This is a genomic window from Rhizobium sp. ZW T2_16, assembly GCF_044987325.1.
Lineage (GTDB): Bacteria > Pseudomonadota > Alphaproteobacteria > Rhizobiales > Rhizobiaceae > Neorhizobium > Neorhizobium cellulosilyticum.
In genome coordinates, this window is the sequence record NZ_JBJDRG010000003.1 from 507,470 (window position 1) to 613,136 (window position 105,667).

The following is a 105,667-nucleotide window of genomic DNA, read 5'->3' on the forward strand; positions in this document are numbered from 1 at the left end:
GAAACTCAGTTCCGGCCCAAGATAGAAAAGCGTCGAGGCATCGCCGTCGCGCTCGATTTCATTGCGTCTTTCACGCCCGCTCATCGTACCGGTCACATGGCTGATGCCGAAGGTGAATGAGGGAATGATGCGGAGTGTATTGGCAATCTCGATCGCATCGTAACGACCGACAACACCGCCCCAGATCTCCGCATTGGTATTGCCGTTGAACCGCCCGGCAAGGCCTGCCTCAAGGCCCAGCTTTACTGAACCGATGCTATAGGGAAGGAACTGGTAGCCGATGCCGAAGATCGGTCGGTTCTCGTAGCCAACGCCGAAAGGGTTGGCCGCTTCGGCCATGTCGCCATCAACCATCGCTCCGCCGAATGCGAAAATCGAATGCTCTACATCGGTTTCCTCGGCCGCAGCCAGACCTGACGCCGCAAGATACGCGACCAGCGCGCCGGACATGAACCCGAAAGGGATGCGTCTCAAAAAACTCATACAAAGCTCCGCATAGCCATCAATCAAGCGGTATAGGGCCTTAAACCCAAGCAACCATATCACCATAGATCACGGTTTCGTGATATATTATACGGTCGGCTGAAACCGTTCTCTCCAGCGGCTCGCGATCGGCGCGGACAGAAAACGGAGCGTCTCGGCCTCAGACAGCTTTTGCCCCATCGACGCCAGAAGCTCGGCAACAGGTACACGCTCGCCGCGATAGAATTCGTAACTCACATCGTGTCCTGCCTGGATCATCCCCGGGTTGATAACCCTGCAATAAATGCCGGGGCGACCTGATTTGAGAACGGTCCTGCCAAATACCGGATCGCCGATTCGAGCAGTAAGCGTATTGCAGGGCGAACGCGGAGAGGTGGCTTCAAGCACGACATCGCCCACATGAAACCTGTCTCCCACCGCCACGTCCCGATTGTCGAGGCCCTTGATGACAAGGTTCTCGCCGAATGTTCCGGGCGGCAGGTCGCGCCCGAGTTCTGCCGCCCACCAGTCAAGTGTCAGCGATCCTTCGAGCAAGATCGCCTGATCCGGCCCGCCGTGATGTTTCCTGTTGCAGACGGCATCTCCAACCAGACCGACTTTGTCGATCAGCACCTGACCGTTGACCGGTGCCTTGTAGATGCCCGTCTTGTAACTCTTTCCCGGCAAACGCTGCGCGTGGCCGATGCAGATCGCGACAAGTTTCATGCGGGTCCTGGTCCTTCGGTCTTTCCGTTCAACCGACATATGGGCTAAAGGAAGCACATGGCAAAGCGAGTCACCGGCCCCGAAATCGAAAAACTCATCCAGCTTCTGGCAAAAGTCCCGGGCCTTGGTCCGCGGTCTGCCCGCCGGGCGGCGCTGCATCTGATCAAGAAGAAAGATCAGTTGCTCGGCCCGCTCTCGCTCGCGATGGGCGAGGCCTATGACAAGGTGAAGATCTGCTCGCGTTGCGGCAACGTCGATACGTCAGATCCCTGCACCGTCTGCACCGACATTCGCCGTGACCACTCGATGCTGATCATCTGCGAAGACGTTTCCGATCTCTGGGCGCTGGAACGCGCCGGCGCGATGAACGCCGCCTATCACGTTCTTGGCGGCACGCTGTCGCCGCTCGATGGCGTCGGTCCCGATGACCTGAACATCCGCGCACTTGTCGATCGCGTCAGTGAAGGGACGGTGAAGGAGATCATCATCGCGGTCAATGCGACTGTCGAAGGGCAGACGACGGCCCATTACATCACCGACCAGCTTTCCGATTTCAACGTCAAGATAACGCGGCTTGCCCATGGCGTGCCGGTCGGCGGCGAACTCGATTATCTCGACGAGGGCACGCTGACGGCAGCGCTGCGAGCACGGACGGCGATCTGACATTTTTCGAGGAGGACGACGATGGTGAAGCAAGCCCCCCTCTGCCCTGCCGGGCATCTCCCCCACAAGGGGGGAGATCACAAGCATCACGACCACCATTCCCAAATTTCGAAACGCTGTGCGGCAGCACTGCCGTTGAACGAGGCAGGCCAGCGCGCCCATCTGATCTCCCTCCGTGTGGGGGAGATGCCCGGCAGGGCAGAGGGGGGTATCCGCCGTCGCGCCGCAGCACTGCTTCTGGCCCTCACCGCCATCGTCTCGCCTCTCCCCGCTTTCGCCCAGAACCGGCCGGATGTTGAGCGCCAGTTCCAGCAGTGGATCGCGACCGATCTTGGACCGGAGGCGCGAAAGGCGGGGATTTCGGACAAGACGCTGCGCGCGGCATTTGACGGGATCAAGCTCAATTGGAGCCTGCCCGATCTCGTTCCGCCAGGCTCCAAACCGCCGAAGCAGCAGGACCAGAGCCAGGCGGAATTTTCTTCTCCCGGCGCTTACTTCAACGAGAACCGGCTGCAGACGCTGGGCTTGGCCGGGCGCGGACTGGCCGGCACCTATGCCGCCGGTCTGAAGAAGATCGAAGCGGCCTATGGTGTGCCGGGCGAGATCATCATCGCTGTCTGGGGCCGTGAATCCGGTTTCGGAAAGGCGAAACTGCCCTATTCAGCGGTCGAGGTGCTGGCCACCAAGGCCTTCATGTCGACCCGCAAGCCGATGTTCCGTGAAGAACTGATCGCGGCGCTGACCATGATCGAGCGCGGCGATGTCAGTGCTGCGACGATGAAGGGATCATGGGCCGGAGCGCTCGGCCAGCCGCAGTTCATGCCCACGAGCTATCTGAAATATGCCGTCGACTTCGACAAGGACGGCCATCCGGATATCTGGAACTCGGTGCCGGACACGCTCGCCTCCATAGCCAACTATCTGAGGCATGAAGGCTGGCAGCGCGGTCGCGACTGGGGCTTCGAAGTGTCGATTCCCGCCAATGTCTCCTGCGCGCAGGAAGGGCCGGACCTTGCCAAGCCGATCTCCGCCTGGAATTCGACCGGGATCACGCGGATTTCCGGCAAGGCTTTTCCGGCTTCGGAAATGAAAGCGCCGGGGATGATGCTGCTTCCCGCAGGGAGAAACGGGCCGGAATTCATCGTCACGCCGAATTTCTATGTGCTGAAGGAATATAACAATTCCGACCTCTATGCGCTGTTCATCGGCAATCTGGCTGATCGCATCGCTTACGGTGGCGGCCCGTTCCAGGCCAAGTGGGGCGATGTCGGCAAGATGCTGCGCTCCGATGTACTTGCGATGCAGAAGGCGCTGGTCGCCAAGGGTTATGATGTCGGCAATGTCGACGGATTGCCGGGCTTCAAGACCCGCCGCTCGCTCGGCGACTGGCAGGCAAAGGCCGGCATTTCTCCAACATGCTATCCGGATGCCTCGCTCAAGGCCAAGTTAAGATAAGTCGAGTTTCAGCCCCTCGTGGCTCGCGACGAAACCTTGTCTTTCATAAAAACGGATAGCATCTGGCCGCCGTTTGTCCGACGTCAGTTGCACAAGGCCGCAGCCCTTTTCTTTCGCCTGCTCGACCGCCCACTCGATCATGGCGGCGCCCAATCCGCCGCCACGATGGCTTGCAGCAATCCTCACGCTTTCGATCTGGCCTCGCCACATGCCCTTGCGTGACAAGCCGGGAATGAAGGAGAGCTGCAGGCAGCCGATCACCTTTCCATCGTCATCGACGGCAACGGCCAGCAATTGGTTGGGATCGGCTTCGATTGCGGCGAAAGCCTCCAAGTAGGCTTGATCCATCTCCTTGGACGCAACCTCTCTAGTTGCGCCGATCGGATCATCCGCCAGAAGCGTGATGATTGCCGGCAGATCGGTGGAGCTTGCATTGCGGAACATCCCTTTGCCTCAATGCAGATCGACATGATGCTTGTGAAAGATATCGTCCTTGGGCGGGATGGTCTGCCGTTCGATCATACGGTGGACCCGTGGTCCATCCACGCCCTTGTGAAGCTTTCGGATCGCATCCCAGATCTCCTCATCTATCTGCAGGCGGCGGCGGTTATGGCGGACATAATCTGCCCAGGTGGCGGTGTGATAGGTCTCCGTCCAGATTTCCGGATGTTCTAGATCGCGCATCAAGGCCCATTGGCGTGCGCCATCACGAATGCGTACCCGACGGCGGCGCGCCATCAGGGTGAGGAATTCGGAGATATCGTGCTCGGCGATCTCATAGTCGATCTGCAACACGATCGGGCCGCTTCGTGGCTGCAGGTCGAGCCGCAGCATCGGTTCGTTGAACTTGTTCAGCGGGCTCAGGTCGATATCGGTAAACTGCGGCAGCGGGTTCCTCAAACCTGCTAGTCCACCTACAAGCATTGCAAGGCTTGCCAGGCTCAGGGAAATGGAAACTCCGAGATTTTCGGCACCGACACCCCACACCCAGCTGCCAACCGCCATGCCGCCGAATGTGGTCGTCTGGTAGAAAGATAGTGCGCGGCCGACGACCCAGCGCGGCGCCGACAGCTGCACGGTTGTGTTGAAAAGCGACAGGGCCAGAACCCAGCACGCCCCCGGCACGATCAGCACGAGCGCCGTCAGCGCGGTATTGGTGCTGAGCGCTATGACGGAGGAACTTGCCGCAAAACCGAGGAAAGCGAACTGGACAATCCTCTCGCTCGTCAGCTTTTCGCGCAGCCGCGCATTCGACATGGCGCCGCCGATCGCGCCGACACCGAAACAGCCGAGCATGATGCCGTATGTCAACGGCCCGCCCGAAACGAGATCCCGCGCGACGATCGGCAAAAGCGCCAGAATGGCGCTGGCAGAGAAGCCGAATAGCATGCCGCGCAAAAGAACATTGAGGATGTTCGGCGACATGGAAACATAACCGAGACCTGCCGAAAGCGCTCTCAAAAGCGTTTCGCGTGGCAGCGCATCGTCGCGACGCTCCGGCTTCCAGCGCAACAGCGCATACATGAGCGCAACGTAACTTGCGGCATTCAGGGCGAAGGCTGCTGCAGCACCTGCCGCTGCGACGACAGCGCCGCCGATCGCCGGTCCGACACTGCGGGTAATGTTGAAGCCGACGCTGTTGAGCGTCACGGCCTGGGGCAGCATTTCACGCGAGACGATATCGCCGACGGACGCCTGCCATGCGGGATTGTTGAGCGCCACGCCGCACCCGAGCAGGAAGGTGAAACAGAGAAGCAGCCAGGGCGTCAGCAGGTCCAGATAGGCAAAGATAGTCAGCGCTATAGAGACGGCCAGCATGAAGAGCTGCGCCGTCAGCATGATACTGCGTCGGTTGAAATTATCGGCGAGAGCCCCCGCAATCAGCGAGAACAACATGATCGGCAGGGTGGTAGAAGACTGGACGAGCGCCACCATGTCCTGGGAATTGGAGATCGAGGTCATCATCCAGGCGGCGCCGACGGCCTGAATCAAGCCACCGAAATTCGATGCAAGGCTCGCTATCCATATTGTGCGGAAGGTCTGGTTCTTGAACGGCGCGAGTGTGGCTATCCTGTCCGGCACGATGTGGCTCTTGCTCCTCTTCCCGACTCTCTGAACCGGTTATAGACGTCGAACAGGCTAATTCCAGCTTTGAATGGCGGAAATGCGGAAGTCTTGCAATTGCCGGTCCAAGCGCGTATATGCAGCCCATATTCTTGATCGTCCGATGAAGAGTGGGCCCACACCGGACCCGCTCTTTTTTGTTAGGCGATCGCTTCAACCCGCACTGTGAGCGGGGATTGAACCGGAGAGCTTATGCAGCAGACAGACCACGAGCCGCGTCTCATCGTCGAGACTGGTCTCGACCTCAGGATCGCCGAAATCATCGAGCCGGTACTGACCGCCATGGATTACCGTCTGGTCCGGGTGCGCATGCTGAACCTGAACGGCATGACCCTGCAGGTCATGGCCGAGCGCAATGATGGCACGATGGATGTCGAAGGCTGCGAAGCCGTATCGGTCGCCATCTCACCCGTTCTTGATGTAGAAGATCCGATCGATCGCGAGTATCATCTCGAAGTGTCTTCGCCGGGCATCGACCGGCCGATGGTGCGCAAGTCGGATTTTGCACGCTGGACCGGCCATCTGGTGAAATGCGAGACGTCGATCATGATCGACAACCGCAAGCGGTTCCGCGGCAAGATCGCCGAAGTCAACGAAGAAGGTTTCACCGTCGAGCGCGACCAGGTCGCCTATGGTGAGGAACCACGCGTAACGATCCCGTTCTCGGCGCTGGCCGAAGGCAAGCTGATCCTGACGGACGATCTGATCCGCGATGCGCTGCGCGCCGACAAGCTCGCCAAGCAGCAGGCCGCGAACCAGAACGACGAAGCTGAAGACGAAGAATAATCGACCAACACACTGGCCTTTCCGAGGAGGGAGGGCCGCCAGAATTGGACCTACGGAGACCAACGACAATGGCAGTGAGCGCAAACCGGCTTGAACTTCTGCAGATCGCAGACGCTGTGGCCCGCGAAAAGGTCATCGACCGCGAGATCGTGCTGGCTGCGATGGCTGACGCCATCCAAAAGGCCGCCCGCTCGCGTTACGGTTCGGAAACCAATATCCGCGCCGACATCAATTCCAAGACCGGCGAAATCCGTCTGCAACGCCTTCTTGAGGTCGTTGAAGTCGCCGAAGACTACGGAACGCAGATCCCTTTGGTTTTGGCCCGCGACCGCAATGTTGATGCCAAGATCGGCGACTTCATTGCCGACCCGCTGCCGCCGATGGATTTCGGCCGTATCGCCGCACAGTCCGCCAAGCAGGTCATCGTGCAGAAGGTGCGCGAAGCCGAGCGTGACCGTCAGTTCGACGAGTTCAAGGATCGCGTCGGCGAAATCGTCAACGGCACCGTCAAGCGCGTCGAGTACGGCAATGTCATCGTGGATCTCGGCCGTGGCGAAGGCATCATCCGTCGTGACGAGATGATCCCGCGCGAAAACATGCGTTACGGCGACCGCGTCCGCGCCTATGTCTACGACGTCCGTCGCGAACAGCGCGGCCCGCAGATCTTCCTGTCGCGTACCCATCCGCAGTTCATGGTGAAGCTGTTCACCATGGAAGTTCCAGAAATCTACGACGGCATCATCCAGATCAAGTCGGTTGCCCGTGACCCGGGTTCCCGCGCCAAGATCGCTGTTATCTCGAACGACTCGTCGATCGATCCGGTCGGCGCCTGCGTCGGTATGCGTGGTTCGCGCGTTCAGGCCGTTGTCGGCGAACTGCAGGGCGAAAAGATCGACATCATTCCGTGGAGCCAGGATCCGGCTTCCTTCATCGTCAACGCCCTGCAGCCGGCTGAAGTCGCCAAGGTCGTTCTCGACGAGGATGCAGAGCGTATCGAAGTCGTGGTTCCGGATGAGCAGCTGTCGCTGGCCATCGGCCGCCGCGGCCAGAACGTTCGCCTCGCTTCGCAGCTGACCGGCTGGGATATCGACATCATGACGGAAGCCGAAGAGTCGGAACGCCGTCAGAAGGAATTCAACGAGCGCACCAACCTGTTCATGGAAGCTCTCGATGTCGACGAAATGGTCGGCCAGGTGCTTGCTTCGGAAGGCTTTGCCCAGGTCGAGGAACTGGCCTACACCAACCTCGACGAAATCTCGTCGATCGACGGCTTCGACGAAGACACCGCCAACGAGATCCAGACCCGCGCCCGCGAGTACCTGGAGCGTATCGAAGCTGAAAACGATGCCAAGCGCGTTGCTCTCGGCGTCCAGGACGAGCTGAAGCAGATCGAAGGCCTTACCGCCCAGATGCTGGTTGCGCTCGGCGAAGAAGGCATCAAGACGGTCGAGGACTTCGCCGGCTGCGCTGCTGACGATCTCGTCGGCTGGTCGGAACGCAAGGATGGCGAGACCAAGAAGTTCGAAGGCACGTTCTCCAAGTTCGACGTTTCCCGCGTCGAGGCTGAAAACATGATCGTTCAGGCCCGTCTGCTCGCAGGCTGGATCACCGAAGAAGATCTCGCCAACGAACGGGCTGATGATGAGGCCGAGGAGGAGGCCGTCGCCGCCGATCAGGAATGATTGCGGACGACAATGGTGCGGATGATGCAGATATTTGGCCGGACGATTTCGTCGTGAACGACCGTACCTGCATCGTCACCCGCGAGGCGACAGACCCGAAGGACCTTATCAGGTTCGTCCGCGCTCCCGACGGGAGCGTGGTTCCGGATTTGAAACGGCAGCTTCCCGGACGGGGCTGCTGGATCAAGGCGGAACGAGAGCTTGTCGACCGGGCGGTGAAGCGGAAGCTGTTTTCTCGCGCTTTCAAGAGCGAGACGAAAGCGGCGGACGATCTCGGCGCACTGGTCGATCGGCTTCTGGTCGCCGACCTTGCCGGAATGATGAACATGGCGCGCAAGGCCGGTCAGTTCGTTTCCGGCGCGATGAAGGTCGATGCCGCAGTCCGCTCGGGAGCCGCCGCCGGCGTTTTCCATGCTTCCGATGCTGCGGCAGACGGCGTTCGAAAGATAGACCAGGCCCGAAAGGCCTTTAAGCTCGGCACCGATGCCGAACATGACATTCCGGCCTTTTTGCTCCTCACCGGGGCGGAATTGGACGAAGTGATGGGCGAGAATGCTTTTATCCATGCTTGCGCGCTTGCAGGGCAGGCGGGTGAGGGTGTAGTGAAGCGCGCAAACCTACTTGAGCAGTACCGTAAAGGCGGTCTGCCCCAGACAAAGGATGTCTTTGACATGCCTAAACCATGACGCTGTCACCGGCTCTAGCCGGACGCAGATCGATTTATACGACTTGAACGACAGGTTCTGATGGCTTCCATCCGTTCCTGTACGAAGGAACAGGAACGGAATGACCGACAACAAAGACGACAAGACACTCGGCGTGAAGAAGACCCTCTCGCTCAAGCCATCCGGCATGAACCAGGGTACTGTGCGCCAGGACATGGGTCGCGGCCGCACGAAAGCGGTCGTCGTCGAAACGGTGAAACGCCGCCCGACCCGCCCGCAGGACGAAAAGCCTATTACCCCGATCGCGGCCCCTGCAGCCCCGGCTCCGCGCCCGGTTGAAGCCGCAGCACAACCTGCTCCGCAGCAGCCGCGCCCGCAACCGGCAGCGCCGGTGCACCAGCCTGCGCCACAGGCACAGCGCCCTGCACAGCCGCAGGGTCAGCGCCCCGGTTCGCACCAGGGTCAGCGTCCGGGCTCCAACTACGGCCAGCAACAGGGCCAGCGTCCGCAGCAGGGTCAACGCCCGCAGCAGTCCGGCCAGCGTCCGCAACAGAACCGCCCGAACGTGCTTCACGATCTCTCCGCCGGCGAAATGGAAGCCCGTCGCCGCGCTCTGGTGGAAGCACAGGCACGCGAAGTCATCGAAGCCAAGCAGCGCGCTGAAGACGAAGCCCGCCGTGCAGCCGAAGCAGAGGCCCGCAAGGCCGAAGAGGCTGCGGAAGCAGCTCGTCGTGCAGCCGAACCGGCTCCAGAGCCGGAACCTGAACCCGTCGCGCCTCAGCCGGCCCCGGTCGCTGCCCGTGCGCCCGAGCGCAACACCGATCGCGCACCTGCCGATCGTGGAGCCGCTGGCCGCCCGCAGGACGGTCGTCCGCAGTCGCCGCGCCCAGGCACCGATGCTCCCGCAGCGCAGCCGGGTGCCGTACGTGGCCGCCGTGCCAATGACGAAGATGATGACCGTGGCCCGTCCCGCAGCGCCGGTGCGCCCGGTCGTGGCCGCGTGGTCGCTCCAGCTCCTGCCAAGCCGCCGGCACGCCCGAAGGGTGACGAAGGCCGTCGCCAGGGCAAGCTGACCATCACCACTGCCGGTTCGGACGAGGACGGTAACGCCCGTGGCCGTTCGATGGCCGCGATGCGCCGTCGTCAGGAAAAATTCCGCCGCAGCCAGATGCAGGAAACCCGTGAGAAGGTTGTCCGCGAAGTCATCCTGCCGGAAACGATCACCATTCAGGAACTGTCGCAGCGCATGTCCGAACGCGCGGTCGACGTCATCAAGTACCTGATGAAGGAAGGCCAGATGATGAAGCCGGGCGACGTCATCGACGCCGATCTGGCAGAACTCATCGCCGCCGAATTCGGCCATACCGTCAAGCGCGTCTCGGAATCCGACGTCGAAGAAGGCATCTTTGACAAGGCCGACGATGCGGGCGAAATGGTATCGCGCCCGCCGGTCGTTACGATCATGGGTCACGTCGACCACGGCAAGACCTCGCTGCTCGACGCTATCCGCCAGGCGAATGTCGTGTCCGGTGAAGCCGGCGGCATCACCCAGCATATCGGTGCCTACCAGGTCGAGAAGAACGGTCAGAAGATCACCTTCATCGACACCCCCGGCCACGCCGCCTTTACGGCCATGCGTGCCCGTGGTGCGCAGGCGACGGATATCGCGATCCTGGTGGTTGCAGCCGACGACAGCGTGATGCCGCAGACGATCGAATCCATCAACCATGCCAAGGCGGCGGGTGTACCGATCATCGTGGCAATCAACAAGATCGACAAGCATGAAGCCAAGCCCGACAAGGTTCGTCAGCAGCTCCTGCAGCACGAAGTCTTCGTCGAATCGCTCGGCGGTGAAGTGCTCGACGTCGAGGTTTCGGCCAAGAACAAGACAAACCTCGACAAGCTGCTCGAAGCCGTGTTGCTACAGGCCGAAATTCTCGACCTGAAGGCCGACCCGACGCGTACTGCCGAAGGTACGGTCATTGAAGCACAACTCGACCGCGGTCGTGGTGCGGTTGCGACCGTGCTCGTCCAGAAGGGTACGCTGAAGCCGGGCCAGATCATCGTTGCCGGCGATCAGTGGGGCCGTGTTCGTGCTCTCGTCACCGACAAGGGCGACCACGTCAAGGAAGCCGGTCCGGCAACCCCGGTCGAAGTGCTCGGTCTTTCCGGCACGCCTGCTGCCGGTGACCGCTTCGCCGTCGTCGAAAACGAAGCTCGTGCCCGCGAAATCTCCGAGTATCGCCAGCGTCTTGCTCGCGACAAGGCGGTTGCTCGCCAGTCCGGCCAGCGCGGTTCGCTCGAGCAGATGATGAGCAAGCTGCAGAATACCGGCTTCAAGGAATTCCCGCTGGTCATCAAGGGTGACGTGCAGGGTTCGGTCGAAGCGATCATCGCGTCGCTCGACAAGCTTGGTACCGACGAAGTTCGTGCCCGTATCGTCCATTCGGGCGCCGGCGCGATCACCGAGTCGGATATCTCGCTCGCCGAGGCATCGGATGCCGCAATCATCGGCTTCAACGTCCGCGCCAATGCACAGGCTCGTACGATCGCCGAGCGTAACGGCCTCGACATCCGCTACTACAACATCATCTACGATCTGGTGGATGACGTTAAGGCAGCCATGTCGGGTCTTCTGTCGCCGGAACGCCGCGAAACCTTCCTCGGCAATGCCGAGATCCTGGAAGTCTTCAACATCACCAAGGTCGGCAAGGTTGCCGGTTGCCGTGTGGTCGAAGGCAAGGTCGAGCGTGGTGCAGGCGTACGCCTCATCCGCGACAACGTGGTCATCCACGAAGGCAAGCTCAAGACGCTCAAGCGCTTCAAGGACGAAGTTGCCGAAGTGCCGATGGGTCAGGAATGCGGTATGGCCTTCGAAAACTACGAAGACATCCGCGCCGGCGACACGATCGAGTGCTTCCGCGTGGAACATATCACGCGCACGCTTTAAGCTTGACAATTGTCATGTTAGGAACCGCCGGGGAGAAATTCCCGGCGGTTTTTTATGTGGAGGTTTTTATGGCTATTTCGTTCGATCTGACCGGCAAGACAGCGATTGTCACCGGCGCCAATACCGGTTTAGGCCAGGCCATTTCAGTTGCCCTTGCCCAGGCCGGGGCCAAGGTGGCGCTGGTCGGTCGCTCATCGATGGCGGAAACCGAGGCCGCAATCAGCGCTAGCCGCGGCGAGAGCCTCGCCATATCGGCCGACCTTTCCACCCTCGAACCGATCGAACGTATTCTCGACGAAACCACTTCCTGGTCTGGAGGTGCTGATATTCTCGTCAACAATGCCGGGATTATTCGCCGCGCCGATGCCCTCGAATTCAGCGAGGCTGATTGGGATGCGGTGATGGATGTGAACCTGAAGAACGTGTTTTTCCTGTCGCAAGCCTTCGCCCGGCGGCTTGTCGCAGCCGATAAGGGCGGAAAGATCGTCAACATTGCTTCACTTCTCTCCTTCCAGGGCGGCATCCGCATTCCTTCCTATACGGCGTCCAAGAGCGGCCTTGCAGGCCTGACCCGGCTCCTGGCCTGCGAATGGGCCGGCAAGGGTATCAACGTCAACGCCATTGCTCCCGGTTATTTCTCGACCAACAATACGGAAGCTCTTCGCGATGACCCGGACCGCAACGCCGCCATTCTGGCGCGCATTCCAGCCGGGCACTGGGGCAAACCGGAAGAGCTTGGTGGTGCAGCCGTCTTCCTCGCATCATCGGCCTCGGACTACATTCACGGCACCGTGCTGCCCGTGGATGGCGGCTGGCTGGCACGCTAAGTCTTTACGCGAACTCACTTTTAGAATGCCTGATCTGCGCCATCTCCGGTGGCGCAGATACATTTTCGCCTTGAGCTCTGCCATCCCCGACGTCGTGAAGGTAAAATTGGCAGCTTCACTCAAGATTTATTAGTTGCCATTTGAACTCATGTTTATTATCGCATAGCAGCATAGTCTGTTGCTGGCCTCGATGCCGGCCGCGACCTGATGATATCGTGCCGAGCCGGCAAAAATGCCTTTCGGCAATAGTCGGAGTATCGCCTAAAATGTCTGCTGCCCTTGTCCCTGCCGTTGCCGGAAACCGCCACCTTGGCAAGGTCGCGAAACAGCTCGGGATGACGGCTGCGACGCTTGCGCTTCTGAGCGCGATGGCGATGGCTCAGATTCCTGCCCCGGCTCCTCAGGCACAAACCACTTCGCAGGCGGATAGTGCACAGCAGCAGGCTCCGGCTTCGTCTGCAGCACCAACCACCGGCCGGACGGCTCCCGCCACAACGCCGGCGACGACACCGACCGCGCCTTCCGCTCCGGCGGAAAATGCAGCACCGGCCAGCCCTGCAGCGCCGGCTGCCTCGACCGCCACAGAGGGGGCTCCCGCCGCTCAGGCTCCGGCACAATCCGCCCAGCCTGCTCCCTCTACCGAGACAACGGCTCCCGGCGTATCCCAGCCCGCACAGGCCCAGGCTGCGCCGCAGGAAACGGTAACCGACCTTGTGCCGGCGGAAGAAGAAACGCCGGTACTGACAATCCCGCACGACCTTTCGCCCTGGGGCATGTTCATGGCGGCGGACTGGGTTGTTAAAAGCGTCATGATCGGGCTTGCCATCGCTTCGCTGGCAACCTGGACCGTTTGGCTGGTTAAGACGCTCGAGCTTGCCGGCGCCCGCACCCGCGCCGGTCGCATCATCAAGATCATCCGCAATTCCCGTACGCTCGCCGAAGCTGTCGATGCCTCCGCTGGACGCGGCGGTCCTGCCGCCTACATGCTCCAGGCCGCAGCCGAGGAAATAAAGATGTCCGCGGATGCGCTCGACCATGTCGAAGGTGACGGCGTCAAGGAACGCGTCGGCTCCTCCCTGTCGCGCATCGAGGCCTTTGCCGGTCGCCGTATCGCCCGCGGCACCGGCATTCTGGCGACGATCGGCTCGGTCGCTCCCTTTGTCGGCCTATTCGGCACGGTCTGGGGCATCATGAATTCGTTCATCGGCATTTCCGAAACGCAGACGACCAATCTTGCCGTCGTCGCGCCCGGCATTGCCGAGGCGCTACTTGCAACGGCCATCGGCCTCGTCGCCGCCATTCCCGCCGTCGTGATCTACAACCTGTTTGCCCGTTCGGTTACCGGCTATCGCGCGCTTCTTGCCGATGCAGCCAGCGGCGTCGAGCGACTGGTGAGCCGCGACCTCGACTTCCGCAAGGTTCCGCCGGGCGGCCGCAAGGCAACCCCGATGTCCCTGATGGCCGGAGAATAAGTCCATGGCCGGCGGCATTCGCGAACATCACGGCGAGGAATTGCAGGAAAACCACGAGATCAACGTGACGCCCTTTATTGACGTCATGCTGGTGCTCCTGATCATCTTCATGGTCGCCGCGCCGCTTTCCACGGTCGATGTCAATGTCGACCTGCCCGCATCGAGTGCAAAGCCCGCACAGCGGCCTGAAGAACCTCTCTATCTGACAGTTCAGGAAGATCTCACGCTCAATCTCGGCAATGACCAGGTTGCGCGCGAGCAGCTGACGACCAGGCTGAACACGATTACCGGCGGCAACAGGGATACCCGCATCTTCCTGCGTGCCGACAAGGCTGTCGGCTACGGCCAGTTCATGGAAGTGATGAACCTTCTGCGTGATGCCGGTTATTTGAAGATCGCGCTGGTCGGACTGGAAACCCTTCCGGGTGCCGCAGCACCCGCTGCCCAGCCTGCCGCACCGGCTTCGCCAGCACCAGGGGTTTCGCGATGAACCCAGCCGCCCCCTATCGTAGCCGGGTACAGAAGATCGGCGAAATATCACTCTGGGCAGGCGCCGGCGCATTCGTGCTGACTGCGCATATCGCTGCTGCTGCCCTGATGATGCAGGAAGAGCCGACTATGCCGGCAGATAATTTACCGCCTTCCGCGATCATGATCGAACTGGCTCCAGAGCCTGAGGCCACACAGACGGAAGAGGAGCAGATCGCTCCCGACGCCGTGGATTCCGAAAAGGTGGACAGCGAGCAGATGCAGCCGGTGGAAGAGGCCCAGCCCGATCCGACACCTGATCCGATCGAACCACCGCCACCGGAAATTGCCGAGCCTCTCCCCGAGCCTCCGCCGCCGGAACCCGTCGAAGAGCCGACACCTCAGGAGCCGGAAGTGGCCGAGACTTTGCCGGAAACACTGCCGGAGCCGATCGAACAGCCCGATCCGATCGAGCAGCAGGTCATGGCTGCGCTCGATAACGTCGAAGTGCCGCTGCCGGTCGTGCGCCCGCCGCCACCAGAAAAACCCGAAGTCGCGGAGAAGAAGCCAGAGCCGAAAAAGGAGCCGGTCAAGCGCGTGGAACGCCCCAAGCAGCAGCAGGCCCAGAAGGAAATGGCGCAAGCCAAGGCCGAAGCCACGCAGTCGGATCGAAATGCCGCCACCCAGACATCGTCAGGCTCGCGCTTTTCGTCGCTTTCCCCGGCAACGTGGAAGTCACGCGTGCAGTCGCGGCTGGCGCGCAATGCCCGCCGCTGCCCCGGCGGCAACACCGGCACGGCCGCCGTGCGCTTCAACTTCGACAATGGGGGCAACGTGACCAGCGTGTCGCTCCAGCGCTCTTCGGGCGATTCGAAGATCGATGACTATATAGTTTCGATCGTTCGCCGTGCCTCGCCTATCCCGGCGCCGCCTGCAGGCGTACCGAATTTCCTCACGCAGGCACTGACCTGCTCCTGACAAAACGCTATAAGCGGGCTCCCTCAACCTAACAAATCCCGGAAGCCCGCATGCATATGAGCCTCACCGATGCCGAGACGCTGGTCCGCGGCATCTTCGAAGACAATGGCGTCCTGCCCTCAACTGCTCTTTCCGTCGCCCGTGCCCTTGTGCAGTCGGAAGCTGCCGGCCAATCCGGCCACGGCCTGCGCCGCGTTCCGGCCTATGTGAAGCAGGTTCGTACCGGCAAAGTGGATGGCAAGGCGGAGCCGATCCTCTCGCGACCGCGCCCTGCGGTGCTGTCGATCGACGCCGCGCATGGCTTTGCCTATCCAGCCCTTGATCTTGCGGCTTCCGAACTTCCTGCCATAGCCTGTGAACAGGGTATCGCCTTTGCCGCCATCGGCCGCTCGCATCATGCCGGGGTGATGGCGCTGACGGTCGAGCGTTTTGCCGAGCAGGGCCTGATCGCCATGATGTTCGCAAACGCACCGGCCGCCATGGCGCCCTGGGGCGGCAGAAGCCCGCTCTTCGGCACCAATCCGATTGCCTTCGCAGTCCCTGTCGCAAATGCCGATCCCTTGGTCATTGATCTGGCGCTCTCAAAGGTCGCACGTGGCAAGGTCATGGAAGCCCACCAGAAGGGAACGAGCATACCCGACGACTGGGCCTTCGATATTGATGGAAACCCCACCACAGACGCTGCAGAGGCGCTTAAAGGCACGATGGCGCCTTCTGGTGGTGCAAAGGGTGCTGCACTGGCGCTGATGGTGGAAGTGCTCTCGGCGGGCCTTGCAGGCGCCAATTTCTCCCATGAGGCAAGCTCGCTCTTCGATGAAAATGGGCCGCCGCCGGAACTCGGCCACTCGATCATCGCAATCGACCCGGACGCGGCCAATGGCGGCGGTACAGCCATGCGCATGGCAGCCCTTGCCGAAGAGATGGCCAGGCAGGATGGCGTGCGACTTCCAGGCCGCCGCGGAAAAGGCCTGAGGGCTGATGCCATGGCAAATGGAATAGAAGTCGAGGACGACGTATTGAAGGCGATCGACGCGCTTCGCTGATCGCAAGACGATAACGCGGCACCCTGGGATAACCTCGCATGGAGGGGCCAGGGCCGCCAAGCGACATAGATGCATAAGGCGCCGGCTCCAGGCGCTTCAAACGCTGTCGTTCAACTGTCTTTCGGGAAAATTACCTCCAGAAAAGCGAAAAGCCTGGCGCGGGAGGAGGATGCGCCAGGCTTTAAACTTGATCGACAACTGGGAGGAGGAGGATGTTGTCGATCCGTATCGAACGACACTGGGAGGAGGAGTGCGTCGTTCGATGACTGACATATAGGCTAATACTGGTATGCTCGCCAAGCCGGTTAGGCGCAATGCAGCAATGCAATAGGTGCATTGCTGAGCATTTGCCCATAGCGTCGATATCATAGCAGGGATCATCGCTATATCGATATGCGCAAAGCTGGATTATAGGCAATATCGATTCAAATGCTTGGAAAGGCGGGATTATGGCTGAAATTCGCTATCACGAGGGAGATCTTCCGGCGGCGGCAGCGGCCCACTATACGGGTGCGGTGGCAATCGATACCGAAACGCTTGGCCTTATCCCACGTCGTGATCGCCTATGTGTTGTGCAATTATCTCCCGGGGACGGCACGGCCGACGTCATTCGCATTGCAGCAGGACAGAATCAGGCGCCCAACCTCGTCGCGCTTCTGGCTGATTCGTCGCGGCAGAAAATCTTTCACTATGGCCGATTCGATATCGCCGTGCTTTTCCATACGTTCGGGGTATTGGCCACGCCGGTCTTCTGCACCAAGATCGCTTCACGCCTGACCCGAACCTATACCGATCGTCACGGGCTAAAAGACAATCTACGGGAACTGGTCGAGGTCGACATTTCCAAGGCCCAGCAGCAGACTGATTGGGCGGCCGAAACGCTATCACAGGCGCAACTCGAATATGCGGCCTCGGACGTGCTTTATCTGCATGCCTTGCGCGACAAGCTGACCATGCGGCTGATCCGCGACAACCGCACGGATCTTGCCGCCGCCTGCTTCGAGTTCCTGCCGACACGCGCAAGGCTTGATCTCCTTGGTTGGGAAGAGACCGATATTTTCGCGCATAGCTGAGCCATGCCGCCTGTTCCCGCAGGCGGCGCTCTCAGTTTGCCGGGCTCCCGACGCGAATTCGATGATAATTAGCCGACCGTTAACCATTTTCGTTTAACGTCTGTCAATCGGCATCATCCCGCCATGAGGCGTAGCGACAGCCGTCGCACCATTACCCAAACACGGCCGAACTGTTCCACCGTCGCAGATAACAGATGGAGCATGCGATGCTGCCACCCGTTCGTGCCGCGTTGAGTTCGACTGCAGATTACCATAACCAGACGCAGGCTGCAGTCACTCCTGCGCGTGTGACCTCATCACTGACGACCGCACAGTCGCAGTCAGGAAGCAACGCTACTCTTTCAGGCGCACGGCTCGATGCCGCCTCCCTGTCGGCTCAACTCAAGCTGGCGCAGGGGTCCTCCATCCTTGCCGAGACGATCGGCAAGCTGTTGAAGACACCGCGGCGAGAAAACGAGACGCTGATCGACTATACGGCACGCCTTTTCGAAGCCGTTCAGGCGCTGAAGCCGCAAGAGGTCGCCAATGTCGAGCGGCTGCTCAACCAGATCGTCAAGGGCATTTCCCTGCGGTTGATGGCTGAGATCCTAAAAGAACCTTCAGGCCCGGCAGCCGCCCGGCTTGCGGCCCATATCGAGACCGCGAACATTGCCCAGCGCGATCTCGCGGCCAAGACGGTCGTCAGTTTCTATCGGCAGAATGCAAGTGCTGACTCACCGCCGGCGGGCAATGGTCCGCGTCTGCAGCAAGGTGCGAGCCCTGCGACTGCACAGATCGGCCAGATAGGTCCATCACAAACAACTTCGAACGACGACCATATTGCCTCGCTTCGCCAGCCGACCGGGAACGCAGCCTCGCCGAAGCTTGGCGAAGGTCAGAATCAGCGTTCACCAGCCCCGGCCACCGCATCACCTGAACTCAAGCCGCAACAGGCGGAGCAGGCGTCAAAGCCTGCAGGCTCACTGACCGGCCCCGCCAATACAGCGGCGTCGCAAGCCCCAACAAGTCGTCCAGTTACCCCGACAAGTGAAGCAGTTGCTGCAGCAAAGCCGACAATGTCTATGACTGCCTTGAAGGATGGATTCCAGGCGAATGCGGTGCGACCCGAGATCAATCCCGGCAGTGTCAGCACACCAGCGGCGGTAATCAGCAATCAGTTGCAAATCTCGGCAGCCCAGGTCGCCCAGCAGGCAGTGGCAGCCGAGCCCGAAGAAATGCAGGTTCTGGCGCGCACCGCGGTGGAAATGTTCAAGCTGGACATACCGGTGCCCGCGCGTCTCTGGTCGGCGCTTTCCGATCAAACGTTGCTGAAACTGGCAAACTGGCTGGCAACGGTCCTGTCCGAACTCGATCTGCCGGAAAGCAAGCATCTGCCGATGTCCTCGCCTGCGGTCCAGGCTACAGCGGATGACGGGCTTGGCGACCAACAGCGTGCGACCAGCAACGTACCTTCCGCAAGCGCATCTCATGGCGGACAGGCGGCGGCGTCACCGCAAACCACCAATGGCGCCATGCCGGATGCCGCCCGTGCCGCGGCGGCGGCGAGAGCAGATGCGCCGGAACAGAATATGGCCGCGCTGGCGGTTGCTGCGAACACCGTGCCGACCCAGGCACGTGAAGCTCTTCCCTGGCCCTATGTCGCAGCCTATCCACCTGCCGATGAAGAACCGAGACATAAAGAGCGGCAGGCAGAACCGATCGAGGCGCTGGAAGACGAAGAGCAGGACGAATCATCAAAGCAGCACACTTTTGGCGACGAGCATGAGCCGGAAGGTGAGGAGCCGCAGGACAACGATGCGGAAGGCGAGGAAATCGTCAGCGATACGATGACCAGAGCGGAGAGGGCGGCCGGATATAGGGCCGGCGAGGTCAGGCTGGAAGCGGACGCGCCCGAGGTGCAACCGAGCGATCTATACTGGCGGATGGCCGGCTGGACGTAATCCGGAAATCTGCCGAGCACGTGTTCGGCTTCTGCAAGTGACCATGAAAAAGCCGCCGGACCTTTCGATCCGGCGGCTTCTTATTCTTCAGGAAACAACGATTATTCGTTGCCGCCACGGTTCTTCAGGGCTGCGCCCAGAATGTCGCCGAGCGAAGCGCCCGAGTCGGACGAACCGAACTGTGCAACTGCTTCCTTCTCTTCGGCGATTTCGAGCGCCTTGATGGAAAGCATGACCTTGCGGTCCTTCTTGGAGAAGTTGACGACGCGGGCGTCGACAACCTGGCCAACCGAGAAACGCTCCGGACGCTGGTCGTCGCGGTCGCGAGCGAGGTCAGCGCGGCGGATGAAGGCTACGAGGTCTTCGTGGGCAACGAGCTTCACTTCGATGCCACCGTCGTTAACGGCGATGATTTCAGCCGAAACGACAGCGTTCTTGCGCAGGTCGCCGGAAGCGGCTGCGTCACCAACGGCATCCTTGCCGAGCTGCTTGATGCCGAGCGAGATACGCTCCTTCTCGACGTCAACATCGAGAACGACAGCCTTGACGACGTCGCCCTTGTTGAACTCTTCGATGACCTGTTCGCCCGGACGGTTCCAGTCGAGATCCGACAGGTGAACCATGCCGTCAACGTCGCCTTCGAGGCCGATGAACAGGCCGAATTCGGTCTTGTTCTTGACTTCGCCTTCGACTTCAGTGCCGGCCGGATGCGAGTAGGCGAATGCCTGCCACGGGTTTTCCAGCGTCTGCTTGAGGCCGAGCGAAATACGGCGCTTGGACGGGTCGACTTCGAGAACGACAACGTCGACTTCCTGGCTCGTGGACAGGATCTTGCCGGGATGTACGTTCTTCTTGGTCCAGGACATTTCGGAGATGTGGATCAGGCCTTCGATGCCCGGCTCCAGCTCTACGAATGCACCGTAATCGGTGATGTTCGTGACGGTACCGGAGATCTTCTTGCCGATCGGGTACTTGGCCGCGATGCCATCCCACGGATCCGACTCGAGCTGCTTCATGCCGAGCGAGATGCGGTGGGTTTCCTGGTTGATGCGGATGATCTGAACCTTGACCGACTGGCCAATGGACAGGATTTCCGACGGATGGTTCACACGACGCCATGCCATGTCGGTGACGTGCAGCAGACCGTCGATACCGCCGAGGTCAACGAACGCACCGTAATCGGTGATGTTCTTGACGACGCCGTCAACAACCTGGCCTTCTTCGAGGTTCTGAACGATTTCAGAACGCTGCTCGGCACGCGACTCTTCAAGAACCGTACGGCGCGAAACAACGATGTTGCCGCGACGCTTGTCCATCTTGAGGATTTCGAAGGGCTGCGGGTTGTGCATGAGCGGGGTAACGTCGCGGATCGGACGGATGTCGACCTGCGAACGCGGCAGGAAGGCAACGGCGCCGTCGAGATCGACGGTGAAGCCACCCTTGACCTGGTTGAAGATAACGCCTTCAACGCGCTCGCCAGCTTCGAACTTGGCTTCGAGCTTGACCCAGCTTTCTTCGCGGCGAGCCTTTTCGCGCGACAGAACGGCTTCGCCGAGAGCGTTTTCGATGCGCTCGACATAGACTTCGACTTCGTCGCCGACCTTCAGCGAACCGTCTTTGCCCTTGGCGCCGAATTCCTTAAGCGCGATGCGACCTTCGACCTTGAGGCCGACGTCGACAACTGCCATGTCCTTCTCGATTGCCGTTACCAGACCTTTGGTAACGTAGCCTTCGGCCAGATCGTTGGATGCGAAGGATTCCTCGAGAAGAGCTGCAAAGTCTTCGCGCGTGGGGTTAGTTACTGCCATGAAATCTCCTGATCGTGTCCTAATTCAAGGACACGCATGCGCCGGTGGTTCGTGTTAAACACGCCCGAAATCCAGGCCCGCCTCTCTCAATCGGTCATACCGTGGGAGGCTATCCGGCGCTGGGACTGAACTGCGGGATCTCTGCGAACGAAAAGCCAGCTTCCCGGCAACTCGTCAATTCTTGATCAGAGCTTCGTCGATCAACGACTTTGCGGCCTGAAACGCGGCCTCTATACTCATTTTGGACGTATCAAGCAAGTGCGCGTCTTGCGCCGGCTTCAACGGGCTGTCGGCGCGGCCCATGTCGCGCTCGTCGCGCTTCGTCACGTCCGCGAAGATGTCATCATACTCCGCCTCGCCGCCCTTGGCGATGATCTCGTCATAACGGCGTCTTGCACGCACATCGGCTGATGCCGTGACATAGAGTTTTACCGGCGCATCGGGGCAGACGACGGTGCCGATATCGCGGCCATCAAGCACCGTTCCCGGGGCTCTTGTCGAAAAAGCCTTCTGGGCTTCGACCAACGCGCGGCGCACTTTCGGCATCACGGCAATTTTCGATGCCGCTTCGCCGATGGCGTGGGCCGACAGGGTGTCGCGATCGAGGCCAGCGAGTTCCACTTCGCGCGCCATTTTTTCTGCGACAGTCTCGTCATCGAGCGGCAAGCCGGCATCGAGAAGCGCTTTTGCCGTGGCGCGATAGGTCAGGCCGGTGTCGAGATGGTGGAAACCATAGGTCTCGGCAATCTGACGCGACAGCGTACCCTTGCCTGCTGCCGCCGGCCCATCAATGGCGATGACGACGCCCATCAGGCTGCCTCACCATCCACGGCGTCGATCTTCGCGCCGAGACCAGTCATCAGATCCATGAATTCCGGGAAGCTGGTGGCGATAATCGAAGCATCGTCGACAGTGACCGGATGTTCCGAGGCCAGGCCGAGTACAAGGAAGCTCATGGCGATACGGTGGTCGAGATGGGTGACGACGGCCTTGCCCGACGCATTGCCATAGCCCTTGCCGCCCGGACGGCCGCGAACGACGAGTGTTTCCTGGCCTTCATCGCAATCGACGCCGTTGAGCTTCAGACCTTCCGCGACAGCCGAAAGGCGATCAGATTCCTTCACCCGCAATTCTTCGAGGCCAAGCATGGTGGTCGTGCCGGATGCGTAAGCGGCAGCAACAGCCAGAACCGGATATTCGTCGATCATCGACGGCGCGCGATCGGCCGGGACTGTAACGCCCTTCAGCTCGGAATATCTTACCCGCAGATCGGCGACATCTTCACCTCCGGCGAGCCGTGCGTTCTGCACTTCGATATCGGCGCCCATTTCCTGCAGCGTCAGAATAAGACCTGTACGCGTCGGGTTCATCAGGACGTTGAGAATGGTGACGTCGGAGCCCGGCGTCAGGAGTGCTGCGACAAGGGGGAAGGCTGTCGAGGACGGATCACCCGGTACGTCTATGACTTGGCCCTTGAGCTGGCCTTGGCCGACGAGACGAATGGTGCGTACGCCCTCCGCATCGGTCTCGACCGAAAGGTCGGCGCCAAAACCCTGCAGCATCTTTTCGGTATGGTCGCGGGTCATGACCGGTTCGATGACAGTAGTAATGCCCGGTGTGTTGAGGCCGGCGAGAAGCACTGCCGACTTCACCTGCGCAGACGCCATGGGCACGCGATAGGTGATCGGGTTCGGCACTTTCGGGCCATGCAGCGTTACCGGCAGGCGGTCGCCTTCGACGGAGGTCACCTGCACGCCCATCTCGCGCAGCGGGTTCAGTACGCGGCCCATCGGGCGCTTGGAAAGCGATGCGTCGCCGATGAAGGTGGAGGCAAAATCGTAGACGCCAACCAGACCCATGGTGAGACGGCAACCGGTGCCGGCATTGCCGAAATCGAGAGGCGCTTCAGGAGCCAGAAGCGCACCATTGCCGGTACCCTGGATGATCCACTCAGCACCGACCTTTTCGATCTGGGCGCCCATGGCGCGCATCGCCTTGCCGGTATTGATGACGTCTTCACCTTCCAGAAGGCCAGTGATGCGAGTTTCGCCCGAAGCGAGGCCGCCGAACATGAAGGAGCGGTGCGAGATCGATTTGTCGCCGGGAATCCGGATCGTACCTTTGAGAGCTTCCGAGCGAGCCGATTTTGCCGGCTTCAACGCGATACCATGCGACATTGAGTGTCCCTATTCCTCAAGCGTTTGCGAATTTTGCGCCGTCGTTATCATAAAGTGTTTTGGCGGTCATCCGCTTGTTGGCTCAAGGCGGCCAAGAAAGCCCGGAAAGTTTGGCTTTGACATGAAGTCCCGTTAGCCTTAAGGGGACCGGCTTAGATTTTTCACCCATTCATCCATCGCCGCACCCGCGGCGCGCCGATCTGATCGGCCGGCTCATGAGGCTTAACAGTGGCAAAAGCGGAACTCGGAACCAAACGTACCGACCCGGATACCGGAAAGAAGTTCTACGACCTGAACCGTGACCCGGTCGTCTCCCCCTATACGGGCAAGTCCTGGCCGCTGTCTTTCTTTGCTGAAAACAGCGCCGCCATCAAGATGGAAGAGGCAGCCGAAGACGAGGACGACATCAAGGAAGTCGACAGCGAGAGCCAGGAAGCCGAAGTCGTTTCGCTGGAAGACGCCGACGGCGACAACAGCGGCGACGATATCCCGGATATCGGCGATGACGATGACGTTGATATCGGCGACGACGAAGACGACACCTTCCTCGAGCAGGAAGATGAAGACGACGACGACATGACCGGCATCATCGGTGTGGGCGGCGACGACGACGAACAGTAATTGACGCTAACGCCCGACAATTTCAGAAAAATTGTCGGGCGTTTGATTTTTCGGCTTGCACTTCCAAAAATCACGAAGTAATAAGCCGCCACTTCCGGAGCAAACAACGCTTCGAAGTTTCCCAGGACCGGAAAAAATACCGGACCACCCTGATGGGGCTATAGCTCAGCTGGGAGAGCGCTTGCATGGCATGCAAGAGGTCAGCGGTTCGATCCCGCTTAGCTCCACCAATTTTCCCGAACGATAAATCTAGAATTCAGGCATGCTTTAACTTGCGCGCATGGGCCACGCTGGCAAGGTCGGCTTTTCTCCTTGCAAGGGCAGGATTTCGAAGACGAGTCGATTCGGCCTTAAGATGTTGCCGAGTGTTCGCAGGTCCTTTAAGCGCGCGTTCGCCCAAGGCAAGTTCATCGCGATAATCGTCCCGATATGCGATTGCTTTTTGGCGGATTACCAATGCGACCAGAGTGCCGAACAATCCGAAAGTGATGAGCAGTACAGATGCTGTTATCATGACCTTTCCTCTGCCTTATTAACGCAGAGGATGGCATAAGGTTCTCGATCGAGATCAAAGTCCGGGTCTCACAGATCGGTGATGTCCGTAACGAGAGCAGGTTTTACGCGATTGCCCGATCGTTTGCGTCAAACCGGTGCATTAAAGCTTTGTCCGGCGTGGCGAAGACAATATCGTCGGCACCATAGCGATGCTCACCGAACAGGCGCACTGTCACGAGGCCCGCCTGCTCCGTTTCGAGATAGAGGATGGTATCGGCGCCGAGATGTTCGGCGTGAACGACCTTACCTTTCCAGTCGCCTGCATCGCGCGACAGGGCGATATGTTCCGGCCGGATGCCGATCGTCTTGCAGCCACTTTCCTCGAGCTTTTCCGCAGGGATAAAATTCATCTGCGGCGAACCGATAAAACCGGCGACGAAGATGTTGGCCGGCCGGTTGTATAGTTCCATAGGCGAACCGACCTGCTCGATCGCACCGGCGTTCAGGACCACGATCTTATCGGCCAGCGTCATCGCCTCGACCTGGTCATGGGTGACATAAATCATCGTTGCCTTGAGGCGTCGGTGAAGGCGGGCAATCTCAAGCCGCGTCTGGACGCGCAATGCCGCATCGAGGTTCGACAAAGGCTCGTCGAAGAGAAACAGGCTCGGTTCGCGCACGATGGCGCGGCCGATCGCCACGCGCTGGCGCTGGCCGCCGGAAAGCTCTGCCGGGCGACGGGCGAGATAGGGATCGAGCGACAGCATCGACGAGGCTTTCGTCACGCGATCCTCGATCTCGGCTTTCGGTGTGCCGGCCTGCTTCAGGCCAAGCCCCATATTGTCCTTGACCGTCAGGTGCGGATAAAGCGCATAGGACTGGAAAACCATGGCGATACCGCGCTTGGCCGGCGGCACGGTCGCCACTTCCTGACCGTCGATACGGATAGAACCGGAGGACGCGTCTTCAAGGCCTGCGATGACCCTCAAAAGCGTGGACTTGCCGCAGCCCGATGGGCCCACGAAGATGACGAATTCGCCATCCTTGACGTCGAGATCGATGCCCTTCAGCACCTCGTGGTCACCGAAGGCCTTGCGGATGGATGTCAGTTGCAGCGAACCCAAGAGCGTCTTCCTTTAAAATTCCGTACCGGCGTCAAAGATGGACAGGCTTGCCCGTGCGCGCGCTTTCGTCCGCCGCAAGGCAGATCTTCAGCGATTGCACCGCATCGTCCATGTGCCGGGTGAGGTCTATATCTTCGCGGATGGCCCGCAGCATGTAGGCCTGTTCCAGATTGCAGAGTTCCTGATGGCCCGGCTCACCGGCCATTTTCATATCCTTGTCGGGCGACAAGAACTTTCCGTCTGGACCCGTTTCGGCGCTGTGAAGGCGGATGACCGAAGTTTTGGTATGCGTGTCGATATCGTCCGACTTTGCATTCGGGTCCATGACGATAGACACCGAGCCCTTTGGCGACATGACATCCTTCACGAAGAAGGCGGTTTCCGAGATCATCGGTCCCCAGCCGGCCTCGTACCAGCCGACGGATTTATCGTCGAAGATCACCTGCAGATGGCCATAGTTATACATGTCCGGCGCGATCTCGTCGGAGAGGCGCAGGCCCATGCCACGCACTTCGACGGGTTTCGCATCGGTGATCTGGCACATGACATCGACATAATGCACGCCGCAATCGACGATCGGCGGCGTTGTATTCATCAGCGCCTTGTGCACGTCCCAGGTCGGTCCGGAGGACTGCTGGTTGAGATTCATGCGGAAGACATAGGGCGGGCCGAGCTTTCGCGCTTCTTCGATCAGCCGGATCCAGGACGGGTGGTGGCGAAGAATGTAGCCGATGACCAGCTTTTTGCCAGAAGCCTTCGCGGCTGCCACGACGCGTTCGGCATCTGCAACCGTGGTCGCCAGAGGCTTTTCGACAAAGACGTGGCAGCCGGTCTCAAAAGCGGCAACTGCATAATCCGCATGGCTGTCGGAATAGGTGCAGATCGCGCAGAGATCGGGTTTCAGCTCCTCAAGCGCGGTCAGGAAATCCGGATGGATCTTGTAGCCTTCGAGCGCCGGATCGAGCTTCGGCGTCGAGCGATTGACCAGCCCGACAATCTCGAAGCCGGGATCGTTGTGATAGGCGAGCGCATGGCTGCGGCCCATATTGCCAAGACCGGCGACGAGGACTCGGATCGGCTTTTCTCCACTCATTTGACGGCTCCTGATGTGATGCCGCGGATCAGCTGGCGGGAGAAGATGACGTAGAGAACCAGAACCGGCAGGATGGCGAGCGACAGGGCAGAAAGCACTGCATTCCAGTTGGTGACGAACTGGCCGATGAACATCTGTGCGCCCAAGGTGACTGTCTTGGTTTCCTCGCCCGGTGCCAGGATCAGCGGGAACCAGAGGTCGTTCCAGATCGGGATCATGGTGAAGACGGCAACCGTCGCCATGGCAGGCCGCACCAGCGGCAGGACGAGACGGAAGAAGATCGCGTATTCGGACAGCCCGTCGATGCGCCCGGCATTCTTCAGGTCGTCGGACACGGTGCGCATGAATTCCGACAGGATGAAGATGGCGAGCGGCAGGCCTTGCGCCGTATAGACCAGAACCAGCGCCGTCAGCGTATTGACCAGACCGGCCGCGACCATCCCCTGCAGAATGGCGACGGTGCCAAGCCGGATCGGGATCATGATTCCGAGCGCCAGATAGAGGCCCATCAGCAGGTTGCCGCGAAAGCGATATTCCGACAGCGCGAAGGCGGCCATGGCGCCAAACAGCAAAACGAACGCGATCGAGACGACGGTGACGATCAGGCTGTTCTGAAAATAACCGATGAAATCGCCCTGTTTCAGGACAGTCTCGTACCCGACGAGGCTGAAGGTCGAGGGCGTCGGGATCGCCATTGGCTCGCGGAAGATGGCGTTGCGGCTCTTGAACGAATTGATCAACGTGAGGAATACCGGGAAAAGCGCGATCAGAGTGTAGCTTATCAGCGCGACATGGATCAGTCCGATGCGCAAATATGAGGTGCGGGCTGTTGCCATCGTCTTTGACCTCCTCAGAACTGATAGCGACGCATGCGCCGCTGGATGACGAAGAGATAAAGCGAAACGCCGGCGAGGATGATCAGGAACATCACGGTAGCGATCGTCGCACCCATTGAGCGGTCGCCCATCTGGTTCTGGAAGCCGAAGAAGGTGCGATAGAGCAACGTGCCCAAGATATCGGTCGAGCCATCCGGCCCGGCAAGCGCGCCCTGCACCGTGTAGATCAGGTCGAAAGCATTGAAATTGCCGACGAAGGTTAGGATCGAGATGATGCCGATCGAGGGCAGGATCAGCGGCAGCTTGATTTTCCAGAACTGGCTCCAGCCGGTAATGCCGTCACATTCGGCAGCTTCCAGCACCTCGTCGGGAATGTTCAGCAGTGCCGCATAGATCAGCATCATCGGGATGCCGACATATTGCCAGACGGAAATCAGCGACACGGTGATCAGAGCGCTTTCCGGTTTGCCGAGCCAAGGGGCGAACATCCATTTCAGCCCGACCCAATCCATCATACCCGGCGCAATGCCCCAGATAGGCGAGAGGATCAGCTTCCAGATGAAGCCGACGATAACGAAGGAGAGAAGCGTGGGTACGAAAATGGCGGTGCGATAGAAGGTGGCGAAGCGCAGTTTCGACACCGAGAGCATGGCGGCAAGCGCGACGCCGATCGGGTTCTGCACCAGCATATGGATGACGAAGAAGATCAGGTTGTTGCCGAGGGCATTCCAGAAGTTGGCTGCAAGCCGTGGATCGGAAAACAGCGTGACGAAATTGGCGAGGCCGACAAACACGGTCTCGCCATCGACCAGATTATAGAGCGACAGCCGCAGCGTCTCGATCAGCGGCAATATCATGATCGCGGTATAGACAAGAAATGCCGGCGCCAGGAACACGAGAATGTGCCAGCGGGCGGGCCGCTTGATCGGAGCGATCTCAGGATCGGCAGTGTCGATGTCGCTCATAGGTCGGTTCCGATTATTCGCTGTCAAGGTCGAGGATGTGACTGCCCCTCGTCGGGCTGCCGCCACCTTCTCCCCGCTCGCGGGGAGAAGGAGATATGCCGCGCCGTCTTTCCCAATCGCAACGCAGCGTGAGCCACGTCCCCTCGCCCCGTTTACGGGGAGAGGGTTAGGGTGAGGGGCCGCCTGTGCGACAGAAAATAAGCTTCGTGGAAGCTTATTTCGCCGGCTTGTACCAGCTGTCCAGACCCTTCTGGGTCTCTGCCGCTGCCTGTTCCGGCGTCTGCGTGCCGTTGATGACGTTTGCAGACACGCGCCACATTTCCAGATCGAGGTTCGGCTGGCCGCGGCCGACGATTGCCGCACTCGGGCGGATGGTCGGCTTGCAGTTCTGCCGCCAGGAGACGAATTCCTGGGCCAGCGGATCTTCCATCTTTACCGCCGTCGAATTCAGGCTGAAGAAGCCGGGCAGCGAGTTGGCGTAAAGCGTGGCGAATTCCGGCGATGCGACCCAGGCCAGGAATTTCTTCGCGGCTTCCAGGTTCTTGCCCTTGGCATTCAGGCCGATGCCGATGTCGTTATGGTCGGAAATGTAGCAGGTATCGCCGGCCTTCTTCACCGGCGGCGGGAAGGCGCCCATTTCGAAATCGGCCTGCGCCTTGAATGGCGCGATTTCCCAGGAACCTGCCGGATAGATGGCGGCGCGGCCCAGCGTGAAGAGATTCTGGCTGTCCGGATAGGTCTGGGCTTCGAAACCGTCGCCGAGATAGGGCTTCCACTTGGCGAGCGTCTTGTAGGGCTCGACCCAGTCAGCATCGGTCAGCTTCTGGGTGCCGGCGATCAGCGCCTTGCGGCCTTCCTCGCCCTTCCAGTCGTTCGGACCGATATTGTAATAGCCCATGGTGGCGGCTTCCCACTGGTCCTTGGTGCCCATGGCCAGAGGGATGTAGTTGCCGTCCGCCTTGATCTTGTCCAGGAGTGCGAAGAACTCGTCCTCGGTCTTCGGCACTTCGGCCTTCAGCTCCTCGAACGCCTTCTTGTTGTAGATGAAGCCGTGGATGACCGATGCCATCGGCACGCAGAAGGTCGTCTTGCCGTCGTCGGTGGTCCATGCGGACTTGGCCGTGTCGGAAAAATTCTTGATGCCGTCGAGATCGTTGAGCGGCGCGAGCTGGCCCTTCTGGAACATGGCCAGCGACAGGTCGAACGGGCGGCAGGTGATGAGATCACCGGCAGTGCCTGCTTCCAGCTTGGCGTTGACGGCGGAATTGTATTCGGTCGGCGCCATCGGTGCGAAGGTCACCTTGATGCCGGGGTTCTTCGCTTCGAAGGCCGGGATCAGCTTTTCCTGCCAGATCGACAGGTCGTCGTTACGCCAGCTTTCGATGGTCAGCGATGCATCCTGCGCCAGAACCGCGCCTGCCGGAGCAAACATGGTCGTGGCGAAAAGCATGCCTTTCAGTAGACGGGTCATAATGTTCTCCCTGTTTGTTAGCGCCTTGCGGCGCATTTCACGGTATTTTCCGTCACGTTCAGTTCCGCCAGTGCTTTCCTCAACACCTGTCCGGAACAATTCAACAATTCCCTTGCAGCAACTGCATCGGCAGCCCCTGCTGCCAGCAGCACCGCGACCTTGACCGAGCCATCGGCACGAGCAAAAAAATCACGGGCTTCATCGAAGCCGATGCCGGCAATCTCGGCCACCATTCCGGCAGCCCGGATGCGCAGTTTCTCGTTATCGGCACGCAGATTGACCATATGGCCGTCATGCACATGGCCAAGCTTGATGGCTGCCAGCGTGGACAACATGTTGAAGGCCAGTTTCTGGGCGGTGCCGGCGCCCATGCGGGTCGAGCCAGCCACCACTTCCGGCGGCGTCTGAAGCAGGACGGCAACATCCGCGCCTTCAAACAGGCAAGCATCTGGATTGTTGGCGATCGCCACGACTTTTGCGCCACGGCTGCCGGCGATTTCAGCGATCTTCAGCACATAAGGGGTGGAGCCGCTTGCGGATACGGCAAGCACGCAGTCGCCTTCGGTGATGACCGATGCGTCCTTTTCAGCGAGCACCACATCGTCCTCCGGTGCGCCCGGCATGTCGCCGAGGCTCGATAGCCCGCCGGCCAAAAGCAGCACGATCTGATCACGAGGAATGCCATAGGTCCCCGGAAGCTCCAGCGCATCAGCCATGGCCATCAGTCCCGAACTGCCGGCGGCGGCATAAACGAGTTTTCCACCCGAACGAAGGGCATCAGCCAAGAGATCAGCCGCCTCAGCCAAAGCCGGGATGGCCGCATCAACCGCCCCGGCCGCGTCCTGCTGGCCGGATGCCAGAAGCGCAAGAATATCCTCAGGCGCCCGCGTATCGAGGCCTTCCGCTTTCTTGTGTCTGGCTTCGGTGGCTTTTTGGCTCATCCGTTTCTCCCTCTGATCAAAATGATGCCAAAAAAATACCAATTGTCCAGCGGGAAATTAATAATCGTTACCATCGAAGGCCGTAGCGACCTGCAGAACCGCCAAAACATTAAGGAAATCTAGCAATTATCGTCGATTTTCTCGTTCCAGCCATTTCGCTCTTGGTAAATGGTATTTTTTTGGTATCATCGACATTGGAGGTACCAATGACGGGTTACATTCTCGGGATAGATGGCGGCGGGACGAGCTGCCGGGCAGCACTGGCCGATCAGGCCGGCACCATGCTCGGCCGCGGCAAGAGCGGTGCATCCAATATCCTGACCGATCCCGATACCGCGCTCAGACATATTACCGAGGCGGCACGGTTCGCCTTCGAGGATGCGGGGCTGGCACCGGATCTCGGTTCGGCATCGGCCATTCTCGGGCTGGCCGGCAACAATGTCGGCAATGCTGTCGGTTATGTGATGACACGGCTTCCATTCAAAGCCTCTCAGATCGTTTCCGATGGCGTGATCGCGCTGCAGGGTGCCATCGGCGACGAAGATGGTGCGATCGGCATCGTGGGAACCGGAACCGTCTATATCATTCGAGATCAGGGCCAGTTCAAATCCATAGCCGGCTGGGGTTTTCAGGTCAGCGATCTCGGTAGCGGCGCAAGGCTCGGCCAGCTGGCGCTGCAGGAAACGCTGCTCGCCTTCGACAAGATCCGGCCGGTGAGCCCTCTGACTCAAGCCATCCTTGAGGAATTCGACGGCAATCCCGAACTGATCGTTGATTTCGCGCGGCTGGCCAAACCGGGTGATTTCGGCCGCTATACGCCTAAGGTGTTCGAATTTGCGGGCCAGAACGATCAGACCGCGCTGCGAATTCTGAAAACCGGCGCAAGCGGCGTCGACGAAGCGCTCGATGCAGTCAGCGCCGTTACCGGAGCGAAGGGCAAGCTCTGCCTGCTCGGCGGCCTGGCACCGCTTTATCCGCCCTATCTTTCCGAACGGCACCGGACGCACCTTTCCGAACCGCGTGCCGATGCACTGACGGGTGCCGTCGAGCTGGCAGTGAAGGCTTATGCGGACAAGGCGGAGGTGCGCGCATGAGCGATACGCTGACCGCGATCCTGCCGCTCGACGGCCTGCAATCGGCAGGGTCGGGGCCGCTTTACCTGAAACTGCGCCAGAGCTTGGAAGAGGCCATTCTTTCCGGCAAGCTCGGCCATGGCGACGCCTTGCCGGCCGAGCGCGACCTTGCCGACTATGCCAATGTCAGCCGCGTCACTGTGCGCAAGGCGGTCGACGATCTCGTCAAGGACGGCTTGCTTACGCGCAAGCACGGGTCCGGCACGTTCGTGGTCAAGCCGCTGTCGCGGGTCGAGCAGCCGCTCACCAAGCTCACCTCGTTTACCGAGGACATGGCGCGGCGCGGCCTTGTTTCCCGCTCGGAATGGCTGGAGCGCGGGCTTTTTCATCCCTCGCCGGAAGAGATGATGATGCTGGGCCTCGCCCCCGGCACGATGGTCGCCCGGATCGGCCGCCTGCGTTTCGGCAACGACATGCCGCTCGCAATCGAGCGGGCCAGCATTTCCGCCGAATTCCTGCCCGATCCGGTTTCGCTCACGGGTTCGCTTTATGCCGAACTCGAGAAAAAGAATGCGCGACCGGTGCGCGCCATCCAGCGTATTTCCGCCACCAACATGAAAAAGACCGATGCCGGGCTTCTGGAAGTGCCGATCGACGCCGCCGGCCTTTCTATCGAGCGGGTTTCCTATCTGGCATCCGGCCGGGTGGTGGAACTGACGCGCTCGCTTTATCGCGGCGACGCCTATGATTTCGTGGCCGAGCTTTCGCTCGGAGAAAACTGACAAGTCGAGGATTGCAAGATGCTGACCCATATGCGCCAGGAGATCAACGAGATACCGGAAGCGGCGACCCGACTGCTCGACCGATCGGCTGCAGACCTTGCCAAGGCGGGTCGAGCGCTCCGCGACAAGGATCCGGCATTCCTCGTGACGATCGCCCGCGGCTCTTCCGATCACGCCGCAACCTTCATCAAATACGCGATCGAACTGACGGCCGGCCGGCCAGTCGCTTCGCTCGGACCATCGCTCGCCTCGATCTACGGCGCCGACCTCAAGCTTGGCGGCGGAGCGGCAATCGCCATCTCGCAGTCCGGCAAAAGCCCGGACATCGTCGCCATGGCTGAAGCGGCGACCAAGAGCGGTGCGGTGACCGTCGCGCTCACCAACACGCTTCCTTCGCCGATCACGCAAGCATCGCTTCATGCAGTCGATATCAACGCCGGCCCCGAACTTGCGGTCGCGGCAACAAAATCCTTTGTCAATTCCATCGTTGCCGGTCTTGCCCTTCTTTCGGAATGGACGGGCGACGATGCGCTCAAGGCCGCGGTTCGCGCTTTGCCGGACCATCTGGCAAAAGCCGTTACGCTCGACTGGAGCGAATTTTCCGGTCAACTTGGTGACGCGGAATCGCTCTACATGCTCGGCCGCGGCCCGGCGCTGGCGATTGCCAGCGAAGCAGCGCTGAAATTCAAGGAAACCTCCAACATGCATGCCGAGGCCTATTCGGCAGCCGAGGTGCTGCACGGCCCGGTGGCTTTGGTGGAAGACAGGTATCCGGTGCTGGCCTTTGCCGCGCGCGATGCGGCCGAGGCTTCCATCGTCGAGATCGTCGACAGCCTTGCCGGCAAACGGGCTATGGCCTTCGCCACATCCGGCGAGGTGAAAGCCGCCAACAAGCTGCCTTTCATCGCGACCGGCCATCCGCTGACCGATGCACTGGCGCTGATCGTACCGTTCTATGGTTTCGTCGAAGCATGGTCCCGGTCCAAGGGCTTTAATCCCGATCAGCCTGCAGCTCTGAAGAAGGTCACGGAAACGCTATGACCCAGCAAAAGGCTCTCATCGGCAAGCGTGTATTCGACGGCTCGGGCTGGCATGAGGATGCTGCCGTTATTTTCGAAGGCGGAAAGATTGCGGGCATTCTTCCGGTCGATCTGCTCTCTGCGGATATGGAGACGATCGAAGGCGGCGAGATCATCGCACCCGGTTTCATCGATCTGCAGGTGAATGGCGGCGGCGGGGTGCTTCTCAATGAAGAGCCGACCGTCGAAGGCATCGCCACGATCTGCGCCGCGCATGCAAAATTCGGCACGACGGCACTTTTGCCGACGCTGATTACCGACACGTTCGAGATCACCAGCCGCACGGTCGCGGCCGGGATCGAGGCAAAGAAACAGGGTGTTGCCGGTTTTCTCGGCCTGCATCTGGAAGGCCCGCATCTTTCGCTTGCCCGCAAGGGCGCGCATGATCCGGCGCTGATCCGGCCGATGGAGGAGCAGGACCTCGAATTGATCCTCTCCTGCGGTGAGGCGCTCGACGCGCTGATGGTGACGATCGCGCCGGAAAGCGTTTCTCCCGAACAGGTCAACACGCTCGCGCGCGCCGGCATCACCGTAAGCCTCGGCCATACGGAAGCCAGCTACGACACGGCTCGCCTCTATGCCACCGCCGGAGCGCGGACCGTTACCCATCTGTTCAACGCCATGAGCCCGCTCGGCCATCGCGAGCCGGGCATGGTCGGCGCGGCACTCGATACGAGAAACCTGCATGCCGGCCTGATTGCAGACGGCATCCATGTGCATCCGGCAGCGATGGCGGCAGCCCTGCGCGCCAAGAACGGACCGGGAAAGATTTTTCTCGTGACCGACGCCATGTCGCCGATCGGCACAGACATGACATCGTTTACCCTCAACGGCCGGGAAATCCTGCGCCATGACGGCCGTCTCACGCTTGCCGACGGCACGCTTGCCGGCGCCGATATCGACATGGCTGCCTGCGTGCGGCTGGTTCACGAAACGCTCGATCTGCCGCTGGAGGAAGCGCTGCGAATGGCGTCGGCCTATCCGGCGGATGCTGTCCAGATTGCGGATAAAAAGGGATCGCTCAAGCCCGGGTTCGATGCCGATTTTGTGGTGCTGGACGCAAGCCTTCACCCGCAGCGCACATGGATCGGCGGCGTCATCGTTTATCAAGCATAGATTTGGGATTTACCCCTTACCCTAGCCCTCTCCCCCGTAAACGGGGAGAAGGTGGTGGCAGACGGATGAGGGGCTGGCGGCTTGCCTAGGCCGTCACCGAAAAAACAACGCGCACCTTCAGACCCTTGCCTCCAGCGCCATCTTCGAGGCTGAGGCTTGCACCATGCAGCCGCGCGATTTCCTCCACGATCGGAAGGCCCAACCCGGTTCCCGGTCGCCCCTGCCCGCTTACATCGCCGCGCTCGAAGCGCCTCAGCACAGTTTCGCGGCGATCAGGCGGGATGCCCGGCCCGTTATCCTCAACCTCAACACATGCTCCGCCTTGCTGGCCAGCAACACGCACCGTCACCTCAGCACCTGCACCGGCATAAAGCAGCGCGTTGGAAACCAGGTTTTTCACCAGTTCGCCAATCAGGATGGGTTCGACGATGGCCGTGACCTCTCCCTCTCCTTCGAAACCGAGATCGATACCCGCTTCGGCTGCACGCGGCACATGCTCGGCGGTGACGGTGCGGGCCAGATCCACGAGATCGACTTGGCGCATTGCGGTCGAACGGCTGGCGGCATCAATCCGCGCCATGAGGAGAAGCTGGGCCAATATACGCTCCGCATCGCCCACGGCTTCATCCGCCTTTTCCGCTGCCTGCTGAACCTCGCTCAGATCACCTGACCGCCTGGCAAGCGTCAGCTGGGTGCGGACGATCGCAAGCGGGGTGCGCAACTGATGCCCGGCATTGCCGGTGAAATGGCGAAGCGCATCGAGCGCACCCTCAAGCCGGACCATGAAGGAATTGACGGTATCGACCAGTCCCTGCACCTCGTTCGGAACCCGCTCAGTAATCGGATGCAGGTCATCGGGGCTGCGCTCCGACAGTGCTTCACTGAAGCGATAGAGCGGACGAAGCGACAGCGTGACGGCAACCCAGACGATCGCCGCCGCCCCCAGGATCATGAAGAGGATACGCAGCGCGGACCGTAACAGGATCGCATGGGTCAGCTGCTGGCGGGCAATCGTCGTCTCGGCTACCGTCACGGTAAAGGGTACCGAATTGATGCCGGTAGAGGCTGAACGCGCCAGTGCCGCAACCCGGATCGGCTCGCCGCGAAAGACTGCATCACCGAAGGCCGCCGCCTGTCCCTCGCGTCGCTGGATCGACGGCAGGTTCTGGTAACCGGTGACGAAAGTGCCAGGCGGTCCGTCGACCCGATAGAAAACACGGTCCTGCGCAGCGGATGTCAGCATTTCCAATGCGACATAGGGAATATCGACCTCCAGCGAGCCGTCTTCCGAAACGATCACCCGTTCGGCGATGGCAAGCGCCGATCCTGCCAGAACACGGTCCGAAACCTCGTTCGCGGTATCGATCGCCTCGTCCCAAGTGTCGATCATAGCGATCGCGCCGATTGCGGCCGTGGAGACCAGAAGCCAGGCAAGCAGGCGACGGCGCAGGGAATAGGCGCTTAGGGCAGCGCCCGTCATGGCGCGGCCCTCGCGGCTTCGAGATAATAGCCGATGCCGCGGGCAGTTTTCACGGTCAGCCCATGCGGCAACAGTCTTTTTCTTAGCCGGCTCACATATTGTTCGATGGCATTGGCCGACAGGTCGTCGTCGAAGCCGGTGAGCGAGGCGACGATCGCCTCCTTCGAGACGACTTTTCCCATTCTGAGGAACAGCAGTTCGAGCAGCGCGATCTCGCGGGCCGGAATGTCGAGCGGCGTGCCGCTGCATGAAAAGGTGCGAGATGTCAGATCGAAAGTGACGCCGCCATGGCTGATAACCGAGCTTCGCAGCCCTGCCTGTCGACGGAGTAGGACGCGGATGCGCGCCTCGAATTCCGGCACATCAAAAGGCTTGATCATGTAATCGTCGGCACCGAGATCGAGCCCGCGTACCCGCTCTTCCGGCAGGCCTCGCGCAGTCAGTATCATCACCGCCGCGCGGTTCTGCCGGGCGCGCATGGCGCGCAGCACATCGAGACCATCCATTTCCGGAAGGTTGAGGTCGAGAATAACGAGATCATAGGCTTGAGCTGCGGCGGCGGCCTCTGCGGAGGCGCCGTCTGCGACGAAATCAACGACATAACCGCTACTGCGAAGAATGGCCTGAAGGCCCTCGGCCAGGGCCAGATTATCCTCGACCAGCAATATACGCACGAAATCCCTCCGCTTCAGCGCCGACTATAATCGGTGAAGCGGAGAGATGTCACGATGGCGAGGCGCTGATAGTCAGGGACGACCAAGATAATCCATCTTGCCGACCGGCACGCCCTTGTGGCGCAGGATCGCGTAAGCGGTCGTGACGTGGAAATAGAAGTTCGGTAGCGCAAACCCGAGCACATAGCTCTTGCCGTTAAAAATGGTCTCGCCCGACCGGGTCTTCAGCACCACTTCGATATCCTCGCGATCCGCCATCGAGGCCGGCACGACGTCTTTCAGGAAAGCCACGGTCTTTTCGATACGCGCGTGAAGATCGGCAAACGTCACTTCGTCATCGGAAAAGGGCACGTTTTCGACGCCACCGACACGAACAGGCACGAATTTGGCGCTGTCGCTTGCACGCTGGATCTGGCCGGTCAGCGGCAACATGTCCTCGATCAGCCGGGCTTCGAGAAGCTCCTTGTGGGCGATCCCCTTCTCGTCGGCAAAGGCCTCGCCCTTCTTGAGGATTTCGGTGAGATTGGCAAAGCCGCGCAGGAAGGCCGGCACGGAGACGTCGTAGAGCGAGAGAGACATGGGGAACCTCGTTGGGGGCAGAGAAAGAATTACCGGCATCAGGTAGGCAGTCGTAGCGGCCGAACAAGGATGCTCGAACAATGCGTTGCGCCTGTGGCCGGGCGGACACGCCCGTGGCAGCTTGCCGCAGGCTTCGGCCTCAGGCATTGTCCGTACATGACGCGCCTTACATTCCTTTGTCTCTGTCTCATCGGGCTCTGTCCTGCCTTTCTGGCTGGAACGAGCGCCGCGAATGTGCTGATGTTTCCGGCTCTCTCCGGCAAACAGAATGCGGCAGTGCTGACCGTCTATTCATCGCTGGACGAGGGGCTTGCAAAGCCGATGATCGCCGGTTTCCAGGCTGCCAATCCAGATGTCGCGGTCGCCTATGAGGACATGCTGACCGGCGAAATTTACGACCGGATCGTGCGCGAGACCGATGCGGGGAAAAAGACAGCCGACTTCGCCTTTTCCTCGGCCATGGACCTGCAGGTGAAACTCGCCAATGACGGATATGCCCAGGCGAGCGACCTGCCGATGAGCGGGCGCTGGCCGCAATGGGCGAACTGGCGCAATACCGTCTATGCGCTCACCTTCGAACCGGCCGTCTTCGTTTATCACAAGCCGAGCTTTAAGAACGAGGCCCCACCCGCCAGCCGAGCCGAATTCATCGAATTCCTGCACAAACACGGCGATTCGGTCCATGGGCGGATCGGCACCTATGACATCGAACGTTCCGGCGTCGGTTTTCTGTTCATGTCGCGCGACCAGGAACAGTTCGGCGATATCTGGTCCGTGGTGCGCGCCATGGGCGCGGCGGGAGTAAAACTCTATTCGACAAGCGGCGCGATCCTCGAACGCGTGGCCGATGGCCGGTTTCTGCTCGGCTACAATATCGTCGGCTCCTATGCCGCCGACTGGGCCTCGCGTTACCCGAATGTCGGCATCGTCCTACCCAAGGATTATACTGTCGTGATGTCGCGCATCGGGCTCGTTCCGCAGGCTGCGGCCAATGCCGATCTCGGCAAGCGGTACCTGGAATTCTTCATGTCGAAAGAAGGCCAGACGATCATGGCTCGGGAGTTGCAGATCCCCGCCGTCAGCCCGGAAGTCGCCGGCAACAATACGGCGACGACGATGCGCGAAATGCTCGGCGGACAGTTGAAGCCGGTGCCTGTCAGCCTAGGTCTGATGGTCTATCTTGATCAGGTGAAGCGAGCGCGATTGATCTCGAAATGGAACGAGGAACTGCGACATCAATAGGACTTGAAAAAGCTGGCATCGTTACTTGGTTTTCTGCAAGAATGACTGTCGTCAAGCGATGTCAGGTAAATGTCAGGTTCTTGTGATCGCTTGAGCGCATGCGGCCTCCATGGAGGTGGGGCCGTCGATAACGGGAGGAGAATGGCGGGCGACATGTCGCTGCGCCCAAAACATCCTTCCGTTGCGTAAAAACACTTCGTCTCGCGGGACGACAACGGAGGACATACCTTGAAACATTTCTTGCTCGCTTCCTTCCTCGCAAGTGCAATCGCCCTTCCGGCGGTTGCCGCCGATTATTCGATCATGGCGCCGGCAGCACCGGGCGGCGGCTGGGACCAGACCGCGCGCACGATGCAGACCGTGCTGCAGCAGGAGAAGATCTCCAACCGCGTCCAGGTGATGAACGTTCCGGGCGCCGGCGGCACGATCGGCATCGCCCAGTTCGCCAGCCAGCAGAAGGGCAACCCGAATGCGCTTCTCGTCGGCGGTTACGTCATGGTCGGCGCGATCCTCACCAACAAGTCGCCCGTCACCCTGAAGGACGTCACCCCGATCGCGCGGCTGACCGGCGAATACGAAGTCATCGTCGTGCCGGCCTCGTCCGACATCAAGTCGATCGGCGATCTCGTCACCAAGCTGAAGGCTGATCCGGGTTCGGTTTCCTGGGGCGGCGGTTCGGCCGGCGGTACCGACCATATCGGCGCGGGCCTGATCGCCAAGGCTGCCGGCGTCGATCCGACCAAGATCAACTATATCGCGTTCTCCGGCGGCGGCGAAGCACTGGCCGCAATCCTGGGCAGCCAGGTGACGGCGGGCATCTCGTCCTATGGCGAGTTCGAAAGCCAGATCAAGGCCGGTTCGCTGCGCCTTCTGGCGATCTCTTCGGCTGAAAAGATCGACGGCATCGATGCGCCGACGCTGAAGGAAAGCGGTCTCGACGTCGTGCTGCAGAACTGGCGCATGGTTGCCGCTGCTCCGGGCATTACCGAAGAGCAGAAGAAGGCAATCGCCACCGATATCGAAAAGCTCGCCAAGTCGGGCAAGTGGCAGGAAAACCTGAAGACCAAGGGCTGGATGGACACCTATCTGTCGGGCGCGGCCTTCGACGAACAGCTTGCCAAGGACATCGCCTCCACCGAGACGATCCTGAAAGAAATCGGACTGGTTAAATGAGTTCTGACACACCAAAGAGCTCGAGCGAGCGCCGCCCTGATTGGGCGGCGCTTGTCATCGCAGCCGTTCTCGCCATCGTTGCCGGCGTCATCTTCGTCGACGTATCGCGCCTGACAGCCACGACCGGCTATTCGCCGATCGGCCCGGCTTCGGTTCCTTACTGGATCGGCTTCGGCTTGATCGGCCTTGCCATCTGGACCGTATTTGCAGCCTTCCGTCACGATTTTCCCGAGCGCGAGCGTCAGGAAATCAGCCCGGTCCTTTGGGTTGTCGGTGGCCTTCTCGCCCAGATGATCCTGATCCGCCTTGCCGGCTTCTCCATCGCAACCGGCCTGCTGTTCGGCCTTGCCGCCCGCGGTTTCGGTGCGCGCAAGCTGCATATCAGCATTCCGGTCGGTATCGCCATCTGTCTTGCCATCTGGTGGCTGTTTGCGGGCGTATTACAGCTCTCGCTTCCCGCCGGCCCGCTTGAAAACCTGCTCCTCCAGTAACCGGAGCCGGAGAGACATCCCATGAGCACATTCGAATTCCTCCTCCAGGGCCTGGCATCCGCCGCAGAGCCGATGAACCTGCTTTATGCGCTGATCGGCGTCACACTCGGCACCATGGTCGGCGTCCTGCCGGGCATCGGGCCTGCGACCACCGTGGCGCTGCTTCTGCCGGTCACCTACCAGCTCGACGCCACCGGCTCGCTGATCATGTTTGCCGGCATCTATTACGGCGGCATGTATGGCGGCTCGACGACGTCGATCTTGTTGAACACGCCCGGCGAAAGCGCCTCGATCGTCACCGCGCTCGAGGGTAACAAGATGGCCCGCGCGGGCCGCGGCGGACCGGCGCTGGCGACAGCCGCGATCGGCTCCTTCGTTGCCGGCCTGATCGCGACGCTGGCGCTCGCCTTCATCGCGCCTTACATCGTCAAGCTGGCGCTGGTCTTCGGCCCTCGCGAATATTTCGCGCTGATGGTGCTCGCCTTCGTTACCGTGTCTTCCGCTTTCGGCAATTCGACGCTACGCGGCCTTACCTCGCTGTTCATCGGCCTGGCGCTCTCGCTCGTCGGCATCGATCAGCTGACCGGCCAGAACCGCCTTTCCTTCGGCGTGCCGGACCTGCTCGACGGGATCGAAGTCACGACCATGGCGGTTGCGATGTTCGCGATCGGCGAAACCTTGTTCATCGCAGCCCAGGGCGCGCAGGCGCCCGACAAGGTGGAAGCGATCAAGGGTTCCGTGTGGATGACGGCATCGGACTGGGCGCGTTCGTGGAAAGCCTGGCTGCGCGGCACCGTGATCGGCTTCCCGATCGGCGCAATGCCGGCCGGCGGCGCTGAGATCGGCACGTTTCTTTCCTACGCGACGGAAAAGAAGCTCTCCAAGCATCCGGAAGAATTCGGCAATGGCGCGATCGAAGGCGTTGCCGGACCGGAAGCTGCAAACAACGCGTCTGCCGCCGGTACGCTCGTGCCGCTTCTGACACTCGGCCTGCCGACGTCTGCGACCGCTGCAATCATGCTCGCCGGCTTCCAGCAATACGGCCTGCAGCCCGGTCCGCTTCTTTTCGCGACCAATCCGCAGCTCGTCTGGGGCCTGATCGCTTCGCTTTTGATCGCCAACCTGATGCTTCTGGTTCTGAACCTGCCGCTGGTTGGGATGTGGGTGAAGCTGCTGACCATCCCGAAGCCCTGGCTTTATGCGGGCATTCTGGTGTTTGCGACGCTCGGCACTATTGGCGCCAACCCATCGGTGTTCGAACTCGGCATGCTGCTTCTCTTCGGCCTGATCGCTTACGTCATGCGCGTCTTCGATTATCCGATCGCACCCGTCATCGTCGGCCTGATCCTCGGGCCGCTGGCGGAACAGCAGCTGCGCCGTGCGCTGTCGATCAGCCAGGGTGATTTCACCGTGCTGTTCACCTCGCCGATCGCCGCCGTGCTGCTGCTTCTCGCGGCGACAGCGCTGATCCTGCCGCTGGTCCTGCGCATGCGTGGTCGTGGCGACGTGCTGACCCAGATGGCAGCCAGCGAAGACTGAACAAGTCCTCCCAGGACGAAAAAGCCCGGCACGTCGAGAAGAGGTGCCGGGCTTTTTTATGTATGCCGTTCAGGATGCCGTCATCCTCGGGCTTGTCCCGAGGATCTGCAGACCTATCAGTTTTGGAAGCGTGGTTAGATCCTCGGCACAAGGCCGAGGATGACGGCGTCCGGTGTATCAGTGCCCGAACACCGACCAGCCGGTCCGATCCGCCAGCATTTCCAGCGCCAGAGACCCGACCAGCGAATTACCGTTGTGATTGAGCCCCGGCGACCAGACGGCGATCGAGGCGCGGCCCGGCGCGACCGCCATGATGCCGCCGCCGACGCCGCTTTTTCCCGGCAGGCCGACGCGATAGGCGAATTCGCCCGACCCGTCATAATGGCCGCAGGTCAGCATCAGCGCATTGATGCGCCGCGCCCGCTGGCTCGAAACGACCGTGTGGCCGGTCGTCGGATTGCAGCCGTTAGCAGCCAGAAACAGGCCGGCGCGCGCAAGCTGGGTGCAGGTCATGGCGATGGCGCAATGGTGGAAATAGACGCCGAGCACGTGTTCGACCGGATGGGTGAGCTTGCCGAAGGAGCGCATGAAATTGGCGAGCGCGAAATTGCGGTAACCGGTCGCCTCTTCGGATTTCGCCACCGCGGGATCGATCGCGATCTCCTCGTCATCCGCCAGATAACGGACGAAACGCAGGATCTCGCCGATCGCCTCGCGCGGCGTATGGCCGGCGAGCACGAGATCGCTCACCGCAATCGCGCCAGCATTGATGAAAGGATTGCGCGGCTTTCCCTCCTCATGCTCCAGCTGGACGATGGAGTTGAAGGCCGATCCCGATGGTTCGCGGCCGACGCGGTTCCACGTCGTTTCGCCATGCTTGCCGAGCGCCAGCGTCAGCGTGAAGACCTTTGAGACGCTTTGGATCGAGAAGGCCTCGTCGCAATCCCCTGCGCTGTGAACCTTGCCGTCGACGGTGACGACCGCGATGCCGAATTTCTTCGGGTCGACATGGGCAAGTTGGGGAATGTAGTCGGCCACCTTGCCTTCGCCGAGCCGCTTCTGCAGCTTTGAATGAATGTCTTCAACGATCGCCTGCAGGTCGTCTTTCATTGCGGCTCCGGGAACAATGCTTTTGAAACACCTAGAGTGTTTTCGGGGCCGATGAAAAGCCCCTATTCGTCGGCGCTGCCGGAAAGGTGATTGCTGGCGGATGCCTTGACCGCACCGATCTCGCTCCAGAGCGAAGCGACCATGTCCGGCTCGACATCTGCCATGATGTCTTTCAGCCAGCGTTCATGCGCTGCGGCCATGCCGGTGAAAAACTCGATACCCGATGGCGTCAGCCGTGCCACCGTCACACGGCGGTCGGCATGGGGCGTGACGCGCTCCACATACCCATCCGCCTCCAGCCGCTCCACCAGTCCGGTGACATTGCCGTTGGTCACCATGGTGCGCTTCGACAGCTCGCCGAGACGCAGGCCTTCACGCTCGCGATAGAGCTGCGCCAGAAGGTCGAACTGCGGCAGCGTCGCGCCAAATTCGGCGCGCAGGCGGCGACGGATCTCGTTGGTGATCAGCTTGGTGGTCGAGAGCATGCGCAGCCACAGCCGCGTCTCCGGCTTGTTGTTGCCGTGGGCGTCGTGAACGATAAGCTCGAGATCCGCGCTTGCCGCTTCCATTGTCATACTCCGAGATAGCGATCCTGGATATCGGCCGACACTTCGCCGCTTGATCCCTGCCAGACGCTTCGCCCGTTTTCGAGGATGACGCAACGGTCCGCAACCGGCAAAAGCTCCGAAAGCGTCTTGTCCACCACGAGAATGGACAGGCCTTCCGCCTTCAACTGCCGGATCGCCCGCCAGATATCCTGCCGGATGACCGGAGCCAGCCCCTCCGTCGCCTCGTCGAGAATGAGCAGGCGCGGATTGGTCATCAGCGCACGGCCGATCGCCAGCATCTGCTGTTCGCCGCCGGAAAGCGATTTCGACATCTGCGCATGTCGCTCTTCCAGCCGCGGGAAAAGCGCATTGACCTTTGCGAGTGTCCACTCGCCCGGCCTTGCCGCGGCCACGAGATTTTCATGGACAGAAAGATTGGGAAAGCAGCGCCGTCCTTCCGGCACCAGACCGACGCCAAGCCGCGCCACCTTATAGGGCGCCATCCGCTCGGTGCTCTTGCCACCGAAGAATATCCGGCCGGTCTTCGGCGGCATCAGATTGCAGATCGACTTGATCGTCGTCGACTTGCCCATGCCGTTGCGGCCCATCAGCGCCACGACCTCGCCTTCGTCGATACGGAATTCGACGCCGAAAAGTGCCTGGCTTGCGCCGTAATAGGTGGTGATATCCTGTACATCCAGAAGCATCAGGCGTGATCCCCCAGATAGGCGGTGCGCACCGTCGGGTTACTGCGGATTTCATCCACCGTGCCGGTCGCGATGACCTTGCCGTAAACGAGCACCGAAATCCGGTCGGCCAAAGCAAAGACCGCATCCATATCGTGTTCGACCAGCAATATCGGCGCTTCCTTGCGCAATTCGTCGAGGAAGCCCGTCAGCCTTTTCGAACCTTCCGGCCCCATGCCGGCCATCGGCTCGTCGAGCAGAAAGGCCTTGGATTGCAGTGCAAGCGCCATGGCAATTTCCAGCTGGCGGCGCTCGCCGTGGGAAAGTTCGGCTGCCGGCAGGCGCGCGCGGTCGGCCAGCCCTACCCGTTCGAGGATCGCCATTGCCGGGTCGACCAATGAACTATCCCGCATCACCGGCCTGAAGAAACCGAAGCTGGAACCCTGCTTGGCCTGCACGGCCAGCATGACATTCCTGAGCGCGGAAAATTCCGGTGCCAGCGACGAGACCTGAAAGGTCCGGCCGAGGCCTTTTTGCGCCCGTTCGGCTGTGTTCAGCGCGCCGATATCCTCACCGGCAAACCGGATCGTGCCACTATCCGGCCTCACCGTACCGCAGATCTGGTGGATCAGCGTCGACTTGCCGGCCCCGTTCGGGCCGATCAGCGCGTGGATTTCGCCCGGTCGAAGATCGATCGAAACACCGTCTGTGGCGCGCAAGGCACCGAATGCCTTGACGAGATTGTCTATCTGCAGAACCGGCTCAACCATGTTTCGCCTTTCCGGCCAGAAGACCAAGCAGGCCGCCTCGCGCAAACAGCACGACACCGAGGAGGATGAGGCCAAGGAAGAACTGCCAGCGTTCCGTCAGTCCACCAAGCGCAAATTCGAAGGCGACATAAAGCGCTGCCCCCGCCAACGGCCCGAACAGCCGCCCGGTGCCGCCGAGAATAATCAGTACGATCAGTTCGCCCGACATGTGCCAAGAGAGCATGGACGGGCTGACGAAGCGGTTGAGATCGGCATAAAGCGCGCCGGCAAGCGCGGTCACCATCGCCGAGATGACGAAACCCGTCAGCCGGATACGATAGGGGTGGATGCCCACGGTCGCGACGCGCGTTTCGTTCTGCCGTGCCGCCTGCAGCGCTGCGCCGAAACGCGAGGCACGGATCAGGGCGAACAGTGCGATGCCGGCGAGCAGCACGACATAACAGACGAGGAAGAAGCTCAGCGGCTTCATCGTATTGACGCCGGGAAACTGGTTGCGCACCAGGATCGACAACCCGTCCTCGCCACCATAGGCCGGCCAGGAAATGGCGAAATAATAGACCATCTGGGCAAAGGCGAGCGTGATCATGATGAAGTAGACGCCCGAAGTCCGCAGGCTGATCGCCCCGATCGCCAGTGCCACAAGGCCCGCAGCGATCGCTGCAACGATCCAGATGATCGGCATCTGCACCGTGCCCGACAGACCAAACATCATCGGCTCGTAGGAGAGCGCGTGGCTGGACAGGATACCCGCCGCATAACCGCCGATGCCGAAGAAGGCGGCGTGTCCGAAGGAGACGAGGCCACCGAGACCGAGCGCAAGGTTGAGACCGAGCGCTGCCAGCGCCAGAATGGCGATGCGGGTGGCGAGCGTCACGTAAAAAGGCTGGCCGAATGCATTGGCCGCGAGCGGAGCGACCAGCAGCAGAAGGGCAAGCACAAGATTGACGGTATTTTCGCGTGTCAGCATGTCTTGGCCTCACGCATGGGCCGGCGGGAAAAGCCCGCGCGGTTTGACGGCCAGAATGACGGCCATGACGACATAGATCAGCATCGAGGCCATCGCCCCGCCGATCATGCCGGCTTGAGAAGGGTCGACGAACAGCGCCAGAAACTGCGGCAGAAGAAAACGCCCGAGCGTATCCGTCACGCCGACCAGCAGCGCGCCATAAAGCGCGCCCTTGATCGAGCCGATGCCACCGATGACGATGACGACGAAGGCGAGGATCAGCACCGGCTCACCCATGCCGACCTGCACCGATTGCAGCGCGCCGACGAGTGCTCCGGCGAGGCCTGCGAGTGCCGACCCGAGCGAGAAAACCAGCGTGTAGAGCGTGCGGATGTCGACGCCGAGCGCGCCGATCATCTCGCGGTCGCTTTCGCCGGCGCGAATGCGCATGCCGAGACGGGTTTTTCCGATCAGCAAGTAAAGGCCGAGCGCGATCAGCGCACCGACGGCAATGATCGCCAGACGGTAAACCGGATAACTCGCGTCTCCCGGCAGGCTGACGATACCCTGCAGCAGTGGGGGGATGTCGAGATAGAGCGGGAAATCGCCGAACAGCCAGCGGGTGCCTTCGGAAAAGATCAGGATCAGCGCGAAGGTCGCCAGAACCTGATCGAGATGATCGCGGTCATAAAGCCTGCGGATGACGGCGAGTTCTACGACAGCACCGGCCGCGGCGGCACAGGCGAGGCTGGCGATCAGGCCGAGCCAGAACGATCCCGTCCAGGCAGCGACAGCGGCGCAGGCGAAAGCGCCGACCATGTAGAGAGAACCGTGAGCAAGGTTGATGAGGCCCATGACGCCGAAGATCAGCGTCAGCCCGGCGGCCATGAGAAACAACATGACGCCGAGCTGGATGCCGTTCAGCAACTGCTCGAGAGCAAGTGCGATGGTCACATCTAGGCCTTAGATCTTGCAGTCTTTGGCATAGGCATCACCGTGATCGGTGAAGATCTTTTCGACCGTCTTGTTGGTCAGAACGCCGTCCTTCTTCACCACTTCCGTCAGGTAGATGTCCTGGATCGGATGCTGGTTGGTGTTGAACTTGAAGTTTCCGCGTGGCGACTGGATGTCGGCCTTCAGGAGTTCGTTACGGAATGCATCGGCATCCTTGACGCTGGCCTTTCCGGCGGCCGACAGGATCAGCTGTGCCGCATCATAGGCCTGCACGGCGTAGATGGACGGAAGGCGGTTATATTCCTTCTGGAAATCGGCAACGAACTTCTTGCTGACGTCGGTGTCGAAGTCAGGCGCCCACTGGCCGGATGCCTTGGCGCCGAGCGCCGCGTCACCGATCGCCGGAAGAACGTCCTGGCTGAAGGAGAAGCCCGGGCCCATGACCGGGATCTTTACACCCGACTGGGCGAACTGCTTCATGAAGGAAATGCCCATGCCGCCGGGCAGGAAGACGAAGATGCCATCGGCACCGGATGCGCGCATCTGGGCGATTTCGGCTGCATAATCCGTCTGGCCGACCTTGGTATAGACTTCGCCGGCCAGCTCGCCCTTGTAATAACGCTTGAAGCCGGTGAGACTATCCTTGCCGGCCGGATAGTTCGGGGCGAGGATGAACATCTTCTTGTAGGTCTTGGCGGCGTATTCGCCCATTGCCTCATGAAGATTGTCGTTCTGGTAGGCGGCGTTGAAATAGAGCTTGTTGCAGCCCTGGCCGGCGAGTGCCGCAGGTGCTGCATTGGTGGACACGTAGAATTTCCCCTGCGCGACCGCGCCCGGCACGACCGCCATCAGAAGGTTCGACCAGACGATGCCGGTCAGCACGTCGACCTGATCGCTCTGGATCATCTTGTCGGCGATCTGTACCGCAAGTTCCGGCTTCTGCGCGTCGTCCTCGGTAACGACGGTGATGTCCTTGTTGCCGGATTGTTTGATCGCCAGCATGAAGCCGTCACGGGTATCGACACCGAGGCCTGCACCGCCGCCCGAAAGCGTGGTGATCATGCCGATCTTGAGCGGCTCGGCCATTGCCAGACCCGATGCACCGAGGCTGAGCGCCATCGTGGCGGCTGCCAGCATTTTCTTCATTGCGGTACTCCCCTTTTTTGTCGTTCCCCTGTCGCCCGGCGAGTTCACCGTGGCGGAACCGTTACCTTCCACATTCACACAGAAACTTCCACCGTCGAAAAGGACGATTTCGCCGGTGGGAGCGTAATTTACGCCGAAAGAGCCTGCTTCAGACGGAAGCGCTGGATCTTGCCGGATTCGGTCTTCGGAAGCGTGTCGGTGAAGATGACCGAGCGCGGATATTTGTAAGGCGCGATCACCGCCTTCACATGTTCCTGCAGAAGCTTCGCCATGGCGTCGCACGGGTCGGAACCTGCTACGAGCACCACATGCGCCTCGACGATCATGCCGCGATCCTCGTCCGGTACACCGATCACCGCGCATTCCTGCACCGCCTCGTGCTTCAGAAGCGCCGCCTCCACTTCCGGGCCGGCAATGTTGTAGCCGCCTGAGACGATCATGTCGTCGGAGCGGGCGGCGAAGTGGAAATAGCCGTCCGCATCCTCTACGAACGTGTCGCCGGTGACATTCCAGCCGCCGCGGACGAAGTTCTTCTGCCGTTCGTCGGCAAGATAACGGCAGCCGATCGGGCCGCGAACGACGAGATGGCCGGGCGTGCCGCGCGGCACCTCGTTCAGATCCTCATCCACCACCATTGCCTGATAACCCATCAGCGGCTTGCCGGTGCTGGATGCCCTGAAATCGTTCAGCCGGTTGGAGATGAAGATATGCAGCATCTCGGTGCCGCCGATGCCATCGAGGATCGGCGTGCCGGTCTTTCGCATCCATTCGTCGAAAACCGGTCCCGGCAGCGTCTCTCCAGCCGATACCGCAATCCTGAGCGAAGACAAATCCGCACCGCCATCCATGGCGGAAAGCATGGCGCGATAGGCGGTCGGCGCGGTGAAACAGATGGTCGCCTTATGCGTCTCGATGATCTCGATCAGTTTTGGCGGCGATGCGTTTTCGAGAAGCGCAGCACTCGCGCCGAAACGCAGCGGGAAGACGGCCAGGCCGCCAAGCCCGAAGGTGAAGGCAAGCGGCGGCGAACCGACGAAGACGTCGTCCGGTCGAACGTTCAAGACTTCACGCGCATAGGCATCGGCGATGATCAGGATATCGCGATGGAAATGCATCGTCGCCTTGGGCACACCGGTCGAACCGGAGGTGAAGCCGAGCAGCGCCACATCGTCGCGACCGGTTTTCACCGCCTCGAACTTCACCTGCTTGTTGAGGGCAGCGCGGTCCAGTTCGGCATCGTGATTGGCGGTGCCGTCGAAACCGATGACCTGGTTCAAGAAATCGCTTTCCTTGGCGGCGGCGACCAGCTCGTCCATCAACCGCGTGTCGCACAGCGCCAGCGTCACCTGCGCCTTGTCGATGATCTTGGCGAGTTCACCGGCACGCAGCATCGGCATCGTGTTGACGACGACGGCACCGGCCTTGGTGGCAGCCAGCCAGCAGGCGACCATGGCCGGATTGTTGGCCGAGCGGATCAAAATGCGGTTACCCGGCTTTACCCCGTAATCCTCGGTCAGCGCTCGCGCAATGCGGTTCGTCCAGTCGGTCAGTTCCTTGTAGGTGCGCTGCCGGCCGTTGCCGATCAGCGCCGTGTGGTCGCCGAAACCGCGCTCGACCATACGGTCGGTCAGCTCGACGCCGGCATTCATCCATTCGGGGTATTGGAAGCCATCGAGCCTTATTTCCGGCCATTCTTCGATGGGCGGAAGGTTATCGCGGGCATAGGTATCCTGATGGCCTGACGGTCCCAGCATAATCACGTTCCCATTATTCTTATCGATGTGGCTTTTTGCCTTTTGTCCAGAATTGCACCGAGTTCCGGGACTGGCAAGAGAGAAATTTTAAGTTTGTAATATTTTTCGGAAGCACCTGTTTTCGCGTCATTCTTTCCGATGAAAGGGCTGGTCAGAGGCCACCGATGCGGTATGTCTTGAGAGAAAGAAGCAGGTCAGGAGAGCCGCATGCGCCACAAGATCATCGACTGGGACGACGCCTATGCCAACGGCATCAACATTCCGCAGGGCGATCGCTGGCCGGATGCATGGGCGGAACCGGCGAAGACTTATCGCGAGCGCATGAGGGAAACCGGACAGTCGAAGCTCAACCTGAGCTACGGCGACAAGCCGCGAAACCGCTTCGACCTGTTCCTGCCGGCCGGTGATCCGATCGGCCTCGTCGTTTTTGTCCATGGCGGCTTCTGGATCAGGCTCGACAACAGCTATTTCTCGCATCTGGCCCATGGCGCGGTGGAAACCGGCTATGCCGTAACGATGCCGAGCTACACGCTGGCGCCGGAAAACCGGATTTCAGGCATCACGCAGGAAATCGGCAAAGCCATCGAAGCTGCAGCGGAAATCGTCTCCGGCCCGATCCGGCTCACCGGGCATTCCGCGGGCGGGCATCTCGTCACCCGCATGGTCAGCGCCACGTCTCCCCTGCCGGAAGAGATTCGCAAGCGGATCGTCAATGTCGTATCGATCTCGGGCGTCCATGACCTGCGGCCGCTCATCATGACGCAGATGAACAAAATGCAGCAGATCGATATTGAAGAAGCCTATCTCGAAAGTCCTGCGCTGCTCGAACCGCTCAATCGCACCCGCGTCACCTGTTGGGTGGGCGCCGCGGAGCGTTCGGAATTCCTGCGCCAGAACGCACTTCTCGCCAATATCTGGAAAGGGCTCGGAGCCGAGACGGATTGCGTCGAGGAATCGGATCGCCACCACTTCAACATTCTCGACGGACTTGCCGATCCGCATCACCCGCTGACGGAAGCGCTGCTGACGTGAGGACCTCTACACGCCGGTCCGGTATGATGCGTTTGCGGCATGGGAGTGCGCAAGCGGCGCTTGTGACGATTGGAAGCCGGGATTAACGTCCCGGTTTTCTTTCATTCCTGCCGGGGCCACAATCATGTCCAGCGAAGACCGCCAGTATCGCCTCGGCGTGATCTATGTCGGCCTGTCGGCGCTGGCCTGGTCTTTGTCGGGCCTGTTCATGCGTGCGATCGAGACGGATCTTCCGACGATCATATTTCTGCGCGGGCTGGTCTCGGGCACGGCGACGCTGCTGTTCTTCTTCTATCTGGAACGGGACCGCGCCTGGCCGATCCTGAAGGCAATTCGCTGGCCGACGATCCTCGCCACCCTGTTTTCCGCCGGCAGCATGATTTCCGGTCTCGGCTCCATCTACTACACCTCGGTTGCCGATGCGATGGTCATCTATGCGACCGTGCCCTTCGTCACCGCCGGCGTCGCCTTCCTGGTGATCGGCGAAAAGGCCGGCCGCTCGACGCTGATCGCCAGTACTCTCGCCTTCGCCGGCGTCGCCGTCATGCTGACGGATGCCGGCGGTGGCGGATCGATGCTCGGCAAGGGACTGGCGGGCATCATGACGCTGACGGTCGCAGCACTTGCCGTCATCATGCGCCAACACCGTGATGTGCCGATGCTGCCGGCCATGGCGTTTTCCGCCTATCTCTGCTCGGCCGTCACCTTCTGGTTCGCCAGCCCCGGCACCGCCACCGGGCAGGATATGACGCTGATCTTCCTGTTCGGCATCATGCAGAACGCGCTTGGCCTCATTCTCTACACGTTTGGTGCTCGCCGCATTCCGGCGGCGGATGCCAGCCTCATCATTGCGCTGGAAGTGCCGCTCACGCCGCTTTGGGTGTGGATGTTCATGGCCGAAATACCACCACAGGCCACTCTGATCGGCGGCCCCATTGTGCTTGTCGCGCTCTTCGGGCACATCTTCGTCGAATTTAGACGCAGCCGCGGGCCACTTCCCGCAGCACCACAGCAAAGCCTCTGACTGACTGAGCCCATGACCAAGACAATCGCAATCATCGGCGGCGGCCCGGCCGGGCTTGCGGCGGCGGAACAGCTTTCCGCGGCTGGTCTTGCCGTGACTGTCTACGACGCGATGCCAACCTTCGCGCGCAAATTCCTGCTGGCCGGCAAGTCGGGGCTGAACATCACCCATTCGGAGGATTTTTCCGGTTTTGCCGAACGTTTCGGCCAAGCCTCGCCTCGCCTGCGCCCGGCGCTCAATGCGTTTACGCCGGATGATGTGCGCCGATGGGCGGCGGAGCTCGGCACGGAAACGTTCGTCGGCACATCCGGCCGGGTTTTCCCGACGGTGATGAAAGCCTCTCCGCTGCTGCGCGCATGGCTGAAACGGCTGGAAGCCCAGGGTGTCACACTCAAGACCCGGCACCGCTGGACCGGCTTTGATGCAGACGGATATTGCTTCGCGACACCGGATGGCGAAGTCACCATCCGGCCCGACGCCACGCTTCTGGCCCTCGGCGGCGCGAGCTGGCCGCGGCTTGGCTCAGACGCCGCCTGGGTGCCGTGGCTAAAGGATCAGGGCATAGCCGTTCGCGACCTGCAGCCGGCCAATTGCGGCTTCGATGTCGGCTGGAGCGAAATCTTCGTCGAGCGCTTCGCCGGGGCACCGCTTAAATCTGTCTCCACCACATCTGATGCCGGCACCTATCCGGGCGAATTCGTCATCTCGAAACACGGGATTGAGGGCAGTCTCGTCTATGCCCATTCGGCCGCACTGCGCGACCGGGTTCTGCGTGACGGGAAGGCCACGCTTACCGTCGATCTGATGCCGGGCCGAACGCAGGATCGCCTCGCCCGCGATCTTGCCAGACAGGATGCCAAGGCGAGCTTTTCCAACCGGCTGCGCAAGGGGGCCGGACTGGATGGCGTGAAGGCCTCGCTCCTGCGCGAACTGTCTCCGAATGCCAATCGTCTGACGCCGGAACAACTTACCGAGTTAATCAAGGCATTGCCGATCCCGGTTTTGCGCCCCCGCCCGATTGCCGAGGCAATCTCGTCGGCTGGCGGTATTGCCTGGAGCGACATCGACGAGCGCTACATGCTGAAATCCTGCCCCGGATTGTTCGCAGCCGGTGAAATGATCGACTGGGAAGCGCCGACCGGCGGATACCTGCTCACCGCCTGCCTTGCTACCGGTCGCGCGGCCGCACGCGGCATTCGGGACTGGCTGTCGGACAGTTAGTTTGGACAGGACTGCGACCCTTTCTGCCGCTATTGTCATGGATCAATGCCGTGAAGCCGTTTTGCGGCAGATTGCCCGGAAATACACCCCAACCACGCTCGTCAGATGACACGCCAGAGACGTCGACACATCATCCGCAAACGGCGGACCACAACCGGTTTGGCGCTTGTGGCTGCGGTTTCCTTCATTGCCGGCATGACAGATGCGATCGGCCTCATCCTCTCCGGCGATTTCGTCTCCTTCATGAGCGGCAACACAACGCGCGCGGCAATATCCGTTGCCGATGGTGACTATAGCCACGCACTGACCCTGTTCGGCGCGATATGGGTCTTCATTCTTGGCAATGCGCTCGGCATCGTGCTTGCCCACCGTGTCTCGGCGCGGCGCGCCTTCGTGGTGCTGTCGACCGTGGCAATCCTGCTTGCAGGCGCCTCGGTACTGCCGGCGGATTACCTGCGCGTGCAATTCTATCTGGTCGTGCTGTCCATGGGTCTGATCAACGCGACCGTTGAGCAGATCGAAGGCCTGCCGATCGGGCTGACCTATATTACCGGCGCACTCTCCCGCTTCGGCCGCGGGATCGGGCGATGGATGATCGGCGATCGCAATCCGCGCGGCTGGCTGATCCAGACCGTGCCATGGACCGGCATGGCGGCCGGAGCGGTGACCGGAGCCTTCATTACCCATTCCATGGGCAAGGATGCACTGTCTGTCGTCGCCATGCTGACGATTGTCGTCGCGCTCGCCACAAGGGCGCTGCCACGCCCGCTTCACCTGCATTTCCAGCAGCCGATCGTTCACCGCCGCCGCGACGCGCTGTAAACTGCGCGCGAATCGAATTCGCGAGCGTCCATGTTTCTTCTCTCCAAATTGTTCTGGGTTTTCGCCCAACCGCTTTCCATCGCCTTCCTGCTAGCGACGCTAGCGGCAGCACTTGCCTTCGTCGGCTGGCGAAGGCTTTCCGGCCTCTCGGCATGTCTTGCGGCGCTTGTGCTTTTCATCACGCTGTTCACGACAACGGGTGTGGTGGCATTGCAGGTTCTCGAAGCACGGTTTGAAAGACAAGCAAAGGATCTTGCCGAGGTCTCGTGCATGATCATCCTCGGCGGCGCCTTCGACAACGAGATCAACACGGCGCGGGGCGGCATGGAGCTCAACCAGTCGGCCGACCGCTTCGTCGAGGCCCTGAGGCTTGCTCGCAACTACCCTGAAGCACGCATCCTGATTTCAGGCGGTGACGGGTCGATCAGCGGCACTTTCGAGGGCGAGGCGCAGACGGCGGAACGCTTCTTCTCGGCCTTCGGCATTTCTCCCGAGCGGCTGATCAAGGAAAACACGTCGCGCACGACCTACGAGAACAGCCTCAACACAGCCGAACTCTTGAAAGCTCAGGGGTTGGAAAACTGCCTGCTGATCACCTCGGCCTTTCACATGCCGCGCTCGGTCGGGCTGTTCGCCAAGGCCGGTATCACGATCACGCCTTGGCCGGTCGATTATCGCACCAGCGGCGTAGTGGGACTTGGCCTGGACTTTACCCAGCCGGCGCTCAACGCCCAGATCACCACGACTGCCGCGCGGGAGTGGATGAGCCTTGCCGCCTATTATCTGACGGGCCGGATCGGCTCGTTCTTGCCGCGATAGCTATTTCTTGGAGATCGTGACGAATTTCGTTCCGCGAACGCGAACACGCATTTCGCAAGGTACCGCATCGGTACGCTCGCAGAAACGCGGATGCATTTTGAACATGAAGACCATGTTGCCAAAATACTGGACGAAATCGTAGCCATAGACCTGGGCGGTGGCGATCATGATGTAACCGCCCTCCTTGGCCTGGACATAGAAATTCTGCGGGCAGCCATCCTGATTGCATCTTGGTCCGCGAACGCCGTCACAGGTCATGTCGCTGTGATCGATAACGACATCGGTAATATTGTCGTTGTTAATATCGAAGCGCTTGACGAAATTCGGCCCGAAATCGACCGTCTTGCAGCTTTTCCTGAAGAACCCCTTTTCGAACATTTCCGGATCTTGCAGCAGCTGTTGCTGGGCCGATGCCATCACGGGCATCATCACCAGAAGGGCAATGGCTTGGATTATCGCGACAAAATGCTTCTTCACGGCGTTCACCACAGGCAAATTGATCTGTTTATGACGCTGCAGCACGAATTACGTATATGCAGGACACGAATTATTGTCCTCAACCATTAGCCCCGAGCACTTGCGCGACGCTGGAGAATGACATGCCGCTGCTGATGATACTCGATTATATGGGCGTTGCGGTATTTGCAGCAACCGGCGCGCTTGCCGCCTCGCGCAAGGAACTCGATCTCATCGGCTTCCTTTTCTTTGCCGCGGTGACCGGATCGGGCGGAGGAACCGTGCGTGATCTGATCCTCGGTCGCCCGGTGTTCTGGGTCATCGATCCGATCTACATTCTCATCTGCGTCGCGACCGGCGCATTCGTTTATTTCACCGCCTATTACGTGGAATCGCGTTACAAGCTGCTTTTGTGGCTGGATGCGATCGGCCTTGCCGCCTACTGCGTGCTCGGCGCCGCCAAGGGCATGGCCGCAACCGGATCGCCAACGATTGCGATCGTCACCGGCGTGATGACCGCGACCCTGGGCGGCGTGTTACGCGACGTTCTGGCAAACGAGCCCTCGGTACTGTTGCGTCCGGAGATCTACATCACATCCGCGCTTGCTGGCGCTGCAACCTTTACAGCCGTACACGCCATGGGCCAGCCGCTTTTCGTCAGCGCCGGCTGCGGTGTGGTGATTTCCTTTGCGCTCCGCGGCGGCGCGCTCCACTACGGCTGGACCCTGCCGCGCTACATGTCGCGTCCAGGCCGGCCTCCCGAAGAGGCTCTGAAGTCAAGCAAAAGGAAAAAACGCCGCTAGAGCTGCCTCAATGCAATTTCAGCAAAACGGGTGCCCGGTTTTGCCGGGATGCCCTCAAGCGTCAGGAGCGCTTTTCGCGCAGGCGGATGACGACGTCCACATGGGCGATCTCCATGCCTTCCGGAGGTTCCGGCAGGTTGCCGATCTCCAGGTTGCCAACAGGAAGGTCCATGACCTCATTGCGGCCTTCGATGAAGAAATGGTGGTGGTCCGACGTGTTGGTGTCGAAATAGGTCTTGGCGCCTTCGACGGCGAGAACGCGGATCAGGCCGGCTTCGGTAAATTGGTGAAGCGTGTTGTAGACGGTTGCCAATGATACCGGCACGCCTGCGATGATCGCTTCCTCGTGCAGTTCCTCGACCGTCAGGTGGCGGTCACCCTTGGCAAAAAGAAGATCGCCCAGCGCGACGCGCTGCCGTGTCGGCCGCAGGCCATGATGGCGCAACTTCACTTCGATTTCGGGTATGGCTTCTGCCATTCTGATCTGGAGCTCCTGCAACTCGCGATACTTCTCAAGTTTCGGATATAACTTTTGGCGGCTTGAGTTTCAACAGTTTCCCGCGTCGGATGCGCACGCAATGCCGCAAATATTCGGATTTTATGCCCGTCCCTCTGGTTTGCACGCTCCGGTTCCTATATGCGGACGTGACAAAATGATGTTCCAAGGCCCAATATCCCGGACCCGGAATGTTCAACGCTTCAATCATGGCTGTGCCTGAAACAGGGCTTGGCCCGCCTGACCTAGCGATCAAAGGGGATGCGGAATTCGATGACGACCAGACAATCCAGCTTCAATTACGAAGAAATTCTCGCCTGCGCACATGGTGAGCTCTTCGGGCCGGGTAACGCGCAATTGCCGCTGCCGCCGATGCTGATGGTCCACCGTATCACCGATATTTCAGAGACCGGCGGCGCTTTCGACAAGGGCTACATTCGCGCGGAATACGACGTGAAGCCTGACGACTGGTACTTCCCCTGCCATTTCGAAGGCAACCCGATCATGCCGGGCTGCCTCGGCCTCGACGGCATGTGGCAGCTGACCGGCTTCTTCCTCGGCTGGCTGGGCGAAGAAGGCCGCGGCATGGCGCTTTCGACCGGCGAAGTGAAGTTCAAGGGCATGATCCGCCCGACCACCAAGCTTCTCGAATTCGGCATCGACTTCAAGCGCGTCATGAAAGGCCGGCTCGTGCTCGGCACCGCTGACGGCTGGCTGAAGGCCGATGGAGAAACTATCTATCAGGCAACCGACCTTCGCGTCGGCCTGTCCAAGGACAAGACGGCCTGAGGCAAACTCAAGGCCAACTGACGGAAACAACAAGGGTTACAGCAAATGAGACGGGTAGTTGTCACGGGCCTCGGTATCGTGTCCTCGATCGGTAACGACGCAGGCGAAGTCACCGAATCCTTGAGGGCTGCGAAATCCGGCATCTCCTTTTCTCCCGATTTCGCGGAGCACGGCTTCAAGTGCCAGGTCTGGGGAAAGCCGAATATCGACACGACGGAACTCGTCGATCGCCGCGCCATGCGCTTTCTTAGCCAGGGCGGCGCCTGGAACCATGTCGCGATGAAGCAGGCGCTGGCAGACAGCGGCCTGGAAGAAAAAGATTATGCCGAAAACGAGCGTGCCGGCATCATCATGGGTTCGGGCGGTCCTTCTACCCGCACGCTGATCGAAGCCGCCGACATCACGCTCAAGAACAACAGCCCGAAGCGTATCGGCCCGTTCGCCGTGCCGAAGGCGATGTCCTCCACGGCATCGGCAACGCTTGCCACATGGTTCAAGATCCACGGCGTCAACTACTCGATCTCGTCGGCCTGCTCGACCTCGGCACATTGCATCGGCAATGCTGCTGAAATGATCCAGTGGGGCAAGCAGGACATCATGTTCGCCGGCGGCCACGAAGATCTCGACTGGACCATGTCGAACCTGTTCGACGCGATGGGCGCCATGTCTTCGAAGTATAACGATAACGCAGCCAATGCCTCGCGCGCCTATGACGCCGATCGCGACGGTTTCGTCATCGCCGGCGGTGCAGGCGTGCTGGTTCTCGAAGAGCTGGAACATGCCAAGGCTCGTGGCGCCAAGATCTATGCCGAAATCACCGGTTACGGCGCAACGTCGGACGGCTACGACATGGTCGCTCCGTCGGGCGAAGGCGCGATCCGCTGCATGCGCCAGGCACTGTCAACGGTGAAGGGCGAAGTCGATTACATCAACACCCACGGCACCTCGACGCCGGTAGGCGACTCGAAGGAAATCGGTGCGATCCGCGAAGTCTTCAAGGACAAGATCCCGCATATCCAGTCGACCAAGTCGCTGACCGGCCATTCGCTCGGTGCTGCCGGCGTGCAGGAATCGATCTACGGCCTTCTGATGATGCAGGCCGGCTTCATCGGCGAAAGCGCGCATATCCAGAACCTCGATCCCGAATTCGACGGCGTGCCGATCGTGCGCAAGCGCATCGACAATGCCAAGATCGACACGGTTCTGTCGAACTCGTTCGGTTTCGGCGGCACCAACGCAACGCTCGTATTCCAGCGCTACAACGGATAAACCCATGACGGGTATCATGCAGGGGAAGCGCGGCCTCATCATGGGGGTCGCGAACAACCATTCGATCGCCTGGGGCATTGCAAAAGCCTTGTCCGCCCAGGGCGCGGAACTGGCCTTCACCTATCAGGGTGAGGCCTTGGGCAAGCGGGTAAGGCCGCTTGCGACAGAAATCGGCTCCGATTTCGTCATCCCCTGCGACGTTGAAGACTTGCACTCGGTCGACGCGACCTTCGCGGCGATCAGAGAGCGCTGGGGCTCCTTCGATTTCCTCGTTCATGCGATCGGCTTTTCCGACAAGAACGAGCTGAAGGGCCTTTATGCCGACACCACGCGCGAAAACTTTTCCCGCACAATGGTGATTTCCTGCTTTTCCTTCACCGAGATTGCCAAGCGGGCGGTCGAGCTGATGCCTAACGGCGGCTCGCTGCTGACGCTGACCTATAACGGCTCGCAACGCGTCATTCCCAATTATAACGTCATGGGCGTCGCCAAGGCTGCTCTAGAGGCCTCGGTGCGCTATCTGGCGGCCGACTACGGCCCGCGTGACATCCGCGTCAACACGATCTCCGCCGGCCCCGTGCGCACGCTTGCCGGAGCGGGTATTTCGGATGCCCGTGCGATCTATTCCTGGAACCGGGAAAACGCCCCCTTACGCCGTACCGCTACGATCGAGGATATCGGCGGCTCTGCGCTTTATCTCCTCTCCGACCTTTCGCGCGGCGTGACCGGCGAAGTGCATTACGTGGATGCCGGCTACAGCATCACCTCGCTGCCGACCCTCGACAAGCTGCGCCGGGCCGACACCGAGTAAGCCAAGCTTCTCGTATTGCGTTCTAAGGCTTGAGATCAATCCGTTTGAGCTCCTCAGCGGCTTGGGCGTTCCCCGCCTCTGCGGCCTCTTTCAGCAACAATTTGGCTCTCTTCGGATCTTCCGCTTCGATTAGCTGCGCCAGCTTCCATTTAGCCCAGTGATCATTTGTCTTCGGCAGGCTGCGCTCAAAATAGCGGCGCGCAAGCGCGACATCCTTCTTGATGCCCTCGCCATCGGCAAGCATGAAGGCCAGCATGTGATAGCCCCAGATATTGTCGTTTTCGGCCGCGACGCGATACCAGATGGCGGCGATTGCGGGATCGGCTGCGACAGCGATGCCCTTCTGGTAACACCAGCCGACCTTGAGCTGGCCATGCTTGTCGTTCCTGGCCGCCGCCTTCATGTACCACTGAAATGCCTGTATCGGGTCGGGAGCGAGGCCTTGGCCGTTTTCGAAGATCTCACCGAGCTTGTAGGCGGCGGCTATATTGCCCTTGTCTGCGGCAAGCCGGAAATAGTGGGCAGCAAGCCTCTGGTCGGCCGGACCCGCCGCCTTGCGTCCCTGATGCATCTCGGCGGCGTTATACCATTCCCAGGTGATACGCGCGGAATCAGAGAAGGCCGCATTCGTGGCGGCAAGCCATATAACAATAACCGCGATCAACCGTTTCATTCACGCGCCCCACACCACCGAATGCAACCTTAATTTGCATTCGGTGAATTAGGCAAGGGATGGAAACGATCGAGCTTTCTCGAAGCGCCTTGGCGGCTACTTCTTGCCCCACATGACCTTGAATTTCGAGTTACGGCAGGTTTCGCCGTATTCGCGGAAGGCTTCGGCGAGCACCGGCTCGTAAGGCAGGCCGCGATTGGCGACCATCATCAGGCGACCGCCCTGCTTGAGCGCGGCAGCGGCGGTGCGGATCATCGTGCGACCCAGTTCCGGATCGGCAGCCTGCGCTTCGTGGAAGGGCGGGTTCATGATGACCATGTCATACTTCTCCTTCGGCGGCTCGGCTCCGAGATCCTGCCAGAAGAAGCGTGCCTGCAGATCGGGGCAATTATGCGCAAGGTTCTTCTTGGCGAATTCGAGCGCCCGATAATCGGCCTCGAACAGGTCGATGCGGTTCACGCGCGGCGACTTTTCCGCCAGCATCACCGAGAGATAACCCCAGCCCGCTCCAAAGTCGGCAACATTGCCGTCGAAATCGGTCGGGAAGCGGCTTGCGAGCAGCTCGGAGCCCGCATCAACGCGATCATGGCTGAACATGCCCGGAGCCGCCTGGAAGCGCCCCTCGACTGTTACAGCGGTCTTCTTCAACGCCTTGATCGCATCGCTTGCGTCTTCCGGCCGTGCGAACCAGATGGCGACACCGTGATATTTCGGTGCGTAGTCGAGAATGATGCCGAGTTTTAGCAGCATGGTGCGGATCGGCTGGATGCCGTCTTCCTTGCCGCCAGCAACCACGATCAGGCCGCCGACCTTTACGCGCGCCAGAGCTTCCGCAATGCGGTTCTCGTTGTCACCGCGATGCTTGCCGCACAGAACCAGCGCACCGTCATAATCCTCGCCCTCTGCTTCAGGAAAGGCGTCGTTGCGCAGGGCGCGGAACAGCGGGCGGAACGGCTGTACGGAGGTGATTTCCGCGTCAAAGCCTTCCGGCCTTGCATTGCCGGCCTCGGCGCCGAGAAAGATCACCCGCTCGCCTTCGCCGGGCATGGGTACGGCATCGGTAACGAAGGGATGGAAGAGAGTTTTCAGGGCGTCGCGGCTCATGGATGCGGACCTTAAGTGAGTAGTGTGTGCGTCTACGAATAAAGAAAAGGCGCGGAAGAAGAAACTTCCGCGCCCCTGATTTCAATCAAGCGAAAGCTTATTCGGCGGCTGCGTCGCCGTCGGCCTTCTTGATTTCCTCGCCGGTGGCCTGGTCGACGACCTTCATCGAGAGACGAACCTTGCCGCGCTCGTCGAAGCCCATCAGCTTGACCCAGACCTTGTCGCCTTCCTTGACGACGTCAGAGGTCTTGGCAACTCGCTCGGAAGCGAGCTGCGAAATGTGGACCAGACCGTCGCGGGCGCCGAAGAAGTTGACGAAGGCGCCGAAATCGGCGGTCTTCACAACGGTGCCTTCGTAGATCACGCCGACTTCCGGCTCGGCAACGATCGAGTGGATCCACTTGCGGGCCGCTTCGATTTCCTTGCCCGACGAAGATGCGATCTTCACGGTGCCGTCGTCTTCGATGTTGATCTTGGCGCCGGTCTTTTCGACGATTTCGCGGATGACCTTGCCGCCCGAACCGATGACTTCACGGATCTTGTCGACCGGGATGTTCATCACTTCGATGCGCGGTGCGAATTCGCCGAGCTGCGAACGGCCTTCGGAGATGGCATTGGCCATTTCGCCGAGAATGTGGGTACGACCGCCCTGTGCCTGGGCAAGTGCGACCTTCATGATCTCTTCGGTGATACCGGCGATCTTGATGTCCATCTGCAGCGAGGTGATGCCGTCGGCGGTACCTGCAACCTTGAAGTCCATGTCGCCGAGGTGGTCTTCGTCGCCGAGGATGTCGGAGAGAACGGCAAAGCGTTCACCTTCGAGGATCAGGCCCATGGCGATACCGGCAACCGGCTTTGCCAAAGGAACGCCGGCGTCCATCAGAGCGAGCGAGGTGCCGCAGACGGTTGCCATCGAGGACGAGCCGTTCGACTCGGTGATCTCGGAGACGACGCGCAGCGTGTAGGGGAACTGTTCAGCCGAAGGAAGCATCGGGCGGATAGCGCGCCATGCGAGCTTGCCGTGACCGATTTCGCGGCGGCCCGGGGAGCCCATGCGGCCGGTTTCACCAACGGAATAGGGCGGGAAGTTGTAATGGAGCAGGAAGCGCTCCTTGTACATGCCCGTGAGGCTATCGACATACTGTTCGTCTTCGCCGGTGCCGAGCGTGGCAACAACGATCGCCTGCGTTTCACCGCGGGTGAACAGAGCCGAACCGTGGGTGCGCGGCAGGAGGCCGACTTCCGAGACGATCGGGCGGACGGTGACGAGGTCACGGCCATCGATACGGCTCTTGGTGTCGAGAATGTTCCAGCGAACGATTTTCGCCTGCAGGTGCTTGAAGACGGAGCCGATGACTTCGGCAGTGTACTTCGGCTCTACGCCTTCCGGGAAGAAGTGAGCCTTGACCTTTGCCTTGACGGCGTCGACTGCAGCGTAACGATCAGCCTTCTGGGTGATCTTGTAGCCTTCGCGCAGCTCGGCTTCGAACAGCTTGAGCATTTCGGCTTCGAGTTCGGAATAGTCTTCCGGCTGGAAGTCGCGGGGTTCCTTGGCAGCCACTTCAGCGAGCTTGATGATCGCGTCGATGACCGGCTGGAAACCCTTGTGGCCGAACATGACGGCGCCGAGCATGACGTCTTCGTTCAGTTCCTTGGCTTCCGATTCAACCATCAGGACGGCGTCCTGGGTGCCGGCGACGACGAGGTCAAGAACCGATTCTTCCATCTCGTCGAGATGCGGGTTCAGGACATATTCGCCGTTGATGTAGCCGACGCGTGCGCCGCCGACCGGGCCCATGAAGGGAACGCCGGACAGGGTAAGCGCTGCAGAGGTTGCAACCATGGACAGGATGTCCGGGTTGTTCTCGAGGTCATGCTGGACGACGGTAACGACGACCTGGGTGTCGTTCTTGTAGCCTTCCGGGAAGAGTGGACGGATCGGGCGGTCGATCAGGCGCGAAACCAGCGTTTCGTTTTCCGACGGACGACCTTCGCGCTTGAAGTAGCCACCCGGGATCTTGCCGGCGGCATAGGTCTTTTCCTGGTAGTTGACGGTCAGCGGGAAGAAGTCCTGGCCCGGCTTCGGCGCCTTGGCCGAAACGACAGTGGCGAGAACGACGGTTTCGCCGTAGGTAGCGAGAACGGCGCCGTCAGCCTGGCGGGCGATCTTGCCCGTTTCCAGCTTCAGCGTACGGCCGGCCCATTCGATTTCGACGGAGTGGGTATTGAACATATATTGTCCTTCAACGCGGGAAACGGCGTCTCGCCCCGGCTTTTCCAGCTAAGGGGCGGCAACACACTTCACCGCAGTCATTGCGACACATCACGGGCAAGACAACGAGAGGCTTTTTGAACTGACCGAAGCCGTTTTCGGCTCCGGTCAAAAGCATCCTGCAATCCTGCCCCATGACAGGTCTGGTTTTGGTGGCGAAACCGGCCCATCCGGGTCCGCCTCAGTCTGGCACCCCAAAAGGGGCCGAAATAGCGATCCGGCGGGTTCTTCCGAGGAGGAACCCGCCGAGAACTTGTTAGCGGCGCACGCCCAGGCTGGTGATCAGCTTGGTGTAACGGGCTTCGTCCTTCTTCTTCAGGTAGTCGAGAAGCGAACGGCGGCTCGAAACCATGGTCAGAAGGCCACGACGGGAGTGGTTGTCCTTCTTGTGACCCTTGAAGTGTTCCGTCAGATTGTTGATCCGCTCGGTAAGGATGGCAACCTGGACTTCCGGAGAACCGGTATCGCCTTCGACGGTTGCGTATTCCTTGATGAGTTCGGCCTTGCGTTCTGCAGTGATCGACATCGTCTGATCCTTTATAGTGGAGAGGAAATAGGGTCGCCAAAGGCCGGGATGTCGTCCAGCCTTGGCCGTGAATGCAAAGTGTTGCCCGAAGGCAGCCCTTTGGCTGGCGCTGCCTATAGACCATTCAAGCTCTAATTGGAAGAGGTGCCACGCCGGATCAGCCGAACACGCGCTTCGGGCGGAACTCGCCCTGGCCGATCTCGCCGATGGCGATCAGCTTGCCGCGGACGGTGGCATAGGCTTCCGGCTCTTCGACGGGCACGTCGCGGCCGCGCAGGATGATCGGATTGCCCATCTTGATGCGGTGCGCCTGTTCTTCCGTCACCGGCAGATGCGGCAATGAGGAGAGCGCCTCGGCGGTATCGATCAGATAGGCGTCGAGAGCGGCAAGCCGCTCGTCGCGGTCCTCGATCTCTTCCAGCGCCACCAGATCGGCAAGCGGCACCATCTTGTCCTCGCCGAAGGGCGCGACGAAGGTGCGGCGGAGATTGGAAATATGACCGTAGCAGCCGAGTTCGCGGCCGAAATCGCGGGCAAGCGAGCGCACATAGGTGCCCTTGCCGCATTCGACCTCGAAATGCGCCTCGTTCTGCGTCACGCCAAGCAGCGTCAGACGGAATATTTCGACTTCGCGGGCCGGGATTTCGACGGTCTCGCCGTCACGGGCGAGATCATAAGCGCGCTCGCCGGCGATCTTGATTGCCGAAAACTGTGGCGGGATTTGTTGAATGACGCCGGTATAGTTCGGCAACAGATCGCGGATCGCCTGTTCGGCCGGGCGCGTGTCGGAGGAAGCCGTCACCTCGCCTTCCAGATCGTCGGTCGAGCGTTCCTCTCCCCAGGTCACGGTGAATTCGTAGATCTTGCGACCGTCCATGACGTAAGGCACGGTTTTCGTCGCATCGCCCAGCGCAATCGGCAGCATGCCGGAGGCAAGCGGATCGAGCGTGCCGGCGTGACCGGCCTTCTGGGCGTTGAGCAGCCACTTGATCTTGGACACGGCTTCGGTCGAACCGAAGTCCACCGGCTTGTCGAGGATAAGCCAGCCGGAAACCGCCCGGCCCTTGGGTTTGCGTGGTTTGGACATGCGTTCTCTTTAGTAGATTATTCTTTGTCTTCGTCTGTCGCACCAAGATCCCGCTGGACCTCGGGCGAACGCAGGAGCTCATCGATCTTCTTGTAGTTGTCGAAGCTGGTATCGTCGCGGAAGCGGACTTCCGGCATGTATTTCATCTGCCGAAGCTGGCCGCCGAGCCGGCCGCGAATGAATTTCGCGTTACGGTTCAACGCTGCAATCACGGCCTCATGGTCTGGAAGACCGAGCGGCGTTACATACGCGGTCGCAATCTTCAGGTCGGGTGACATGCGCACTTCCGAAACGGAGATAACGGTCTTTTCGAGCAGGTCGTCGCGCACTTCGCCGCGCTGCAGGACCTGGGTGATGGCGGCGCGAACCTGTTCGCCAACGCGAAGCATGCGCTGGGACGGCGCCGAAGATGTAGCCTTTGCCATGTCTTGTTCTCTTTGCTAACGCCGCCGGGGTTCGTCCCGCCAGGGTGAGACCCTTGGGCGCCTTTTCAATCAAGGGCGTCAAATGACCCAGAGCCGGCCAAAGGTCAAGGCGCAGGTGCCGATAAATCGCGCCCCGCCACCGCAGGACGCAGGTTGTATCCCTCAGAGACGGATGACGAGGTCAGGCCTTATTAGAACAGGGCGTCGTCGATATCGTCGTCGCTCATGACAGCCGCAACAACGGCCGCTTCGACAGGAGGCGCGGTGCCCAGAACAGCCGCATGCAGTTCACGTTCGGAAACCATGGTGTAAAGCTTGCCGATGCGGGCGCCGAGATCGGCAAGTACCGGTTCCAGGTCGGCGGAGAGTTCGGCCGCCTCGACCATCGATATCTCGTCGGCGCAATTGCGCAGCACTTCGCCGAGTTCCGCCTTGAAATTAAGGCGCGACAAGGAGTGTTCCATCTGATCGATGGCGACGCCGCTCTGCTCGCTCAGCCCATCCATTTCTGCATCCATCCGATCGCCGACGTCGCGGATGCTCTGCATTGCCCTTGCCAGCCGATCGTCCAGCAGTTCCTGGCTATCGCCTTCATGACCGATATTCAGTTTGTCGGAAGCCGTTTCCAGGGTCTTCAGCTCGGCCAGCACCTTCTCTGCCGTTTCGTCCAGCTGTGCCGCAAAATTGCGCAGTTCGGCAGTGACGACATTGAGTGCCTTGCCGTGTTCGCCGATCTTGCCGCAGCGCAAATTGGTGTTCAGCGCCATATAATGAATGTCGGTGCGTACCAGTTGGAGCAGACCGACACCATTGATCAGTTCGCGAACCGTGGTTCCGGTCGAGCGGCTGAGTTCGCCCGCCTCCAGCGCCACTGCCTCGATTTCCTGGACAGCCTCGCGCGCTACGCCGACATTGGCTTCAAGCCGGCGCATCGCGTTATCGCCGCCGCCTTCGGTCATCATCCGGCGCAAACCATCAATCTCCCCGAGATCGGAACGGAAGCTTGCTACGGTCTCGACGATCGTCATCGTATCGCGATCGAAATCGTCGATTGACTGGCTGAGCTGCAGAGCGACAAGATTGGTGATGATTGACGACAGGTTTTCCCGGTCGGCCGGCGCCAGCATTCCGGCCTCAGTTTCAAGGTAACCGTCGAGAAGCGTCAAGGTGCTCTGGCAGTGTTCGATGCGCTGGCGGGTGATATCGCCGATCTGCATGGCAGATAGAACGGAAGCCAGCTTGCCCTGAATGCCGGCCGCGATCTGGCGCACGCGCGCCGCGCGCTCGACCAGTACTTTCTGCTGAGCGCTGATCTCGGCGCCCCCGGTCGAAAGACCGGTCACGATGCCCGGAATGGTCGCTTCATAACGCTCAACCGTTGCGGCGCCGCGCTCCATGACCGAACCCAGGCCCAAACCGAGAGACTTCAACTTGTCGCCGAACTCGTTCACCTGCCTTGTCCCGGTCTGGATGCGTTCGAGAATTTCTTCAGCGAAACCTGCGAAATCAGGAATGCCCGCGCCGGTGATCTTGGCTGTCACCGCAAAGGTGCGCAGGTAGCGCATGGTTTCCTGCATATCCGCCACATGCGGTCGCAGATTGCGTTCCGCCCCGGAAATATCGACAAAACCGGCCTGACGCGCGGTCTCGATTGCGCTGAGTTCGGAAAGCCGGCCGACGGTTTGCTGCAATTCGGCCATGGTGGCATTGGCCGTTTCCTCGTCGAGCGATCCGGTAATCTGGTCGAGCGATCCGATCAGCTTGTTGAGAACGTCGAGAACGGAAAGAAGTGCTGCCCCCCCGTCGAGAAAGCGCTCTTCGATACGGGACCTCGCGGTCTCCATTCGCTCAACAAGACCAGAAACCGAGGCCGAGCCTTCATAAGGCTCAGCTCTGTTCACCAAAACTGCCGCAACTGCCACTTCGGCCACCCTTCACGTTCTGCCGGGGTTTTCCACCCTTATCGGCAACGATTTGCCCTGTTCATTATGGGACAACTCTCCGCCGGCAGTGAAAGCCGGGCACGGGTTGTCCTCACATGCAAGCAATCTGCCCCGGCGACAGTTAACCGGGTCAAAACACCCCTTTGGTTTCAGTGCTCGTGGTTAATTTTCGGGAGATATGAACATTAGCTAAACGCTAATTGTGACTAATGCACATGAAAACTCACTGGCACCAATTAACCTCTGGTTAAGCATAGTGTCTCAAATTTGGCAGACCATTTCAGCACATTCTAAGGCTTTTGGAGTAGGTATGGATATTGCCAGTCAAAATGAAGCATGCCTCCGCTTGCCCGAAAATCTGACGGTCCGGGCTATCGTGCCCATACGCGAGGATATGCTGAAATTCATCGATGCACACGAGGCCGCCAAGATCGAGCTTTCGGATGAGGTGCAGGTCGATATCAGCTTCATTCAGATGGTCGAGGCCGCCCGCGTTTATGCCGGGACGGCTGGCAAGATCATCACGCTTGCGCAGCCGGCAAGCGGTGTACTTCTCGAAACGCTCCGCAGAAGCGGCTTCCTGGAAGGCATGTCGGACGACGACGCGAAATTCTGGCTTCATCAAGGGAAAATTCAATGAGTGCCAACATCCTGACCGTCGATGACTCGGCGAGCATTCGCCTGACCACGAGGGTCGCGCTGACCAATGCCGGCTACCAGGTTACGGAAGCCGTCGACGGGGTCGATGGCATTGCCAAGCTGAATGCAGGGCAGTTCGATCTGGTCATCACCGACCTCAACATGCCCAATATGGACGGCCTGACGATGATCCGGGAATTGCGCAAGCTGCCCGCACATATGGGTGTGCCCGTCATCTTCCTCACCACCGAGTCCGACGGTGAAATCAAGCAGCAGGCCAAGGCTGCCGGTGCAACGGGCTGGCTCACCAAGCCCTTCGACCCGGAAAGCCTGGTCAAGATCGCCAGGAAGGTGCTCGGCAAATGAGCTTCCCTGATCCTATCGCGGTATTCAGAACAGAAGCAGCCGAGCTTCTGGAACAGATCGAGGCAGGGCTTCTCGATCTCAATGTGAATCTCGGCGACAAGGATCAGGTCGACGCGGTCTTCCGCGGCCTCCATACGCTCAAGGGCTCCGGTGCCATGTTCGGCTTCGAGGCGCTTGCGGCCTTTACCCACCATTGCGAAACGGCCTTCGACCGGGTGCGCAAGGGCGAGGTTCCGGCAACCCATGCGCTCGTTACCGCCGTTCTCGAAGCCAAGGATCACATGCGCGCGCTGGTGGAGACACCTGCCGGCGATCATGAAGCAGTGAGCGAGGTACTGCTTGCCAATCTGCGCCACGCCGTCGACGGCAGCGGCGATCCGGCAGCAGCATCTGTTTCTGCGGCTCCAGCCAAGACACTGTTCAAGATCCGTTTCAGCCTGCCGCAGAATGCCATGGCCAACGGCACCAATCCGCTGCCGCTGCTCGACGAGCTGCGCGATCTCGGAACCTGCCGCATTGTCGCCGACCGTTCCGGCATTCCCGCGCTCGATGAACTCGTGCCGACCGACCTGCATGTTTCCTGGGATGTCGAGCTTCTGACCGATCAGCCGCGTTCCGCGATCGATGACGTGTTCATCTTCGTCATGGACGATATGGAACTGGCCGTCGAAGAGATCGCAGTTGCGGCACAAACGCCAACTGTCGCAGCACCGGCACCTGTTGCAGCGGCTGCGCCCGTCGCGGCCGAACCGGTTGCTTCCGCACCACCGACAGCCGCGGCAACAACGGCACCGCCTCCGGGCGACGCCAAGGCCGCCAAGGCGAATGAAAATGTCCGCGTTCCGGCCGAAAAGCTCGACGAACTGATGGACCGGGTCGGTGAATTGGTGATTGCCCAGTCGCGACTCTCTCAGCTGGCAGGCGGCAGCGGCGATCTCACGCTTCGTGCCGTGTCCGAAGACGTCGAACGTCTTTCCGGCGAGCTGCGCGACACGATGATGGTCCTGCGCATGGTGCCGGTTACGCATCTGTTCAGCCGCTTCCGCCGCCTGGTCCACGATCTGGCGAACGAAACCGGCAAGAGGATCGAACTTGTCACCGAGGGCGAAACCACGGAAGTAGACAAGAGCGTCATCGAACGCTTGGCAGATCCACTGGTGCATCTGGTCCGCAATTCCTGTGACCACGGTCTCGAGACACCGGAAGATCGACTTGCAGCGGGCAAGACAGAAGCCGGCCATATCCACTTGTCCGCCCGCCAGCAGGCCGGCGAAGTGATTATCACGATCAAGGATGACGGTCGCGGCATCAACAAGGAGCGGGTTCGCGCCAAGGCGGAATCCTCCGGTCTCATAGCCGCCAATGCCAGCCTCAGCGATCAGGAACTCTACCAGCTGATCTTCCAGCCGGGCTTTTCGACAGCGAGCCAGGTCACCAACCTGTCGGGCCGCGGCGTCGGCATGGACGTGGTAAAGCGCACCATCGACGCGCTCCGCGGCACGATCAATGTCGTCAGCCGTCCGGGAGAAGGTTCGGAGATTTCGCTCGCCATCCCGCTGACGCTTGCCATCATTGACGGCCTGCTCGTGCGTGTCGGAAACGGCCGCTACGTCATCCCGCTTTCGGCGGTCGAGGAATGCCTCGAGCTCTCGATCGAGGAAGACATGCGCTCTCGCGGTCGCAGCTTCATCTCTCTGCGCGACAGCCTCGTTCCCTTCCTTCGCCTGCGCGATCTATTCCGCACAAACACGACGCCCGATCCCTTCCAGAAGGTGGTCGTCATATCCACCGGTTCGGAACGCGTCGGCCTGGTCGTCGACCAGATCATCGGCGACCATCAGACGGTCATCAAGGGCATGTCGAAGCTTCACCATGACGTGGCGACCTTCTCAGGCGCCACCATTCTAGGCGACGGCGATGTCGCTCTTATTCTCGATGTCGGCCACCTCGTCGCCGAGGGCCAGCAGCAGGAGGCGCATCTGCGCGCAGCCGGATGAACCAAGCCTTAGCAAAACTTTCGGAAGATCTGTGGGAAGGACGCGACGAACTCGAGGTGCTTACCTTCGAGATCGCCGGCGAAACCTTCGCGCTCGAAGCCTTCATCGTTCAGGAAATCCTTGATCTCTTGCCGGAAACCAGTGTTCCGGGCGCCAAGGCCTTTGTCGGTGCCGTGATCAACTTCCGCGGCAAGGTCATTCCGCTTGCCGATATCCGCCTCGCTTTCGGCATGGAGGCGACGAAGCCGACCATCGACAGCCGGATCATCGTCATCGAGATCGAAATCGATGGGGAGCCGGTACTTGCAGGTATCCGCACAGACAAGGTGAATGAAGTCACCACGCTTTTGCAATCCGCCAGCGAACCGCCGCCAAGTGTGGGCATGCGCTGGCGCCCGGATTTCATCAACTGCCTCGTGAAGCGGGGAAGCGAATTCATCATCGTTCCCAATCTGCAGGTCATCTTTTCGGCCAGACACGAGCGTTCCGCAACCGCGCCGACCCACGGTTGATCATATTTGACGGAGATTACATATGCGTGCCTCGATCAAGTTAAAGCTCGCTTCGGCCTTCGGCTTCATTATCATGATGCTGATTGTGACTGCCGGTTATGGCATTTTCAGCCTCGGCAACCTCAACGATACTCTGGAACAGGTTATCCAGGGTCCGGCGACGCGTCTCAAGCTGACGCAGACGCTCAATGCCGAACAATTGCAGCAGCTTCGCCAGCAGAAAAACCTTCTGCTCGCTTCCACTCATGCTGACATGCAACGCTACATCGAAAGCAACGACGCGGCACGTAAGGCCTATGACGAAAGCTTTCAGATGATCCAGGCGCGCGCGACCGAGCAGGGCAAGGTCTACTGGGACAAACTTTCTGGCTTCACCGCAGAATTCCGCAAACAGGACGATCGCATCCGCGCCCTTATGCTGGCAGGCGACCAGACCGGTGCCAATCAGGTCTCCAGCAACGAAGCACGCGTAGTGATCAACCAGATCGACGCTCTTCTCGCAGAAGTCATCAAGCTTGAGGACAGCCGCCTTCAGGCCGCTGACGAACAGGCTGATGTCGACTATGCGCAGACCCGGATGATCATGATCTCGGTTGCTGCGGCGGCCTTTCTGATCGCAACGCTTGCCGCGCTTTGGATCGCGCTGAGCATCAACAAGGGTCTGCGCAACGCAGTCAGCGCGGTGCAGAACGTTGCCGAAGGCGATCTTACCCGCTTTGCGACAATTTCCAGCAAGGACGAGATCGGCGACCTGCTCACTTACGTCAACACGATGATCGAGCGCCTGCGCGGCGTGGTCGGTGATGCGCTGTCGGCCTCCGACAACGTCTCTTCGGGCAGCCAGGAACTTTCGGCAAGCTCCGAACAGCTTTCGCAGGGCGCGACCGAACAGGCATCCTCGGCCGAAGAAGCCTCCGCCTCGATGGAAGAGATGGCTGCCAATATCAAGCAGAACGCCGACAACGCTGCCCAGACGGAAAAGATCGCGCGTCAATCCTCAAGGGATGCAGAAGCCTCTGGTCAGGCCGTCAACCGTGCCGTCGGCGCGATGCGGACGATCGCCGAAAAGATTTCCATCGTTCAGGAAATCGCCCGTCAAACAGATCTTCTGGCCCTTAACGCCGCGGTCGAGGCTGCACGCGCCGGCGAACACGGCAAGGGCTTTGCGGTCGTTGCTTCGGAAGTGCGCAAGCTCGCCGAGCGTTCTCAGGCTGCCGCCGCTGAAATCAGCGCGCTTTCGGGTGATACCGTTCAGGTCGCAACCGAAGCCGGCGAAATGCTGAACCGCCTCGTTCCGGACATCCAGAAGACCGCTGAACTGGTCTCGGAAATCTCCGCCGCCTGCCGCGAGCAGGATATTGGTGCTTCGCAGATTAACGAAGCCATCCAGCAGCTCGACAAGGTGACCCAGCAGAATGCCGGCGCATCGGAAGAAATGTCGGCAACGTCGGAAGAGCTCGCCTCCCAGGCTGAAGAGCTTCAGGCATCGATCGCCTTCTTCCGCGTCGATCAGGCGGGCGCAAAACCGGCACCCAAACGGTCTGCCGCCCCTGCCCCGCGCGCTGCTGCAAAGCCCGCCTACCGGGCACCGGCTCAGAGCGGCCATTCCGTCCATGCTCAACAGGCCAAGGCCAAGGGCTTTGCGCTCGACATGTCGATGGGCGGCCCGGACGCGGACGACCAGCACTTCCGCGAAAGCGCTTGAGACAAATTAGCTGGTCCGGGCCGCCCTTGTGGCCCGGACCACCGCCGCCGTGTGTATGCGTCGACGTCAGACCGGTTTGAATTGAGGTTCCGGGGCGAATGTCTTGCCCGAATACCGATCCATTCAGCTTTCACCATCGAGGTTGAAAGCTCCACGTCGCCATCCATGCATATCGGGGTATTTCCTTGCGCTTCACCATCAAACTCAAGCTGGCCTTGTCTTTCGGACTGATGATTGTCCTTCTGGCATTGACCGCCGGTTACGGCATCTTCAGCCTCTCCAACCTCAACACCGCGATCTCTGAACTCATCGCGGGCCCCGCAAAGCGGCTCGAACATGCGCAGAATGTCGGCGCGCTGCAGCTGCGCATCGTCCGCGCCCAGATGAACATGGCCACAGCGACCACCTCCGCTGATGTCGACAGCTATCTCAAGGCCAGCGACACCAACCGTGTGAAATTCAAGGAAGAGATCGCATGGCTGATTGCAGCCGCAACTTCCGATGAAGGCCGCAAGTCCTGGCAGGATGTCGGCGATCTCGGTGACAAGCTGTTTGCGATCGATGACAAAATTCGCGAACTGGCTAAATCCGGCAACGGCGCCGAAGCAGTGCGGCTGGCGACGACCGAAGGTCGCTCAACGGTCGACGCGATCGAAGAGTTGGCAAATGCACGCGCCGATGCAAGCCGCGCGGCCATGCAGAAGGCCGATGCGGACACCAACGATCAGTATACAACAACCCGCAACTTCATCGTCGGCCTGGCCGCAATCGCACTGCTCATCGCAATCGTTGCAGCTCTGTGGATTGCACTCAGCATCAGCAACGGTCTGCGGAAGATCATGGGCGTTGCAGAGGCCGTTTCGATCGGCGATCTCAACCAGGACGTCCAGATCAAGTCCAACGATGAAATCCGCGATCTGGTCAACACCATCAACGTGATGACCGCCAATCTGCGCAATACGGCTGATATCGCCGACCAGATTGCCAATGGCAACCTGACCGTCACGCCGAAGCCGCTTTCCGACAAGGATACGCTCGGCATCGCACTCGAAAGCATGGTCCAGCGCCTGCGCGGCGTCGTGGCCGACGCGCTTGCCGCTGCCGACAACGTTTCGTCCGGTAGCCAGGAACTGTCCTCCAGCTCGGAACAGCTCTCGCAGGGTGCAACCGAGCAGGCATCGTCGGCCGAAGAGGCTTCCGCCTCGATGGAACAGATGGCCGCCAACATCAAGCAGAACGCCGATAACGCTGCCCAGACGGAAAAGATTGCCCGCCAGTCCTCCAAGGATGCAGAAGCATCCGGCGAGGCGGTGGCCCGTGCCGTCGGCGCGATGCGCACGATTGCCGAGAAGATTTCGATCGTACAGGAAATCGCCCGCCAGACCGACCTTCTCGCGCTGAATGCCGCCGTCGAAGCCGCGCGTGCCGGTGAACACGGCAAGGGTTTTGCCGTCGTCGCTTCGGAAGTCCGCAAGCTCGCCGAGCGTAGCCAGGCTGCCGCTGCCGAAATCAGCTCGCTCTCCGGCGAGACGGTGCAGACAGCTGCCGAAGCCGGCGACATGCTGAACAAGCTGGTGCCTGCGATCCACAAGACCGCCGAACTGGTTTCGGAAATCTCCGCCGCCTGCCGCGAGCAGGATATCGGTGCCAGCCAGATCAACGAAGCCATCCAGCAGCTCGACAAGGTGACCCAGCAAAACGCCGGCTCGTCGGAGGAAATGTCCTCGACCTCTGAAGAACTTGCTGCCCAGGCCGAAGAGCTGCAGGCCTCGATCTCCTTCTTCAAGGTCGATCAGGCCGGCTCCCGCACCCGCGCGGCACCGGCTGCCAAGGCACCGGCCTACAAGCCTGCCCCGCAGGCACAGCGGACGAGTGCCTCATCGGCGAACGGCATCAAGTCGCAACAGGCCCGCGCCAAGGGTTTTGCCCTCGACATGTCGATGGGTGGCCCCGATAGCGACGACGCCGATTTCCGGGAAAGCGCTTAAACCATGGCCGCATCATCTGAATCCCAGTTCGTAACTTTCAGTCTCGGCGAGGAGATCTTCGCCGTGCCTGTCGAGGTGGTGCGGGAAATCCTCGACCACGAGGACGCCTTCAAGATCCCGCACGGGCCGGATTATCTTCTCGGCCTGCGCGATGTCCGCGGACAGGGCGTGCCGATCATCGATCTTCGGATCCGGCTCGGCATGAGCCCGACCGCACGGACGCCGCATACGCGCATGCTGGTTCTCGACGTGCCGATCGGCGACAAGGTTCTGGCGCTCGGGCTGGTCGCCGATCGCGTCTATGAAGTCGTGCCGTTCCGGTCCGAGCAGATCGAAGATGCGCCGGATATCGGTATTCGCTGGCGATCAGACTATATCGCCGGCGTGGTGCGCAAGGATGGCGGCTTTGTCGTCATCATCGATCTCGCGCGGCTATTTTCCGATACCGGCCCGGCGCTTGCCGGCGTCGCGCCCAGATCACAGGTTGCATGACGGATCCCAGCGTGAACGCAGCATTAAAGACACAGCCACTGGACGATCAGCTCAGCAAGCGCAATTTCGAGGCGCTGTCGAAATTCATCTACAGCTACAGCGGCATCAAGATGCCGCTGAGCAAGTCCACCATGCTCGAAGGCCGGCTTCGCCGCCGGCTGCGGGTAACGGGCATCGCCACTTTCGACGACTATTGCGACTATCTCTTCAATCAGGGCGGCATCGAGCGCGAGGCCATCTACCTGATTGATGCGGTCACGACCAACAAGACAGACTTCTTCCGTGAGCCAAAGCATTTCGACTACATGCGGGATGTGGCGCTTGGCGATATCATGCGGCAGTTTTCCGAGCGACGACTCCGCATATGGAGTTCCGCCTGCTCGACGGGGGCTGAGCCCTACACGCTGGCCATGGTGATGTCCGATTACCTGCAATCGCAGGCGCCGGACCGGGACTATTTCATCCTGGCGACGGACCTTTCCACCGATGTGCTGCAGAAGGCGCAGAAGGGCATTTATTCGTCCGACATGATGGCGCCTGTACCGCCCGACATGATGCGCCGCTATGTCATGCGGGCGGCCAATGCGCATCGGCAGGAAATGCGGGTCGCGCCGATGCTGCGCCAGAAGGTCGGATTCGCCCGAATGAACCTGATGGACGCAAAGTATCCGATCGGCGATCCGATGCACATCATCTTCTGCCGCAACGTGCTGATCTATTTCGACAAACAGACCCAACAGCAGGTCCTGACCCGGCTATGCAACAGCCTGGTACCTGGCGGTTACCTGTTCATCGGTCATTCGGAAACCGTCAGCGGCTTCGATCTGCCCATCCGGCAGGTCGCCAACACAATCTTCAAGCGGATATAGGCAAAGCATGGGCGGTAAAATTCGTGTCCTGATCGTCGACGACTCGGCGAGCGTGCGGCAGACGCTCTCGACTCTTTTGTCGGAAGACCCGGATATCGAGATCATGGGGGTCGCCAACGACCCGTTCATGGCCGCCAAGAAACTGCGCGACGAAATACCGGACGTCATCACGCTCGATGTCGAGATGCCGCAGATGGACGGCATCACCTTCCTGCGCAAGCTGATGTCGCAACATCCTATCCCGGTTGTCATGTGCTCGTCGCTGACAGAAACCGGCTCGGAGACACTGATGCAGGCGCTTGAGGCCGGTGCGGTCGATATCATCCTCAAACCCAGGATCGGGGCTGCCGACCATCTGGCCGAACATGCCGAACAGATCCGCCAGACGGTGAAGGGTGCGGCGCGCGCCAGCGTTTCCAAGCTGCGGGCGAGCCGCCTGAAGGAACGTCCCGTCCAGGGCAAGCTGACGGCCGATGCCGTACTGCCGCCGCCGAAGATCGGCGCGATGGCGAAGACGACGGAAATGGTCGTCTGCGTCGGCGCCTCGACCGGCGGCACCGAAGCGCTGCGCGAACTGCTGGAAGCGCTGCCGGCAAATTCGCCGGGCATGGTCATCGTCCAGCACATGCCGGAAAAGTTTACCGCCGCCTTTGCCAAGCGCTTGAACAGTCTTTGCGAAGTCGAGGTGAAGGAAGCCGTCAACGGCGACCCTGTCCTGCGCGGCCATGTGCTGATCGCGCCGGGCGACAAGCACATGCTGCTGGAGCGCCGCGGCGCACGCTACGAGGTTTCCGTCCGGGAAGGCCCGCTGGTCAGCCGGCACCGGCCCTCGGTCGACGTGCTGTTCCGCTCCGCCGCACGTTCCGCCGGCGCAAACGCGATGGGCGTGATCATGACCGGAATGGGCGACGACGGCGCGCGCGGCATGAACGAAATGCACCAGGCCGGCGCATTCACGGTGGCGCAGGACGAGGCAAGCTCGGTCGTGTTCGGCATGCCGAAGGAAGCCATCGCCCATGGCGGCGTCGACCGGATCGTCCCGCTCGACCAGATCGCGCGGGAAATACTGGCGGCGGACAAGCGGCGGTAACGCCTGACGCCGCGCAGCTTACTCTTCGAAAATAGCCTCGATCCTGCGCTCCAGCACGCGGGCAATGGCAAATGCCAGCGGCAGGCTTGGATCGTAACGCTCGTTTTCGATCGCGTTGACCGTCTGGCGCGATACAGAAAGCCGAGCCGCAAGCTCACTCTGCGACCAGCCTTTCTCGATGCGGAGAGCCTTCAACCTGTTCTTCATCGAAAGCGCCGGGCACTGATCAGGCCGCCGACCATCCAAAGCACCGCCATCAGCGGCCAGACGAAAAACATCGAAAGCTTCGGGTAGCCGACATTTTCGAGAAACCCGTAGCTGAAGGTGACCAGAGCGGTTCCAGCAAAGGCCAATGACAGTGCTTCCAGCTGGATCCGGTGCTGAAGTTCATCAGACGACCTCACCTGCCTCATGACGGACAGCGCCACAGCCGCCCCCGGCAACATAGGCGTCAGCGCAACAACGGTTTTCCAACCACCCTCAATCTCGCTGATATTGAGAAACCATACGGATCCGACCAGCACGACCATATAGGCGGCCATGCTCGCGCTGAATTCGACAATGAAACGACCTCTGTGCATATCTCGCTCCTGTAAAGCGTCCTTTACATAGCGAGACAATCATCATGTCAAGCTTGCTTTACATTTCGATCCGAGAGGAATGAGAGGTAATATTTGCTTTGCGGTCTAAACGGGCGTTGCCTCACCCGCATCTATCGCATCGGTAATCACAGCAAGTGATCATCAAGTTTTTTAGGCTAAGCCACGCATGACAGCCTCCCGACTCATGTTATGTCAGTTGGCGACAAAATGTTTCGCGAGTCTCCTATGGATGTCTCCCAAGCCGCGATTGACGCGTTGGTTGCAGCGCCGACCGAGAGTTTGAAAGTAGAGCTAAAAAGATGGCTTGACCTCGATAGTTCGCGGGGTCAAGCAAAGATTGCTATCGGTTGCATGGCTCTGCGCAACCGAGACGGCGGCTATCTCATCATAGGCTTCGATGACAAGACATTGTCGCCTGACGAGGCTGATAGGCCTGCCGACGTTCAAGCCGCCTTTCATCCTGACAAGGTTCAGGAGATCGTTTCTCGTCACTCCTCCGATTTGTTCGAGATTAAAGTTCGATATGGAGTGAGAGACGGCTTGCTTTACCCAGTCCTCATAGTAGATGAAGGTGTTCGAGTGCCCGTCGCCGCAAAACGCGAGTTGATGGATGAAGCGAAAACCAGACATCTCGTCAGACAGGATGCTGTATATTTCCGCACATTAAGGTCTAATGGGATGGTCAGTTCATCTGCGGCTACGCATGCCGATTGGAATGACATCTTGGATATCTGTTTCGAGAACCGCGAAGCAGACATAGGGAGGTTCCTACGCAGGCATCTTGGTCAGAATTCAGCCCATCTTTTTTCGGGTCAACCGATTGAAGAACCCGACGCTGCTCTTCGTCGCCGCGCGTTCGAATTATTGGACAGCGGTCTGAAGAAACAAAAAGCAGTATTCGAAAGTGAGGAGTTTCAAGAACGATCGACTCGCTTTCACCAGCTTGGCAGATGGAGTGCGGCACTTGTCTTGGACCCACCACTTATAGCGGATGATTCATCCCTTGAGTTCTACCGAACCGTAACTTCTTCCAATCCTAGATATACCGGATGGCCGATTTGGCTCGACTCTAGTGGATTTGCAGTAGCGGAGTACCGCCCGCGCAAAAAGGACAAGGGGTGGGAGTCAGTTATTGTCAGCAACAATCAAAGTTGGTCGGACCATGCCGATTTTTATCGATTTCATGCACGGGGAGATTTCTTTTTGTCACGCGTCATGGAAGATGATCTGACCGACAAGGTGGAACCGCACACTGCGTTCGACGCTGGGCTAACGATTTATCGAGTAGCTGAAACCATTGCGGTAGGTCTCGCTTTTGCGAAAGCACTTCATGTCTCTGATAATACGCGTCTTGCTTTCGCTTTCAGGTGGGATGGAATCTCAGGACGCGAGCTTCGCGCATGAGCCAATCCGATGCGGTATTTCTCATCATGGGGTATCGCCCATGATAACGTTCTAGATGGGTATACGGTAGTCCCTAATGAAACTTCTCCGTCCGCAATCGCACTTTACGTAAAGGAAGCTACGGACGCACTCTGCAGTGCCTTCAACGGTTTTGATTATCCGCTAAATGGCATTGAGCAAGCTGTGGAAAAGATGACCTCAAGGACTTGGTAATATAAGCAAACAACTTATTCCCCCTTGTCGAGCCATCCAGATCGGCGAATCTTAGGCATCTCTGCAAATTGGGCGAAGCGTCTCCATCCGCGCTACGTCCCCCACAGCGAAACCATACTAATCCAGCATCAAGATAGTGGTTTGCTCGTCAGCAGGAGGAGGATGGAATGGATTTGTCAGGCCGACAGCAGCCTCCGACAAAACCTCACACCCCAATCTTCACCCCACATTAACCATATCTGCCAACAATAGGCCCCGCGCATCATGAGGGTGCGGCCAGAGCCATTATCGGCTCGCAGCCGAACAGGTTCCCTTAAGAATGCCCGTCATCACTTTCGCCAATACCAAGGGCGGCGCCGGCAAGACGACTGCGGTGCTTTTGCTTGCAACCGAGCTTGCACAGGTCGGTTACCGCGTGACCGTGCTCGATGCCGATCCGCAGCGCTGGATCTCGCGCTGGCACCAGCTTTCGCCCGGCCTGCCGCGCCTCAACGTGATTTCCTATGTGACGCAGGCATCGATCGAGCGGCATATCGCCGACAACCGCTACACGACGGATTATTTCATCGTCGACCTTCCGGGCGCGCAGAGCCCGCTGCTAGCCAAGGCGATCGGCCTTTCCGACCATGTGCTGATCCCGATCCAGGGCTGCGCCATGGATGCCCAGGGCGGCGCGAACGTGCTGGAACTCCTGCGCTTCCTCGATGACAAGGCAGGCATCAAGGTTCCGCATTCGGTGGTGCTCACCCGCGTCAACTCGATGGTGACGACGCGCGCGCTTCTGGCTGTCAAAATGCTGCTTCTGGAACGGGGCGTCGAGGTGCTCGGCACGCCGATCATCGAACGCGCCGCCTTCCGCGATATCTTCGATCTCGGCGGCACGCTGCACACGATGGACGAAAGCCGGATCAGCAATCTCGACAAGGCAAGGCAGAACGCCCGCAATTTCGCGCTCGAAATGCTGCGGCACGTGCCGCTCCGGGGCACCAAGCCGATTTCGGAGCAAACGACCGCCCGCCGTTTCTGGCAGGCGGCCTGATCGAGCTTTTAAGCTTTCACCTTGATCTGCAGCTTGACGTCGGACGCATGTCCGGCGGCAGCACGCTCGAAGGCGGCGATCGATTCCTTGAAATCGAACGTGCCGGTGATCAAAGGCTTGAGGTCGACCTTGCCCGAGGCGATCAGTTCCAGCGCCCGGTCAAAGATGTTGGCGTAACGGAAGACGGTCTCGATGCGCACTTCCTTGGAGATCGCGCTTGCCACGTCGAACGGCACCGGCTCAACGGGCAGGCCGACCAGAACGAAGGCGCCGCCGGGCCGCACGAGATCAAACATGCCCTGATAGGCCCTGGGGCTGCCGCTTGCCTCGAACACGACATCGACGCCCCAGCCGGACGTTTCCTCTGCAATCACATCGGCAAACGACTGCTCACGAACATTGACCGGGATGATGCCCGGATATTGCGCGGCGATCTTCAGTTTGTCGGCGCTCAGATCCGAAACGAACACGCGGGCGCAGCCGCCGGCCAGAGCCGCCAGCGCCACCATGATGCCGATCGGGCCGGCGCCGATGACGGCCGCCACATCGCCCGGCTGCAATCTGGCGCGGGTCGCCGCCTGCATACCGATCGCAAAAGGCTCGACCATTGCGCCTTCTTCGAAAGACACATTGTCGGGTAGCTTGTAGGTGAAGGCGGCGGGGTGGACGGTATAGGGTGCGAGCACACCATGGATCGGCGGTGTGGCCCAGAAGCGCACGTCAGGATCGACATTATAAAGGCCGAGTTTCGAGGCCCGCGACGAAAGGTTCGGGATGCCCGGCTCCATGCAGACACGGTCGCCGACCTTGAGGTTCTTCACCTCCGAGCCAATCTCGACCACCGTTCCGGCAGCCTCGTGGCCCAGCACCATTGGCTCGCGCAGCACATAGGGGCCGATCGCACCGTGAGTGTAATAGTGCACGTCGCTGCCGCAGACGCCGACGGTGTCGATCTCGATCTTCACGTCGCCCGGCCCAACCTCCAGCGGAAGATCGATCTCCCTCAGCGCCAGCTTGCCTTTTTGCTCCAGTACAAGAGCCTGCATTTCGTTTTCCTTCCCTATTGCCCGGAACCGCCCGGCCGCCGTTTCGGCAGGCCAGGTCATGGGGTGTTCATTCCAGCCTCGACAACCATAACCGTGCAAAAGCAGTTATGCGACTGGGCTTGATTGACAAATGAGAAATATTTCAGGGAGCAAACTTTTGCTCATTTCCCTTGTGCCGCATGAAAAAATGCGCCTCGCCTGACAGCTATCATCTTTATAGAAGTCGGCGGTAGCAGGTGGCCAGCCAGTTCCTATATTGGACCCGGCGCAAGCCGCTTTTATGGCGCGATGAGCAAGGACAGATTTCGATGACCGATAAATCCCCCGCCGACAATTTCCCCGCAGGCTACGAACCTTCAAAGGTCTGGACCTGGGAAAAGGGTAATGGCGGCCAGTTTGCCAATATCAACCGGCCGATCGCCGGCCCGACCCAGACCAAGGAACTGCCGGTCGGAAAACACCCGCTGCAGCTTTATTCGCTCGGCACGCCGAACGGCGTCAAGGTGACGATCCTGCTCGAAGAGCTTCTGGCGGCAGGCCATCCCGGCGCCGAATACGATGCCTGGCTGATCAGGATCGGTGAGGGCGACCAGTTCGGTTCGGGCTTCGTCGATATCAATCCGAACTCGAAGATCCCGGCATTGACGGACCATGCGCCCAGGGATGGCGGCAAACCCATCCGCCTGTTCGAATCGGCTTCGATCATGACCTATCTGGCGGAAAAATTCGGCGCCTTCCTGCCGACCGATGTTCGCACGCGGGCCGAAACGCTGAACTGGCTGTTCTGGCAGATGGGCTCGGCGCCCTTCGTCGGCGGCGGGTTCGGCCATTTTTATGCCTATGCACCGATCAAGATCAAATATGCGATCGACCGCTACGCGATGGAAACAAAGCGCCAGCTCGACGTGCTCGACCGGCATCTTGCCGAAAACCAGTTCATGGCAGGCAAGGAATACACGATTGCCGACATGGCGATCTGGCCGTGGTACGGCAATCTGGCGCTCGGCCAGGCCTATGGCGATGCCGGTGACTTTCTCGACGTTCAGAGTTATACGCACCTGCAGCGCTGGACGGCGGAAGTTTTCGCCCGGCCGGCGGTAAAGCGTGGGCGCATGGTCAACCGCATGTCGGGTGATCCCTCCGAACAGCTGCACGAGCGTCACGACGCTGCCGATTTCGACACCAAGACGGCCGATAAGGTCGCAAAAACGTAAAGGACCGAGACATGGCAAACCTGCCCGAAATGACCAAACATCGCGGTTTTCCGGGCGGCCTGCCAGGGACTGGAACCCAGTTCACCATCCGTCGCGCCAATCCCAAGGGGGTCACGCCGCTCAAGGCCATCCCCCGTAAGGCGCGGCCGGGCACCAAGGAACACCGCGTCGATGCGGCCTTCCTGCATGCACTCTGGTTCTATTTCGGCGACCAGCCCTTCGAGCGCGGCAATCTCGATGCCGCGCGGCTCTGCCTGCTCTTCGGCCGTGAAGTGATGCCGGCGGACAAGGATTTCGATCCGCTGTCCTACGAGTCGCTGCTCGTCATCAACGAAAAAGTCGCCCGCCAGAACTTTCCGGAAAGCTTCGACGAGATTTTTGAAGTCTGAGGCAGCCCTTCACGGGGCTGCCCGCAACTCACTTCTGTAATCAAGCCGGCCATGCGGCCTGCAGGCTGCGGGTGCGCGCCACCCAGACCGCGCCTTCCTTGGCGTGGTGAAAACCGTTGGCGAGCGGGGCTGCGGCGTAGAGCTGCCGAAGTTTTGCAACACCTGCATCCGCATCCACCGCTCCGTCCAGAACAGCACGATGCAGTTTTGCCACCGCCACCATGTCGCAATCCTGCGGCGACAGGCGGAACGAGCGCACCCCGGCTTCGACCAGATGATCCAGTTCGCCCAGCAGTGACTGGCAGGCATGCGACACGGTCTGCACGCCGTTCAGCGCCAGGAAGGACTGTCGGTCGAGCGTGCGCACCGGCAGCCCATCGGGATCTTCACCGCAGACGAACTGGCAATTGTCCTTGATCTTGCCCTTGGAACGGGCATGGGCGCAGCGTGCGGAAATGGCGAGCGGCATGCGGCCGAAGGCAAAGACCTCGAAATCGATATCCGGCAATTCGGCGACGATTTCCTTCACCGACGAGAAAGGCAGTTCCGGCGGCAGACAGATGCGTTTTGCGCCTCGGCCGGCCAGCAGCCTTGCGGTCGGCGCGTTATAGACATTGACCAGCGGCCCGATCGTATGCGGCTTGTCTTTCAGGATCGCCAGCGCCGAAAGATCATTGGCTTCCATCAGGTGCTCGCTTACCTCAGCCATTTCGCGGATCTGCTTGCTCTCGCGGTTGAGCGTCACCAGCGCCAGCGTCGACAGGATCACCGTCTTGCCGGCATTTTCCAGACGCTCCACCACCTCGGCCAGATGCGGCTCGATGAAATGCTGGCGTTTCGAACAGACGGTCTCGCCGATCACCACCCGATCGACCGGTGCCTCGTCGGCGATGCGGAAGTGAAAGTCCCGCCACTTTTCCGCATTCCAGAGATAATAGACCGGCCCGAGCGTCAGGCTGGTTTTTTTCATATCGGTCATGACGCTTATCTCCAGCGTTTCTCGTAGGCGCCGGACGTCGTTTTCTGTCCTTCGCTCATGGTCCGCAGGCGCGCCAGAAGCGGCGCGCGGCGATCCGGCGGGCTGTTCAGCGCCGCCTTTATGGTCGACACGACTTCGGCCACATAGGCCTTGCCGCGCTGCCGGCCTTCGATCTTCAGCGCCTTGACGCCGGCGGCTTTCAACGCTTCCAGTTCCCCCATCACGTCGAGCGAGACCGGATCCTCGAAGGCATACCCATTGCTGTCGGCAATATCGAACCGGCCCTTACAGAGCGTTGGGTAACCGGCCGCCTCGCCTGCCGGAAAGCGGTTGATGGTGAACTCGCCGAGTTCGGACACCAGTTCGCCGCCATCCTTGCGATAGCGCACATGGCTTGCCGGCGAACAGACGCCGTTCATGTTCGGCGATTTGCCCGTCGCGTAGGACGAGAGCGAACAGCGGCCTTCCGCCATGACGCAGAGCCCGCCGAAAACGAAGACCTCCATTTCGCAGCGGATATTCTTGCCGATCCGGGCGATGTCGGCGATCGTCAAGGTGCGCGGCAGCACGACGCGCTGGGCGTTGAAGGCATCGACGAGGAAATTGATCGCGTCGGGATTGGAGGCTGAGGCCTGGACCGAGACATGCAGCCTCTGCTGCGGATATTTTTCCGCCACATGCGCCATCAGGCCGAAATCCGCCAGAATAAGCGCATCGGCGCCAAGCGCCACTGCATCAGCCGCGCCCCTGTACCAAATCTCCTCTGCACCTGCGCGCATAAAAGTGTTGAGCGCCACGAAGGTCTGGGTGCCCTTGCGCTTGGCATAGGCGATCGCTTCCCGCAGTTCCTCGCGGGAGAAATTCAGGCCGGGGAAATTGCGGGCATTGGTTTCGTCACGAAAACCGCAATAGACGGCATCGGCACCGGCATCGACGGCCTCGTGAAAGGCTGCCGGCGTGCCTGCGGGGCAGATCAGTTCCATGCTGCGGCTTCTCCTGCGGGCCTGTTTTGATCCTTCAGCGCACGGTCACGGATCTCGCCGATCACCCGCCTTGCAATCGGCGCCAGCGGACCGGCAAGCTTCGCCAGATCCTTCTGCAGATCGATATTGCTGGCATCGAGCGCATTGCGCATGGCCAGCATCGCTTCCATGTCTCCGGTCACCGAAAGATCACGCGAGAAAAACAGCGCATCGGCATCACAACGCCCTTCCATCAGGCCTAAAAGCAGGAAAAGCGGTGCCTCTGTCACCGCATCCGCCTCGATTTCCACCGGCTTGCGCAGCACCGAGATCTCTTCCCTACCCGGCACCACGACAAAGGCAAGCGGCAGATCGGTCGGCAAAAAGGCGAAGCGTTTGTCCCCATGTTCGTCCAGCCGTTCGAACAGGCCCGGATGCGCCTTTGAAATACGGCCGAACATCAGCCTGCAGATCCGCTCGATCAGCGGGATCGGGATCATATGGAGTGGCGCGGAAAGAATAGGCGGTATCAGCATGGGCGGACGACATTTTTCGTTTCAGGGTTCCATGGAAGGTAAATCCCTCGTCCGCAAAACCACTTGAGCTATGACAAGGACGATTGGAAAATCTCTCGGCACAGAAAGGCATGACCCAACAAACCGCCTCCGCCCGAGCCTTGACCCCAGCCCTCAGGCGCCATGACGACCTGCAGCATTTTGCCCGGGAACTCGAAAATCGCGGGTTGTTGAAGCGGATATCCCGGCCGGTCAGCCTGGTGCACGAGGTGACGGAAATTCACCGCCGCGTCCTTCAAGACGGTGGCCCGGCCCTGTGGTTCGAAAAGCCGGTCGATGCGGATGGCAACGTCGTCCAAATCCCGCTTCTCGCCAATCTGTTCGGCACGCGCGAGCGGATCGAACTCGGTTTCGGGCTGGAGCCGGGCAGGATCGGTGACCTGGCAAAGCTTCTGGGAGAGTTGCGCGAACCCAAGCCACCGGCATCGCTTAAAGATGCGGTCGGCAAATTGCCGATGCTGCGCTCCGCATTGTCGCTCGGCGTGCGCCGCCAGACCAGCTGGGCGCGCAGCCAGGAACAGCTGCTGATCGGCGACGAGATCGACCTCAACAAACTGCCGATCCAGTGGTGCTGGCCGGGCGAACCCGCGCCGCTCGTCACCTGGCCGCTCGTCGTTACCCGCGGCTTCGAGGACGAGAACGACGTCAATCTCGGCGTCTACCGGATGCAAAAGCTCGGCCGCGACCGGCTGATCATGCGCTGGCTTGCGCATCGCGGCGGCGCAGGACACCACCGGCAATGGCAGAAGGCCGGGCAGGACATGCCGGTCGCGATTGCCATCGGTGCCGACCCGCAGACCATTCTTTCCGCCGTCATGCCCTTGCCTGAAGGGATGAGCGAACTTTCCTTCGCCGGTGTGCTGCGCCGTCGCCGCAGCCGTGTCGTCAAGGCGAAAACCCAGCCGCTTTACGTTCCAGCCAATGCGGAAATCATCATCGAAGGCACGGTCTCGGCGTCCGAGATGGCCGATGAGGGGCCCTACGGCGACCATACCGGCTATTACAATGCCGTCGATCGTTTCCCGGTCATGCAGGTGACCGCGATCACCATGCGCAAGAAGCCCGTCTATCTGTCGACCTATACCGGCCGGCCGCCGGACGAACCGTCGGTTATGGGCGAGGCGATGAACGAGCTTTTCATCCCGCTGGTGAAAAAGCAGTTCCCGGAAATCGTCGACCTGTGGCTACCACCGGAAGCCTGTTCCTACCGCGCCATCGTCGTGTCGATCGACAAGCGTTACCCCGGCCAGGCGCGGCGGATCATGCTTGGCCTCTGGTCGATGCTGCCGCAGTTCAGCTATACCAAACTGATCATCGCGGTCGATCCCGACGTCAATGTGCGCAGCTGGCCGGACGTCATCTGGGCGCTGTCCACCCGGTTCGACGCCTCGCGCGACATGGTGGTGCTCGACAATACGCCGATCGACTATCTCGACTTCGCCTCGCCGAAACACGGCCTCGGCGGCAAGCTCGGCCTCGATGCAACCGACAAGATCGGCGCGGAGACCGACCGCGAATGGGGTCGGGTTCTCACCATGACACCCGAGGTCAGGGACCGCGTTTCAGCCATGTGGAGCGAACTCGGCCTCGGCCCTGCCGGAGAAAACCCGTGAAGCGCGTTGTGCTCGGCGTCGCCGGAGCCTCGGGAGCGGCGATCGCGATGCGGATCGGCGAGCTGCTTGCAAACCTCCCGGATGTGGAGCTGCATCTCGTCGTCTCCGACGCAGGAAAACGAACGATCGCCCATGAACTCGGCCCGGATGCGCTCGGCAATCTCGCCAAACTCGCAAGACACATTTACTCGGCTAATGATATCGGAGCCACGATCGCCAGCGGCTCGTTCAAGACGGCTGGCATGATCGTCGCGCCCTGCTCCATGCGGTCGCTTGCAGCAATCGCCACCGGCCTTTCAGACAATCTCCTCACCCGTGCCGCTGACGTGCACCTCAAGGAACGGCGAAAGCTGATCCTGCTCGCCCGCGAAACACCGCTGCATCTCGGCCATCTTCGCAACATGGTCGCGGTCACCGAGATGGGAGCGACCATCATGCCTCCCGTCCCCGCCTTCTACCGGCGCCCGGAAACCATCGCCGACATCGTCACTCACATCGCCGCCCGCGCCATCGACCAGCTTGATCTCGGACAGTCGCCACTTGCCGTCGAATGGGACGGCAATGCCTGAGGGAAACGCGCAGACACAAGCGCCTTTCGACTATTTCCGCATCGCCTTTTTCTTGGCCGCACTCACCGCCATCCGGGCGATCGCCTTCCCCTCGGAGATCTGGCAGGGCGATTATTCTCGTCACGCCAACGAGTTGATCTTCGGTTTCATGCTGGTGCAATTGTTCGGCTTCATGCTGAAAGCGCTGCCGCGCTGGGTCGGTCGGCCGATCCTTGCACCGCCGTTGATCCGGCTGTTTCTTTTCGCCCAGGCAATCGCCTTTCTGCTCGGCATCTACGATCTCGTCCTCGGCGCGCAGCTTCGGTCGCTCATCGGCCTTGCGGCTGTCATTGCCCTTTCCGTCACGACGATCCGGGCACGGGCAATCATGGCCTTTCCGCTGCTGGCGCTTGCCAGCGCCCATGCAGGCACCGGCGTCATTGCAGCCTTCGATCTCTGGCCGGGCGCCACCATGCTCGGCTTCTGCCTGATCCTTGCGATCTGTTTCGAGGTCGGCAACCGCATTTTCCCGATGGTTATCGATTCCGGCCGCACGCGCGACGGCCGTCCATCGCGACCGCTTCCGGCGAAATGGATTTCTCTCACCCAGCGGATCAGCAGCCTGCTGACATTGCTTCTCTGGGCCTTCGACCTCCCCTATGCGCTTGCAGCTGCACTCGCCAGCATCAGCGGAATCATCTGGCTCGCTCAAATTGCGCCCTGGCATGCCTTCCAATATGGCGGCGTGCGCTTCATGAGTTTCGCAATGCTGTCGAAACGCGTCGGTTTTCTGCTTCTTGCGATACAGGCATGGCCGGGAAGCACGATGCCGCTTGCCGTGCCTCAGCATGTTCTGGCAATCGGCGGGCTCGCCTCGCTTGCCGTCGCGATTGCCACATCGATGGTCAGAAAGCGCAACGGCCAGTCTTTTCAGCGCTCGTTCCTCGGCACGACAACCTATCTCTGCCTTGCCGGCGCACTCGCGCTGCGTGTCGCTTACGCGCTCTATCCCGAGCATGGGCTTGGCCTGCTTCACGGTGCACAGGGTTTCTGGCTTGCCGGGTTTGCGGGTTATGCGGTGCTTGTACTGCGCCGACGCAACACACCCAATTGCTCGCATTGATTTCGGGCTCGCTTATTGAGACGATGAGGAAATGGCGCTCGACCCTGGAAACGCCGAAGAGGAGTTGAACCCGATGCCGCTCCCATTCTTCCTCCAAATGGCAAAACTGCCCGATCCCTTCGACTGGCTGAAACCGCGCTGGCTCAAGCGGTGGACAAACCGTCAAAAAGCGCGAAATGCCATCCTTCACAATTCCCGCAAGCCCAAGCTGACGCCGGAAGAAGCACGCCGCGATCATCGAGAGATGCTGCGGTTTCTCGGGCTCAATGCGCTTCTCGGCATTTCCATCGGCATCAGCGTCGGCATTGCCCTGATCGCGCTCGATATCGGCGGCCTGAGGGGGCTTATCATGCGGGCAACAAACCCGATCCTGCCGCTTTTCCTCGTGCTGGTGCCCTTTGCCTGCCTGTTTGGCGGGGCGGCTGCGGCCTCTGCCATTCTCACGCTTCCCTATGAAAGCAAGTTTCAGGAAGACGAGGAGGACAAGTCCGAGGACGAACCCGCATCCCGTTGAATTCTGATCGGCAGACGGTCGGCACAAGGGTGGGTTTGTAGATGCAAATCAGCTATCGGTCACTGATCACCGATATCAGGCTGGCATGGAAACCTCGCTCTATCTCCCCGTCAAACGGTTCCTCGAAACTTGCGGCTATTCGGTCAAGGGAGAGATCGGCGGCTGCGATGTCATAGGCTTAAGCGAAGGCGACCCGACCGTAATGGTCGTCTGCGAGCTGAAACTCAGCTTCAATCTCGAACTGATCCTGCAGGCGGTCGACCGCGCGAGTTCGGCCGACGAAGTGTGGATCGCCGCCCGTGTCTCGGCAAAGGGCCGCGGCCGGGAGGCCGACAAGCGTTACCGCGATCTCTGCCGCCGGCTCGGCATCGGCATGCTCGGCGTGTCGGACAAGGGAGAGGTCAGCATCCTCGTCAGCTCCGTCTCGCCGATGCCGCGCACCAATCCGAAACGGCGCACCAAGCTCATCAAGGAGCACCGCAAACGACAGGGCGACCCGGCGCTTGGCGGCTCGACCAAGGTCCCGATCATGACCGCCTATCGTCAGCAGGCGCTCGCCTGTGCCGCGGCACTTGTAGACGGCCCACTCCGGCCGCGCGATCTCAAAGCCATCACGCCCAAGGCTGGCGCGATGCTGCGCGACAACTATTACGGCTGGTTTGAGAAGATCGACAAAGGCGTCTATGGCCTAAGCGGGGATGGTGCGAAGGCGGTGGAGACCCTGGTGCCTGCAAAAGTTGAAGCAGAATCCTTTGCGGAGTCGGCGCTTCAGGAAAAAAACCTCTAAAATCATTTCCTCAATCGTCCCCGCTCTCTCATCCCATGCCTACAATCCCTCCGTTCCGTCACGGATACACCGGCAGTCGTGCCGGCGAGGCGGGATCGGTTCTGGTGATGGAGGGAGGACGTAAATCTCCACCGCCGGGGTCCGCGGAAAATGGTCTCCCTCCGACGACACGGGGGAGGCGGTGAGGTTTCGGACCGGACCTTTCCGCTTCTGTTGCCCGAACGGCGCGTCGGATGTGCCTGTGCGGCACACATGGTGGCCTGAAGGATGGTTTCGCCGGGCTTTTAAAGTCCGCCCGTGAAAGCGGGAAACCCGGCGGTAAAGGATCATCCGGCAAGGCCACGGCAGAGGGACCGGAGTCGCGGATAAAAACTGCCGAACGGGGCGCTGAGAGGTGTCACCTATAAACTTAAACTAAGAGGCAGCTTTCAGCGCCCCGTCCAAGTTCTATATTGATCACCACGGCGTTTCTAAAACGCGCGTGAACGAAACCGCATGTTCAGGAGGAAACCGGTGTCGGATAACAGCTCGAAGCCGCATCAGCAGGCCAATAAGAAAGATTGGGAAACGCTTGCCGAAAAGGAACTGAAGGCATCGCCCGAAACGCTGACCTGGCATACGGCGGAAGGGATCGACATCAAGCCGCTTTACACGGCGGCGGATCTTCAAGGCATCGATCACCTTGATACGATGCCGGGTATCAGACCATTCGTGCGCGGACCGCGCGCCACCATGTATGCCGGAAGACCCTGGACAATCCGCCAATATGCCGGCTTTTCCACCGCCGAAGCCTCCAACGCATTCTATCGCCGCAATCTCGCCGCCGGCCAGAAGGGTCTTTCCGTCGCCTTCGACCTTGCCACCCATCGCGGTTACGATTCGGATCATCCGCGCGTCGAGGGCGATGTCGGCAAGGCAGGCGTGGCGATCGACAGTGTCGAGGACATGAAGATCCTGTTCGACGGTATTCCGCTGAAAGACATGTCGGTGTCTATGACGATGAACGGCGCGGTCATACCGATCCTCGCCTCCTTCATCGTTGCCGGCGAAGAACAGGGATGCGCGCGCTCGGAACTTTCGGGTACGATCCAGAACGACATCCTCAAGGAGTTCATGGTCCGCAACACCTACATCTACCCGCCCGAACCCTCGATGCGGATCGTTGCCGATATTATCGAATATACTGCGAAGGAAATGCCGCGCTTCAACTCCATCTCGATCTCCGGCTATCACATGCAGGAGGCCGGTGCGACGCTTGTACAGGAACTGGCCTTCACGCTGGCCGATGGTCGCGAATATGTGCGGGCGGCACTCGCCAAGGGGCTGAATGTCGATGATTTCGCCGGACGCCTGTCCTTCTTTTTCGCCATCGGCATGAATTTCTTCATGGAAGCGGCAAAGCTCAGGGCCGCGCGCCTGCTCTGGTCGCGGATCATGCAAGAGTTCGAACCGAAAAAGGCATCATCATTGATGCTTCGAACCCATTGCCAGACATCCGGCGTCTCGCTGCAGGAACAGGACCCTTACAACAACGTCATCCGCACGGCCTATGAGGCGCTGTCTGCCGTTCTCGGCGGCACGCAATCGCTGCATACCAACGCGCTGGACGAGGCGATGGCGCTGCCGACGGATTTTTCCGCCCGCATCGCCCGCAACACCCAGTTGATTCTTCAGTACGAAACGGGGGTCACCAAGGTCGTCGATCCGCTGGCCGGGTCCTATTACGTCGAAAGCCTGACCAACGAGCTGGCGGAAAAAGCCTGGGAGCTGATCGAAGAGGTCGAGAAACTCGGCGGCATGACCAAGGCGGTTGCCGATGGCCTGCCCAAACGCCTGATCGAGGAGGCGGCAACACTGCGCCAGGCCAAGGTCGACCGGGGACAAGAGATCATCGTCGGCGTCAACAAGTTCCGGCTGGAGAACGAAGACGATATCGACATTCTGGCGATCGATAATTCGGCCGTGCGCAAGTCGCAGATAGATCGGTTGGAAAAGGTTCGCCGCCAGCGCGATCCGAAACGGGTCGAAGAGACGCTGGCCGCCCTTTCCGAAGTTGCGAAATCCGGCACCGGCAATCTGCTGGAAGCCGCAGTCGAGGCGGCGCGCGCGCGCGCCACAGTCGGCGAAATATCCGATGCTATGCGCCAATCCTTCGGCGATCATGCCGCCGTGCCGGAAGTGGTGGGTAATATCTACGGCCCGGCCTATAGCGACGATCCGGAATACAAGACGATCGTGAGCCGGCTATCCGATTACGGGAAATCGACCGGCAAGCCGAAGATCCTCGTCGCCAAGCTCGGCCAGGATGGGCACGACCGCGGTGCCAAGGTGATTGCTTCGGCCTTCGGCGATATCGGCTTCGAAGTGCTGGCCGGCCCGCTGTTCCAGACGCCGGAAGAAGCGGCCGATCTGGCGGTGAAGGAAAAGGTGCAGGTCGTCGGCATGTCGTCGCTTGCGGCCGGCCACCGGACGCTTGCGCCGCAACTGGTGGAAGCGCTGAAGAACAAGGGTGCAGAAAACATTATCGTCGTGGTCGGCGGCGTCATTCCGCGGCAAGATTACGAGTATCTGCTGCAAAACGGCGTCGCAGCCGTATTCGGACCCGGCACCAACGTCCTCGATGCAGCGAATTCGATCATCGACCTGCTCGAAGGCAAAAGGAGGAATGCGGTCGCCTGACCGTCAGGGCTTGGAAAAGCTCTTGCGGAACACGATCTGCGGGATGACCCGCTCACAGGCGCGCGGCTCGTCCGGGTTCTGCTGCCGCCGGTCGAGCAGCATCACGGCGCGCGCCGCGATCGCTGCCGGATCCTGCCGGAACGTGGTGAGGCCGTAACTCAGCCATGCCGCCTCCGGCACGTCGTCAAAGCCGATCAGTGCCACGTCATCCGGCACCGACAAGCCGAACTCCTGACGGATCACATCCATCGCGCCGAATGCCAGAAGGTCGTTGGCGCAGAAGATCGCGTCGGGACGCTCGCCTTCGAAAAACAAGGTGCGAGCCGCGATGATGCCGCTGTCATAGTCGGAATCGCGACCATGGGCGATCCGGACCTCGAAGCCCAAAGCGTGGGCGGCGGCAACGAATGCATTTTCGCGTTCGGCAATGCTGGGCGTGGCGGACCGGGAGCCGATGACCGCCAGCCGCCGGCGTCCGGCGGCGATGAAAGTGTCCGCCGCGTCCCGCGAAGCCTCGGCGTTGCCGGCGAGAACGCGGTCGGCATCGGGCTCGGAGCGGCCGATGACGACAAGCGGCTGGCCGTTGCGCTGGGCAAGTTCGAAAAAACTCGCCGGCGGCGAGCCGGACAAGATGACGGTTGCTTCCGCGCGATGGCCGATCAACATTTTTTGGGCGGCCAGAAGCTCTTCTTCTGTCTCGCCGGTATTGATGAGGACGGGAATGGAGCCGCGGCGAATGAGCGCCTTGGTCAGTGCCGCCGTCAGATGCGCACGAAAACCGATTTCCGGCTTGGTCGCCACCACGCCGACTAGCCGGCTCTGGTTGGCAAGCACACCGCGGGCAAGATCGTTGACGTGGTAACCGAGTTCCTCGGCCGCTTTCAAAACCTTCTCGCGGGTCGCGGGTGCAACGCTTGCGCCTTCCGTGAAGGTTCGCGATACGGCTGAACGCGAAACACCCGCGAGCTGCGCCACCTGTTCAGCGCTGACAAAGCGCATTTTCCTGTCGTCTCTCATGCTACATTTCACGCCTGTTTGCTGCACAGCCGTGCAGACCGCGTGAAATGTCTTAAAGACCGACATTTACAGTGACATGACAGTCGGCCACGAAAAAAGGCCTATGTGATCGCGAGCGCATCCTTCAGCGCCACGCCTTGCTTCGGCTGCAGGTCGAGATCGGCTTCGATGTGGTCGATATGATGCAGCATAAGGTCGGCTGCACGTTTGGCATCACCGCGTTCGATCAGGTCGAGAATGGCAAAATGTTCGCTGTGGCCGCAGCTCGACACGCCGGAGCGGCCGTAAAGCGCAATGACCAGCGATGAGCGCGCCACGAGTTCATCCATGAAGCGCTGCAGGATTGTATTGCCGGCAACGGAGGCCAGCATGAGATGGAAATCGCCAGATGCCTTGATTTCCGCCCGTCTTGCTGCCGGGCCGCGCTCGTTCATGTAACGCTCTTCCTCGACCAGCTGTTCGCGAAAACGGGCGATGTCTTCCGCCGTGATCCGCTCGGCGGCACCGGTAACGATGCCCGGCTCGATCAGGCGACGGGATGCAAAAATCTGCCGCGCCTCATCCGGCGTCGGGTTCGAAACGAAGGCACCGCGGTTACGCTCGGTCTTCACAAGCCCTTCGAAAGTGAGCATCTGCAGGGCGGCGCGTGCCACCGTGCGGCTGACGTCGAAAAGCGCGCCAACTTCCGCTTCCGACAGTTTCGTCCCCGGTGCCAACCGCCGGTCTATAATGGCGTTGCGCAAGGATTCGCGGATCGCCATCGAGCGGTCTTCAGTCAAGGTATCGGGAGAAGGAGAGGTCTTTTCGAGCAAGGTCATAGGTTTTCGTCCGGCATGCCCTTGTTCTAACGCGTTGCAGGGGCCTCTGCATAGTGGGATGTTTTGCAATCCCATATTCAGATTGCATACAATTTGAACAGGCGATCGAAAACTATCGCTGCAATTTTGCGCAACCGCAAATATCGAAAGACGCCGCGATCGAAAATATCGTTGATCTTCAAAGGAGAATTGAACTGGCACGGCTCCTGCATCACCAAGATAATCGCAGGAGAATGCCTATGAGCAAAGCCGCTGAAATAGACATCGTATCCGTCTCCAAGATCTATGGCGCCACCACGGCCGTTCATGAGATCAGCCTGAAGATCCCGGCCGGCACCTATTGCTGCCTGCTCGGTCCTTCGGGCTGCGGCAAGACCTCGACGCTTCGGATGATCGCCGGGCACGAAAGCATCTCGACCGGCGATATCCGTCTCGGCAACGCCGTCGTCACCGACCTGCCGCCGGCCAGGCGTGGCACGGCGATGATGTTCCAATCCTATGCGCTATTTCCGCATTTCGACCTCGTCGACAATGTCGCCTTTTCGCTGAAGATGAAGGGCGTCGAAAAGGACGAGCGCCGCGCCAAGGCGCTCGACATGCTGAAGCTGATGCAGCTCGAAGCCTATGCGACGCGCCGCCCGGCGCAGCTTTCCGGCGGCCAGCAGCAGCGCGTGGCGCTTGCCCGCGCTCTGATCACCGATCCGGAAGCGCTGCTGCTCGACGAACCGCTTTCGGCGCTCGATCCGTTCTTGAAAATCCGCATGCGGGCTGAACTGAAAAAGCTGCAGACCTCGCTCGGCATCACCTTCGTGCATGTGACCCACAGCCAGGAAGAGGCGATGGCGCTGGCCGATATCATCGTCATCATGAATGACGGGCGCATCGAGCAGGCCGCCCATCCACGCACCGTGTTCGAGCGGCCGGCCACCGCCTTCGTCGCAAAATTCATGGGCGACCATAACGTGATTTCCGGCCGTGTGACGAAAAGCGAAGGCGACGCACTGATGATCTCGGTGCCGGCCGGCGGTGATTTTCTCGCTATCGGCGCCGATATTGTCGGGCTGGCCGACACGGCTGACATTGCCGTGCGCACCGATCACGTGCGTGTCGCGCCGGCCACGGAGGCGGGGCTGGGCTTTACCGGTTCGGTCTCCAATGTCGAATATCGCGGCTCTTCGGTGAAGCTCACCGTCAATGGCGCCGGTGTGGAGGATTTTACCGCCATCCTCAGCGACAAGGACTTTTTCGCCAACCCGGTGAAGGTGGGCGACGCGATTCCGCTCAGTTGGGAGCGTCAGGACGCTCTCGTACTGGGGCGGCTGAAGCATTGAAACATAACAATAAACCTCAAGAGGAGAACTGACATGACGGACACCACCAAGACGACGAAGGGCATTTCCCGCCGCTCGCTTTTGAAAACGGCATCGGCTGCTGCCGGTCTTGCGGCCGGTTCGGGCGCGATTACCGGCTTCCCGACAATCTGGGCGCAGAACCCGATCACGCTTCGCCAGTTCGGCACCGGGGTTTCGAACCTCAATGCGATCGCCGAGAAGTGCAAGGCCGATCTCGGCATCACGCTCGAAATGACGGCAACGGATTCGGATGCCGCCGCCCAGCGCGCCGTCACCCAGCCGAAGTCCTATGACATCGCCGATATCGAATACTGGATTCTGAAGAAGGTCTATGCCGCCGGCGTAATCCAGCCGATGGATACGAAGAAGCTGAAATATTACGACAAGGTCGTGCCGCTGTTCAAAAACGGCAAGCTCAAGCCCGACAGCGTCATCGCCCAGGGTACTGCACCGCATACGGTCGGTTTCGTCGAAAAGCCGGGCGACAAGACCTTTGCCAAGGAAGAGACCCAGTATTTCACCATGATGCCGACGATCTACAATGCCGATACGCTCGGCATTCGTCCGGACCTGGTCGGTCGCGAGATCACCACTTGGGCCGATATCATGGACCCGAAGTTCAAGGGCAAGACCTCGATCCTCAACATCCCGTCGATCGGCATCATGGATGCCGCGATGATCATGGAAGCGCTCGGCAACATCAAATATGCCGACAAGGGCAACATGACCAAGGAAGAGATCGACAAGACGATCGACTTCCTGATCAAGGCCAAGCAGGACGGCCAGTTCCGCGCCTTCTGGAAGTCATTCGACGAGTCGGTCAACCTTATGGCTTCGGGCGAAGTGATCATCCAGTCCATGTGGTCGCCGGCGGTTGCCGCCGTGCGTTCCAAGGGCATCGCCTGCAAATACCAGCCGCTCAAGGAAGGCTATCGCTCGTGGGGTGGCGGTCTCGGCCTTGCTGCGCACCTGACCGGCGCACAGCTCGATGCAGCCTATGAATATATCAACTGGTACACATCCGGTTGGGTCGGCGCCTATCTCAACCGCCAGGGCTATTATTCCGCCTGCATGGAAACCGCCAAGGAACACATGTCGGCCGACGAATGGGGCTACTGGATCGAAGGCAAGGCCGCGGCCGGCGATATCGTCGCACCGGACGGCAAGGTCATGGAAAAGGCCGGCGCCGTGCGCGACGGCGGCTCTTTCGAGGAACGCATGGGCCATGTCGCCTGCTGGAACTCCGTCATGGACGAAGACCGCTACATGGTCCGCCGCTGGAACGAGTTCATCGCGGCTTAAAAGTCTGTGGCAGCGCCAAAAAGCTGCCCCTCACCCTAGCCCTCTCCCCGTTTACGGGGAGAGGGGACGTGCCTCGCTCGACGCTGGCGAAGAATGGGAGACATCACGGCTTGCCACCTTCTCCCCGCTTGCGGGGAGAAGGTGCCGGCAGACTGATGAGGGGCACTTGCTCCGACAAAACTGGCAGTTCCCGAGGGAGAATATGCAATGGCGACGATCACATCGACGGATACCGAAAATGCGGGGCGGGTTCGCAGACAGGGCTTTCGGCTGTCGCTTGCCGTCGTCTCATATCTGCAGGCGATTCCGCTGACGTTGATCCTCGGCTTCTTTCTCCTGTTGCCGATCCTGATGATCGCAGTCGTCAGCTTCTGGGACTACGACTTCGCCCAGATGTATCCCGACTTCCTGACGATGAACTATGCCGAAACGCTCGGTTCATGGGTTACCTGGAAGACCTATCTCAATACGCTGAAATATGCCGTGCTGGTCTGGGCGATCACCCTGTTCATCGGTTTCTGGGTCGCCTATTTCCTCGCCTTTCACATCCGCACGACATCGATGCAGATGGTGCTGTTCCTGATCTGCACCGTGCCGTTCCTGACATCGAACATCATCCGGATGATCTCGTGGATCCCGGTTCTCGGGCGAAACGGGCTGATCAACTCGGCGCTGGTGGGGTCCGGGGTAATTTCGGAGCCCGTGGAATGGCTGCTCTATTCCGATTTCGCCGTCGTGCTCGCCATGGTGCATCTCTACACGCTGTTCATGGTGACGCCGATCTTCAACACGCTGATGCGCATCGACAAATCGCTGGTCGAGGCGGCACGCGATGCCGGCGCCTCTTCCTGGCAGATCCTGTCAAACGTCATCATTCCGCTTGCCAAGCCCGGCATGGCGATCGGCACGATCTTTGTCGTGACGCTGGTCATGGCCGATTTCTCCACCGTGCAGGTCATGTCCGGCGGGCAGAGCGCGTCCGTGGCGCTGATGATGAAAAACCAGATGTCGCTGCTGCAATACCCCGCCGCCGCCGCCAATGCCGTGGTGCTGCTGGTACTCGTGCTGATGATGGTCGCCGGCATCCTGCGGATCGTCGATATCCGGAAGGAGCTTTAAAGATGTACCGCGAAAAACGCTCCCGGGAATTCTACCTTCTCGCCATCTTCTTTGCCGTCTTCGTGCTTTTCCTCTATGGGCCGCTGTCGGCGATCCTGATCCTGTCCTTCCAAGGGCCGAATGGCGGCCTGACCTTCCCGCTCAACGGGGTGTCGCTGCGCTGGTTCGCCAACCTGTTCGAGACCCAGGCGGTGGGCGATTTCGGCGGCTCGTTCCGCCGCTCGGCGATGCTCGGTATCATGGTGATGCTGGTGACCGTCATCGTGTCGCTTCTGGCAGGGCTTGCCTTCCGGCGAAAATTCATCGGCGCGACGGCACTGTTCTATCTGGCGGTCGCAAGCCTCGTCGTACCCTCGATCATCGTTTCGCTCGGCATCGGCGTGCTGTTCAGCCAGCTCGGCCTGCAACCGGCCTGGTATTCATCGGCCTTCGGCGCGCATCTGACCTGGACGCTGCCTTTCGGCGTGCTGATCATGTTCGCGGTGTTCAACCGCTTCTCGCCAGCTTACGAGGAAGCGGCGCGGGACCTTGGAGCATCCTCCTGGCAGACATTCTCGAATGTCGTATTGCCGATGATCGCGCCGAGCCTGATCGGCGTCGGCCTGTTCGGCTTCACGCTTTCCTATGACGAATTTGCCCGCACATTGATGACATCAGGCTCGTTCAACACGTTGCCGCTGGAAATCTACGGCATGACGACCAATGTGACGACGCCGGTGCTTTATGCGCTCGGCACGGTCACCACGGTCTTTTCCTTCCTGGTGATTGCCGGCACGCTCGGCCTGATCGTCCATCTCAACCGCCGCAGACAGCGGAGCTGACATGCAGCCCATGCGCATTCTCGTCGTCAATCCGAACACGACCGCAAGCATGACCGCAACGATCGCCGATAGCGCCCGCCGCGTTGCGGGGCGCGAGACGGAAATCGTCGCCGTGACCTCATCGATGGGACCGGTTTCGATCGAAGGTTATTATGACGAGGTTTTCGCCATTCCCGGTCTGCTCAAGGAGATTGCCATCGGCGAAAGAGAAGGCATAGATGCCGTCGTCATCGCCTGCTTCGACGATACCGGGCTTGATGCGGCACGCGCGCTTGCCGATGTACCGGTGATCGGCATTTGCGAGGCGGCGGTCTCGGCCACCGCCTTCATAGCCCAGAAGTTCACCGTGGTGACGACGATGGAACGCTCACGGCTGCCGCTCGAACATCTCGTGCATCGCTATGGCATGTCGTCGCGTTGCAAGGTGCGCGCCGCCGACATTCCCGTGCTTTCGCTGGAAGATCCGAACTCCAACGCCCGCGACCGGTTGCGCAGCGAAATTGCGCTTGCTTTGAAGGAAGATCGGGCGGAAGCGATCGTGCTCGGTTGCGCCGGCATGGCGGACCTTACGGCCGAATTGAGGGCCGAATTCGGCGTGCCGGTGGTGGATGGCGTTGCCGCCGCAGTGAAACAGGCGGAATCACTTGTGACATTGGGCCTGTCGACCGCCAAGCGCGGTGCCTATGCGACACCGATTTCAAAATCCTATCGCGGCATGCTGGAAGTTTTCGAACCGACCCGGCTGACGGGCTTATGAGTGAGGTCGTGATCCGTCCGCTCGATCTCAAGGAAATCGAGACACTGATCGGCTGGGCGAAAGCCGAGGGATGGAATCCCGGACTTGCCGATGCGGCACCATTTCAGGCCACCGATGCGCAAGGCTTTATCGGCTGTTTCGTCGATGGCGTTATGACTGCGGGCATTTCCGCGGTTCGCTATGGTTCGACATTCGGTTTTATCGGTCTTTATATCGCCCATCCGGATTTTCGCGGGCGCGGTTACGGACGGCTGGTGTGGGATGCAGGCATGGCGCATCTGACAAGCCGCACGATCGGGCTGGATGGTGTGCCCGAGCAGCAGGCCAATTATCGATCCATGGGGTTCGCGCCCGATTACGAGACCTTTCGCTGGAGCGGGACACTCGAAGGCCGGTCTCATCCGCGGGTCAGTCCGTTCGAAGAGGCTCATCTTCTGGCCCTGATCGAATTCGACAGGCGGTATTTTGCCGAAAGCCGCCCGGAATTCCTGAAGACGTGGCTGGATGTTCCGAGGCAGGCGAAGGTGTTCGTTCGCAACGGCATCATCGCCGGTTATGCCGTCACGCGCCAATGCCATGAGGGTTACAAGATCGGGCCGATCCTTGCTGTGGATTTCGGCGTGGCGAGGGATTTGCTGTTTGCCTGCGCGATGGAGGCGAAAGGCGATGTTCTGCATATCGACGTGCCCGCCACCCAGATCGAATTTTCCGGGTTTCTCGATGGAGAAGGTTTCGTGCGTGGTTTCCAGACGACCCGGATGTATCGCGGGACACCGCCGTCTTTCGATACTGCCGGTGTTTTCGGGGTAACGACGCTGGAACTCGGCTGACGTTTGCTCAAGATAACTTGATAATTTATTGAAGGTTTCTTTTTGAGCCTACTTGCCTGCCCGGCGCAGCCACGATAGGTCAGATCCATATTGTCGAGCATAGGCTCGGCACGTAAGCGTTCACGTCAATCAACGCGCAGGATCGATTGGAGGACCAACGGTCTGCGCGGTCATGTCCGGCAGGCCTTCAGTTCTCCTCCCGACAACAGGACAATTGATGGACACCTCAGCGACGACCTCTTCCCCGATCTATCCCGTTATCGAGCGCGTTCGCCACGAACTCAAGCGACGTGAGCTTAAAGTCGATACGGTCGATCGCATCACGCCGCATATGCTGCGCATCACCCTCAGCGGAGAATCCCTGTCTGATTTCGCCAGTCTCGGTGCCGATGACCATGTGAAAGTGGTGGTGCCGGGCGCCAATGGCGAGATGGAAATGCGGGATTACACGCCGCGCTCCTATGACAATGAAACCGGCAGGCTGGTGCTGGATTTCGCCGTACATGAGGCAGGGCCGGCAACCAGATGGGCGATGGAGGCAAAACCCGGATCGACCGTGATGATTGCCGGGCCGCGCGGCTCTGCCGTCATTACCGGCGTCAGTAAATGGGTTCTGGTCGGCGACGAGACCGCTCTGCCGGCAATCGGCCGCCTGATCGAAGAGGCCAAGACAGGTGACGTGATCACGGCTATCGGCGCGGTGACGGATGAGAGCGAGGAGCAGCAGTTTTCGGGTGCCGCAGATCTCACAACACGCTGGGTGCATCGCCCGGCTTCATCGGTCACCGATCCCCTGCCGATCATAACCGTACTCGATACAATAGAGCTGACGGCCGATACATTCGTCTGGGTGGCAGCGGAAGCATCCGTCGCCCGCGCGATCAAGACCTATCTGACGACAAACCGCAACCACCCGCTTCCGTGGCTGAAGGCAGCCGGCTATTGGACCCGCGGTGCCGCCGATACCAGCATCAAGACGATCGATTGAAGAAAAAAAGGGGAGCCACAGCTCCCCTTCCTTTTCGTAACTCGGCCGATCAGGCTGTCGGCTGTTTTGTCTTGCGCAGATAGGGCAGGACGGTATCGAAGGAGCCGAAACGCTGGATGGCGTCTTCATTGGAGACGGCAGCGGTGATGATGACATCCTCGCCCTGTTTCCAGTTCGCCGGCGTGGCGACCTGGTGTTTGGCAGTCAGCTGGATACTGTCGATCGCACGCAATATTTCATCAAAGTTGCGACCTGTCGTCATCGGGTAGGTGAGGACGAGCTTGATCTTCTTGTCCGGGCCGATGACGAAAACCGAGCGGACGGTTGCGTTATCGGCAGGCGTGCGGCCTTCCGAGCTGTCGCCGGCGCCCGCCGGAAGCATGTCGTAAAGCTTGGCGACCTTCAAATCCTTGTCGCCGATCAGCGGGTAGTCGACATCGAAACCGGTGGCGGTGCGAATGTCGCCCTTCCACTTCTCATGGCTTTCGACCGGATCGACCGAAATGCCGATGATCCTGACGCCACGCTTGGCAAATTCGCCGGCAAGGCCTGCCATCGTGCCGAGTTCGGTGGTGCAGACGGGGGTGAAATTCTTGGGGTGCGAAAACAGGACCGCGTAATTGTCACCGATCCAGTCGTGGAAAGAGATCGGGCCCTTGGACGTGTCGGCCTGAAAATCGGGTGCGATATCGTTGATGCGTAGGCTCATCTTTACTCTCCATTTTGTGGGTGGATTGAACCGTAAAGCCGAATGAAAGAGGAGCTTGAACATGCTCCATAAACTGCCGGCTATGAAAATAAACAGGCGTGGATCGGGTAAAAGCGGCAGGATAATTCCCGGCAAGCGCCGTCAGGTCAACTCCCTCTTTTCAAGGGGTTTCTAAACTTTCGCATGAAAACCGCCGCAATGGCTTTCGGAAAAGCGATTGCGGCTATCATTCATGCGCCCGGATGATATCCAGAAACGCGTCGCCATAACGTTCCAGTTTCGTCTGCCCGATACCGGAGACTTCGAGCATGGCGTCATGGCTCGTGGGCTTGCGTTTTGCGAGGCCGACCAGCGTCGTGTCGGCAAACACGACATAGGGCGGAATGGACAATTCCTTGGCGATCTCCGTCCGCCTCCTGCGCAGGGCCTCGAACAGGATGGCATCCGCCTCGTCCAGGTCGGCGCGAGCGCCTTTCGCGCTTGTTGAAAGATTTCTGTCCGCTTTGCGGCCGGTCGGGCGATCCTTGCGGAAACGGACTTCCCGCTCGTGCCGGAACACGGCCCGCGCCTCCGGTTCCAGCTTCAGCGCACCGAAGGCGTCGTGGTCGACCCTTATCAGGCCTGCGGCGAGAAGCTGGCGATAGACCGATTGCCAGGTCCTCAAGGGTAAGTCCTTGCCCGCGCCGAAAACCGGCATTTCGGTGTGGCCGAAACGCTGGGTCTTTTCGTTGTCATTGCCGATGAGGACATCAATGAGATGGCCTGTGCCAAAACGCTCGCCGGTCCGGTAAATGGCTGCCAGCGCCTTGATCGCCGCTTCCGTTCCGTCCCAGGTATCCACCGGTTTCAGGCAGGTATCGCAATTGCCGCAGCCACCCGCATGCGGCTCGCCGAAATGCGCAAGGATCGCCTGCCGGCGGCAGCCTGCGGTTTCGCAAATGCCGAGAAGCGCGTTCAGCTTGGCCCGTTCGACGCGCTTGACCTCATCTGCTGAATTTCCGCCATCGATCATCCTCCCGCGCTGGATGACATCCGCCATGCCATAGGCCATCCAGACCTCGGAGGGCAGGCCATCACGGCCGGCGCGACCGGTTTCCTGGTAATAGGCCTCGACCGAGCCCGGAAGATCGAGATGCGCGACATAACGCACATTCGGCTTGTCGATGCCCATGCCGAAGGCGACGGTGGCGACGAGGCAGAGCTCTTCCTCTTTGAGAAACGCATCCTGATGCCTATCGCGGATATCGCGCTCGAGGCCGGCATGATAGGGCAGTGCGTAGATACCCTGATCATTCAACCAATCGGCCGTCTCTTCCACCTTGGCGCGAGACAGGCAATAAACGATGCCGCTCGAACCCTTGTGGCGTGACAGGAACTGCAAAAGCTGCTGACGCGGCTGGTTTCTCTCGACGATCTCATAGGAAATATTCGGCCGATCGAAGGATGAGGTGAAGACGCGTGCATCGCCGAGGCCCAAGCGTTCGATGATGTCGTCGCGCGTATGCGGATCGGCGGTCGCCGTCAGCGCCATGCGGGGCACGCCGGGATATAGCGTGGCAAGCGTACCGAGTTCACGATATTCGGGACGAAAATCATGGCCCCATTGGGAGACGCAGTGGGCCTCGTCGATGGCGAACAGAGAAACTTTGGCATTACCGATCAGGTCGCGAAACCCTTGAGTGACGATCCGTTCCGGCGTGACATAAAGAAGATCGAGCGTGCCGCTGGCCAGATCGCGGCGAACCTCACCGAATTCTTCGCGCGACAAGGACGAGTTGACGGCGGCAGCCCGTATGCCGACCTGCCTCAATGCCTCCACTTGGTCGCGCATCAGGGCGATCAGTGGCGAAACGACAATACCGACGCCGTCCCGACAAAGGGCGGGTACCTGGAAACACAGCGATTTGCCCGCACCGGTCGGAAACAGCACGACGGCGTCGCCTCCACCAACCACATGATCGATCACGTGTGCCTGCTGCCCACGAAAGGCCGGATAACCATAGATCCTTCGCAGCACTTCCAGCGGATTTTTGCGCCCATGGCCGCCTGTAGGCATGACGGATCCGCTTTGCATGTCCTGCATGTTCCCTCGCTTTCATGGCTTGGGTACTATGGCACAGGCTGCGATACAACGGCGAGCTTTCGGTTAGTGAGAAAGCGGCGGATAAGACCATCCTCGGTGACTGTCGTGTTATTCTTGTCGTCGGCGGAGTACAGTGACCGTTGGCATCTTTTTGCCAGCCGTGCGTAATTTGGTTTTGCATTGGATAATTTTGGTTGCGGGGGCAGGATTTGAACCTGCGGCCTTCAGGTTATGAGCCTGACGAGCTACCGGGCTGCTCCACCCCGCGCCAAGCGCAAACCTTTGGTTTGCGCGACTACGCCAACGTCTTGCGTTGGCGGACTGTGCCGGAGCAAAACCCATTGGGTTTTGTCTCCTGTAAGGGACGCACCGGCTATAGATTGGTGAGCCATCCCTTGCATTTCATATGTTCTGTTTTTGCCATTAAACGCCGAAAGGCCGCTTTTGGGCGGCCCTTGGAGTTTGGCCAGGGGCCATAGGTTTCGTGTTTGAGAAGATTGTTTCACGCTTGTGCGTGCATTGCCTTTAGAAGACCTGGCAGCGACCTACTCTCCCACGTCTTGAGACGGAGTACCATTGGCGCAGGGGCGTTTCACGGCCGTGTTCGGAATGGGAACGGGTGCGGCCGCCCCGCCATGACCACCAGGTCATTTAAGGGCAATGTGATGAGAAGCTGGTTCACTCGAAGAGTGATTTGAACACGTCGTTGCATCATCGCCCGGCTGAGCCGAGCAGATGAGCATTGATCAATGAGAGCGATTAAGCCAATCGGGCTATTAGTAAGGCTAAGCTTCATGCATTGCTGCACGTCCACACGCCTCCTATCAACGTGGTCGTCTACCACGGCCCTGATAGGGAATACTCGTTTTCAGGTGGGTTTCCCGCTTAGATGCCTTCAGCGGTTATCCCTTCCATATATAGCTACCCTGCTATGCCGTTGGCACGACAACAGGTCCACCAGAGATAT

101 protein-coding genes, 2 tRNA genes and 2 rRNA genes (1 of these 105 only partly in view) are annotated in these 105,667 nt (G+C 60.2%); 58 read left to right on the plus strand and 47 right to left on the minus strand.

Annotated elements, in window-relative coordinates:
• Together ACI3K0_RS12430 and ACI3K0_RS12435 are read right to left on the minus strand one after the other, a co-directional pair.
• Nucleotides 1-483, minus strand: partial view of a hypothetical protein gene (locus ACI3K0_RS12430; protein WP_183823890.1) — the 5' portion only. It extends 129 nt beyond the left edge of the window; the window shows 483 of its 612 coding nt (coding positions 1-483); the start codon lies at nucleotides 481-483; the stop codon falls past the left edge of the window.
• A gap of 87 nt (nucleotides 484-570) precedes the next feature.
• Nucleotides 571-1,188, minus strand: a complete 618-nt coding sequence (locus ACI3K0_RS12435) for an MOSC domain-containing protein (RefSeq protein WP_183823892.1) — start codon at nucleotides 1,186-1,188, stop codon at nucleotides 571-573.
• A 57-nt stretch (nucleotides 1,189-1,245) separates the two neighbouring features.
• Here ACI3K0_RS12435 and recR point away from each other — a divergent pair, with 57 nt between their 5' ends.
• On the plus strand, nucleotides 1,246-1,851 hold the full coding sequence (gene recR / locus ACI3K0_RS12440; RefSeq protein WP_183823894.1) for a recombination mediator RecR: 606 nt from the start codon (nucleotides 1,246-1,248) through the stop codon (nucleotides 1,849-1,851).
• A gap of 186 nt (nucleotides 1,852-2,037) precedes the next feature.
• Nucleotides 2,038-3,306 (plus strand): lytic murein transglycosylase, encoded by a 1,269-nt coding sequence (locus ACI3K0_RS12445; RefSeq protein WP_183824166.1) that lies wholly within the window; start codon nucleotides 2,038-2,040, stop codon nucleotides 3,304-3,306.
• On the opposite strand, the gene ACI3K0_RS12450 is transcribed toward ACI3K0_RS12445, so the two are convergent.
• Nucleotides 3,298-3,750, minus strand: coding sequence for a GNAT family N-acetyltransferase (locus ACI3K0_RS12450; protein ID WP_183823896.1), 453 nt, complete (start codon nucleotides 3,748-3,750; stop codon nucleotides 3,298-3,300). The two genes, ACI3K0_RS12445 and ACI3K0_RS12450, sit on opposite strands and share 9 nt — an antisense overlap.
• Before the next feature lie 9 nt (nucleotides 3,751-3,759).
• The gene (locus ACI3K0_RS12455) at nucleotides 3,760-5,388 is read right to left on the minus strand and encodes an MFS transporter (protein WP_404945363.1); all 1,629 of its coding nucleotides are present in this window, start codon (nucleotides 5,386-5,388) and stop codon (nucleotides 3,760-3,762) included.
• Nucleotides 5,389-5,622: 234 nt separating this feature from the next.
• Here ACI3K0_RS12455 and rimP point away from each other — a divergent pair, with 234 nt between their 5' ends.
• The 11 genes from rimP (at nucleotide 5,623) to ACI3K0_RS12510 (ending at nucleotide 19,314) form a co-directional block, all read left to right on the plus strand.
• On the plus strand, nucleotides 5,623-6,216 hold the full coding sequence (gene rimP, locus ACI3K0_RS12460; RefSeq protein ID WP_148146214.1) for a ribosome maturation factor RimP: 594 nt from the start codon (nucleotides 5,623-5,625) through the stop codon (nucleotides 6,214-6,216).
• Between the two features lie 68 nt (nucleotides 6,217-6,284).
• Complete coding sequence (nusA, locus tag ACI3K0_RS12465) at nucleotides 6,285-7,898, plus strand: transcription termination factor NusA (protein ID WP_183823900.1); 1,614 nt, start codon at nucleotides 6,285-6,287, stop codon at nucleotides 7,896-7,898.
• Nucleotides 7,895-8,584 (plus strand): RNA-binding protein, encoded by a 690-nt coding sequence (locus ACI3K0_RS12470; RefSeq protein WP_183823902.1) that lies wholly within the window; start codon nucleotides 7,895-7,897, stop codon nucleotides 8,582-8,584. The genes nusA and ACI3K0_RS12470 overlap by 4 nt, the downstream gene beginning before the upstream one ends.
• Before the next feature lie 100 nt (nucleotides 8,585-8,684).
• Entirely contained in the window at nucleotides 8,685-11,513 is a 2,829-nt protein-coding gene (infB, locus tag ACI3K0_RS12475; RefSeq protein WP_148146217.1) for a translation initiation factor IF-2, read from the plus strand.
• Between the two features lie 68 nt (nucleotides 11,514-11,581).
• Nucleotides 11,582-12,340: a 2-dehydro-3-deoxy-D-gluconate 5-dehydrogenase KduD gene (gene kduD / locus ACI3K0_RS12480; protein ID WP_148146218.1), complete on the plus strand. Its 759-nt coding sequence runs from the start codon at nucleotides 11,582-11,584 to the stop codon at nucleotides 12,338-12,340.
• A gap of 266 nt (nucleotides 12,341-12,606) precedes the next feature.
• Complete coding sequence (gene exbB / locus ACI3K0_RS12485) at nucleotides 12,607-13,812, plus strand: tonB-system energizer ExbB (protein WP_394353659.1); 1,206 nt, start codon at nucleotides 12,607-12,609, stop codon at nucleotides 13,810-13,812.
• A 4-nt stretch (nucleotides 13,813-13,816) separates the two neighbouring features.
• Nucleotides 13,817-14,302, plus strand: a complete 486-nt coding sequence (gene exbD, locus ACI3K0_RS12490) for a TonB system transport protein ExbD (protein ID WP_183823904.1) — start codon at nucleotides 13,817-13,819, stop codon at nucleotides 14,300-14,302.
• On the plus strand, nucleotides 14,299-15,258 hold the full coding sequence (locus tag ACI3K0_RS12495) for an energy transducer TonB (RefSeq protein ID WP_183823906.1): 960 nt from the start codon (nucleotides 14,299-14,301) through the stop codon (nucleotides 15,256-15,258). Before exbD ends, ACI3K0_RS12495 begins: the two co-directional genes overlap by 4 nt.
• A gap of 50 nt (nucleotides 15,259-15,308) precedes the next feature.
• Nucleotides 15,309-16,301, plus strand: a complete 993-nt coding sequence (locus ACI3K0_RS12500) for an Ldh family oxidoreductase (RefSeq protein ID WP_183823908.1) — start codon at nucleotides 15,309-15,311, stop codon at nucleotides 16,299-16,301.
• Between the two features lie 446 nt (nucleotides 16,302-16,747).
• Complete coding sequence (locus ACI3K0_RS12505; protein WP_183824170.1) at nucleotides 16,748-17,374, plus strand: ribonuclease D; 627 nt, start codon at nucleotides 16,748-16,750, stop codon at nucleotides 17,372-17,374.
• Between the two features lie 206 nt (nucleotides 17,375-17,580).
• On the plus strand, nucleotides 17,581-19,314 hold the full coding sequence (locus tag ACI3K0_RS12510; protein ID WP_183823910.1) for a hypothetical protein: 1,734 nt from the start codon (nucleotides 17,581-17,583) through the stop codon (nucleotides 19,312-19,314).
• 101 nt (nucleotides 19,315-19,415) lie between these two features.
• Here the strand turns inward: ACI3K0_RS12510 and rpsA are convergent, their stop codons facing one another.
• The 3 genes from rpsA to aroA all read right to left on the minus strand — a co-directional run bounded on the left by rpsA (nucleotide 19,416) and on the right by aroA (nucleotide 23,299).
• Nucleotides 19,416-21,122 carry a 30S ribosomal protein S1 gene (rpsA, locus tag ACI3K0_RS12515; RefSeq protein ID WP_148146224.1) on the minus strand — a complete coding sequence of 569 codons (1,707 nt, stop codon included), beginning with the start codon at nucleotides 21,120-21,122 and terminating at the stop codon, nucleotides 19,416-19,418.
• A 174-nt stretch (nucleotides 21,123-21,296) separates the two neighbouring features.
• Nucleotides 21,297-21,932, minus strand: a complete 636-nt coding sequence (gene cmk / locus ACI3K0_RS12520; RefSeq protein ID WP_183823912.1) for a (d)CMP kinase — start codon at nucleotides 21,930-21,932, stop codon at nucleotides 21,297-21,299.
• Nucleotides 21,932-23,299 carry a 3-phosphoshikimate 1-carboxyvinyltransferase gene (gene aroA, locus ACI3K0_RS12525; RefSeq protein WP_183823914.1) on the minus strand — a complete coding sequence of 456 codons (1,368 nt, stop codon included), beginning with the start codon at nucleotides 23,297-23,299 and terminating at the stop codon, nucleotides 21,932-21,934. The genes cmk and aroA overlap by 1 nt, the downstream gene beginning before the upstream one ends.
• Nucleotides 23,300-23,527: 228 nt before the next feature.
• Here aroA and ACI3K0_RS12530 point away from each other — a divergent pair, with 228 nt between their 5' ends.
• The gene (locus ACI3K0_RS12530; protein ID WP_148146227.1) at nucleotides 23,528-23,920 is read left to right on the plus strand and encodes a TIGR02300 family protein; all 393 of its coding nucleotides are present in this window, start codon (nucleotides 23,528-23,530) and stop codon (nucleotides 23,918-23,920) included.
• A 154-nt stretch (nucleotides 23,921-24,074) separates the two neighbouring features.
• Nucleotides 24,075-24,150 (plus strand) — tRNA-Ala (locus ACI3K0_RS12535).
• Between the two features lie 26 nt (nucleotides 24,151-24,176).
• On the opposite strand, the gene ACI3K0_RS12540 is transcribed toward ACI3K0_RS12535, so the two are convergent.
• The 7 genes from ACI3K0_RS12540 to ACI3K0_RS12570 form a co-directional block, all read right to left on the minus strand.
• Nucleotides 24,177-24,434, minus strand: coding sequence for a hypothetical protein (locus ACI3K0_RS12540; RefSeq protein WP_183823916.1), 258 nt, complete (start codon nucleotides 24,432-24,434; stop codon nucleotides 24,177-24,179).
• Nucleotides 24,435-24,537: 103 nt separating this feature from the next.
• Nucleotides 24,538-25,539: an ABC transporter ATP-binding protein gene (locus tag ACI3K0_RS12545; RefSeq protein ID WP_183823918.1), complete on the minus strand. Its 1,002-nt coding sequence runs from the start codon at nucleotides 25,537-25,539 to the stop codon at nucleotides 24,538-24,540.
• Nucleotides 25,540-25,570: 31 nt separating this feature from the next.
• Nucleotides 25,571-26,632, minus strand: a complete 1,062-nt coding sequence (locus ACI3K0_RS12550; protein WP_404945364.1) for a Gfo/Idh/MocA family protein — start codon at nucleotides 26,630-26,632, stop codon at nucleotides 25,571-25,573.
• Complete coding sequence (locus ACI3K0_RS12555; protein WP_183823922.1) at nucleotides 26,629-27,468, minus strand: carbohydrate ABC transporter permease; 840 nt, start codon at nucleotides 27,466-27,468, stop codon at nucleotides 26,629-26,631. Before ACI3K0_RS12555 ends, ACI3K0_RS12550 begins: the two co-directional genes overlap by 4 nt.
• A 14-nt stretch (nucleotides 27,469-27,482) precedes the next feature.
• Nucleotides 27,483-28,433 carry a carbohydrate ABC transporter permease gene (locus ACI3K0_RS12560; protein WP_183823924.1) on the minus strand — a complete coding sequence of 317 codons (951 nt, stop codon included), beginning with the start codon at nucleotides 28,431-28,433 and terminating at the stop codon, nucleotides 27,483-27,485.
• A gap of 214 nt (nucleotides 28,434-28,647) precedes the next feature.
• Nucleotides 28,648-29,904, minus strand: coding sequence for an ABC transporter substrate-binding protein (locus tag ACI3K0_RS12565; RefSeq protein ID WP_404945365.1), 1,257 nt, complete (start codon nucleotides 29,902-29,904; stop codon nucleotides 28,648-28,650).
• A 17-nt stretch (nucleotides 29,905-29,921) separates the two neighbouring features.
• On the minus strand, nucleotides 29,922-30,845 hold the full coding sequence (locus tag ACI3K0_RS12570) for an N-acetylmuramic acid 6-phosphate etherase (protein ID WP_183823928.1): 924 nt from the start codon (nucleotides 30,843-30,845) through the stop codon (nucleotides 29,922-29,924).
• Between the two features lie 206 nt (nucleotides 30,846-31,051).
• On the opposite strand from ACI3K0_RS12570, the gene ACI3K0_RS12575 reads away from it, so the two are divergent.
• Genes ACI3K0_RS12575 through nagA form a run of 4 tightly spaced genes read left to right on the plus strand, consistent with a single transcriptional unit; the run spans nucleotide 31,052 to nucleotide 34,895 of the window.
• On the plus strand, nucleotides 31,052-31,939 hold the full coding sequence (locus tag ACI3K0_RS12575) for an N-acetylglucosamine kinase (protein ID WP_183823931.1): 888 nt from the start codon (nucleotides 31,052-31,054) through the stop codon (nucleotides 31,937-31,939).
• Entirely contained in the window at nucleotides 31,936-32,700 is a 765-nt protein-coding gene (locus tag ACI3K0_RS12580) for a GntR family transcriptional regulator (RefSeq protein WP_148146236.1), read from the plus strand. The genes ACI3K0_RS12575 and ACI3K0_RS12580 overlap by 4 nt, the downstream gene beginning before the upstream one ends.
• An 18-nt stretch (nucleotides 32,701-32,718) precedes the next feature.
• On the plus strand, nucleotides 32,719-33,741 hold the full coding sequence (locus tag ACI3K0_RS12585) for an SIS domain-containing protein (protein ID WP_404945366.1): 1,023 nt from the start codon (nucleotides 32,719-32,721) through the stop codon (nucleotides 33,739-33,741).
• Nucleotides 33,738-34,895, plus strand: a complete 1,158-nt coding sequence (gene nagA / locus ACI3K0_RS12590; RefSeq protein ID WP_404945367.1) for an N-acetylglucosamine-6-phosphate deacetylase — start codon at nucleotides 33,738-33,740, stop codon at nucleotides 34,893-34,895. The genes ACI3K0_RS12585 and nagA overlap by 4 nt, the downstream gene beginning before the upstream one ends.
• 85 nt (nucleotides 34,896-34,980) lie before the next feature.
• Here nagA and ACI3K0_RS12595 read toward each other — a convergent pair whose 3' ends face one another.
• The 3 genes from ACI3K0_RS12595 to ACI3K0_RS12605 all read right to left on the minus strand — a co-directional run bounded on the left by ACI3K0_RS12595 (nucleotide 34,981) and on the right by ACI3K0_RS12605 (nucleotide 37,628).
• The gene (locus ACI3K0_RS12595; protein ID WP_183823939.1) at nucleotides 34,981-36,375 is read right to left on the minus strand and encodes a sensor histidine kinase; all 1,395 of its coding nucleotides are present in this window, start codon (nucleotides 36,373-36,375) and stop codon (nucleotides 34,981-34,983) included.
• Complete coding sequence (locus ACI3K0_RS12600) at nucleotides 36,372-37,049, minus strand: response regulator transcription factor (RefSeq protein ID WP_183823941.1); 678 nt, start codon at nucleotides 37,047-37,049, stop codon at nucleotides 36,372-36,374. The genes ACI3K0_RS12595 and ACI3K0_RS12600 overlap by 4 nt, the downstream gene beginning before the upstream one ends.
• Nucleotides 37,050-37,121: 72 nt before the next feature.
• Entirely contained in the window at nucleotides 37,122-37,628 is a 507-nt protein-coding gene (locus ACI3K0_RS12605) for a DUF1993 family protein (RefSeq protein ID WP_183823943.1), read from the minus strand.
• Between the two features lie 156 nt (nucleotides 37,629-37,784).
• Here ACI3K0_RS12605 and ACI3K0_RS12610 point away from each other — a divergent pair, with 156 nt between their 5' ends.
• From ACI3K0_RS12610 to ACI3K0_RS12625, 4 genes are all read left to right on the plus strand, one after another.
• Complete coding sequence (locus tag ACI3K0_RS12610) at nucleotides 37,785-38,870, plus strand: ABC transporter substrate-binding protein (protein WP_148146242.1); 1,086 nt, start codon at nucleotides 37,785-37,787, stop codon at nucleotides 38,868-38,870.
• Between the two features lie 228 nt (nucleotides 38,871-39,098).
• Entirely contained in the window at nucleotides 39,099-40,043 is a 945-nt protein-coding gene (locus ACI3K0_RS12615) for a tripartite tricarboxylate transporter substrate binding protein (protein ID WP_148146243.1), read from the plus strand.
• A complete protein-coding gene (locus ACI3K0_RS12620) occupies nucleotides 40,040-40,534 on the plus strand; it encodes a tripartite tricarboxylate transporter TctB family protein (RefSeq protein ID WP_148146244.1) in 495 nt (164 codons plus the stop codon). The genes ACI3K0_RS12615 and ACI3K0_RS12620 overlap by 4 nt, the downstream gene beginning before the upstream one ends.
• 21 nt (nucleotides 40,535-40,555) lie before the next feature.
• Nucleotides 40,556-42,073, plus strand: coding sequence for a tripartite tricarboxylate transporter permease (locus tag ACI3K0_RS12625; protein ID WP_148146245.1), 1,518 nt, complete (start codon nucleotides 40,556-40,558; stop codon nucleotides 42,071-42,073).
• A gap of 177 nt (nucleotides 42,074-42,250) precedes the next feature.
• Here the strand turns inward: ACI3K0_RS12625 and ACI3K0_RS12630 are convergent, their stop codons facing one another.
• The 8 genes from ACI3K0_RS12630 to ACI3K0_RS12665 all read right to left on the minus strand — a co-directional run bounded on the left by ACI3K0_RS12630 (nucleotide 42,251) and on the right by ACI3K0_RS12665 (nucleotide 49,987).
• Entirely contained in the window at nucleotides 42,251-43,183 is a 933-nt protein-coding gene (locus ACI3K0_RS12630; RefSeq protein ID WP_183823945.1) for a glutaminase, read from the minus strand.
• A 62-nt stretch (nucleotides 43,184-43,245) separates the two neighbouring features.
• Nucleotides 43,246-43,758, minus strand: a complete 513-nt coding sequence (locus ACI3K0_RS12635) for a MarR family winged helix-turn-helix transcriptional regulator (protein WP_183823948.1) — start codon at nucleotides 43,756-43,758, stop codon at nucleotides 43,246-43,248.
• Nucleotides 43,755-44,441, minus strand: coding sequence for an ABC transporter ATP-binding protein (locus ACI3K0_RS12640; RefSeq protein WP_210303657.1), 687 nt, complete (start codon nucleotides 44,439-44,441; stop codon nucleotides 43,755-43,757). The genes ACI3K0_RS12635 and ACI3K0_RS12640 overlap by 4 nt, the downstream gene beginning before the upstream one ends.
• A complete protein-coding gene (locus tag ACI3K0_RS12645) occupies nucleotides 44,438-45,187 on the minus strand; it encodes an ABC transporter ATP-binding protein (RefSeq protein ID WP_183823952.1) in 750 nt (249 codons plus the stop codon). Before ACI3K0_RS12645 ends, ACI3K0_RS12640 begins: the two co-directional genes overlap by 4 nt.
• Nucleotides 45,180-46,154, minus strand: a complete 975-nt coding sequence (locus ACI3K0_RS12650; protein ID WP_183823954.1) for a branched-chain amino acid ABC transporter permease — start codon at nucleotides 46,152-46,154, stop codon at nucleotides 45,180-45,182. The genes ACI3K0_RS12645 and ACI3K0_RS12650 overlap by 8 nt, the downstream gene beginning before the upstream one ends.
• 9 nt (nucleotides 46,155-46,163) lie before the next feature.
• Nucleotides 46,164-47,087, minus strand: coding sequence for a branched-chain amino acid ABC transporter permease (locus ACI3K0_RS12655; RefSeq protein WP_183823957.1), 924 nt, complete (start codon nucleotides 47,085-47,087; stop codon nucleotides 46,164-46,166).
• A gap of 9 nt (nucleotides 47,088-47,096) precedes the next feature.
• Nucleotides 47,097-48,233, minus strand: a complete 1,137-nt coding sequence (locus tag ACI3K0_RS12660) for an ABC transporter substrate-binding protein (protein WP_183823959.1) — start codon at nucleotides 48,231-48,233, stop codon at nucleotides 47,097-47,099.
• A gap of 128 nt (nucleotides 48,234-48,361) precedes the next feature.
• Nucleotides 48,362-49,987 (minus strand): AMP-binding protein, encoded by a 1,626-nt coding sequence (locus ACI3K0_RS12665; protein WP_404945368.1) that lies wholly within the window; start codon nucleotides 49,985-49,987, stop codon nucleotides 48,362-48,364.
• 207 nt (nucleotides 49,988-50,194) lie between these two features.
• Here ACI3K0_RS12665 and ACI3K0_RS12670 point away from each other — a divergent pair, with 207 nt between their 5' ends.
• From ACI3K0_RS12670 to ACI3K0_RS12690, 5 genes are all read left to right on the plus strand, one after another.
• Complete coding sequence (locus tag ACI3K0_RS12670) at nucleotides 50,195-51,019, plus strand: alpha/beta hydrolase (protein WP_404945369.1); 825 nt, start codon at nucleotides 50,195-50,197, stop codon at nucleotides 51,017-51,019.
• Nucleotides 51,020-51,143: 124 nt separating this feature from the next.
• Nucleotides 51,144-52,043 carry a DMT family transporter gene (locus ACI3K0_RS12675; protein WP_210297739.1) on the plus strand — a complete coding sequence of 300 codons (900 nt, stop codon included), beginning with the start codon at nucleotides 51,144-51,146 and terminating at the stop codon, nucleotides 52,041-52,043.
• 12 nt (nucleotides 52,044-52,055) lie between these two features.
• Entirely contained in the window at nucleotides 52,056-53,264 is a 1,209-nt protein-coding gene (locus ACI3K0_RS12680) for a TIGR03862 family flavoprotein (RefSeq protein ID WP_404945370.1), read from the plus strand.
• A 105-nt stretch (nucleotides 53,265-53,369) separates the two neighbouring features.
• Entirely contained in the window at nucleotides 53,370-54,086 is a 717-nt protein-coding gene (locus tag ACI3K0_RS12685) for a YoaK family protein (protein ID WP_404945371.1), read from the plus strand.
• 30 nt (nucleotides 54,087-54,116) lie between these two features.
• Nucleotides 54,117-54,905 carry a YdcF family protein gene (locus tag ACI3K0_RS12690; RefSeq protein WP_183823969.1) on the plus strand — a complete coding sequence of 263 codons (789 nt, stop codon included), beginning with the start codon at nucleotides 54,117-54,119 and terminating at the stop codon, nucleotides 54,903-54,905.
• Here ACI3K0_RS12690 and ACI3K0_RS12695 read toward each other — a convergent pair whose 3' ends face one another.
• A complete protein-coding gene (locus ACI3K0_RS12695) occupies nucleotides 54,906-55,334 on the minus strand; it encodes a hypothetical protein (RefSeq protein WP_148146304.1) in 429 nt (142 codons plus the stop codon). It abuts the gene before it with no gap.
• 170 nt (nucleotides 55,335-55,504) lie between these two features.
• On the opposite strand from ACI3K0_RS12695, the gene ACI3K0_RS12700 reads away from it, so the two are divergent.
• Entirely contained in the window at nucleotides 55,505-56,164 is a 660-nt protein-coding gene (locus ACI3K0_RS12700) for a trimeric intracellular cation channel family protein (RefSeq protein ID WP_148146258.1), read from the plus strand.
• Nucleotides 56,165-56,225: 61 nt separating this feature from the next.
• Here ACI3K0_RS12700 and irrA read toward each other — a convergent pair whose 3' ends face one another.
• Nucleotides 56,226-56,642, minus strand: a complete 417-nt coding sequence (gene irrA / locus ACI3K0_RS12705; protein ID WP_148146259.1) for an iron response transcriptional regulator IrrA — start codon at nucleotides 56,640-56,642, stop codon at nucleotides 56,226-56,228.
• A 291-nt stretch (nucleotides 56,643-56,933) separates the two neighbouring features.
• On the opposite strand from irrA, the gene fabA reads away from it, so the two are divergent.
• From fabA to fabI, 3 genes are read left to right on the plus strand one after another with little or no spacing between them, the layout of a single operon-like run.
• Nucleotides 56,934-57,449, plus strand: a complete 516-nt coding sequence (gene fabA / locus ACI3K0_RS12710) for a 3-hydroxyacyl-[acyl-carrier-protein] dehydratase FabA (protein ID WP_148146260.1) — start codon at nucleotides 56,934-56,936, stop codon at nucleotides 57,447-57,449.
• A 45-nt stretch (nucleotides 57,450-57,494) separates the two neighbouring features.
• Nucleotides 57,495-58,718 (plus strand): beta-ketoacyl-ACP synthase I, encoded by a 1,224-nt coding sequence (gene fabB / locus ACI3K0_RS12715; RefSeq protein ID WP_183823971.1) that lies wholly within the window; start codon nucleotides 57,495-57,497, stop codon nucleotides 58,716-58,718.
• A gap of 4 nt (nucleotides 58,719-58,722) precedes the next feature.
• Entirely contained in the window at nucleotides 58,723-59,529 is an 807-nt protein-coding gene (gene fabI / locus ACI3K0_RS12720) for an enoyl-ACP reductase FabI (RefSeq protein WP_148146261.1), read from the plus strand.
• Nucleotides 59,530-59,551: 22 nt separating this feature from the next.
• On the opposite strand, the gene ACI3K0_RS12725 is transcribed toward fabI, so the two are convergent.
• The 7 genes from ACI3K0_RS12725 to ACI3K0_RS12755 form a co-directional block, all read right to left on the minus strand.
• Nucleotides 59,552-60,202: a tetratricopeptide repeat protein gene (locus ACI3K0_RS12725; protein ID WP_183823973.1), complete on the minus strand. Its 651-nt coding sequence runs from the start codon at nucleotides 60,200-60,202 to the stop codon at nucleotides 59,552-59,554.
• Nucleotides 60,203-60,298: 96 nt separating this feature from the next.
• Nucleotides 60,299-61,306 (minus strand): class I SAM-dependent methyltransferase, encoded by a 1,008-nt coding sequence (locus tag ACI3K0_RS12730; protein ID WP_404945372.1) that lies wholly within the window; start codon nucleotides 61,304-61,306, stop codon nucleotides 60,299-60,301.
• 97 nt (nucleotides 61,307-61,403) lie between these two features.
• The gene (gene pnp, locus ACI3K0_RS12735) at nucleotides 61,404-63,539 is read right to left on the minus strand and encodes a polyribonucleotide nucleotidyltransferase (RefSeq protein WP_183823977.1); all 2,136 of its coding nucleotides are present in this window, start codon (nucleotides 63,537-63,539) and stop codon (nucleotides 61,404-61,406) included.
• A gap of 295 nt (nucleotides 63,540-63,834) precedes the next feature.
• Complete coding sequence (rpsO, locus tag ACI3K0_RS12740) at nucleotides 63,835-64,104, minus strand: 30S ribosomal protein S15 (protein ID WP_112459048.1); 270 nt, start codon at nucleotides 64,102-64,104, stop codon at nucleotides 63,835-63,837.
• Nucleotides 64,105-64,261: 157 nt separating this feature from the next.
• The gene (truB, locus tag ACI3K0_RS12745; protein WP_148146265.1) at nucleotides 64,262-65,191 is read right to left on the minus strand and encodes a tRNA pseudouridine(55) synthase TruB; all 930 of its coding nucleotides are present in this window, start codon (nucleotides 65,189-65,191) and stop codon (nucleotides 64,262-64,264) included.
• A 17-nt stretch (nucleotides 65,192-65,208) separates the two neighbouring features.
• Nucleotides 65,209-65,616, minus strand: coding sequence for a 30S ribosome-binding factor RbfA (gene rbfA, locus ACI3K0_RS12750; RefSeq protein ID WP_148146266.1), 408 nt, complete (start codon nucleotides 65,614-65,616; stop codon nucleotides 65,209-65,211).
• A 191-nt stretch (nucleotides 65,617-65,807) separates the two neighbouring features.
• Nucleotides 65,808-67,517 (minus strand): hypothetical protein, encoded by a 1,710-nt coding sequence (locus ACI3K0_RS12755; protein ID WP_183823979.1) that lies wholly within the window; start codon nucleotides 67,515-67,517, stop codon nucleotides 65,808-65,810.
• Between the two features lie 388 nt (nucleotides 67,518-67,905).
• Here ACI3K0_RS12755 and ACI3K0_RS12760 point away from each other — a divergent pair, with 388 nt between their 5' ends.
• The 9 genes from ACI3K0_RS12760 (at nucleotide 67,906) to ACI3K0_RS12800 (ending at nucleotide 77,217) form a co-directional block, all read left to right on the plus strand.
• Nucleotides 67,906-68,199, plus strand: coding sequence for a hypothetical protein (locus tag ACI3K0_RS12760; RefSeq protein ID WP_148146268.1), 294 nt, complete (start codon nucleotides 67,906-67,908; stop codon nucleotides 68,197-68,199).
• On the plus strand, nucleotides 68,196-68,564 hold the full coding sequence (locus tag ACI3K0_RS12765) for a response regulator (protein WP_148146269.1): 369 nt from the start codon (nucleotides 68,196-68,198) through the stop codon (nucleotides 68,562-68,564). Before ACI3K0_RS12760 ends, ACI3K0_RS12765 begins: the two co-directional genes overlap by 4 nt.
• Entirely contained in the window at nucleotides 68,561-70,561 is a 2,001-nt protein-coding gene (locus ACI3K0_RS12770) for a chemotaxis protein CheA (RefSeq protein WP_183823981.1), read from the plus strand. Before ACI3K0_RS12765 ends, ACI3K0_RS12770 begins: the two co-directional genes overlap by 4 nt.
• Nucleotides 70,558-71,073 (plus strand): chemotaxis protein CheW, encoded by a 516-nt coding sequence (locus tag ACI3K0_RS12775; RefSeq protein WP_148146271.1) that lies wholly within the window; start codon nucleotides 70,558-70,560, stop codon nucleotides 71,071-71,073. Before ACI3K0_RS12770 ends, ACI3K0_RS12775 begins: the two co-directional genes overlap by 4 nt.
• Before the next feature lie 22 nt (nucleotides 71,074-71,095).
• Nucleotides 71,096-72,778 carry a methyl-accepting chemotaxis protein gene (locus ACI3K0_RS12780; RefSeq protein ID WP_148146272.1) on the plus strand — a complete coding sequence of 561 codons (1,683 nt, stop codon included), beginning with the start codon at nucleotides 71,096-71,098 and terminating at the stop codon, nucleotides 72,776-72,778.
• Between the two features lie 185 nt (nucleotides 72,779-72,963).
• Nucleotides 72,964-74,766, plus strand: a complete 1,803-nt coding sequence (locus ACI3K0_RS12785; RefSeq protein WP_183823983.1) for a methyl-accepting chemotaxis protein — start codon at nucleotides 72,964-72,966, stop codon at nucleotides 74,764-74,766.
• Nucleotides 74,767-74,769: 3 nt separating this feature from the next.
• Entirely contained in the window at nucleotides 74,770-75,258 is a 489-nt protein-coding gene (locus ACI3K0_RS12790) for a chemotaxis protein CheW (RefSeq protein ID WP_183823985.1), read from the plus strand.
• Nucleotides 75,255-76,127, plus strand: coding sequence for a protein-glutamate O-methyltransferase CheR (locus ACI3K0_RS12795; protein ID WP_183823987.1), 873 nt, complete (start codon nucleotides 75,255-75,257; stop codon nucleotides 76,125-76,127). The genes ACI3K0_RS12790 and ACI3K0_RS12795 overlap by 4 nt, the downstream gene beginning before the upstream one ends.
• 7 nt (nucleotides 76,128-76,134) lie before the next feature.
• Nucleotides 76,135-77,217: a chemotaxis response regulator protein-glutamate methylesterase gene (locus ACI3K0_RS12800; protein WP_183823989.1), complete on the plus strand. Its 1,083-nt coding sequence runs from the start codon at nucleotides 76,135-76,137 to the stop codon at nucleotides 77,215-77,217.
• Nucleotides 77,218-77,235: 18 nt separating this feature from the next.
• Here the strand turns inward: ACI3K0_RS12800 and ACI3K0_RS12805 are convergent, their stop codons facing one another.
• The gene (locus tag ACI3K0_RS12805; RefSeq protein ID WP_183823991.1) at nucleotides 77,236-77,424 is read right to left on the minus strand and encodes a helix-turn-helix transcriptional regulator; all 189 of its coding nucleotides are present in this window, start codon (nucleotides 77,422-77,424) and stop codon (nucleotides 77,236-77,238) included.
• The gene (locus ACI3K0_RS12810) at nucleotides 77,421-77,798 is read right to left on the minus strand and encodes a hypothetical protein (RefSeq protein WP_183823993.1); all 378 of its coding nucleotides are present in this window, start codon (nucleotides 77,796-77,798) and stop codon (nucleotides 77,421-77,423) included. The genes ACI3K0_RS12805 and ACI3K0_RS12810 overlap by 4 nt, the downstream gene beginning before the upstream one ends.
• A 246-nt stretch (nucleotides 77,799-78,044) precedes the next feature.
• Here ACI3K0_RS12810 and ACI3K0_RS12815 point away from each other — a divergent pair, with 246 nt between their 5' ends.
• Together ACI3K0_RS12815 and ACI3K0_RS12820 are read left to right on the plus strand one after the other, a co-directional pair.
• Entirely contained in the window at nucleotides 78,045-79,223 is a 1,179-nt protein-coding gene (locus ACI3K0_RS12815) for an ATP-binding protein (protein ID WP_183823995.1), read from the plus strand.
• Between the two features lie 532 nt (nucleotides 79,224-79,755).
• Nucleotides 79,756-80,475 (plus strand): ParA family protein, encoded by a 720-nt coding sequence (locus ACI3K0_RS12820; RefSeq protein ID WP_183823997.1) that lies wholly within the window; start codon nucleotides 79,756-79,758, stop codon nucleotides 80,473-80,475.
• 8 nt (nucleotides 80,476-80,483) lie between these two features.
• Here the strand turns inward: ACI3K0_RS12820 and ACI3K0_RS12825 are convergent, their stop codons facing one another.
• On the minus strand, nucleotides 80,484-81,521 hold the full coding sequence (locus ACI3K0_RS12825) for an NAD(P)-dependent alcohol dehydrogenase (RefSeq protein ID WP_183823999.1): 1,038 nt from the start codon (nucleotides 81,519-81,521) through the stop codon (nucleotides 80,484-80,486).
• A gap of 308 nt (nucleotides 81,522-81,829) precedes the next feature.
• Between ACI3K0_RS12825 and yghU the strand changes: the two genes are divergently transcribed.
• Together yghU and ACI3K0_RS12835 are read left to right on the plus strand one after the other, a co-directional pair.
• Nucleotides 81,830-82,735, plus strand: coding sequence for a glutathione-dependent disulfide-bond oxidoreductase (gene yghU / locus ACI3K0_RS12830; RefSeq protein WP_183824001.1), 906 nt, complete (start codon nucleotides 81,830-81,832; stop codon nucleotides 82,733-82,735).
• An 11-nt stretch (nucleotides 82,736-82,746) separates the two neighbouring features.
• Complete coding sequence (locus tag ACI3K0_RS12835; protein ID WP_148148581.1) at nucleotides 82,747-83,124, plus strand: hypothetical protein; 378 nt, start codon at nucleotides 82,747-82,749, stop codon at nucleotides 83,122-83,124.
• Between the two features lie 40 nt (nucleotides 83,125-83,164).
• Here ACI3K0_RS12835 and ACI3K0_RS12840 read toward each other — a convergent pair whose 3' ends face one another.
• From ACI3K0_RS12840 to ACI3K0_RS12850, 3 genes are read right to left on the minus strand one after another with little or no spacing between them, the layout of a single operon-like run.
• Nucleotides 83,165-84,103 (minus strand): U32 family peptidase, encoded by a 939-nt coding sequence (locus ACI3K0_RS12840; protein ID WP_246435996.1) that lies wholly within the window; start codon nucleotides 84,101-84,103, stop codon nucleotides 83,165-83,167.
• Between the two features lie 5 nt (nucleotides 84,104-84,108).
• Nucleotides 84,109-85,086 carry a peptidase U32 family protein gene (locus tag ACI3K0_RS12845; protein WP_183824003.1) on the minus strand — a complete coding sequence of 326 codons (978 nt, stop codon included), beginning with the start codon at nucleotides 85,084-85,086 and terminating at the stop codon, nucleotides 84,109-84,111.
• A complete protein-coding gene (locus ACI3K0_RS12850; protein ID WP_183824005.1) occupies nucleotides 85,077-85,601 on the minus strand; it encodes an SCP2 domain-containing protein in 525 nt (174 codons plus the stop codon). Before ACI3K0_RS12850 ends, ACI3K0_RS12845 begins: the two co-directional genes overlap by 10 nt.
• A gap of 110 nt (nucleotides 85,602-85,711) precedes the next feature.
• Here ACI3K0_RS12850 and ACI3K0_RS12855 point away from each other — a divergent pair, with 110 nt between their 5' ends.
• The 6 genes from ACI3K0_RS12855 to scpA all read left to right on the plus strand — a co-directional run bounded on the left by ACI3K0_RS12855 (nucleotide 85,712) and on the right by scpA (nucleotide 92,904).
• Nucleotides 85,712-87,253: a UbiD family decarboxylase gene (locus tag ACI3K0_RS12855; protein WP_183824007.1), complete on the plus strand. Its 1,542-nt coding sequence runs from the start codon at nucleotides 85,712-85,714 to the stop codon at nucleotides 87,251-87,253.
• Complete coding sequence (locus ACI3K0_RS12860) at nucleotides 87,250-87,822, plus strand: UbiX family flavin prenyltransferase (RefSeq protein ID WP_343062443.1); 573 nt, start codon at nucleotides 87,250-87,252, stop codon at nucleotides 87,820-87,822. Before ACI3K0_RS12855 ends, ACI3K0_RS12860 begins: the two co-directional genes overlap by 4 nt.
• Entirely contained in the window at nucleotides 87,815-88,924 is a 1,110-nt protein-coding gene (locus ACI3K0_RS12865; RefSeq protein WP_183824011.1) for an NnrS family protein, read from the plus strand. Before ACI3K0_RS12860 ends, ACI3K0_RS12865 begins: the two co-directional genes overlap by 8 nt.
• 31 nt (nucleotides 88,925-88,955) lie before the next feature.
• Nucleotides 88,956-89,438 (plus strand): hypothetical protein, encoded by a 483-nt coding sequence (locus ACI3K0_RS12870; protein ID WP_246435999.1) that lies wholly within the window; start codon nucleotides 88,956-88,958, stop codon nucleotides 89,436-89,438.
• Nucleotides 89,439-89,523: 85 nt separating this feature from the next.
• The gene (locus ACI3K0_RS12875; protein WP_183824013.1) at nucleotides 89,524-90,225 is read left to right on the plus strand and encodes a DUF2161 domain-containing phosphodiesterase; all 702 of its coding nucleotides are present in this window, start codon (nucleotides 89,524-89,526) and stop codon (nucleotides 90,223-90,225) included.
• 513 nt (nucleotides 90,226-90,738) lie between these two features.
• Nucleotides 90,739-92,904, plus strand: coding sequence for a methylmalonyl-CoA mutase (scpA, locus tag ACI3K0_RS12880; RefSeq protein ID WP_404945373.1), 2,166 nt, complete (start codon nucleotides 90,739-90,741; stop codon nucleotides 92,902-92,904).
• 3 nt (nucleotides 92,905-92,907) lie between these two features.
• Here the strand turns inward: scpA and ACI3K0_RS12885 are convergent, their stop codons facing one another.
• Together ACI3K0_RS12885 and ACI3K0_RS12890 are read right to left on the minus strand one after the other, a co-directional pair.
• A complete protein-coding gene (locus ACI3K0_RS12885) occupies nucleotides 92,908-93,903 on the minus strand; it encodes a LacI family DNA-binding transcriptional regulator (RefSeq protein WP_183824018.1) in 996 nt (331 codons plus the stop codon).
• Between the two features lie 119 nt (nucleotides 93,904-94,022).
• The gene (locus ACI3K0_RS12890) at nucleotides 94,023-94,739 is read right to left on the minus strand and encodes a GntR family transcriptional regulator (protein WP_183824020.1); all 717 of its coding nucleotides are present in this window, start codon (nucleotides 94,737-94,739) and stop codon (nucleotides 94,023-94,025) included.
• A gap of 239 nt (nucleotides 94,740-94,978) precedes the next feature.
• On the opposite strand from ACI3K0_RS12890, the gene ACI3K0_RS12895 reads away from it, so the two are divergent.
• The 7 genes from ACI3K0_RS12895 to ACI3K0_RS12925 all read left to right on the plus strand — a co-directional run bounded on the left by ACI3K0_RS12895 (nucleotide 94,979) and on the right by ACI3K0_RS12925 (nucleotide 101,908).
• Complete coding sequence (locus ACI3K0_RS12895) at nucleotides 94,979-96,070, plus strand: ABC transporter ATP-binding protein (RefSeq protein WP_404945374.1); 1,092 nt, start codon at nucleotides 94,979-94,981, stop codon at nucleotides 96,068-96,070.
• A gap of 33 nt (nucleotides 96,071-96,103) precedes the next feature.
• Nucleotides 96,104-97,393: a PotD/PotF family extracellular solute-binding protein gene (locus tag ACI3K0_RS12900; protein ID WP_183824024.1), complete on the plus strand. Its 1,290-nt coding sequence runs from the start codon at nucleotides 96,104-96,106 to the stop codon at nucleotides 97,391-97,393.
• Between the two features lie 207 nt (nucleotides 97,394-97,600).
• Nucleotides 97,601-98,512, plus strand: coding sequence for an ABC transporter permease (locus tag ACI3K0_RS12905; RefSeq protein ID WP_148148593.1), 912 nt, complete (start codon nucleotides 97,601-97,603; stop codon nucleotides 98,510-98,512).
• Nucleotides 98,513-98,514: 2 nt separating this feature from the next.
• Nucleotides 98,515-99,333 carry an ABC transporter permease gene (locus ACI3K0_RS12910; protein ID WP_183824026.1) on the plus strand — a complete coding sequence of 273 codons (819 nt, stop codon included), beginning with the start codon at nucleotides 98,515-98,517 and terminating at the stop codon, nucleotides 99,331-99,333.
• A gap of 10 nt (nucleotides 99,334-99,343) precedes the next feature.
• Nucleotides 99,344-100,090 (plus strand): aspartate/glutamate racemase family protein, encoded by a 747-nt coding sequence (locus ACI3K0_RS12915; protein ID WP_404945380.1) that lies wholly within the window; start codon nucleotides 99,344-99,346, stop codon nucleotides 100,088-100,090.
• Nucleotides 100,087-100,920: a GNAT family N-acetyltransferase gene (locus tag ACI3K0_RS12920; RefSeq protein ID WP_183824028.1), complete on the plus strand. Its 834-nt coding sequence runs from the start codon at nucleotides 100,087-100,089 to the stop codon at nucleotides 100,918-100,920. The genes ACI3K0_RS12915 and ACI3K0_RS12920 overlap by 4 nt, the downstream gene beginning before the upstream one ends.
• 217 nt (nucleotides 100,921-101,137) lie before the next feature.
• The gene (locus ACI3K0_RS12925) at nucleotides 101,138-101,908 is read left to right on the plus strand and encodes a siderophore-interacting protein (RefSeq protein WP_183824030.1); all 771 of its coding nucleotides are present in this window, start codon (nucleotides 101,138-101,140) and stop codon (nucleotides 101,906-101,908) included.
• A gap of 49 nt (nucleotides 101,909-101,957) precedes the next feature.
• Here ACI3K0_RS12925 and ACI3K0_RS12930 read toward each other — a convergent pair whose 3' ends face one another.
• The 5 genes from ACI3K0_RS12930 to ACI3K0_RS12950 form a co-directional block, all read right to left on the minus strand.
• Nucleotides 101,958-102,617 carry a peroxiredoxin gene (locus ACI3K0_RS12930; RefSeq protein ID WP_183824032.1) on the minus strand — a complete coding sequence of 220 codons (660 nt, stop codon included), beginning with the start codon at nucleotides 102,615-102,617 and terminating at the stop codon, nucleotides 101,958-101,960.
• Nucleotides 102,618-102,843: 226 nt separating this feature from the next.
• The gene (gene recQ / locus ACI3K0_RS12935) at nucleotides 102,844-104,673 is read right to left on the minus strand and encodes a DNA helicase RecQ (protein ID WP_394353666.1); all 1,830 of its coding nucleotides are present in this window, start codon (nucleotides 104,671-104,673) and stop codon (nucleotides 102,844-102,846) included.
• 218 nt (nucleotides 104,674-104,891) lie between these two features.
• Nucleotides 104,892-104,968, minus strand: a tRNA-Met gene (locus ACI3K0_RS12940).
• Nucleotides 104,969-105,232: 264 nt separating this feature from the next.
• Nucleotides 105,233-105,347 (minus strand): 5S ribosomal RNA (gene rrf / locus ACI3K0_RS12945).
• A 108-nt stretch (nucleotides 105,348-105,455) separates the two neighbouring features.
• Nucleotides 105,456-105,667, minus strand: a 23S ribosomal RNA gene (locus ACI3K0_RS12950); the annotation flags it as partial.

Excerpts from the sequence above, each read along its gene's own strand:
- ACI3K0_RS12695 (WP_148146304.1), bottom strand. The coding sequence starts at position 55,334 with ATGATGCCCGTGATGGCATCGGCCCAGCAACAGCTGCTGCAAGATCCG.
- ACI3K0_RS12700 (WP_148146258.1), top strand. The coding sequence starts at position 55,505 with ATGCCGCTGCTGATGATACTCGATTATATGGGCGTTGCGGTATTTGCA.
- ACI3K0_RS12875 (WP_183824013.1), top strand. The coding sequence starts at position 89,524 with ATGGAAACCTCGCTCTATCTCCCCGTCAAACGGTTCCTCGAAACTTGC.
- rimP (WP_148146214.1), top strand. The coding sequence starts at position 5,623 with ATGCAGCAGACAGACCACGAGCCGCGTCTCATCGTCGAGACTGGTCTC.
- ACI3K0_RS12850 (WP_183824005.1), bottom strand. The coding sequence starts at position 85,601 with ATGCTGATACCGCCTATTCTTTCCGCGCCACTCCATATGATCCCGATC.
- ACI3K0_RS12595 (WP_183823939.1), bottom strand. The coding sequence starts at position 36,375 with ATGACGGGCGCTGCCCTAAGCGCCTATTCCCTGCGCCGTCGCCTGCTT.
- ACI3K0_RS12605 (WP_183823943.1), bottom strand. The coding sequence starts at position 37,628 with ATGTCTCTCTCGCTCTACGACGTCTCCGTGCCGGCCTTCCTGCGCGGC.
- ACI3K0_RS12795 (WP_183823987.1), top strand. The coding sequence starts at position 75,255 with ATGACGGATCCCAGCGTGAACGCAGCATTAAAGACACAGCCACTGGAC.
- ACI3K0_RS12810 (WP_183823993.1), bottom strand. The coding sequence starts at position 77,798 with ATGCACAGAGGTCGTTTCATTGTCGAATTCAGCGCGAGCATGGCCGCC.
- ACI3K0_RS12560 (WP_183823924.1), bottom strand. The coding sequence starts at position 28,433 with ATGAGCGACATCGACACTGCCGATCCTGAGATCGCTCCGATCAAGCGG.
- ACI3K0_RS12555 (WP_183823922.1), bottom strand. The coding sequence starts at position 27,468 with ATGGCAACAGCCCGCACCTCATATTTGCGCATCGGACTGATCCATGTC.
- ACI3K0_RS12630 (WP_183823945.1), bottom strand. The coding sequence starts at position 43,183 with ATGAAAGACGACCTGCAGGCGATCGTTGAAGACATTCATTCAAAGCTG.
- ACI3K0_RS12825 (WP_183823999.1), bottom strand. The coding sequence starts at position 81,521 with ATGCAGGCTCTTGTACTGGAGCAAAAAGGCAAGCTGGCGCTGAGGGAG.
- kduD (WP_148146218.1), top strand. The coding sequence starts at position 11,582 with ATGGCTATTTCGTTCGATCTGACCGGCAAGACAGCGATTGTCACCGGC.
- ACI3K0_RS12450 (WP_183823896.1), bottom strand. The coding sequence starts at position 3,750 with ATGTTCCGCAATGCAAGCTCCACCGATCTGCCGGCAATCATCACGCTT.
- ACI3K0_RS12920 (WP_183824028.1), top strand. The coding sequence starts at position 100,087 with ATGAGTGAGGTCGTGATCCGTCCGCTCGATCTCAAGGAAATCGAGACA.
- ACI3K0_RS12730 (WP_404945372.1), bottom strand. The coding sequence starts at position 61,306 with ATGAGCCGCGACGCCCTGAAAACTCTCTTCCATCCCTTCGTTACCGAT.
- ACI3K0_RS12675 (WP_210297739.1), top strand. The coding sequence starts at position 51,144 with ATGTCCAGCGAAGACCGCCAGTATCGCCTCGGCGTGATCTATGTCGGC.
- cmk (WP_183823912.1), bottom strand. The coding sequence starts at position 21,932 with ATGGGCGTCGTCATCGCCATTGATGGGCCGGCGGCAGCAGGCAAGGGT.
- ACI3K0_RS12660 (WP_183823959.1), bottom strand. The coding sequence starts at position 48,233 with ATGAAGAAAATGCTGGCAGCCGCCACGATGGCGCTCAGCCTCGGTGCA.
- ACI3K0_RS12855 (WP_183824007.1), top strand. The coding sequence starts at position 85,712 with ATGACCCAACAAACCGCCTCCGCCCGAGCCTTGACCCCAGCCCTCAGG.
- ACI3K0_RS12500 (WP_183823908.1), top strand. The coding sequence starts at position 15,309 with ATGCATATGAGCCTCACCGATGCCGAGACGCTGGTCCGCGGCATCTTC.
- ACI3K0_RS12550 (WP_404945364.1), bottom strand. The coding sequence starts at position 26,632 with ATGAGTGGAGAAAAGCCGATCCGAGTCCTCGTCGCCGGTCTTGGCAAT.
- ACI3K0_RS12650 (WP_183823954.1), bottom strand. The coding sequence starts at position 46,154 with ATGCTGACACGCGAAAATACCGTCAATCTTGTGCTTGCCCTTCTGCTG.
- ACI3K0_RS12865 (WP_183824011.1), top strand. The coding sequence starts at position 87,815 with ATGCCTGAGGGAAACGCGCAGACACAAGCGCCTTTCGACTATTTCCGC.
- ACI3K0_RS12895 (WP_404945374.1), top strand. The coding sequence starts at position 94,979 with ATGAGCAAAGCCGCTGAAATAGACATCGTATCCGTCTCCAAGATCTAT.
- recR (WP_183823894.1), top strand. The coding sequence starts at position 1,246 with ATGGCAAAGCGAGTCACCGGCCCCGAAATCGAAAAACTCATCCAGCTT.
- ACI3K0_RS12915 (WP_404945380.1), top strand. The coding sequence starts at position 99,344 with ATGCGCATTCTCGTCGTCAATCCGAACACGACCGCAAGCATGACCGCA.
- ACI3K0_RS12805 (WP_183823991.1), bottom strand. The coding sequence starts at position 77,424 with ATGAAGAACAGGTTGAAGGCTCTCCGCATCGAGAAAGGCTGGTCGCAG.
- ACI3K0_RS12775 (WP_148146271.1), top strand. The coding sequence starts at position 70,558 with ATGAACCAAGCCTTAGCAAAACTTTCGGAAGATCTGTGGGAAGGACGC.
- exbB (WP_394353659.1), top strand. The coding sequence starts at position 12,607 with ATGTCTGCTGCCCTTGTCCCTGCCGTTGCCGGAAACCGCCACCTTGGC.
- ACI3K0_RS12765 (WP_148146269.1), top strand. The coding sequence starts at position 68,196 with ATGAGTGCCAACATCCTGACCGTCGATGACTCGGCGAGCATTCGCCTG.
- ACI3K0_RS12665 (WP_404945368.1), bottom strand. The coding sequence starts at position 49,987 with ATGCTGGGACCGTCAGGCCATCAGGATACCTATGCCCGCGATAACCTT.
- rpsO (WP_112459048.1), bottom strand. The coding sequence starts at position 64,104 with ATGTCGATCACTGCAGAACGCAAGGCCGAACTCATCAAGGAATACGCA.
- ACI3K0_RS12815 (WP_183823995.1), top strand. The coding sequence starts at position 78,045 with ATGGATGTCTCCCAAGCCGCGATTGACGCGTTGGTTGCAGCGCCGACC.
- ACI3K0_RS12770 (WP_183823981.1), top strand. The coding sequence starts at position 68,561 with ATGAGCTTCCCTGATCCTATCGCGGTATTCAGAACAGAAGCAGCCGAG.
- ACI3K0_RS12685 (WP_404945371.1), top strand. The coding sequence starts at position 53,370 with ATGACACGCCAGAGACGTCGACACATCATCCGCAAACGGCGGACCACA.
- ACI3K0_RS12835 (WP_148148581.1), top strand. The coding sequence starts at position 82,747 with ATGGCAAACCTGCCCGAAATGACCAAACATCGCGGTTTTCCGGGCGGC.
- ACI3K0_RS12635 (WP_183823948.1), bottom strand. The coding sequence starts at position 43,758 with ATGACAATGGAAGCGGCAAGCGCGGATCTCGAGCTTATCGTTCACGAC.
- ACI3K0_RS12470 (WP_183823902.1), top strand. The coding sequence starts at position 7,895 with ATGATTGCGGACGACAATGGTGCGGATGATGCAGATATTTGGCCGGAC.
- ACI3K0_RS12435 (WP_183823892.1), bottom strand. The coding sequence starts at position 1,188 with ATGAAACTTGTCGCGATCTGCATCGGCCACGCGCAGCGTTTGCCGGGA.
- ACI3K0_RS12690 (WP_183823969.1), top strand. The coding sequence starts at position 54,117 with ATGTTTCTTCTCTCCAAATTGTTCTGGGTTTTCGCCCAACCGCTTTCC.
- ACI3K0_RS12680 (WP_404945370.1), top strand. The coding sequence starts at position 52,056 with ATGACCAAGACAATCGCAATCATCGGCGGCGGCCCGGCCGGGCTTGCG.
- ACI3K0_RS12885 (WP_183824018.1), bottom strand. The coding sequence starts at position 93,903 with ATGCGCTTTGTCAGCGCTGAACAGGTGGCGCAGCTCGCGGGTGTTTCG.
- ACI3K0_RS12575 (WP_183823931.1), top strand. The coding sequence starts at position 31,052 with ATGACGGGTTACATTCTCGGGATAGATGGCGGCGGGACGAGCTGCCGG.
- exbD (WP_183823904.1), top strand. The coding sequence starts at position 13,817 with ATGGCCGGCGGCATTCGCGAACATCACGGCGAGGAATTGCAGGAAAAC.
- fabI (WP_148146261.1), top strand. The coding sequence starts at position 58,723 with ATGACGGGTATCATGCAGGGGAAGCGCGGCCTCATCATGGGGGTCGCG.
- nagA (WP_404945367.1), top strand. The coding sequence starts at position 33,738 with ATGACCCAGCAAAAGGCTCTCATCGGCAAGCGTGTATTCGACGGCTCG.
- ACI3K0_RS12645 (WP_183823952.1), bottom strand. The coding sequence starts at position 45,187 with ATGGTTGAGCCGGTTCTGCAGATAGACAATCTCGTCAAGGCATTCGGT.
- ACI3K0_RS12565 (WP_404945365.1), bottom strand. The coding sequence starts at position 29,904 with ATGACCCGTCTACTGAAAGGCATGCTTTTCGCCACGACCATGTTTGCT.
- rpsA (WP_148146224.1), bottom strand. The coding sequence starts at position 21,122 with ATGGCAGTAACTAACCCCACGCGCGAAGACTTTGCAGCTCTTCTCGAG.
- ACI3K0_RS12540 (WP_183823916.1), bottom strand. The coding sequence starts at position 24,434 with ATGATAACAGCATCTGTACTGCTCATCACTTTCGGATTGTTCGGCACT.
- ACI3K0_RS12625 (WP_148146245.1), top strand. The coding sequence starts at position 40,556 with ATGAGCACATTCGAATTCCTCCTCCAGGGCCTGGCATCCGCCGCAGAG.
- ACI3K0_RS12570 (WP_183823928.1), bottom strand. The coding sequence starts at position 30,845 with ATGAGCCAAAAAGCCACCGAAGCCAGACACAAGAAAGCGGAAGGCCTC.
- ACI3K0_RS12670 (WP_404945369.1), top strand. The coding sequence starts at position 50,195 with ATGCGCCACAAGATCATCGACTGGGACGACGCCTATGCCAACGGCATC.
- ACI3K0_RS12845 (WP_183824003.1), bottom strand. The coding sequence starts at position 85,086 with ATGGAACTGATCTGCCCCGCAGGCACGCCGGCAGCCTTTCACGAGGCC.
- ACI3K0_RS12780 (WP_148146272.1), top strand. The coding sequence starts at position 71,096 with ATGCGTGCCTCGATCAAGTTAAAGCTCGCTTCGGCCTTCGGCTTCATT.
- ACI3K0_RS12725 (WP_183823973.1), bottom strand. The coding sequence starts at position 60,202 with ATGAAACGGTTGATCGCGGTTATTGTTATATGGCTTGCCGCCACGAAT.
- ACI3K0_RS12820 (WP_183823997.1), top strand. The coding sequence starts at position 79,756 with ATGCCCGTCATCACTTTCGCCAATACCAAGGGCGGCGCCGGCAAGACG.
- ACI3K0_RS12890 (WP_183824020.1), bottom strand. The coding sequence starts at position 94,739 with ATGACCTTGCTCGAAAAGACCTCTCCTTCTCCCGATACCTTGACTGAA.
- nusA (WP_183823900.1), top strand. The coding sequence starts at position 6,285 with ATGGCAGTGAGCGCAAACCGGCTTGAACTTCTGCAGATCGCAGACGCT.
- rbfA (WP_148146266.1), bottom strand. The coding sequence starts at position 65,616 with ATGGCAAAGGCTACATCTTCGGCGCCGTCCCAGCGCATGCTTCGCGTT.
- ACI3K0_RS12580 (WP_148146236.1), top strand. The coding sequence starts at position 31,936 with ATGAGCGATACGCTGACCGCGATCCTGCCGCTCGACGGCCTGCAATCG.
- ACI3K0_RS12905 (WP_148148593.1), top strand. The coding sequence starts at position 97,601 with ATGGCGACGATCACATCGACGGATACCGAAAATGCGGGGCGGGTTCGC.
- ACI3K0_RS12790 (WP_183823985.1), top strand. The coding sequence starts at position 74,770 with ATGGCCGCATCATCTGAATCCCAGTTCGTAACTTTCAGTCTCGGCGAG.
- ACI3K0_RS12900 (WP_183824024.1), top strand. The coding sequence starts at position 96,104 with ATGACGGACACCACCAAGACGACGAAGGGCATTTCCCGCCGCTCGCTT.
- fabA (WP_148146260.1), top strand. The coding sequence starts at position 56,934 with ATGACGACCAGACAATCCAGCTTCAATTACGAAGAAATTCTCGCCTGC.
- ACI3K0_RS12800 (WP_183823989.1), top strand. The coding sequence starts at position 76,135 with ATGGGCGGTAAAATTCGTGTCCTGATCGTCGACGACTCGGCGAGCGTG.
- ACI3K0_RS12870 (WP_246435999.1), top strand. The coding sequence starts at position 88,956 with ATGGCGCTCGACCCTGGAAACGCCGAAGAGGAGTTGAACCCGATGCCG.
- ACI3K0_RS12510 (WP_183823910.1), top strand. The coding sequence starts at position 17,581 with ATGCTGCCACCCGTTCGTGCCGCGTTGAGTTCGACTGCAGATTACCAT.
- pnp (WP_183823977.1), bottom strand. The coding sequence starts at position 63,539 with ATGTTCAATACCCACTCCGTCGAAATCGAATGGGCCGGCCGTACGCTG.
- truB (WP_148146265.1), bottom strand. The coding sequence starts at position 65,191 with ATGTCCAAACCACGCAAACCCAAGGGCCGGGCGGTTTCCGGCTGGCTT.
- ACI3K0_RS12620 (WP_148146244.1), top strand. The coding sequence starts at position 40,040 with ATGAGTTCTGACACACCAAAGAGCTCGAGCGAGCGCCGCCCTGATTGG.
- ACI3K0_RS12445 (WP_183824166.1), top strand. The coding sequence starts at position 2,038 with ATGCCCGGCAGGGCAGAGGGGGGTATCCGCCGTCGCGCCGCAGCACTG.
- yghU (WP_183824001.1), top strand. The coding sequence starts at position 81,830 with ATGACCGATAAATCCCCCGCCGACAATTTCCCCGCAGGCTACGAACCT.
- irrA (WP_148146259.1), bottom strand. The coding sequence starts at position 56,642 with ATGGCAGAAGCCATACCCGAAATCGAAGTGAAGTTGCGCCATCATGGC.
- aroA (WP_183823914.1), bottom strand. The coding sequence starts at position 23,299 with ATGTCGCATGGTATCGCGTTGAAGCCGGCAAAATCGGCTCGCTCGGAA.
- ACI3K0_RS12840 (WP_246435996.1), bottom strand. The coding sequence starts at position 84,103 with ATGACCGATATGAAAAAAACCAGCCTGACGCTCGGGCCGGTCTATTAT.
- ACI3K0_RS12930 (WP_183824032.1), bottom strand. The coding sequence starts at position 102,617 with ATGAGCCTACGCATCAACGATATCGCACCCGATTTTCAGGCCGACACG.
- ACI3K0_RS12585 (WP_404945366.1), top strand. The coding sequence starts at position 32,719 with ATGCTGACCCATATGCGCCAGGAGATCAACGAGATACCGGAAGCGGCG.
- fabB (WP_183823971.1), top strand. The coding sequence starts at position 57,495 with ATGAGACGGGTAGTTGTCACGGGCCTCGGTATCGTGTCCTCGATCGGT.
- ACI3K0_RS12925 (WP_183824030.1), top strand. The coding sequence starts at position 101,138 with ATGGACACCTCAGCGACGACCTCTTCCCCGATCTATCCCGTTATCGAG.
- ACI3K0_RS12910 (WP_183824026.1), top strand. The coding sequence starts at position 98,515 with ATGTACCGCGAAAAACGCTCCCGGGAATTCTACCTTCTCGCCATCTTC.
- ACI3K0_RS12610 (WP_148146242.1), top strand. The coding sequence starts at position 37,785 with ATGACGCGCCTTACATTCCTTTGTCTCTGTCTCATCGGGCTCTGTCCT.
- recQ (WP_394353666.1), bottom strand. The coding sequence starts at position 104,673 with ATGCCTACAGGCGGCCATGGGCGCAAAAATCCGCTGGAAGTGCTGCGA.
- ACI3K0_RS12495 (WP_183823906.1), top strand. The coding sequence starts at position 14,299 with ATGAACCCAGCCGCCCCCTATCGTAGCCGGGTACAGAAGATCGGCGAA.
- infB (WP_148146217.1), top strand. The coding sequence starts at position 8,685 with ATGACCGACAACAAAGACGACAAGACACTCGGCGTGAAGAAGACCCTC.